The following is a 115,343-nucleotide window of genomic DNA, read 5'->3' on the forward strand; positions in this document are numbered from 1 at the left end:
TACTGATTTCGATAATCCTGATGGAGTATATAGCGATTTTCAGGAATCGGTTAAGTTAGATACTTTGTACAATAAATACACAACTTGGCGTCCAGTGAAACTAAATGCTTCTTATCAATATTCGTACGGAACTCCATCTGATGATGATTGTGTTTGCATTTCAGGTGAAGAACACTATAAAAACGCGGTTGGAGCACAATTATTTGTCATGAGCACGCCCAGAGCTCCTATTACTGCTTTAACGGGATTTTATCAACGAAATGTTTCTGATAATTTACATTTAAAGGCTACTTATACACTTGATTCTTATTCTTATACTAATATTGGTCTGGGATTATCGGCTAATTTAGGTAAATTTAATATGTATTTCATGGCTGATAATTTATTAGAATATCGAGATGTTTCTAAGGCAAATAGTCTTTCGTTGCAATTTGGATTTAATTTCATTTTCGCAGATAGTAATGAACCACCACGTTGATATTATTTTAATCAGATGTTAGTATTATATAAAAGTTAATGTTAAATTAATTGGATTCTGAATTTTAAAAAATCAAAATAATTTGCTATATTTGCACGCAATTCAACTAGAAATTGCAACATGATAGCACACAACTCCAAGATTATCGGCGAAGGTTTAACTTACGATGATGTATTATTAGTTCCTAATTACTCCCATGTGCTTCCTCGCGAAGTGAGTATTCAAACAAAATTCTCAAGAAACATAACGCTTAATGTTCCTATTGTATCTGCAGCGATGGATACCGTAACCGAAAGTGCAATGGCAATTGCTATGGCGCAAGAAGGAGGAATAGGTGTTTTACATAAAAATATGACTATTGAGCAGCAGGCTGCCAAAGTTCGTAAAGTAAAACGTGCCGAATCAGGTATGATCATTGATCCGGTTACTTTACCATTGAATGCTACTGTGGCTGATGCAAAAGCAGCTATGAAAGAATACGGTATTGGAGGAATTCCTGTTGTTGATGAAAATCAAAAATTAAAAGGAATCGTTACAAATCGTGATTTGCGTTTCGAAAAAAACACTACAAGACCTATCGTTGAGGTAATGACTAAAGAAAATCTGGTTACTGTAGCTGAAGGCACTTCCTTACAAGAAGCAGAAGTAGTTTTGCAAGGTCATAAAATTGAAAAATTGCCTGTAATAGACAAAGACAATAAATTAGTAGGTTTGATTACATTTAGAGATATTACTAAATTGAATCAAAAACCCAATGCTAACAAAGATAAATACGGACGTTTACGTGTCGCTGCTGCATTAGGAGTTACTGCTGATGCGGTTGAAAGAGCTACAGCTTTAGTCAATGCAGGTGTTGATGCTGTAATTATTGATACAGCTCACGGACATACTAAAGGTGTGGTTGATGTTTTAAAATTAGTTAAAGCACAATTCCCTGACTTAGATGTTATCGTTGGAAATATCGCTACTCCGGAAGCAGCTCAATATTTAGTTCAAAATGGAGCTGATGGTGTAAAAGTAGGAATCGGACCTGGTTCTATTTGTACTACCCGTATTGTTGCTGGTGTTGGATTTCCTCAGTTTTCAGCGGTTTTAGAAGTGGCTGCTGCTATTAAAGGTTCAGGTGTTCCTGTAATTGCCGATGGTGGAATTCGTTACACAGGAGATATTCCTAAAGCTATTGCTGCCGGAGCTGATTGTGTAATGTTGGGTTCACTTTTAGCCGGAACAAAAGAATCTCCGGGAGAAACGATTATTTTTGAAGGAAGAAAATTCAAATCTTACAGAGGAATGGGTTCTGTTGAAGCAATGCAAACAGGTTCTAAGGATCGTTATTTCCAGGATGTTGAAGATGATGTTAAAAAATTAGTTCCGGAAGGAATTGTAGGTCGTGTGCCTTACAAAGGAGAACTAAACGAAAGTATGTTACAATTCGTTGGTGGTCTTCGTGCCGGAATGGGATATTGTGGCGCTAAAGATATTGCTACTTTGCAGGAAACAGGACGTTTTGTACGTTTAACTTCAAGCGGAATTTCTGAGAGTCACCCTCATAACGTGACAATTACTAAAGAAGCTCCAAATTATTCTAGATAATTTTCAGGCTTTTAATTCATAAAAAAATGCTGTTTAAAGTTGTACTTTGAACAGCATTTTTTGTTTTTAATCTACAAATAGTTCTCTTAAAATTTCTTTGACTTTTTTGAATTCTTTTTCAGTTATTTTCCCTAGAACTTTAATTATTCTTTTTCGGTCAACAGTTCTTATTTGATCAAGAACAATCCATCCTGTTTTTTTATCATGATTAATTTCGACTCTTGTTGGGTAGTTTTTTGAACTGCTTGTCATAGGGGAAATTACAATCGTATCTAGATGTTTATTCATTTCATTTGGAGAAATGATTACACACGGACGTGTTTTTTTCATCTCGCTTCCAACAGTTGGATCAAGATTTACTAAGACGATTTGATATTGTTTTAAATCCATTCTTCTAAATCTTCATCTTCAAAAGCATCGTCAATTAACAATTGATCATCTCCGTTTTCATGCATTTTTTTGAAAGCTGTTTCCCAACCGCTTCGTGGTTCTGATTTTGGTTTCAATATAATATATCCTTTTTCGAGAATAAGTTCTACTTTATCTGTAATATTATATTTTTCAAGTATCGTTTTAGATAAACGAATTCCTTTTGAATTTCCGATAGGTATGATTGAAATATCCATAATTACAATGTTTTATGTAAGTACAAAGTTATTACTTTTTTAATTGTATTTAGGAATAAAACGAATTTCTTCTTTCTTTTTTGTTTTTTCCGAAGTTCTCACTTCTGTTAAACAAGTTCCTTTTTCATCTTTGGCTTTGCATTCTATTTTTACTTCATCAATCGTTTTGTCATTTTTGTCTTTAGTGACAATTTTAGAAAGCGTGTTGTTAGTGTAATAAAAGTATTGAGTGTTGAAAGTAGTGAAATTATCCACTATTTTATTTATAGTTCCGTCTTTGTTGTAGCGGTAAATAGATTCATTTTCTTTGTGCTGTTTTTTAGTATAGCAGCTAATGCGTTCCCTTTGATTGGGTTTCCAGCGTGTTTTGCAATACTGCGTTTCTTTGTTAGGATAGGTTTCTTCAATATACCATAATTTCTTTTTGGTTTCTTGTGCTACATTGCCTTTGGCATCGACTGTTTTAGAAGATTTGATACGACCATTTTTAGTGAAAATCATTTGTTTTTTATACAAAAGCTTTTTCTCATTATTAATGATACTGTATTTTTCTTCAGTGGCTGATTGTATTCCTTTAGGTAATAATTTCTGATCCGTATATTTTTTGGTAGCACAGGATTGTAGTGCTAAAACGACTATAAAGAAGATTAGAGTTCTCATAATTACATTATTTGGTTATCTACTAAAGTTACGGATTTCAATTTTTTATTCGAATTATTTTAAAATTTAGGATTACTATTTTTACTAAATGAGGTAATTTTAGTTAGATTTGGTTAGACAATTTGAATATTAAGTGTAATCTTAGAGATTTTAAAAATGAAAAATAGAATAGCTGGTTTTTGCATCCTTTTGTTAGTATTTGGTTTTAATGGATTTGCACAAGAAGTTGTTCCAAAAGTAATATTAGCAGACAAAGAAAAAACTTTAGATACGCAATGGAATGGCAAGCGTGTGGCTTTTCTGGGTGATTCCATGACTGATAAACGCCGTGTGGGAACCACTTATGTGTATTGGGAATATTTGAACGAATTGCTGGGAATTGAATCTTTTGTTTACGGTATTAGTGGAAATCAATGGGATGCTATTTACAAACAATCTTTAAAATTATATGATGAAAAAGCAACTAATGTTGATGCGATTCTGATTTTTGCTGGTACGAATGATTATATGCACAATACGCCTCTGGGAAAATTTTTTACTGAAACAACAAAACAAACCAACTTTAACGGAAAAGAAGTAACACGTAAATACCGGACTCCAATACTAAATGATTCGACTTTTTGCGGGCGAATTAACAAAGCGATGTCTTACTTAAAAAACAATTATCCGCAACAGCAAATTATCATTATGACGCCTATTCACAGAGGATATGCTAAGTTCAATGATAAGAATGTACAACCAGATGAAAACTACGCTAACGGACAAGGCTTGTATATTGATGCTTATGTAGAAATTTTGAAACAGGCAGCTTCCTACTGGGCAGTTCCTTTGATTGATTTGTATTCTACAAGCGGATTGTTTCCAATGGCTGAATCGCAACTACAATATTTTCATAAAAAAGATACCGACAGATTACATCCTAATGCATTAGGCGATTACCGTCTGGCAAAAACAATTCAGTATCAACTATTAGGATTGCCTTCTGGTTTTGTTAAGGAGTAAATACTAACTACGAAAAGATTTGTGTGATAGTATAGGGTCTTCTGCAATTTCCTAGTTAGCTTCTGCAACTTTGCAGTTATTAGTTGTAACTTCCTAGTTGTCTTTTGCAATTTCCTAGTTAGCTTCTGCAACTTTGCAGTTATCATTTGTAACTTCCTAGTTATCATTTGTAATTTCCTAGTTGCCTTCTTTAATTTTTACTTGAGCTGTTCTAAATTATGGAGTTATTTTTACAAATTTCGGTTTGTTTATACTTTTAACTCAGTGTGATTGCTTCGTTCCTCGCAAAGACTTAAACCGTTTAATATGTTATTTCGAACAATGAAGCAATCTCATCAAGTAACTCTGTATAGTTGCCATTGTAGTGGGCACAGAATAGAATTCTGCGCTATCTTTTGTGCATATCCGAGAGTTTGGGGAAGGGCTTATTGATACGTTGATGCGGACATTTTAATTTTTGTTTTTGATAAATTATTAGTTTCTAAAAAAGCCTCTAATATATTTTTATCTAAAGTAGATTTAGGACCTAAGATTATTTCGGGAATTAATCTAGAGTTAAATTTAGATGATAAGTCTATCTTAAAATATGATGTTAAAAGTGAGCCTTTTGTTCTAAACTTCATATCAGAAATTGAATGACTATTTTTTTGTGTCAAATCATAATTTGTAGTTGGTGTATGAATTATTCGCCATTCCTTCTCTTCTGAAAAACTTGGATTTTTAATTACAAGTGATTCTGTGGCTAAAGATATTCCTAAAAATGAACTTGCAGCTTCCCAGAGTTCATCTTTTTTTTCGTCATAAATGTTTTTAAACAAATTAGCTAGTTCATCAACTTTTGCTTTTTGTTTTTTTGCGTTGTATTCAATTTTGACTAGTCCTAAAGTGTGATCAACATAAGCACTAGTATTTGGTTTATCGAGTTGTATATTTAACTCTGTTGGTGTAAAACAAATTGCGACACCTTTTCCATCATCTGCATAAGCTCGCCATTGACCTAAAGAATCGCTTACTTCAGATAAACAAAAAAGATGAGGATTACCTTTGTTCCAACCATAAGTGGGAATTGTATATTTTTGAAAGTCTTTATATTTTCTGCCAACAAAAAGGCTTTTTATGATGTCAAAATATTGTTCAATCCAAATAATTTCATGAGCATCATTCATTTGTCCATAATTTGATAGCCAAATCGATTTTGATGAAATAATTTGGAAAAAATTTTCGACTGAACAATAATTATATAATTTTTTAGGCACTCTATTCATTCAGCTAATTTTATAATTGTTCAAAAGTTAGTATACTCATTACAATATAGGATCCATATACCCAAATATTGGGAGATTAGAGAAGATTTGTTTTATTACTTTTCAAATATAGAAATTAAATCTTACAAACTAATAGATTGATTTTGTTTGTTCAGTGAAATAAAAAAAACACCCTTTCGACTTAAATTAAAAATCGAAAGGGTGCTTTTGAGAATAGGAATAACTAAAATCTAGCTTTGTTTAAGAAAATTCTATTTTGATTGATGCAACAGCTAAACTCTTTTTTTAGATTAAAGAATATTCAGTTGCTTTGTTAGAGAGTTCCATTAAGTTTTTAACTTTCAGTTTTTTCATTAGGTTAAAACGGTGTACTTCGGCAGTACGTTTACTGATTTCTAAGGCTTCGGCGATTTCCTTGTTTCCCTTACCGGATAATAATAAAGTAAGGATTTCTTTTTCCCTTTTGGTAATCGTTAAATCTTCGGCAATAGATGGTTTTGGTTCTAATGAAGTAGTGCTATTGGTTAACTGATTGATTAAAATTGACGAAATATCTCCAGTAAAATACTTTCCTCCATTGGCTACAGAATGCAATGCTTTTAAAAATTCCTCTTTACTGGAACCTTTTAATAAATAACCATCAGCACCGGCTTTGATTGATTTTAAAACATATTCTTCTGATTCGTGCATCGATAGCACAATGATTTTTACAGGATTATTCAGGTTGCGTAATTTTTCAACAACTTCAATACCGGTATGATGCGGCATTCTAATATCTACAATTAATAAGTCAGGGTTTGTTGTGGTTACTACTTCTAATGCTTCTAAGCCATCAGTCGCTTCACCTACTACAACTATATTTTTTTCGCTTTCTAATAATGATTTTATACCATCTCTCACAAAAAAATGATCATCTGCTAGTACAACTCTAATTATATCGCTCATAATTTAATAGTTTAAAAATCTAATACTTAAATACTTAATTTTAAAGTCTGTGCAATATACGTATTTTTTACGTATTTAAACTGATTTTAAATAGGAATGTTAAAAGTAATTCGGGTTCCTTCACCTGGAATCGAATTGATAAAAGCGCGTCCGTTAATGTATTGAACACGTTCTTTCATAAATAATAAGCCCATTCCAGACTCACTATTTCTCTTTTTTTCGACTGATGCCACATCAAATCCTTTACCGTTATCATCAATAGTAATACTTAGTATTTTATTGCTGTGCGAAAGTTGTACAATAATATGTGAAGATTCGGCATACTTAATCGCATTGTTAATGGCTTCCTGAGTAAGACGGTAAATATTGATTTCGATTAAAGAATCTAATCTTTGGTCAAAATCAGTTTTATTGTAAAACTGAACATTTTTACCTGTTAATTTTCCAAGTTCTAAAGTAAGTTTAGCAATCGAAGAAACTATACCGTGATCGCTCAATTCCGGCGGCATCAGGTTGAAAGTTGCTGTACGGACACCTTTGATAATATCTAACGAAAGTTTCTTTAAATACTCAATTTTTTGGGCTGATTTCTCTTTGTCATCTAAGTTGATGCTTTCTAAGCTGAATTTTAATCCTGTAAGCATTTGCCCGATACCATCATGGATTTCGCGTGCAATTCTGTTTTGCTCGTTTTCCTGATTTTCAACAATCTTACTTGAAATGATTTTTTGCTGGTTTATTTTTTCAATAATGTTCTCACGGTTGAGTCGTTCTACTTCTAATTCGGCATTTTTTCGAACAGTGATATCAAAACAGATTACCAGTAATTCTAACTCTTCTTTTTTTATCCGCACAGGAATCATAGCCATATCGAGCCAGAGCGTGTTGCCGTTTTTATCGGTAGTGTTGAGTTCGCCTTGCCAGCCGCTTCGCTGTTTTTCGGCAATAATACGGTCGATGTCTAATTGTTCTTTTTCTACAGTTGTAATGGCTTTAGAAAAATTTTTATCAGCATCAAATGAAGGATTGTATTGTAATAATTTAGAAAATTTATCGCCCATGTGGATGATTTTTCCTAACGGACTAATGCGGCAATACAATAAGGTGTTCTCCATAGCAAAATTGAGTGATTTCAATTCTTTTACGGAGTTTTCTTTAATTATACTTAAGGCTTCAGTATCACGCGCGAGCTTGATAGCTCTTCTCTCAGACGATAATAATTTAGAAATTAAAATTTCAATTTTTTTATTGGTAGGCTTGAAGATAAAAAAGAATTCAAGCAATAAAATAAGCAAAGTAAAGCTCAAAATTCCGTATTCAATATTACGTTGTTTGGTTACTTTTTCTAATGCCTCGTATTCATATTGACCTACAATAACATTCATTTTAGTAACAAATAAGGCAACATTGTCAAGTATGCCTTTTACCTCTTGCTGGCTTATTGTATGCGAAATGTGTTTTTCTCTGTCAATTAAATATTGAGTGGTAGCTTTTTCAATATAATTAACATTAGGTTGTACAGCATTAAATAATTCTAAAAGATGTATGCTTTTGGTTTCGGGAAATTTAAGGCTGTCATTTCCTTTTTGTAAGGCTTCGTGAGTAAATTTCCAGAGCGCGAGCGTTTTTTTTATATTCGAAATAACCTCCTGGTCATTGGAACTATCTGCATCCGAATTTAAAATTAGTATTTCCTTAGCTAATTTTTGACTCAGCATTCGTTGTTTTCCCGAAATATTAATCAATTTCGAATCATTAAGCTGGCTGTTAATGTTATGCTGAATGAGCAGCTGGCTTAAAAGAATGGTTATAGCAATAGTAATTAAGGCAAACAGATACATTTGCTTTAATTTTTTGAAATTAAGAGTTTCAGAAAAGGCTCTTGCTTCTTTCATGATAAATAAATCAGGTTACAATCCGAGTGATTCTTTTATCAATTGCAAATTTGCCTCAGTGTAACTTATTTTTAAAGCTTCCTGATGTCCTTTTTCAGACATTTTATTCCATGTTTTCAGGATAATATTTTTTAGTTTTTCTGTATCGTGTTTTTGAACAAAAGGATCTAAATAATATTCAAGAAAAACAAGACAAATTACGTCTTCAAGAAGTTGGGTTTCTTCGTCTTTTTTTAATAATTTTTTTTCGATAAGAAAGGATACTCTGTCGATAAATTCTTGTGAATATCCTGATTTTGCTAAAATTTCGGCAGTAGTTTTGGCGTGGAATTTTTTTAATTCTTCACGCCATTTTAAATAACCTACACGATCCATTGGATAGGATTCACGAGGCATTTTCCAGCGGCAAATATGCTGTGCTTTTGCTGCAATTTGAATTTCCTCAGAAGCATTTGGATGAAAATCCATCAGCCTTTGGTACATTCTATCGGAATATAATAGCTCTTTTGGGTAAGATTTCGATTGAAATATCTCACTATTAGGATCTTGGGCATTTTCGGCATCAATCCTTGCGCTGGCGTTTTGAAATGGTGTTAGTGTCATTTGAAAAAGTGTGTGTTTTCAAAGATACATAATTATTCTAAGAAGCCAACGAATACTTCGTTATCTACTACTTTTACCGGGTAAGTTGCAATAGAAAAATCATCACCGTTTAAGTTAGATCCATCCACGAGAGAGAATGTTTTTTTGTGCATTGGACAGGCAATTTTAGGAACACCATCAGCTGAACCTGTCATTCCACGTGACAAAACCATTTCCATTTTATGCGGACAGGCATTTTGACAAGCGTACCATTCGTTTCTTCTTTCGAAATTAAAAACAGCAATTTGTTTGTCTTTGTATTTAATACATCCACCTCTATTACTTGGAAAGTCTTTAATGTTTCCGGCTTTGAACCAGGTAGTTACTTCATTTATAGAAACCGATTTGTATTTGTCTAAAATATTTTCCATGATTTGTATGTTTTGGCTTTATCCATTACTTCAACTACTTTGTGAGGAGCTGAAGTAATGTAAAAAAAGTGTGTTTGTTTTGTTCTTAAAATTTAATTACCAGGCTTTTGGCATTTTTTGGTCTCTTAAAGGAATGTATTCAATATTATCGTCCTTCTCGTCAGAGTTAACAAAATGGCTAAAGCGTTTCATCAATCTTGGTTTTTCTAATACTTGTTTCCATTCGCATTCAAATGTTCCAACCAATTGTTCCATTTCAGCTTCCAGAGTTTCGCAAATTCCAATGCGGTCATGGATAATTACTTCTTTTAAATAATCTAAACCACCTTCTAATTTTTCTAACCAGGTAGAAGTTCTAATTAGCGGACCAGCTGTACGAATGTAGTACATAAGGAAACGATCCATGTATTTGAATACGGTTTCTTTGTCTATTTGTTCGGCTAAAAGAACGGCGTGTTTAGGATTTGCTCCACCGTTTCCACAGATGTAAAGGTTCCATCCGCCTTCAACAGCAATTACTCCAAAGTCTTTTCCTCTTGCTTCGGCACATTCTCTAATACAAGCCGAAACTCCTCCTTTTAATTTGTGCGGAGAACGAATACCTCTGTAACGGTTTTCAAGTTCGATAGCAAAAGTGGTACTGTCGTCCATTCCGTAACGACACCAGGCGTTACCTACACAACTTTTTACGGCACGCAATGATTTTCCATAAGCATGTCCGCTTTCAAAACCATTTTCGATAAGAATTCGCCATATTTCAGGTAAATCATTTAGTGAAGCTCCAAATAAATCAACACGTTGTGCTCCGGTAATTTTAGTATATAAATCGAATTGTTTAGCTACTTCACCAATTACAATTAGTTTTTCCGGAGTGATTTCACCACCTGCAATTCTTGGAACAACAGAATAGGTTCCGTTTCTTTGAATATTAGCAAGGTATCTGTCATTAGTATCCTGAGTAGTTACGTGTTTGTTAGCCGTATCATTATAAATACTAGAGAAAATAGAAGCTACTAAAGGTTTACAAACTTCGCAACCATCTCCGTTTCCATGATGGTCAATAACTTCATAAAAGTTAGTGTATTTGTTGATTTTAACCAGGTCAAACAATTCTTGTCTGGTGTGATTAAAGTGCTCACAAATACTTTCTTTGATTTCTTTACCAATTGATTTTTGGGCAGCTTTTACTAAATCAGCAACCATTGGTTTACAACCACCACAACCAGAAGTTGCTTTGGTAGTTTTTACTACATCACCGAATGTTTCACAAGTTCCATCTGTAATCGAACAGCAAATAGCTCCTTTAGTTACATTTTCACAAGAACAAATTACAGCAGTATCAGGTAAATCAGAAGCACTTCCGAATGAAGAAGCTTCTCCGCCTCTTGCTCCTAAAATTAAATCTTCAGGGTTAGGAGGCAATGCCATCCCGTTGCTGTAAATTTGGAATAATCCGTTGTAATCGCTTGCATCACCGACAAGAATTCCTCCCAAGAGTTTTTTTCCGTCTTTGGTAACATTAACTCTTTTATAAATTCCGCTGAATTTGTTTTCGTAAACAATTGCGGTAACTTCATCATTTTCGATAAAAGGATCTCCAAAACTCGCTACTTCAACACCAATCAATTTTAGTTGTGTTGACATATCGATAACTTCTCTCATCGTTTTGTCGCCATTCATGATTTGCTCTGCAGCAACATCAGCCATTTCATATCCCGGAGCAACAAGACCGTAAATCATGTGGTTGTAAAGTGCGACCTCACCAATAGCAAAAATATTAGGATCTGAAGTTTGCATTTTATTATCTACAACAACACCACCTCTAACACCTACTTCAAGTCCGCAAACTCTTCCTAGTTCGTCACGAGGTTTGATACCTGCAGAAATTACCAGCATATCTACTTTTAGTAAATCATCGCCTTCAAACATCATTCCTGTTATAGCGTCTTCACCGGCAATATATTGAGTAGATTTGTTCAAGTGGATGCCAATTCCTAATTCTTCAATTTTAGATTGTAGCATATCACTTGCGCCTTTGTCTAATTGTCTTGGCATTAAACGAGGAGCAAATTCTACTACATGAGCATTCAATCCTAAATCACGAACGGCTTTAGCAGCTTCTAGTCCCAGTAATCCACCACCAAGGACTGCAGCTTCTGTTGCGCCGTTTTGTTTTATTTTTTTAGCATACGCCATAATAGCGTCTAGATCTTCAATTGTTCTGTAAACAAAAACACCTTCTTTGTCTACACCTTCAATAGGTGGTACAAATGCAGCCGAACCTGTAGCTAAAACTAAGTAATCATACTCGTGTGTGTTTTCTAGGTGAGTATGTATTGTTTTTTGTTCTCTGTTAATGTCTGTAATTAATTCAGAAGTATTAAGTATAATGTTATTTTCCTCATACCAGCTTGAAGTTGATAATGATAAATCTTCAGCACTTTTTCCAGCAAAGTATTCACTTAAGTGAACTCTGTCATAAGCACGTCTTGGCTCTTCTCCAAATACGGTGATTTGATAATTTTCATGTCCTTGTTTTGATACAAATTTTTCACAAAATTTATATCCTACCATTCCGTTTCCGACTACTATTACTTTTATCATAATATCATTATTAAGTATTACGAAGCAAATATACGTATTAATACTTATTTTAAATACTTAATTTTTGTTTTTTGATGTTAATTGAGATATTGTGAAAACAAAAGGAATAAAATGGATAATATGTAAAAAAAGAGCTGGAGTTTTTTCGTTTTTTAATCTATTGAAACTATAAACTTTAGTTTTTGAGATGTTTTTAACCTTAAAAATAGAAATATTACTACTTAGTATTGGATGACTTAGTAAGAATGTAACGAGATTTTAAGTAGAAATAACTTTTTTATACTTAATTTGATTGTTTTGTTGAAATTAAAAAAAAGCTTTTTTAAGTAGGATTACTTAAATCTGAAGAGAAATGTATAAAAAAACTCCTCTTAGAATTTAAGAGGAGTTTTTAATTTTGATGTTTTTAAATTATATAAGTGCTTTAGGAATGGCGTGAAAACCAGTTGCGATAACGGTAGTTTCTATATCCTCGACACTAATCATTTTATTAGTAAATACTGTAAATTCTTTTGGGAAAATAGTATTATTGATTTGGACTTCTGTAACGCCATCAAGTTTTAGAAGGGCATTTTTTATTTGTTTTAATTCAGTTTCGTGATCTGCATTTGTTCCAAAAACTTTACCATGTTCTCCTGGAATAATATTGTCTGATAATAAACTCATAATATATGTTTTTAATTAATATTCTTTGAGTCTTTATAAAAGAACTCTACATTAAATTTAAGCATTTATCTTAAATATTTCATTAAAACAACTCTCAACTTTCTGTTAATATTTTTGGTAACGATTGTTTAAATTATTGAAATCCTCTAAAAAAAGAAACCCTTTTAGTCCGGGAACTAAAAGGGTTTTTATATAAGTTAAAATAGTGTACTATAGTTTAGGCATATTAGTAACCAAAGTTTCTATTAATTTGCTAATTGGACCTTTAACCATCATAGCCATCATTGGGTTAAAACTTCCTTCAAAATCCAGTTTTGCAGAACTTGTATTAGCAGAAAGGCTTTCGATAGTTGCTATTAATGTAAAAGGAACTTTGTCAGATGCAGCACCAAATACAATTTTGTTAGGAGCTATTTTTTCGATCACTTTCAATTGAATTTCGGGCATTCCTTTTAGACCAAAAAGAAAAGAATCGTCTCCAATAACTTCAAACTTAGCAATGTTTTCAGGCATTAGTTTTTCGAAATTTTTCATATCAGTCAATAAATTGAATAATTCATCTGCCGATTTTTCAACGTTTACCTTTGGACTTTCTAAGTTCATGATTTATTATTTTAATTGCTTTTATCTACCCCAGGTAGAAGGAGTAACGCTCCATTCTCTTAAAGTACTTTCTTCTTTTTCAGTAATGTATTTTTTAGCTACAGCTAAGTTTAAAAGATTTTGGTAATTACTTAAAGTGTATAAATCCAGTTTGGCTTGTTTAAAGTTTTCTTCGGCAACATCAAAACCATAAGTAAAAATGGCAGCCATTCCTTTAATATTAGCTCCTGCATTACGTAAAGCTTCAACCGCAAGTAAGCTGCTGTTTCCTGTACTGATTAAATCCTCAACAACTACTACATTCTGTCCTTTTTGCAGGAAACCTTCCACTTGGTTTTGACGACCGTGTTTTTTAGGTTCCGGACGAACATATACAAATGGTAACCCCATGCTTTCGGCAACAAGCATACCTATTCCGATAGCTCCTGTTGCAACTCCGGCAATGACATCTGGTTTTCCAAATTGTTTTTCAATGTTTTTTGCAAATTCATCTCTTACATAATTTCTTATTGTTGGAAATGAAAGAATTAGACGGTTATCACAATAAATAGGTGATTTCCATCCGGAAGCCCATGTAAAAGAATTTTCAGGATTCAATTTAATTGCATTTATTTGTAAAAGCAATTCGGCTGTTTTTTCGGCTGTATCTTTATTAAAAATCATAGTACAAATGTATAAAGTTTTTGTGAACGACAAACCACTTTTTTTGACAAATAAAATCTCAAAAGAAACTGATTTTAAGCTTTTTTTGTTAGAAAGTATTGATATTGAACAAATTATTATCAAAATTTTTCAAAATAAAATTCAAAAAGCGTATCTCTATCATCCTGATGAAAAGGAGATTATGAAAACTTTAAAAACTAAAATTCCAGTCAATAAAGCAGGAGGAGGTTTGGTTTACAATAAGAAAGGGGAGGTGTTGTTTATTTTTCGAAATGGAAAATGGGATTTACCAAAAGGCGGTGTCGAAAAGAAAGAAGAAATTGAGCAAACTGCTATGCGTGAGGTAGAAGAAGAAACAGGGGTAAACCAATTGCGAATTACTAATAAATTGCAAAAAACCTATCATGTTTTTAAACGTAACGGAGTTTATAAATTAAAAATTACACATTGGTTCGAAATGTTCTCTGATTTTGAAGGAACACCACAAGGACAGCTGGAAGAAGGAATCGAAAAAGTTGCCTGGATTCACCCTAATGAAATTCCCGAAGTTTTGAAAAATTCTTATGAAAATATCAAGTTGTTATTTGAAGAAGAAAAGCAACTTAAATTCTAAAACTTTACTACTAAATCATTTTTTCAATTTTAATTAAAACAGGAATAATTTTTGTTATTTCAAAAAGTGTATCTTTAATATAAGATGTTGTATTTCAGGTGTCTTTTGTGTAATTGTAAAAATCATAAATTATGAAAATATTAAAATCAGTTATTTTAGTACTGCTTTGTTTTAATGTATTAATTGGATATTCTCAGCAAAAAACAAAAAAGCAACTTAGAATTGAGAAAAAAGTAGCCAAAGAAAAAGAAATCGAAAAGTTAATTAATGCTAAAGAGTTTCAATTTGTAGCCAGAAATTCAAATTCGCCCTCTTTTCGAATGATCGATTTAAGCATTATTCCTAATTACATTAGGTTTAAAACAGATTTTATAAAAAGTGAAATGCCATTTTTTGGTCGGGGATTTAGTGGATTAGGCTACGGAGGAAGTGATACTGGTTTGAAATTTGAAGGAGTTCCTGAAAATTTTACTGTCAAGAAAAATAAGAAAGAGTATTCGGTTAAAACTTCAGTAAAAGGAAAGCAGGACAATTTTGATATAACGCTTTCAGTTTCTTTTGAAGGAAGTGCTACGCTAACAATTATTAGTAACAATAGAGAATCGATTTCTTATTTTGGAGAAATATCAGCTTTAGAAGAAGAGAAAAAATAAAATAAAAACGTCCCAAATCGGGACGTTTTTTATGTTTAAATGCAAAAATTAGATTAAAAACAATACTTGTTTTCGGCAATAATTTTAGCGCTAATAGTTCTTCTAATTTCAACGATGTTTGGCATATTCGTGTATTTGGTGTAACGTCTCAATCCCATTAACATCATGCGTTGTTCATCGCCTTCGGCAAAAGAAATAATGCTTTCTTTTCCTTTTTGGGTAACAATATCAACGGCTTTGTATAAGTATAATTTAGCCATAGCAATTTGTTCTTTTATATTTGCTTCGCCTTCTTTTTTAGCTAATTTTTCGGTTCTTAAAATGGTAGATTCAGCCATATAGATTTCGATTAAAATATCTGCCGAAGCTATCAGTAATTGCTGTTCGTTATCTAGGTTTGGACCATATTTTTGAACAGCACCACCAGCAACCATTAAAAAAGCTTTTTTCAATTTGCTGATCATTTCTTTTTCTTCTGCAAATAATTCAGAATAATCAGGAGTTTCAAATGATGGAATTCCCATTAAATCTTCTTGCACTTTAGAAGCCGGACCTAATAAATCTACTTGTCCTTTCATCGCTTTTTTAATCAGCATTCCTACTGAAAGCATACGGTTGATTTCGTTAGTTCCTTCGTAAATGCGGGTAATTCGAGCATCACGCCAGGCACTTTCCATCGGAGTGTCTTCAGAGAATCCCATGCCTCCAAAGATTTGAATTCCTTCGTCAGAACAATTTTGAATATCTTCTGAAACCGCTACTTTTAAAATAGCACATTCGATAGCAAATTCTTCAACACCTTTTAATTCAGCTTCCTGATGCGAAGTGCCTTCGCTTTCGCGAATAGCAATGCGTTCTTCGATACTTTTGGCAGCTCGGTAAACAGCGCTTTCTCCAGCATAACAGCTAGTAGCCATTTCGGCCAGTTTGTATCGGATGGCTCCAAATTTAGAAATAGGAACATCAAATTGTATTCTTTCATTCGAATATTTAACTGATCCTGTTATGATTCTTCGTTGTGAATCTAAGCAGGCGGCAGCTAGTTTTATACGACCAACATTCAGAGCATTCATCGCAATTTTAAAACCGTTTCCTCTTTCGGAAAGCATGTTTTCTAAAGGAACTTTGGTTTCGTTAAAGAAAACCTGACGTGTTGATGAAGCGCGAATTCCTAGTTTGTGTTCTTCTTCATTGGTCGAAATTCCGTTTTCAGGATCATTTTCGACAATAAAACCGGTAATGTTTTTGTCGTCTTCAATTCGGGCAAAAACTATGAAAAGCGAACAGAAACCAGCATTGGTAATCCACATTTTTTGACCTGTAATTTTATAATGTGTACCATCTTCAGATAAAACGGCTTTGGTTTTTCCTGAATTGGCATCGCTTCCCGCTCCAGGCTCTGTTAAACAATATGCGCCAAACCATTCTCCTGAAGCTAATTTAGGAACGTATTTTTGTTTTTGTTCTTCAGTTCCATATAAGGTGATTGGCAAGGTTCCAATTCCGGTATGGGCACCAAAAGCACTCGAAAATGATCCTGTTGCACCTGAAATGTAATCGCAAACTAAGACTGTATCAACAAATCCCATTCCCATTCCGCCATAAGCTTCAGGGACAGAAATGCTCAAAAGTCCCAGTTCGGCAGCTTTTTGCATGCATTCAACAGTAAAAGAAAAGTCTCTTTTTTCAAAGCGATCTTTGTTAGGCCAAAGTTCTTTGTCAACAAATTCCTTGACCATATCACGCATCATTTTTTGTTCTTCAGAGAAATCTTCCGGAATAAAAATGTCTTCGCATTTTGTTTCTTTAACTAAAAACTGACCACCACGAGTCACGTTTTTTTCGATTGTATCTGCCATGGGTTGTGTTTTTTTAGATTAGAAAATAGAATAGAGAGAATAGAACATAGATTTTTACTTAAGATTGTTTTGGAATGACATCGTCATTCTTTGAAATTCTTCTATTTTAGTTTCTAATAGGTTAAAAGTTGTTTCGTTAATATATTTTCTATGTTTTGAAATTAAAAGTTGTGTATTTAATTCGAATGAGGAGCCCAGAGTAATATCAATAAAATGACTGAATGATTTATCTGTTCTAGCTGATCCTTCTGCAATGTTGCTAGGTATTGAAATGGAGCATCTGCTAATCTGTGAACTTAAATCATATCTTTCATGTTTAGGGAATTCTAATAAAATATCAGAAATGTCGTTGGCAATTTCTATTCCTAGCTGCCAAATTTTCAAATTCTTATAATTATGTCTAGTCATTTGATTTCGTCTATTTTCTATTCTCTCTGTTCTAATTTCTTTCTACAATAACTCAAAAATCCCCGCTGCTCCTTGTCCTGTTCCTACACACATAGTAACCATACCATATTTATTACCACGTCGTTTCATTTCGTCGAATAATTGTACTGATAGTTTGGCTCCTGTACAACCTAAAGGATGGCCTAAGGCAATAGCGCCTCCGTTTACATTCACAATATCAGGATTGAGTTCAAGTTCTCTGATTACTGCTAAAGATTGTGATGCAAAAGCTTCGTTTAGTTCTATTAAGTCAATGTCTTTCAATTGTAATCCGGCTTGCTTTAAAGCTTTAGGGATGGCTTTTACAGGTCCAATTCCCATAATTCTTGGCTCAACACCTGCCGAAGCATAATTAACTAATCGTGCAATAGGTTGCAGGTTTAACTCTTTTACTAATTCTTCGCTCATGATTAAAACAAAGGCAGCGCCGTCACTCATTTGCGATGAGGTTCCGGCTGTCACACTTCCGTCAGCGGCGAAAACAGGTTTTAATTTAGATAAGGCTTCTAATGAAGTATCAGCTCTCGGACCTTCATCTTTATTGACAACATAGGATGTGGTTTCTTTTTTCCCTTTGGCATTAACAAAAGTTTGCTCGATGGTAATAGGGACGATTTGCTTGTCAAATTTCCCTTCAGCTTGTGCTTTTAATGCTTTTTGATGTGAATTATATCCAAATAAATCCTGATCTTCTCTCGAAATTTTGAATTGTTTTGCCACAGCTTCGGCTGTTAATCCCATTCCCCAATAATAATCTTCATGCCCTGCTTTGGCAACGGCATAATCGGGAGTAGGGCGGTAGCCACCCATTGGAATAAAACTCATACTTTCGGCACCACCGGCTATAATACAATCCGCCATTCCCGATTGAATACGGGCAGTTGCCATTCCGATGGTTTCTATTCCTGAAGCACAATATCTGTTTACGGTTACACCCGGAACATCATTTATTTCTAATCCCATCAAGGAGATTAGTCGTCCAAAATTCAATCCTTGTTCGGCTTCCGGCATGGCATTTCCTACCATGACATCATCAATTCGTTTTTTGTCGAAATCAGGCAATTCATTCATCATATGCTGAATGGTTTCTGCGGCCAGTTCATCAGGGCGTTTGAAACGGAATACACCTTTTGGCGCTTTTCCAACCGCTGTTCTATATGCTTTTACTATGTAGGCTGTTTTCATATTTTTTTTATTTTTAAGAGTAGAGAATATAGAGTATAGAAAATAGACTTTAAACGTTTTCTGAAATCTATGTTCTATTCTCTTTGCTCTATTTTCTAATTGCGAAGTGGTTTTCCTGATTTCAACATATATTGAATACGTTCCAATGTTTTTCTTTCGGTACAAAGCGATAAGAAAGCTTCTCTTTCCAGATCCAATAAATATTGTTCGGAAACTAATGTTGGTTCGGATAAATCACCACCAGCCATGACGTAGGCTAGTTTGTTGGCTATTTTTTTATCGTGTTCAGATATATAGTTTCCTGCCAGCATTTGGTCAGTTCCTACTAAAAACATTCCTAATGCTTGTTTTCCTAAAACTTTAATATCGTTTCTTCTGATAGGTTGGGTGTAGCCTGCTTCAGCCATTAAAAGAGCATGTTTTTTAGCTTCTGCAATTTGGCGGTCTTTATTTACTACAATGATATCCTTGCCGTGTTGTAATAAACCGGTATCAAAAGCTTCATATCCAGAAGTCGAAACTTTAGCCATGGCAATAGTCAGGAAATATTCCTGTAAAGTATTTAATTCGACATCGTTTTTTCGAAACAAATCAGAGGCACGTAATGTTAATTCTTTCGAACCACCACCTCCTGGAATTACGCCTACGCCAAATTCCACTAATCCCATATAAGTTTCTGCGGCAGCTACCACTTTATCAGCATGTAAACTCATTTCGCATCCGCCACCAAAAGTCATTCCATGTGGTGCAACAATTACTGGAATTGAAGAATAACGTACACGCATCATCGTGTCCTGAAATAGCTTGATAGCCATATTTAATTCGTCGTACTCTTGTTCAACCGCCATCATGAATATCATTCCGATATTGGCTCCAACCGAAAAATTAGCGGCTTGATTTCCAATAACCAATCCGGAATATTCTTTTTCAGCTAAATCAATTCCTTTGTTGATGGCTTGTAATACATCGCCACCAATGGTATTCATCTTCGATTTGAATTCGATATTTAAAATTCCATCACCTAAATCTTCGATGATCGCTCCGCTGTTACTCCATACTTTTTTACTTTCTCGAATGTTGTTCAGAATAATAAAAGCATCTTGTCCGGGAACTTTTTCCTGAGATTTTTTCGAAATATCATAAAAATAAGTTGCTCCTTCTTTTATGGTATAAAAACTCTTATTTTCTGAAGCTATCATTTCATCAACCCATGGAGCAGGAGTATGACCTTCGGCTTTTATTATTTCAATCCCTTTCTCAACTCCGATGGCATCCCAAATTTCGAATGGTCCATTTTCCCAGCCAAAACCGGCTTTCATAGCATCGTCAATCTTGTATAAATCATCAGATATTTCAGGGATTCTATTAGAAACATAAGCAAAAAGAGCCGCAAAGCTTTTTCTGTAAAATTCACCCGCTTTATCAGTTCCTTTTAGTAAAACTTTAAAACGATCGATAGGTTTTTCAATGGTTTTTGTGAGTTCTAAAGTTGCAAATGAAGCTTTTTTGGCTGTACGATATTCTAAAGTATTTAAATCCAAAGAAAGAATATCTTTGTCTACTTTTTTATAAAATCCTTGTCCTGTTTTACTTCCAAACCATTTATTTTCGACCATTTTACTGATGAATTCAGGAAGTTTGAATAATTCGTGAGCTTCATCCTCAGGACAGTTTTCATAAATTCCATTGGCAACATGCACCAAAGTATCTAAACCTACCACATCAACGGTTCTAAAAGTAGCCGATTTAGGTCGGCCAATTACAGGACCGGTTAGTTTATCGACTTCTTCAATAGTTAAATTCATTTCTTTAACCAAATGAAACAAACTTTGGATTCCGAAAACGCCAATTCGGTTTCCAATAAAAGCCGGAGTATCTTTAGCAACTACCGAAGTCTTGCCTAAAAACTGTTCTCCATAATTATTAAGGAAAGCCAATACTTCGCCAGAAGTTTTTGGTCCCGGAATGATTTCGAATAATTTTAAGTAACGCGCCGGATTAAAAAAGTGTGTTCCGCAGAAGTGTTTCTGGAAATCATCTGAACGTCCTTCGCTCATAAAATGAATTGGAATTCCGGAAGTATTTGATGTAACTAATGTTCCCGGAGTTCGGTATTGATCAATTTGCTCAAAAACTATTTTTTTAACATCTAATCGCTCCACCACAACTTCAATAATCCAGTCTACATTGGCAATTTTTGCCATATCATCTGTTGTATTTCCTGTGGTGATTCTGCTGGCGAATTTTTGATGATAGATAGGCGAAGGTTTCGATTTTAAGGAATTAGCTAAGTGTTCATTAACAATTCGGTTTCTAACTGCCTTACTTTCCAGTGTGAGTCCTTTTTTACTTTCAATTTCAGTAAGCTCTTTTGGGATAATATCCAAAAGCAATACTTCGACACCAATGTTGGCAAAATGACAAGCAATCCCTGAACCCATGATTCCTGAACCAATTACGGCAACTTTTTTAATTGTGCGTTTCATACTTTGTTATTATTTATTTTTATCTGAAGCTAATGATGTTAATCTTTTTTCGATTTAGCGATTTCATTTTCAGATTGGTTAAATATTTCTTTCTCTTGTATTAATCTGTTGATGGTTTCGGCAACTTCAATAAAATTTTGCCATTTTTCATCAGAGATATGTTTTTTTATACTTTCGTTAAATTGAATCACGGTACTTTTGGATAGTGCTCTTTTTTCTTTACCGTAATCAGTAAGGTAAATTAAAACTCCACGTCCATCATCTGGATTTTTCTTTTTAATGATTAATCCCTTTTCTTCCATTGATTTTAATGTACGAGTCAGACTGGTGGCTTCTATTCCCATTTTTGGACCTAAGGCTGTCGATGGCGTTCCGTTTTCTTTGTCAATATTGAGCAACGTAAATCCTGTTGCCATGGTCGCGCCATATTTGGTCGCTTCTTCATTGTACATTCTGGAAATAGCCTGCCAGGTTCCTCTTAAAATATAGTCTATGGATTTATTTTTCATGTGGCATGCTATTTAAATTAATCTCAATCTGAAAAGCATTTAATTATCATAATCATTTAATTTTTGATTAAAAATTATGATATTAGTGTATCTGTTGTTTCAAATATAATAAAAAATAGTATGCATGCATAGTAAAAAACAGCTATTTTTTTGTTAAAAAAACAGTTTTTTATAATAAAAAAGAGATTGTTTCACTACACATGAAACAATCTCTTTTGTGTTTAAGAAATTAGCTTTGTTTAAGTGCTGTATATTTTATTATACAAATCCTGATATTTCTCTAATACGTTTTTACGTTTTAATTTGAGTGTAGGAGTGAGTTCTCCTCCGTCAATTGACCAAACGTTTGGGGTGAGTTCAAATTTTTTAATTTGTTCCCAATGTCCAAATTTGCTATTAATACTCTCAATTTCCTGTTGGATTCGGGCAATTACTTTTTCGTTTGTTACGATAGTTTCATTTGTTTTTCCAATATCCACTTTATTTTTTCTAGCCCATTCTTTGACAAATTCAAAATTAGGCTGGATAAATGCACCCGGCATTTTTTGTCCTTCACCTATAACCATAATTTGTTCAATAAAACGCGACTGCTTCATGGTATTTTCTATCAACTGCGGAGCAATGTATTTTCCTCCTGAAGTTTTGAACATTTCTTTTTTACGATCAGTAATTTTCAAGAAACCGTCTTGATCGATATTACCAATATCGCCAGTGTGAAAATATCCATCAGTGATGACTTCATTTGTTAGTTTTTCGTTTTTATAATAGCCTATCATTACATTAGGACCTTTACAAAGAATTTCTCCATCTTCGGCAATTTTTACTTCAACATTATCAATCACTTTTCCGACAGTTCCAATTCGAAATCCATAATTTCTCATATCATTTACGGCAATTACCGGAGAAGTTTCGGTTAAGCCGTAACCTTCCATAACTGGTATTTCGGCAGCAGCAAAAATTCGGGATAGGCGGGTTTGTAAAGCTGCACTTCCGGAAACCATAACTTCCAGTTTGCCTCCAAGTCCTTCTTTCCATTTGCTAAAAATGAGTTTTCGGGCAATTTTAAGTTGAAATTCATACCAGAATCCATTCGCTCCATAAGGTTCGTATCGTAATCCTAAATTAATCGCCCAAAAGAATAATTTCTTTTTTATGCCAGTTAGTTCAGCACCTTTGGCATAAATTTTATCGTATACTTTTTCGATTAATCGGGGAACAGCTGTAATTACATTTGGTTGGACTTCTTTAATGTTGTCGCCTATTTTTTCAATAGATTCGCCAAAATAAATTGAAACACCATAATATTGGTACAAATACAAAACCATTCTTTCAAAAATATGGCAAATAGGTAAAAAACTTAAAGCCCTGCTTTTTCCTTCTCCAAAAGGAATTCTTGGTGCGCTTCCCAAAACATTAGAAACAATATTTTGATGCGAAAGCATAACACCTTTAGGATTTCCGGTTGTTCCCGAAGTATAGATAATAGTAGCTAAATCTTCGGTTTTAATACTGTTTTTTCGCGCTTCGACTTCTTCCTGATTACTGGTGTCTTTACCTAAATCTAGTAATTCATTCCAGTTTTTACAATTTGGAATAGTATTAAAACTGTAAATTTCTTTAAGATGAGGTAAATTATGTTTAACTAAATTTATTTTTCTAAGAATTTCTTCGTCAGAAACAAAACAATAACTGGCTTCACTATGATTTAGGATATATTCATAATCGTGCTCAGAGATAGTAGGGTAGATAGGAACGGTTTGCGCTCCGGTTTGCAAAACACCTATGTCTACAATATGCCATTCGGTTCTATTGTTAGAAGAAATAATAGCAATTTTGTCATCTTTTTGTATTCCCATTCGCAATAATGCTCTGGAGATACTATTGGCTTTCGCAATGTATTCTTCTGTTGAAACTTTTACCCAAGCACCATTTTGCTTTGAAGCCAAAGCATCTGGAATTGATGTAAACTTATCCTGTTGATGGTATGGGAAATCAAAAATTCGGGTGATTGAAGTCATGGTTATAGTTTTGTGATTGCTATGCAAAATAGGAAAAAAATGTTGATTTTTCGTTTTTTAAGCATAAAAAAGTAAGTTGTATCGCAATTTTAGAGTTTTTATTTCTTGTAAGAATTAGAAGTTTATTTTTTGTGAATATTTTGTTATTCTTAACTATTTGGTATTGAGTTCTTCAATTTTTTTAGTAATTTAAACATTTAGTTGTAATAAAGCATTTGTTACATTTTGATATAGTTTTTATCTATTGAAATAAATAATTAGATAAGTTTTATATTGATAATTTAGCAATTCAACATTCAAAAAAATAAAAAAAGATAGTTATGGAAAACAATTCAAACAGTGGTGGAAAATGTCCTTTTTCAGGCAATGCTCCAAAACCAAGTGCAGGTAATGGTACACAAAATCAAGATTGGTGGCCTAATCAGTTAAAAGTTTCTATTTTACGTCAACATTCATCCAAGTCGAATCCAATGGATGAGGAATTTGATTATGCAGAAGCATTCAAGTCACTGGACTTAGAGGCTGTAAAAAGAGATCTTCATGCTTTAATGACAGATTCACAGGATTGGTGGCCTGCAGATTTTGGACACTATGGACCATTTTTTATCCGTATGGCATGGCATAGTGCGGGAACTTATCGCGTGCAGGATGGACGTGGAGGTGCAGGCGCTGGTCAGCAACGCTTTGCTCCATTAAATTCATGGCCTGATAATGTGTCTTTAGATAAAGCACGTCGTTTGATTTGGCCAATAAAACAAAAATATGGTAATAAGATTTCCTGGGCTGATTTAATTATTCTTACCGGAAATATTGCTTTAGAATCGATGGGATTCAAAACATTAGGATTTGCAGGTGGTCGTGCAGATGTTTGGGAACCAGATATGGATGTCTATTGGGGTTCTGAAAAAACATGGTTAGGTGGAGATATACGTTATGCACATGGATCACATGGAGTAGGTGGAAGAGGTGTGGTTCCTTCAGACGATGATGCTGATGGAAAAGTGCATTCCCGTAATTTAGAAAATCCATTGGCTGCTGTTCAAATGGGATTGATTTATGTAAATCCGGAAGGACCAGACGGAAATCCGGATCCTATTTTGGCAGCTCATGATATTAGAGATACTTTTTCCCGTATGGCAATGAATGATGAGGAAACCGTAGCTTTGATTGCAGGAGGTCACACCTTTGGTAAAGCGCACGGTGCGGCTTCAACGGATCATGTTGGCAAAGAACCAGAAGCTTCGGGAATTGAAGAATTAGGTTTTGGTTGGAGTAATAGTTTTGGTTCTGGTAAAGGTGCAGATACTATTAGTTCAGGTCTTGAAGTTACCTGGACAAGTAAACCAACAGAATGGACTAATTTATTCTTCGAATACTTATTAGATTTTGAATGGGAATTAACTAAAAGCCCGGCAGGAGCGCATCAATGGGTGGCAAAAAATGAGGGTGCAATTACTCCAGATGCGCATGATCCTAATAAAATGCACCAGCCAACCATGCTGACAACGGATTTATCCTTACGATTTGATCCTGAATACGCTAAAATATCAAAAAGATTTCGTGAAAATCCAGATCAGTTTGCAGATGCTTTTGCAAAAGCCTGGTTTAAATTAACACATCGTGATATGGGACCTCGTGAGCGCTATTTAGGTCCCGATGTTCCTCAGGAAGTATTTACCTGGCAGGATCCGGTTCCAACTGTAGATCATGAATTAATAGGTGCTAATGATGCCGATGTTTTAAAATCTCAAATTTTAGGATTAGGATTCTCTGTTTCAGAATTAGTAGCTACTGCCTGGGCTTCGGCATCGACTTTTAGAGGTTCAGATAAACGAGGAGGTGCAAATGGAGCCCGCATTCGATTAGAACCTCAGAAAAACTGGGAAGTAAATAACCCAGTTCAGCTAAATAAGGTTCTAACGGCTTTTGAGAATATTCAGAGTAAATTTAATAGTGCCAATGGATCTAAGAAAGTTTCTATTGCTGATTTAATTGTATTAGCCGGTAACGTTGCTGTTGAAAAAGCGGCTGCTGCTGCAGGAACAAGTATAACTGTGCCATTTGCTCCGGGTCGTACTGATGCTACTCAGGAACAAACAGATATTGAATCAGTAGGTTATTTAGAGCCTATTGCTGATGGTTTTAGAAATTATAGAAAAAATAGAAATGCCGTTTCTACCGAAGAATTATTAATAGATAAAGCGCAATTATTAACTTTGACTTCACCTGAATTAACGGTTTTAATTGGAGGTTTAAGAGCTCTGGATGCTAATTTTGATGGTTCGAAAAATGGTGTTTTGACTAATCGTCCGGGACAATTAACAACTGATTTCTTTGTTAATTTATTAGATATGGGAACGGTATGGAAAGCAATGGATGAAAGTAAAGAAGTTTATATTGGGATTGATCGTAAAACAGGTCAGCCAAAATGGACCGGAACCCGTGCAGACTTAGTTTTTGGTTCTAACTCTGAGTTAAGAGCTATTGCTGAGGTTTATGCCAGCGCAGATGCTCATACTAAATTTGTAAAAGATTTTGTGGCAGCGTGGACTAAAGTGATGAACTTAGATCGTTTTGATTTGGTTTAGACTTTTTCGAAAAAAAGAATAATAAAAGCTCTCAGAAAGTTTAAAAACTTTTTTGGGAGCTTTTTTTTGAGATAATCTTTAATTTTTTGCAGTTAAAGTAATATCTGAAATCAAGCTAGATTTGAGTTGGTAAGTATAGAATATTTCAAAAATGATTTATAAATACACAAAGAAAAGCTATGGAATTTATAGATGTTTTGGGATTTTTTGCCGGAATATGTGTTACTATTTCGGTTATACCACAAATTTGGAAGGTTTGGAAAACAAAGAAAGTTAAGGATATTTCGCTGTTAACTTTTAGTATTTTGACTTTTGGAGTTGCATTGTGGGTGGTTTACGGTGTTTTAAAGAATGATTTACCAATAATTGTTACCAATAGTATTTCATTAACATTGAATTTATTAATGGTTTACTTCATAGTTTATTATGAAAAAGAGTAGGCTGTTTCAAGGATTTTTTAATTTTTAAAAAAAGGACTAAGATGGAAGATAAAAAAGCTAATAAGAATCGTGAACTGAATAAACAAAAAGAAAATGCTGATCAGGGATTTACAGTTAGGGATGGTCATAATCCAAATAAACCTAATCCATACGAAAAACCGGTTACTGATGAACCTGATATTGAAGAGGATGATATTATTAGAATTCCAGATGATTATGATGTAATGGAAGGTGATGAGCACGAAGAAGACCATCATGATAAGAAGTCAAAAAAATAAAAAAAATCCCGTCAGGTTTTAAACAAGACGGGATTTTTTGTACGTTATAATTTTATTTTCGAACGAATGGAGGAAGTAATTTACTGGAAACTTCTCCAAATCCAATTCGAACCTGACTGTTCTCACAAAAACCTTTTATGATAACCGTATCATTATCGTTAATAAATTTTCGTTCGCTACCATCGTTTAATTTGAGTGGTTTTTGTCCTGCCCAAGTCAACTCCAGCATTGAAGCGTAACCTTCTTCTGTTGGAGCCGAAATAGCTCCGGATCCCATCATATCGCCAGAGTTTACACGACAACCATTAGAAGTATGATGTGTTAACTGCTGGTTCATGGTCCAGTACATATGTTTGAAATTAGATCTTGAAACGATAGTTGGTTCTCCATTTTCAGGCTGTAAGGAAGCCTCAAGATTAATATCAAAAGAGTGTTTTCCTTTTTGTTGTAAATAAGGCAGCGGACTCGGATTTTGTTTTGGACTAGCTACTCTAAATGGTTCTAAGGCATCCATAGTTACAATCCAGGGAGATATTGATGTGGCGAAATTTTTAGATAATAAAGGACCTAAAGGCATATATTCCCATTTTTGGATATCGCGTGCTGTCCAGTCATTTAGCAACACCATCCCGAAAATATAATCTTCGGCTTCATTAATAGGAATCATTTCTCCCATTACATTAGCATCAGTCGTGATAAAAGCAGTTTCTAATTCGAAATCAACCGAATGAGATGCTCCAAAAACAGGTGTCGATCCTTCGTATGGCAAACTTTGTCCAATAGGTCTGTGTATCGGAATTCCTGAAGGAACTATTGTAGAACTTCTTCCGTGATAACCTATAGGCATTTGCGGCCAGTTGGGTAACAAAGCATTTTCTTCGTTACGGATCATTTTTCCAATATTAGAAGCATGAATTTTACTCGAATAAAAATCAGTGTAATCGCCAATTAAAACAGGTAATTGCATTTCAACTTCCTCAATTTTAAATATCAAAATGTCTTTATGTGCCTGATTATCGCGTAAATAAGGATTATTTTCGTCAAAAATATCGGCAATGCGATTTCGAACTAATCGCCAGGTTTTTTTTCCGTCAGATATAAAATCGTTCAAAGTATCCTGAATGAACATATCATCGGTCAATTCGATACCTGAAAAATAGCCTAACTGTTGCAACGCACCTAAATCAATAGCAGAATCGCCAATGCGGGTTCCTACCGTTACAACGTTTTCTTTAGTTAAGAAAACACCAAAAGGAATGTTCTGGATTGGAAAATCACTATTTTCAGGAACCTCAATCCATGATTTTCTTTTGGTATCGTTAGCTGTTATAGGCATGTTTTGTTAATTTTTTGTTGAAAATTATTATATCAAATATATCATAATCTAACTGTTTAGCAAACGTTTTTTTGTATTTTTGCGCTAAAATATTTAAAATCTAAAAAATGCAACGCGACAAACAAATTTTTGAACTTATTCTTGAGGAACAAGACAGACAAATACATGGGTTAGAACTTATTGCTTCTGAGAACTTTGTAAGTGATGAAGTAATAGAAGCTGCTGGTTCAGTTTTGACAAATAAATATGCAGAGGGATATCCTGGTAAAAGATACTATGGAGGTTGTGAAGTAGTTGATATTGTTGAGCAAATTGCAATTGATAGAGCTAAAGAATTGTTTGGAGCTGAGTATGCTAACGTACAGCCTCACTCAGGTTCTCAGGCTAATGCATCTGTATTTCACGCTTGTTTAAAGCCTGGTGATACTATTTTAGGTTTTGATTTATCTCACGGTGGTCACTTGACTCACGGTTCTCCGGTAAACTTCTCAGGACGTGTTTACAACCCAGTTTTTTATGGTGTTGACAAAGAAACAGGTCGTTTAGATTACGATAAAATTCAGGAAATTGCAACTAAAGAGCAGCCAAAATTAATTATCGCAGGTGCTTCGGCTTATTCTCGTGATATGGATTTTGCCCGTTTCAGAGAAATTGCTGACAGCGTAGGTGCAATTTTAATGGCTGATATTTCTCATCCAGCAGGATTAATTGCTAAAGGATTATTGAATGACCCAATTCCTCACTGTCATATCGTAACTACTACAACTCACAAAACATTACGTGGACCACGTGGAGGTTTGATTTTGATGGGTAAAGATTTCGAAAATCCTTGGGGATTAACTACTCCAAAAGGAGAAATCAGAATGATGTCGGCTTTATTAGACTTAGCTGTTTTTCCTGGAAATCAAGGTGGACCTTTAATGCACATTATTGCTGCTAAAGCGGTTGCTTTTGGTGAAGCTTTGCAAGATGAGTTCTTTACTTACGCTCGTCAATTACAAAAGAATGCTAATGCAATGGCTGATGCTTTTGTAAAAAGAGGATACAACATCATCTCTGGAGGTACTGATAACCACATGATGTTAATTGACTTAAGAAACAAAGGAATTTCTGGAAAAGAAGCTGAAAACGCTTTAGTAAAAGCAGAAATCACTGTAAATAAAAACATGGTTCCATTTGATGACAAATCTCCATTTGTTACTTCTGGTATCCGTGTGGGAACTGCTGCAATCACAACTCGTGGTTTAGTAGAAGAAGATATGGAAACTATCGTAGCTATGATTGACAAAGTATTGACAAATCATACTAACGAAGATGTTATTGAAGAAGTTGCTGAAGAAGTAAACGAAATGATGAGCGAAAGAGCTATTTTCGTTTTCTAAGAATAACAAATTCTAAATTTTTAAAAGTCGAAAGTCGAAAACATAATTTTGACTTTCGACTTTTGTTTTTATAACTCATAACCTTTTAGACATGGGCGTATTACGATTACAATTGCCAACTGACCCAAGATGGGTAAATATTGTAGAGAAAAACATAGAGGAAATTCTGACTGATCATGCCTGGTGCGAACAAAAAGCGGCTACGAATGCTATTACGATTATTACCAATAATTCAGAGCATCAGGATTTGGTTGTAGATTTATTGGCTTTAGCCAAAGAAGAAATTGATCATTTCGAGCAAGTGCATAACATCATCATCAAACGCGGATTAAAATTAGGTCGCGAACGAAAAGACGATTATGTAAACGAATTGTACCAATACATGAAAAGAAGTGCCGATGGAAGCCGCGTTTCAGGTTTGGTAGAAAGATTATTGTTTTCGGCTATGATTGAAGCCAGAAGTTGCGAACGTTTCAAAGTGCTTTCTGAGAATATTCAGGACGAAGAATTGGCAGTTTTTTACAGAGAATTGATGGAAAGCGAAGCGGGGCATTACACTACCTTTATTACCTATGCCCGAAAATATGGCGAAGGAATTGATGTAGAAAAGCGTTGGAGAGAATGGCTGGAATTTGAAGAATCAATTATTTCTAATTACGGAAAAGGCGAAACCATTCACGGTTAATATATAGTTGATAAGTCTGTTTTTTCTTTGCATAATTCTCGCATAAAATTCATTACTTTTAAGAATAATAAAAGTTATTTTCCAATAACCGTTTAAAAAGTGATAATTATGCGAATAGAAACCGATTTGAAATTAGGCTTTAAAGATGTAATGATAAGACCCAAACGTTCTACGCTAAAAAGTAGAGCTGAGGTTTCTTTAGAAAGGGAATTTAAGTTTTTGCACAGTACCGCTAAATGGGATGGAATTCCCATTATGGCAGCCAATATGGATACGGTGGGAACTTTTGAAATGGCTAAAGAATTAGCCAGACATAAATTGTTCACCGCCATTCATAAGCATTATTCGGTTTCAGAATGGAATGATTTTTTATCGACAGTTTCTCCTGAATTTTACGACTATATAGCCGTTAGTACAGGAACAGGAAAAGAAGATTTTAAAAAGGTAATCGAAATTATCAATGCTAATCCGCAATTGAAATTCATTTGCATTGATGTTGCCAATGGCTATTCGGAGCAGTTTGTGAACTTTTTAAAACAGACCCGAAAACAATTTCCCGATAAGGTAATTATAGCCGGAAATGTAGTTACTGGTGAAATGGTAGAAGAATTACTTTTGGCCGGAGCCGATATTATAAAAGTGGGTATTGGTCCGGGCTCGGTTTGTACTACGAGAATAAAAACGGGTGTGGGGTATCCGCAACTTTCGGCAATTATAGAATGTGCCGATGCTGCTCATGGATTGGGCGGACATATCATTAGTGATGGCGGTTGTACGACTCCGGGAGATATTGCTAAAGCTTTTGGCGCAGGTTCTGATTTTGTGATGCTGGGCGGAATGCTCGCAGGACATGCTGAAAGTGGAGGTGAATTATTAGAAATCAAAGGCAAACAATTCAAACAATTTTATGGTATGAGTTCTGCAACTGCAATGAACAAACATGTAGGAGGTGTTGCTGAATATCGTGCCAGTGAAGGAAAAACAGTAACGATTCCTTTTAAAGGAAATGTAACCGATACAGTTTTGGATATTTTAGGAGGTTTACGCAGCAGCTGTACTTATGTAGGTGCTTCACGGTTAAAAGAACTCACAAAAAGAACCACTTTTATTCGCGTGAGCGAACAGGAGAACAGAATTTTTACAAACGAATGATTAATGATAAATATAGTTAAAGCTACTACATCTGATTTACCAATAATCAGTCAAATAGCACATCAAACCTGGCCGCTAACTTATGGAAGCATTTTGTCTTCAGCTCAATTAGAGTATATGCTTAATGCTTTTTATTCTAATGCAGCTTTACTAAAAAATATAGAAGACGGTAATGAGTTTATCATTGCAAAAGAAAATAATATTTGTTTAGGTTTTGCTTCTTTCGAACATCATTATCAAAACCAAAACGCTACTAAAATTCATAAAATTTACATTCTTCCGGAAACACAAGGAAAAGGAATTGGAAAGTTGTTGATTGATGCTATAGCTCAATTTGCAAAAGAAGACAAATCCGATACACTGCTGTTAAATGTCAACCGTTTCAATAAAGCCTTAGGTTTTTATCAAAAACTGGGTTTTCAAATTATTGAGGAAATTGATATTGAATTAGAACACGGTTATTTAATGGAGGATTATTTGATGGAGAAAGAAATTTAATTGGAAATAATAGGTTTATCGTTTTATAAGTAAAGAGTCGGACAATTGTTCGGCTTTTTTTGTAAATGAATATTTTTAAAAGCTAATCTAAGTAGCTGTTAAGGATTTAATACTACGTACTTGATTTTTGTAATCCCTTGTATTTATTAGGAAAATTATTTTTTGTTGCGTTTTAGCAATATTTAAAGTGGTTATTGTTACTCTGTTTTTAGTGTTTAAAAGCTGTTTTAGGATGGGTTTTAAATGGTTTTTACGTATTAGTACTTACGTAAATTTGCTTTATACAAAAACAAAAACATTTAAATCATGGAAATGAAAAAATCAACTCAAAAAACAGCAAAGTTCTTTTCGAAAGTATTTTTAGGAGCGCTAATAACGGTATTTTCTCTAACTACTATAAAAACGAATGCGCAGTCAGGTGAACCAATAAAATTAGGATTTATTCCTCTTACAGATTGTTCGCCAATAGTAATGGCTAAAGAATTAGGATTATTCAAAAAATATGGTGTAAATGTAGTAGTGACTAAAGAATCTTCATGGGCTAATGTGAGAGATAAAATCTTAACAGGAGAATTAGACGGAGCACATTGTTTGTACTCAATGCCTTTCTCAGTATATACAGGAGTAGGAGGAAAAGCAGGATCAGAAATGAAAATTGCCATGATGCTGAATGTAAACGGACAAGCGGTAACCTTATCTAACGATTTTTGTGGAAAAGTAGGTTTCAAAGATATGGCTAAAGTAACTCCGGTAGTGGCAGCTAAGTTAAAAGCAGAGAAAGAAGTGACTTTTGCCATGACTTTTCCGGGAGGAACACATGATTTATGGTTGAGAAATTGGATGTCGGTAGCAGGTTTGAATCAAAAAGCGGTTAAAATTATTACTATTCCGCCTCCGCAAATGGTAGCTAATATGAAAGTAGGTAATATGGACGGATTTTGTGTAGGAGAACCTTGGGGAGGAGTTGCTGCTATGCAGGGAATTGGTTTTACACAAATTGCTACTCAGGATATCTGGAAAGATCATCCGGAAAAAGCATTGGTTGTAAACAAAGATTTCAGTGCTAAAAGAAGAGAAGATCTTAAAAAAGTAATGAAAGCCGTAATGGAAGCCTGTATCTGGCTTGATGTTCCTGCTAATCGTAAAAAAACAGCTGATATTATAGGGAGAGCTCCTTATGTAAATGCGAATAATGATGTGATTCAGGATCGATTGAATGGTGAATATAACCTAGGTTGTAAACTTGGACAAAAGATTTACAAAGGAGACCAAATGGCTTTTTATAAAGGTGGAACAGTTAATTATCCTCGTAAATCGCACGCTATATGGGCAATGGCACAATTTGTACGATTTGGATATTTGAAAACGGCACCAAATTACAAAGCAATAGCTGATAAGTTAATTCTACAGGATTTGTATAAAGAAGTAGCAGCAAGTATGAAAATAAAAGTACCTGCTGATGATATGAAACCATTTGCACTTACAATGGACAAGACAGTTTTTAATCCGGCAAATCCGGCAGCTTACTTAAAAGTGGTTAAAAAATAACAGCATATAATCCCTCTCGAAAGGGAGGGATGATTTCAAAACAAGAAAAACAAAACAAGCAAAGAAGTTAAACTAAAACAGATTGAATTATGTCAGATAGAGATACATTAACAATAGGAACTTTTGAGGAGGCAAAAACAGCTTCTGTAGCCACAGCTCGAAAGCAAGTTATCAGAAATGAAAAATTAAGCGCACTGATTGAAAAGACAATTACAAAATCGAAATCATTGTTTTTAGCCTCATTAGGATTAATTATTGTAGGCGGACTTTGGGAATTATTGAGCAGCATTACTAAAGATGCTTTACCTGGTCCCATAGCTACATTAACGGTTTTATACGAAATGGTGAGTGACCCTTTTTATGATTATGGTCCTAATGACAAAGGAATAGGATTGCAATTATTCAATTCTATAAAAACGGTATTATTAGGATTTTGTTTAGGTTCATTAGTTGCTATTCCTATAGGAATATTGATGGGAGCGAGTACTATCTGCAAACAAATATTTTACCCAATAGTACAGCTTTTAAAACCGGTTTCACCATTAGCCTGGTTCCCAATTGGTTTAGTAGTTTTTAAAGACACCGGTTTGGCAACTATTTTTATTGTGTTCATCACTTCATTATGGTCAACATTGATTAATACTTCTTTTGGTATTGCTTCTTTGCCTCAGGATCATAAAAATGTAGCCAAAGCATTTGGATTTTCTAAGATGAGATATTTAACTAAAATTTTAATTCCGTTTAGTTTACCTCATATTATTACAGGTTTAAAATTGAGTATTAGTGTAGCCTGGTTAGTAATTGTAGCCGGCGAAATGTTATCAGGAGGAGCAGGAATTGGATTTTTTGTTTGGGATAGCTGGAATGCATTAAGTCTTGAAAAAGTAATATCAGCTATTATTATCATCGGTATCGTGGGATTACTTTTTGATAGATTATTTACTTATATCGAAAGCAAAGTAGCTTATAAAGCTTAAAAAAAGTTGTTAAGTTACTAAGGTTCTGAGTTGCTAAGTCTTTAGTAACTCAGTAACCAAAAAAACTTAGGCACTTAGAATCTCAGAAACTTAGGAACTAAAAAAAATATATCATGAGTTATTTAGAAATCAAAGATTTGGAAATCTCATTTCCAACACCAAAAGGAAAATATACAGCTGTAAGAGATATTAATTTATCAATTCAAAAAGGCGAAATCATATCAATTATTGGACATTCAGGTTGTGGAAAATCAACTATTTTAAATGCTATTGCAGGAATGTTAACACCTTCGACGGGTTCAGTAGTGTTAAACAATGAAAACATTAAAGGACCGGGACCAGACAGAGGAATTGTTTTCCAGAATTATTCACTTTTGCCTTGGTTAACGGTGTATCAAAACTTATTTCAGGTAGTAGATTCGGTAGTGAAAGGAACAACTCAAGAAAAGCATGAAATAGTAGCCAAAAATCTTAAAATGGTTAGTTTGTTTGAACATAAAGACAAATTACCAGGACAGCTTTCGGGCGGAATGAAACAAAGGGTAGCTATTGCCCGTGCTTTTGCCATTAATCCGGGAGTTTTGTTAATGGATGAGCCTTTTGGAGCGCTTGATGCTTTGACCAAAGGAACCATGCAGCTTGAAGTTTTAAAACTATGGAATCTGGACAATCGTGAAAAAACGATTATAATGATTACCCATGATATTGAAGAAGCTTTATTCCTTTCAGATCGAATTGTAGTTTTAAATAATGGACCATCGTCAACTATCAAAGAAATTGTTGAGGTGCATTTGCCAAGGCCGAGAAACAAAATCGAAATTGTAAAAATGCCCGAATATATTGAGCTTAGAGACCGTTTGTTACATTTATTAATCGATCATTTTTCTATTGAAGATATGGGAATGAAATATAAAAATTAGTTTGATCTTGTTTTGTTTGTTTAAATTCCTGTTGTAGTTTACGACAGGGATTTTTTTGGATCATATGCCAAATTAATAGAAAGGTATGCCGGATGTTAGTCATTCGTACTTAATTGCTTTTGCATTTTATAATTTACGATTTCAACATTTTTCCGAATTTGTAATTGTTCCAACAAAACTTTAAAACCATTGCTCTCAAAAAAAGCTTTAGCAGTTTTGCTTACGTCTGAAAATAGCACAAAGCTCTTTAAGCGCTTTGCTTCATTTTCTAATTTGTCAAACAATTTCTGCGCGATTCCCATTCTTTGAAAATCTTTGTGAACAAAAAGAACATCAACATAATTTCCTTTATCTAAAGATGCGAAACCAACAATTTTATTATTCAGTTCTGCAACAATGAAGTATTGGTTTTGAATTAAGTTTTGCCAGCGTTCCAAATTTTCTACTGAAGATTTCCAAGCTTCAATTTGGTTTTGATTGTAATCATTATGGCAAACAAAAGTTATAGTTTCAGAAAACAGATTTTGTATTTCATCGAGTTCACACAAAATTCCGGCTCGTATTATTAATTCCATTTTTTTATGTTTTTCATAACATGACAGCTAATGTTCAAGTTTGGGATTAAAGAAGTACGTTTTTTATATTATGGACAATTTTACAAATACAAAACCAACTTTCCATTAAGCCAATTGCCCAAATCCGTTGTAGTGGCTGTTAGGCATTCGGTTCTTTATGCGCAATAATTCGGTTTTGTTAAGAAACAAAATGGAGCATAGATTCTAAAGACGTTTTTTTTCCGGTCATTATGAACGTATCATAGTGAGCTAAAATAGGAACTTCGAAAGCTTTTGGTAAATCTAATTTGGTTTTCTTTTTAAGTATTTCGGTTCTTAATTCTGATTTTTCAGTTTTATCGTTAGAATCGTAATACTTCTTAATCAAATCTTTTAATTCCATTATGTTTTATATTTTTTGTTTGATAAAATTAGAAATATTTTACTCTTTATAATTTGGAGTATTCATAAAAACAACACTTTGGTCGCCCATAGTCATACCCATCATTTTACGTCCATTATGAAAATATACGTTCACTTGTTTGTTGTTGTCAGATGTAGAGGTATATATATAACTGTCCATCCCTTTTATAACACCTAAACTTACTGGATTAATAAGGTTAATTTCAGCATTTTGTCCATCAGGCGTATCAATAATTATTTGTAATTCGTGTTTCTTTCCATCAACAAAAAGTACATTAATTTCTGCTTTTGTAACATTTCCATTAGAGTATATATAATGATATACTTCAAACTGTTCATCTAGTGTTGGTTCTGCTTTTTTTACGACTGTGTTTTCATATTGAGTTAAAGTATCAGAAGCTTTTGAATATTGTTCTGAATTTGGGTCATATTCGTATTTTGGTTCTAATGTTACAGGGCTTGCTTCTTGTTTACCGCAAGAATAAAAACATAAGACTAACATTATTGAGACGGTTGTCTTTTTAATCATCTTTTAAATTTAAGTATTATGAAAAAACGTTATTTTTTCTGAGTCAGTTCGGTTGAACTGATGCCTAACTCGTTTATATGTATGACAAAATCATACAAAGCTGCCTAAATTTGGGTAGATATGTATGATAACTGTCAAGGTTTTTTTATTTGCTAATATATAAATAAATCTTACAAAAAATTAGTTTAAGATCTTGTTTACAGATTTCTATAACTGAATACTAATTAACTGCTTCCGAAATCCTAAAACAACGTTCTTTTCCTAAATATAAAGGATTCCCGTGTTTTTCAGACCAAAAACCATCCAACAAATCTTTAGATAAACAACGGTAAACAGCAACGCCTTTATAGATTTGAGCATCTTCGCCTTCGTAATTAAAATTAATCACCAGAATATTATCTCTAAAAAAGCCACTGCCAAGTTGGAGTTGGTCGTTATTGATGATCCATTTTGCTTTAATTCTGTTGTTGGAATCCAACGTTAAAGAAAGCGTTCCTTTATAATTGTTTTCCTCAGCATCCTGATTACTTCCTATAATTTGAAAGTTCCCTACAAGCTCTTCGATGTTCATTGCATTTTGATTTTAGAATTCCTGCAAGATTAGCATTTTATACGGAAAAGGCATAAAAAAAATCGAAGTTTTGAGGCTTCGATTTTTATATAAGTAGGTAAGTTTAAGATTATGCGGGGCTAAAAAGGAAGTTAATGTTTGTTATTTTTTTAAAGAGAATATTTGTGGATTAATATTCACCATTAAATACGCCCAGTTATTAGTAGTATCTTTTAATCCGGTTCCACCTTTAAGCGCTACCATGGTTTCTGAAGCAAACATTTGAGAATATCCGGCAATAAGTGTAATGTCTTTACTTGCTTTATAAACTGCTGTTACATCAACCTCAGTTCCTAAATAAGAATCTTGTTCCACTGCTCCGGAAAATACTTTATTAGGAGCATAAAATAAATGCGGTGCTACTGAAAGGTTTACTTTTTTGATAGGGAAATCTAATTTTAAAGAAACGTCTTGTAAACCAACAGAATTAGCATGGTTTCCTACATAAAAATAATCCATAAAACCATTAAAAGCGTGGTTAGTACCAAATACAGGATTGAATGATTTTACCACTGTTGAAGTCGAATTTTGATCTTTTCCTGATAAAAATTCATATCCTATAGTCGCTTTGAATTTAGGCGAAAAAGCATAACCTAAATTAGCTGCTGTTTCCCAGGCTGAAACTTCATTTGTTCCAATTTTCCCTGTTTGTCCGTAGAAACTAAAATCAAAACTTACTTTTTTTCCAGCGTAATTAGCATAAGTTCCAAAAGTTTGAGAATAATTAGTTTCCATATCAAAAGGAGCTTTTAAATATTCTCTTCCTAAGTTTAAAGCTAATAAACTAACTCCTAATTTGTTGATGTTGGTATGGTACCAAGCATATTGCATATCTTTAAAATCAGTAGTAAATGGAGTAGAAGGCGCTACTTTTCCTTCTGAATCAGCATTTAATGCAAAACCTAAATCCAATTGGTCTTTCGCTCCTTTGTACTTGATTAAAGCAGCATCAAAACTACGTCCCTGATTGGCCCAGTCTAATCCGCCAATGATTCTTTGGTTGTCATAAGAAATTAATTGACGACCTATTTTTGTACTCCATTTATCAGTAAAACTATATTGCGCCCATCCTTCATACAATGCTATTCCGTTTTTATCTGTCGAAATATTTCCTAGGGTATTCACATTTCCCCAGGTGCGTACATTTTGCAAAGCAACTTTTACTTTCAGTTTTTCGTCTCCGTAGTTCAGGTTAATTCTTGTACGTTGTCCTACAAATGAAGTATGACTAGTAGTAGGAGTTAATAAAGTTCCAAAACCGTTTGTGTATTCATATCGGGGTCTGATTTGAATATCAGAACTAAATTCCTGAGCCATTGCCCCAGTACTCACTAATCCTATTATTGATAAAGAAAGTGTTTTAAGTAATTTCATAACATTGATTTTAAAGTTAGTTTTTGTTGAATTATTATACCGCAAACATACTTACGTAATTGTACTTATAACTTATTTCTAACGCAACAAAAAGAAGCTTTTTAAACCAATTTCATTTATTTTAGAAAACAATAAAAAATAGGTGTAAAAACATAAATTGAAATTAATGTATTGATTTTTAATTTTTTAAAAATATACTTAAGTACTAAGTAGTGATGAAATACTCTAAAATGGAATGTATATAAGTTGATTTTTTTCGAATTTTAGTTCTAAATCTATTTCGATACAACACATAAAAAAAGCCCGATACAATATCGGGCTTGGTAGTATAAGGCGAATGTATTTTATTCGAACAATCTTATTGATACATTTTAAAATAATAATCGGCAGAGTTTTTTCCGCTTCCGTAGAATAAAAAGAAGATACAAACTGCTAGTGTAGCTAAGGCAAGAAACAGACTTTCAGAGTGCATTTCGCCCATAAAATTGACTAAAACAGCACCAATTAAAATAGGCAATTGTGCAATGATAGCCCATCGGGTCAGTAATCCAAAAGCAATCATTATTCCGCCAATCATGTGGGCAGGAGTAATGTAATGGATTAGGAACATTCCGCCTCCAATTTTGTCAATTGGAGAAATTAAATCAACAAGATAAGGGATGTTCGTAATAAAATGAACTCCTTTTACGAATAGAAACACGCCCAGTGCAATTCGTACTAAATCTAAGGTAAAATAACTGTGCGCATTCGCCCATTTATTTAATTCTTTTACATGATTCATATTGCTGTATGTTTAAATGTTGTACTACTAAGGTAGTGATTTTTAAAGTAATAGCGATCAATAATAGCGTTAAAATAAAAATCTGATTATTTGAAAAAGAATACAATTAGATGCGAATTATTTCTTTAATTGCTCTAAAATCCAGTTCAGTTCCGGATCTTTTCCCTGAATTTGATCTTCGAGAGTGGGAGTTATCGAAACATCGGGAAAAATACCTTGTCCCAAGATTTCGGTTTGATAATATGGTGCAATATTCATAATTCCAATTCGGACTTTTAGTTCCGAATTTGGTAAAGTTATAATTGGCATAAAACCGGCAACGGTTCCATTGTAATCGCCTCCGGTTTCTTCGCCTACAAAAGTGGCTCTTTTTGAACCTTTTAAATTAGAAGATAAAATACTCGAAGCCGAAAAACTAGACCCGTTAATTAATACATAAATTTTACCTTTAAAAGCATTGGACTTGATTTTTTTGGGTTTCGTATCGGTTGCGAAATAATGTTTTCCGTCTTTATCTTTTTGAACTGTAAATAGCAAATAACCGTAAACAAAGGGAGAAAAAATACCTTTTACAACCTTTACAGGAAATGATCCTTTGTTGAAATAAGCACCTTCAAACAAACTGGCACGTGAAACGACTTCGGATTTTTGTAGAAAAACAAAAGTAGAATCAGAAAGATAACGGTACAAATTGACAATTTCGCTCAACCTTCCGCCGCCATTATTTCTTAAATCGATAATTAAGGTTTTTACATTATGTTTTTCAATTTCGGCAAAACTTTCTCGGTAAAATTTCCTGTAATTACCTTTTTTAAAACTTCTGATTTTCAGGATGGCTACGCTGCTGTCTTTTGGATAAAAATCAAGATTTTTAATATAGGTATTGGTCGTTTTGTCGTAGCCATTAATGCGTTTTTTTCTCTTTATTGCCTGTTGTCTTTTTTTATCGAAAGGGATAATTTTGGGTGTTTCGTTAGTTTTTTTCTTCTCAATGCTATCGAGTTTAAATCGTTTGATTGTAATGTTCTTTACAGTATCATTCAATTTAAAAACATACTGTAAACTATCTTTAATACCATATTGCGTGGTGAAACCAGTAACGAAACGTTTGGCAGCAATTCGTTTTTTTAAAGTCGTATTAAAACCATCCGAACTGTAAAATTGATTGTATTCATTGATAAGATCCTGTGGTTTTATACCGTTTACCGAAACGACTTCGGTACCTGCTTTTATCGTTTTATTATTCGATTTGTTTTTAATGACATACAATTTGTCTTCGTAAAAAGAGAAATCAAATTGCGAAAAAGGACCAATTCCTTTTTTTAGAATTGCCTTAGTTTCTTTTTTCGAAAATTTCTTTTCGGGAGCTAATAGATAACTGTGACCTTGCCTGATAGAAGCCACAACAGGACTGATTTTTTTATAAAAATCAAGCGGAGTTAACGGAGTATTGATCGTAGTTTTTAAACTGTCAAATTTATAATCCAGCCTTTCTTTGCTAATGTAATAATTCAGGTTGGGATGCAGTTTTTGGAATTTTTGATAGGTAAAATCGACATCTTTTCTAAGTTGTTCAGCCGAAATTAATTCTTGTAAATGTTCGTTGTCTTTTTTTAGTGTACTGCATTGGCTAAAGAAAATTACTAAGGCAAACAACAGTATTCTTTTTTCTAAAAAACGAATTGGAATCATTTCTGAGTAAGTGTTTAAATAGCTTTAAAAAACAAATTTAAAGCTATTTAATCTTTAATAGCCAAGAAATTTATTTTTTCCATTTTTCATTCGAAGACGCTAAAAGATTCAAAATCTCGATTTGCGCTTTTCCGTCGAGTCCTGTTTCGTCTCTTTGTTTTTGAAATTGGAGAAAAGAAGGAACGCTTAACAGTTGTTTTTGAATCGCTTCATTTTTATATAAAGAATGATGAACAAACGTTAAGCCGTCCTGTTTTGTGAATATTTTGTATTCAAATTGTGTAGCATCCAGTTTTTCAAAATCCTGTATGAACTTTTCAATATTGGCTTTGTTTTGCTCAAGAAATTCTTTTTTGATTTTGTAGGTAACAATTACAGATATCATCTTTTTTAGTTTTAATTAATCATTTATTTCATAATTCAATTCCTGATAGCCAATTTCACCAGTGTCTGAAATTGCTTCAACAACCACCATTACTTCGCCTTTATTATCAGTATTGTAAAAAGAAGCCGTTGCTTTGCCAGAATCATCAGTTACTACTATTGGTTGCCAGTGAATTAAAGTTCTGATATCCGGATGTTGCCAATCGTCTGCTTGAATATTTTCATATTTTGGAGCATAAAACTCCTGAGATTCGGCAAAAACCGGAATAGAAGTTTGTGTTAATCCTTTTGGTTTTTGTGCGCCTCCAAGACCTATTCCAGCATGTGTATAGATTGCGATAATGTTTCCCCAGGCGGGAGCAGCAAATTCACAACCAGAAAGTTCACGATATACTTCACAGTAAAGCGTTGAAAAGCCGTTTGGGTTTTCGATAATTTCAAAACTGCTTACTTCACTTGGAGAAATATTAGGAATATGTACGTAATCATGAAAAGGAATAACAATACCATCAACAAGAACAAGGGTAGCCTCGTTATTTACAGTGGCGTATAAATTTTGATCAGGCATTCTTTCAATTCTTACCTTATCAGGATAATTAAAAAGTAATACGCTGTACAATCCGTAAGACCATTTTTTTTCTTTAGACAGGATTTCTTTACCACTGATTACTGTATTAGGCTTACCGTATTTTTCGGTTACTTTTTGTTTGTTAGGAGCCATTTTACCACTAATATTGACCTCATTTAAAAGAATTCCGCCAAATTGCAGTTTGAATTTTTCTTCTACTTCTTTTTGTTTTTTACTTTTCTTGATGAATTTCTCTACGATACTGTCTACTTGTTCAATTGATTTATTGTGTTCAAAAAAAACAGCTGGCGATTTCTTTTTGTCTAAAGTAACCGAATTGCTTATTTTTCTATCACCACTTTTAGCAGTTTGGATTAAGATAGCTATTTCTTTGCCAAATTCGTCATTCAAATTAAAGTTGAATCGTCCCAGACTATCTGTTATTTGCTTATAAAATGCTCTGTTTTTTCCAGAAGTCATCATCGTTAATTCGACATCTTTTTTACCTTTTTTTTCTGAAAAAAGATTATTCACTCTGCCCGATACGGTTAGTGATCTTTCAGGATTTATTGTTAGTGGTTTATCTTGTTTAGAATAGTTGTATTTGTTCCAGCCCTGTGTGAGTAAGAGTACGTCTAAATCATAATATTTACTGGTGTTATCTTTGAAATAATATCCCGGATTTTCGATGTTTCCTTTTAATTCAGAATTTATTAAAAAATAAGACAATATATTTTGACGTACACTTTGCATATTTCCTAATTCTTCCTTGTTGATAACAAGTAGGGAAGTATTGGATTTTACAGGTTCCTGATTGTGATTTGTCGTCTGAATATTTACATTAGTCAATTCGCGCTTGCTGTATTTGTTTTTATCAGCCAAAAGATCAATTTTTAATCTGTTTTGTGGTTTTTCATTAAAATAAAGTCTTCTTGCAATGGGATGTTTTTCATTATTCAAAATGGTGAAAGAAATAATTCCTTCGGGAATTTGAACAGTTGAAATTAATGACTGATAAAATCCCTGAATCAAGCTTACTTTTTCTTCGTACAAATCAGTACCTCTGAATGAAACCCGAACAAAAATACTGTCGTTTTTCATGTAGTTCGATACAACTTTGAGCAGGACTTTATCGCCTTGTTTATTAACGGCTAAAGTATTTCCGGTAGCAACAACTGCGGGTAAAGGATATAATTGTGATTTTTCTTTTGTTGAAGCTAGTTTTAGTTTGGCATAGTATTTTTGAGAACTATCAACGTTATTGATAATAAAACTTCCCATTCCAAGCGAATTACTTTTAAATGAAGTGAGAATATTTTCTTTTTCATCAATGATGTCGCCTTCGATAACTTTTCCCTTTCCGTTAGCATCCAAAGCTTTAAAACCAACTCTGCTAGTGAGTCCGTTAACTAATTCTCCGCTTTCAGGAAAGAACTGTAAATCGAGGAAATCTTTGTTTAAAACGAAGGTTTTAGTGTAGTTTTTCTTGTTTTCGGTTTCTATTTTTAAGGTGGCAAATTGGCTTTCCTTTTTAATACTGTAATCGAGATTGTATTTGTTTTTCTCTTTTTTAATAACTAATGTGTCTTTTTTATCATCAACAGTTACAAATACGGTGAGTTTGTTTTTTTGAAGTGAATCAATAAGCTGCGGATTGAAAAATACTTCTAAATGATCATTATTAGCTTCGTCTTTTACGAGTTTAATGTTCTGTATTGCTTCATGGTTTTGATTCTCATTTGTAAATACCTGAATGTATTCTTCAAACATAAAAGTATTGTCAAAATTCTGATTCCATTGTGTATAAGCCCTAATAAGATAATTGCCTTTTGGAATTTTTTTGTCTAATTCAAAATTTCCCTGACCAATACCATTTTCTATTTTGATTATTTTTTTTTGGCGAATGCTTTCATCGGCACCAATTAGTTCTACATATAATACGCCGCTTAAAGCTGAAGGAATATGTTCGGAAGCATTTGAAACAATGCATTTAAACCAAACGGTGTCGCCATTGGTGTACACTTTTCGATCTAATTGAAGGTATATTTTTTCGGCAAATGAGGTATTCGAAATATTTAAATTATTTTCTTGTGACTGGATGGTAAATATTGGAAACAAGAAGAAAATCCAGAAAAGTGTAGTGATGGTTTTTGTATCAATTTTCTTTGATGGTTTTTTCATGATAGTTTTTATAAATCTAATTTTAAGATTAATTAGTTGCTTATCAGTTGAATAGTTTTTTTGGTTTAAACAGCAAAAACTGTTTTGGTTAACACCAAATATAGAAATAATTTATTTTAAAATACGATTTTTCGTATTTACTAAACACGAGAAGAATGCGTTGAAAAGAAGTATAAAAATGTATTGAGTTTAAAATTATATAAATTAATATGATAATAATATAACACTATTTTCTTACTTGATTCCTAATTTGGCAGTAAGAAAAGAACAATTAATATTAATATATAATTATAAAAGACATGGACGCAAATTACATTATCAATAGACTTAAATCGACACTTTTTAAATATCCAACAGTTGATTTATTGAGAAACAGATTGAGAAATCTAGACGAAAGTAAAAGAAGCAGTGTTGTTTCGAAATTAAAAATTGAGCTTTACAAACATACCAATTCGGATATTCACGATCCGTTGGTGGAATTGCTTTATAAAATGCCATTGGCATCATAAAATAGTCAAACCCTTTTTTAAAAACGGCGGTTTTTGTACTTATACGTATGAAAACTGCCGTTTTGAGTTAATGAGAATTTTTAAAATAACTTTTTTCGATAATAATAATGATAAAAATTCCTGTGATGTAGGCAAACAAATCAAGCCATGAAAAGGAGTTACCCAGAATAGCTTTTGCTATTTCAGAGTTTTCCAAACCAAGTTTTTAAAGAAGATTTAAATCTTTGGCTGAATTCAACAAAAAAAGAAAAGCATAATACAACAATTACCACTGTCCAAACGGACAAATTGGAAAACGATTTTATAAAACAATAGATTAAAATTACCACTAAAAAATCGCCAAAATAAGGTATAAATTCGTCATGTAGAAATAATGCAATTAGAATTTCTACCAGAAATGATAAAACGGTTAATACAAAATAGTTTTTATTGAATTGTAGCAATTGTTTGTTTTTTTAATACAAGTTATCAAATATATTGCTTTTTGGTTTGACAATTTCAAACATAAAAAAATCCGACTAGTTTTCACTAATCGGATTAATATATAATCTGAAATCTTTATCTAAAACTAGATGTGAATTACTTCACCATAAGCAGCCGCAACAGCTTCCATAACTGCCTCACTCATTGTTGGGTGTGGGTGGATAGCTTTAAGGATTTCGTGACCTGTAGTTTCCAGTTTACGGGCTACAACTGCCTCAGCAATCATATCAGTAACTCCGGCACCAATCATGTGACATCCTAACCATTCTCCGTATTTAGCGTCGAAAATTACTTTTACAAATCCGTCAGCATTTCCAGAAGCTTTTGCTTTTCCAGATGCTACGAATGGGAATTTTCCAACTTTAATATCGTATCCTTTTTCCTTAGCTGCTTTTTCAGTTAAACCTACAGAAGCAATTTCTGGAGTAGCATAAGTACAACCCGGTACGTTTCCGTAATCGATAGGTTCTACATGTAATCCTTTAATTTTCTCCACACAGTTGATTCCTTCAGCAGAAGCTACGTGAGCTAAAGCTTGTCCCGGAGTTACGTCACCAATAGCGTAATAACCTGGAATATTTGTAGCGTTGTAAGCGTTTACTAAGATTTTATCTCTGTCAGTAGCAATTCCTACTTCTTCTAAACCAATATTTTCAATGTTAGTTTTGATTCCAACAGCAGAAAGTAAAATATCAGCTTCAAGAACTTCTTCTCCTTTAGCAGTTTTAACGAATGCTTTAACTCCTTTTCCTGTAGTATCGATTTTCTCAACAGAAGAGTTAGTCATAACAGTGATTCCTGCTTTTTTCAAAGATTTTTCAAATTCTTTTGAAATATCTTCGTCTTCAACTGGAACTACATTTGGCATAAATTCAACGATAGTAACATCAGTTCCCATTGAGTTATAGAAGTGAGCAAATTCTACTCCGATAGCACCAGAACCAACGATAATCATCTTTTTAGGTTGCTCAGGTAAAGTCATTGCCTGACGGTAACCAATAACTTTTACTCCGTCTTGAGGTAAGTTAGGCAACTCACGAGAACGAGCTCCTGTAGCAATGATAATGTGATCAGCACTGTATTCAGTAACTTTTCCGTCTTTATCAGTAACGTCTAATTTTTTACCTGGTTTTAATTTTCCAAAACCATTAATAACGTCGATTTTGTTTTTCTTCATCAGGAAAGTAATTCCTTTGCTCATTCCATCAGCAACATTACGGCTACGTTGAATTACAGCAGGGAAATCTTTATCAAACTCAGAAACAGTCAATCCGTAATCGGAAGCGTGTTTTAGATAATCAAAAACCTGAGCTGATTTCAATAATGCTTTGGTTGGGATACAACCCCAGTTCAAGCAAACTCCACCTAAGTTTTCTTTTTCAACTACGGCTACTTTAAAGCCTAATTGTGATGCTCTAATGGCAGTTACATACCCGCCAGGACCACTTCCTAAAACAATAACGTCGTATTTCATTTCTTTCTATTTATTTGTTTTTTATTTGTGAAATGCAATGAGCAAGCTCATGTTATTTCTAATGTATTTTATTTTAAATTGTAATAATCGAAATTTACTCAAAAAACAACTTCTGTTTTCTATCAAATTTTGATACTAAATTGAGACTGCGAATTTAATGATTTATTCTGTTTTTAAAACTCATATAAGTACAAAGTTTTAACAGAATGCTGTTTATAAAGGTCAATTTTTTAAAATCTAACAAAATTGACTATGTTTCTTATATATTTTTAGGAATACGTTAATACTGTTTTTAACCGCAAAGAGAGCAAAGTATTACGTAAAGAGTACAAAGCTTTGTGCCCTTTGTTATTTAAAGACAACGAATAATTTTTCATTGTGTACTTTGTGTTTAAGATTTACAGTTAAGCGAAAAATTACCCAATCATTTTTTGTTTTCTCAACAATAACCAAATCACTATTGGTGCACCAAAAATAGAAGTTACAGCATTAATAGGTAAGGTGATTTCGCCACCCGGAACCTGCGAAATAGTATCACAAACAAGCATGATAATGGCACCAAAAAGTAAGGTGCTCCAGAATAAAATAGTATGATTGCTGGTTTGGAAAACCAATTTGGCAATATGCGGAACTGCCAGTCCAATAAAAGCAATAGGTCCAGCAAAAGCCGTAATACTTCCTGCAAGAATACTGGTCGCAAATATGATAATTAGTCTTGCTTTGTTATAATTTAGTCCAAGGCTTCGGGCATAATTTTCGCCAAGAAGTAGGGCATTTAAAGGTTTGATACTAGCTAAACTCAACAATAACCCTAACAGAACACAAACTAATAAAATGATAATGGAAGTCCAGGAAAGATTTCCTAAATTTCCAAGTGACCAAAAAGTGAATTTTTGTAATTGCTCGGCAGTACTAAAAAAACTCAAAGTACCAACAATCGCAGTACTTAAACTTCCAAACATCAATCCAACAATTAAAATAGTCATAGTGTCCCGTAATCGAATGGAAACCAATAAAACGGCGAGTAAAACAAAAGAACTTCCGATGGTTGATGCTAAAACAATTCCGTAAGGTGAGAGTACAATTTCCTGTAAAAATGCAGGTAGATATGCTGCTCCTAAAATGACAAATGCCACACCTAAACTTGCCCCCGAACTCAATCCTAAAACATAAGGTCCTGCTAGTGGATTCCTGAATAAAGTTTGCATTAATAAACCACTTATTGAAAGCCCGATTCCAACAATAACGACTGTAATTGCTTTTGGTAACCTGTAATTAATGATAATGTATTCCCAGGTTGATTTACTCGCCTGACCTCCGCTTAAACTATGATAAATTTCTTTAAACGGAATGGTGATGGATCCCAAACTGATATTGGCAAAAAACAAAATAAAGAGTCCTGCTATCAGGTAGCAAAACAGAATTGTATTTCGTTTTTGGTTTTTCAATGGGAATTAATTTAGTTTTTGTGCAAAAGTAAAATTATAATCAGGTAATAATTCAGGATGAAAAATTTTGATGTAATCTTTCAGTACTAAATCCGGTCGGCTAGGAGCTAATTCGTAATAAATGGTACCGCCTTTTGCGCCTAATTTGCTTTCAAAAGTATAAACATTTCGATTAGTAAAAGCATCAAATTGATTGTAATGCGGATTACTATTAGCTAATTCCTGAGCATTTTTAAAAGAACCTGTAGCAATCCAAACCTGAGCATTTTTTGCTTTTTCTAATATTTTTTCGAAAGCTAATCCTAAACTTCCGCTGCCTTCAACATCAGCCCATAAATAATTAGATTTGGCATCTTTCATAAATTGAGCTACCCAGCTATTTCCTTTGGCAACATACCATTGGTTTTGGTACATCGAACCGTATAAAACTGTTTTTTCTGCTTTTTGATTAGCGACTAATTGTAAAGCATCGTTATAATTTTTTACAATATTGTCAAACAATATTTTGCCTTCTTTTTCTTTGCCAAATAAAGCCGCATACAATTTAATCCATTCGGCTTTTCCCAGTGGCGTCTGTTCCATCCAATCGGCTTGAATGATTACTTTTAAACCGCTTTTTTCTAAATTAGCAATCATAGGATTGTTGTTATCGATACCAAAAGTTACAATTGCTTCGGGAGCTAAATCAATCAGCTTTTCCATGTTTAAGCGTTCATTTTGTCCCACATTTTTAACTATTCCGGCATCAATTAGTTTTCGGGTTTTTACAGAAGAAACATAATCAGTATGCGGAAATCCTACTAAATGCGTTTCTTCCTGCAGCATTTCTAAAAAAGGAATATTGGTAGTCGAAGTCACCACGATTGATTGTAAAGGAACAATCAATTGTGTATACTTTTCTAAGCTGTCAGGAATGCTGGTGTTTTTTTCTTTTAAGATATAAGTGAAATCTTTATTGGCATCAGGCCATGGATTTAAAACTTTTACTACCGAATAACCATCGTATTTGTAAATGGCAAGATTGCTTGAATATTCAATTTCGTTTTTTTTGACTGGTGCAGTAGTTGTATTTAAAGTTTCGTTCTTTTTGCAGGCAATGAAGCTTAAAGACAGTAAGAGAAACAGGAATTTATTATAAAAAGAATTCATGATTTAAAATTATATGTAGGCAAAGGTATATCAAATTGTAAAAAATGCTGTTTATTTTTTAGAATAAAAAAATAAACAAATACTATCTTTACCTGATGAATACTATTAAAGTAAAATTGTGTTCCAATTGCGGAAATTCTTTTGATTGCGGCGATATTTCTCAGGAAAAGAAATGCTGGTGCAATGATTTTCCGCCCATATTTAATTTTTCGGAGGCCGGCGATTGCCTTTGTCCTAATTGTTTTAAGAACCGTTGTTCGATAAAAATTGAAGCCTATTTAGCGACCATTTCTCCAGAAACTGCATTAAATAATAAAGCTAAAAATTTGCCAAAAACAAACCACCTAATTAAAGGTATTGACTATTATCTGGAAAACGGGAATTATGTTTTTAAAGCCTGGTTTCATTTAAAAAGAGGGAGCTGTTGTGGTAACGGATGCAGACATTGTCCGTACTGAAAAGTTAGAAGTTGGAGGGAAGAAGAGGTAATACAATTAGAAATTAAAATCTACAATCAATAAAAAATTAAAAGATGATCTATTTCATAACAGGAGGAGAGCGTTCAGGAAAAAGCAGTTATGCTGAGAATATTGCCAAGGAATTATCGGCGAGACCTATGTATGTGGCTACGGCGCGAAAATGGGATGATGATTTTCAGAAACGAATTGTACGCCATCAAAGAGACAGAGATGAACGTTGGATAAACATTGAAAAAGAAAAATTTTTAAGCGAAATTGATTTTTCTGGTCAGGTTGCTGTTATTGATTGCGTAACTTTATGGTTGACTAATTTTTTTGTTGATACGCAGAATGATGTAGAATTGAGTTTGATTCAGGCTAAAGCCGAATTCGAAAAAATAATAAACCAACCTAATGTGATCATCATTATTATTTCAAACGAAATAGGAATGGGTGTTCATGCAGATACGCATATTGGTCGAAAGTTTACTGAATTACAAGGCTGGATGAACCAATATTTAGCCAAAAAAGCAGACAAAGTCGTGCTGATGGTTTCTGGAATTCCGGTTGTAATAAAAGAAGGTTTATGAATTTTTTAACCTCCTGGTCAGGAGGAAAAGATAGTTGTTATGCAATGATGCAGGCAGTAAAATTAGGTTTAAAGCCAAAGGTTTTATTGAATATGATGAATGAAAACGGGAAAATTTCCCGTTCGCATGGATTGCCTTTATCAATTTTAAATCAACAGGCGCAAAAAATGCAATTACCTATAGTCACAATTCCTGCTACTTGGGAAGATTATGAAGCCAAGTTTATTGCTGTTTTGCAAACATTGAAAGTTAATTATGATTTAGAAGCAGCCGTTTTTGGAGATATCGACTTGCAACCGCATCGGGATTGGGAAGAAAAAGTTTGTCAAGCGGCTAACTTAAAAGCAATTTTGCCTTTGTGGCAACAAGACCGAATTGCTTTGGTCAATGAAATGTTAGAAAACGGAATTGAAACAATGATTGTGTCCTGTAATACAAAGATGGGAGAAAGTTATTTAGGACGTATTTTAACCAAAGAATTAGCTTTAGAATTAGAACAAAAAGAAATTGATCCTTGTGGAGAAAATGGAGAATTTCATACGATGGTGATTTATTGCCCTTTATTTTTAGAAAGGATATCATTGCCTCCATTTACTACTAAAACTTATAAGGATTATTGTTTTGTGGTTTGGGAAGATTAATCAATTTCAATAGCAATTACAATAATCAATGGCAATTTTAAAGTGTTGTTTTTTTTTATTGACATTTTCATTGATTTTTGAAATTGAAATTAAATTTTTAATATGAGTTATTTAGACGAAATTATAAAGTCACGTAGAGACACCCGTCATTTTACAAATGAGGAAGTTCCTGATGCCGTAATCGAAAAAGCATTAGAAGCTGGACATTGGGCGCCTTCTGTGGGTTTGACTGAAGCGACCAGATATTATTTGATTAAATCGGCTGAGGTAAAAAAAGCTGTGAAAAAATTGTTTCTGGATTATGATGAAAAAGCAGCTCAGAGTACTGATAACGAATCACAGAAAGTACAATATCAGGCTTTAAAACTAGAAGCGATTGAAGATGCTCCCTTAGGACTGGTAATCGCTTATGATCGTTCGGTATTGAATCATTTTACCATAGGTACTGTTGGAAGTAATGAGGCAATTAAAAACAGTGCGGTTTGTGCCGCTCAAAATATTTGGCTTTCGCTTACAGAACAAGGCTATTCGATGGGTTGGGTTTCGATTTTGAATTATTATCAGTTCAAGAAAATATTAGGCTTACCAGAGCATATTGAGCCTCTGGGATATTTTTGCGTAGGCAAACCCGCTACTGATTATGGAAAACAACCGATGCTACAACAATTGAATTGGAAAAAGAAATCGGAAGCTCCGATAGTGACAGAAATCAATCATTTAATTATAGATGAAGATAAAAAAGTAGCGGTTTCTTCAAAGCATAAAGATGTTGCCACTACTTTGAAAAAGGAGTTAGAAGATAAGATTAATCAAAAAACAAAACCAATAGGTTCATTAGGTGTTTTAGAAAAAATAGCCCAACAAATTGGAGAAGTTTTTCAAACTTTAGAACCCAAAATAAAGAACCCAAATATTATAGTTTTTGCTGCCGATCATGGTATAGCACAACATGGTGTGAGCGCTTATCCGCAGGATGTAACACGCCAAATGGTTAGTAATTTTTTAGAAGGTGGAGCGGCAATTAATGTGTTTTGTAAGCAAAACGATATTACGCTATCTATTGTTGATGCTGGTGTAAATTATGATTTTCCGTCTAATGTAAAATTGATTTCGAATAAGATTGATAAAGGGACACATTCGTTTTTGAGTACTTCTGCTATGAGCAAAACACAAATGCAGTTATGCTTTTCTAAAGGAGCCGAAATGGTTACTTCAATAGCAAAACAAGGTTGTAATTGCGTTGGTTTTGGCGAAATGGGAATTGGAAACACAGCCACAGCCTCGGTTTTAATGAGTGTACTTTGTAATTTTTCTATCGAAGATTGTGTGGGTAAAGGAACTGGGGTAGATGATGAAAAACTACAATTTAAGATTGCTATTTTAAGAAAAGCGATTGAAAATTACGAGGGCGAAAAGGATTTTGATAGTTATTTGGCTCATTTTGGAGGATTTGAAATTTTGCAAATGGCAGGAGGAATGCTTGAAGCTTATCAACAAAATATGATTTTTCTGGTAGACGGATTTATTTGCAGTGTTGCTTTTTTAATAGCATTCAAAAAGAATCCTGAAATATTAAAAAATGCCATTTTCAGCCATCAATCGGCTGAGAAAGCACATAAAAAACTGTTGGATTATTTAGATGTTTCGGCGGTTTTACAATTAGATTTGCGTTTGGGTGAAGGAACAGGTTGTGCTTTGGTTTTTCCAATAATAACATCGGCAGTGGCTTTTTTAAATGAAATGGCTAGTTTTGAAAGTGCTGGTGTGAGTGAAAATAAAAGTTAGAAGTTAGAGGTGGGAAGTTAGAAGTTAGATTAAAGATTTATAAAAATAATGAAAAAAGAACTCCGTATATTTTTTACCGCATTGATGTTCTATACCCGGATTCCTTGCCCTAAAAACATCAATCATCATCCTGATTATTTGAATAAAGCGTCAAGATATTTTCCAATAATTGGCTGGATTGTAGGAGGAATAAGTTTTATGATTTACTATTTAGCTTCTTTTGTTTTTTCGATAGAAATAGCTGTTGTTCTTTCGATAATTGCTGGTATTCTAGTAACTGGTGCATTTCACGAAGATGGCTTTGCCGATGTCTGTGATGGTTTTGGCGGTGGTTGGACTAAAGAGAAAATTCTTTTAATCATGAAAGATAGTGCAATCGGGGCATATGGTGCTATTGGCTTGGTTTTACTTTTTTTATTGAAATTTCAAATTCTGGTTCAATTAGTTGAAGATATAAATTCAATAACAGTTGGTTTTTTGTTATTTGTTGCTGCTCATGCTGTAAGCCGACTGGCTGCAATTTCTATTGTCTTTACCCATCATTATTCAAGAGAAGATGCTAGTAGTAAAAGCAAACCAATTGCTCAAAATTACACATGGAGAGAAGTAGTTGGTGCTTTCTTTTTTGGTTTATTACCATTATTGATTTTGTCTTATTTTCGATGGCAAATGCTAATTGTTGTAATTCCAGTTTTTCTCACCAGATTTTTTATGGCTAGTTATTTCCAAAAATGGATTGATGGTTATACGGGTGATTGTCTTGGTGCAACGCAGCAAGTGTGTGAAGTTGTTTTTTATCTGTCAAGTATTGCTTTATGGAAGTTTATTTAGTTCGGCATACCGAAACTGTTTGTGAGAAAGGAATCTGTTACGGACAATCTGATGTAAGTTTAAAAGAATCCTTTTTAGAACAATTTGAATTGATAAAAAGTCAAATACCTTCGGACGCTGTTGTTTTTTCGAGTCCGTTATCTCGTTGTACACTTTTAGCCAATTATTTGTCATCATCGGTTAGTATTGATTCGAGATTGATGGAAATGAATTTTGGTGATTGGGAAATGAAAAAATGGGATGAAATTCCTGAAGTCGATTTTACTCCCTGGATGACTGATTTTGTAAATGTGGCTGTTCCTAACGGCGAATCTTTTATTACATTACACCATCGGGTAATTGATTTTTTAGCCACACTAGCTTCTGCAAATCATTCGAAAAAAATAGTAATTGTTACTCATGCCGGAGTAATCAGGAGTATTTTATGCCATCAATCCGGATTATCTTTAAAAGAAGCATTTCAAAATAAAGTCGATTTTGGAGATGTAATAAAAATAGAATTATAACTTCAGTTAAAAATGTTTATTTGTTTGATTTTTAGTTTTTTAAGTACTAAAAATCAAAAATGTATATAAATTTGATTTTTAGCAGGATTAAGTTTTATCTTTGCAAAAAATTAAGGTTGTGTTTTTATCAACACATTAAAAGGGAATCAGGTTTAAAACCTGAGCTGTACCCGCAACTGTAAGCTATAAAGCTTGTTGTAAACTACAAAACCACTGTTTGAAAGTGGGAAGTTAGAAACTAGGGATTAGAAGTGAAATACTTCTTATTTCGTAGTTCAATTTCTAAATTCGAATGGGAAGGTAAACAACAAGACGCAAGCCAGGAGACCTGCCTTTATAAATTAATATCGAACTCTCGGGAAAAAGAGTGTAGAAATTATGACTTTAAGAATACGTTTTGCTTTTTCTCTTTTTTTGTTGTGCCAATTTATTTCGGCGCAGAATGATACTATTACCAAATTAAAGGAAGTAGTAGTTTCGGATGCCAATCTTAAAAAATACTCCAATTCACAATCTGTTTTGAAATTAAATGATTCGATTATCAATAAGAATGAAGCTTTATTGACTGATTTATTGAATTTCAATTCGACAATATATTTCAAAGAGTATGGTCGCGGAATGCTCTCTACAGTTTCTTTCAGAGGGACAACTGCTTCACAAACTGCTGTAATTTGGAACGGAATTAATATTAATTCTCAAATGAATGGAAGTACTGATTTTAATACCATTTCGGGTACCGATTACAATTCTGTTAGTGTAAAAGCGGGTGGAGGAAGTTTGATTTACGGAAGTGGAGCTATTGGAGGAACGGTTCATTTGAATAATGATTTGGCATTTTATAATCGTTTTGAAAATAGTTTAAAGTTAGATTATGGAAGTTTTAATACTATTGGAATTAATTATAAGGCTAATATTTCTAATGAAAAATGGAGTACACAAATAGGATTTTCAAAAAACAGTTCTACAAACGATTATAAGTATTTAAACCAATATACCTGGAGAGGCGAACAACGCTGGAACCAGAATGGAGAATATGATGTTATCACTGTGAGCGCTAATTTAGGATATAAATTAGACGCTAAAAACACTTTAAGATTATACACTCAAACTTCTAATACGGACCGAAATACATCATTAATAGTAGAATCGGAAACAAAAAGTAAGTATGTAAATGGTTTTAATAGAAATTTATTAGAATATGATGGTGATTTTGGAAGATTGAAAGCGAATTTCAAAACGGCTTATATTTTTGAAAATTACCAATATTTTGCGAATAAGGATTTAAATAATTACAGCTACGGAAAAACGGAAAGTTTGACAACCAAAGCTGATTTAGGATATTCTTTATTCAAATCAACTCAAATTAATGCCATTTTAGATTACAATAGAACAAAAGGTTTTGGAAGTGGTTTTGGGAATAATACCAGAGAAATTAGTTCAGCTTCATTTTTGGTTAAACAAGATTTCAATGAAGATTGGAAAAATGAGTTTGGTATTCGAAAAGAATTCACAGCGAATTATCAATCACCTGTTTTATTTTCTTTTGGTTCGTCCTGTCAACTGAGTGAATTCTATCAATTGAAACTGAATTTATCCCGAAATTTTAGAATTCCAACTTTTAATGATTTGTATTGGGAAGAAGGTGGAAATAGGAATTTGAAACCTGAAAGTTCCTATCAGGCAGAAATAGGAAATGTTTTTACTTTTAGAAATATTACACTAACGCAAACTTTCTATTACTTTAAAATAAAAGATATGTTGCAATGGGTTCCTGGAAATAACGGAATCTGGTCACCGCAAAATACAAACAAAGTAGCCAGTTATGGAGCTGAAACCTTATTGAGTTGGAAAAAACAATTTGGAAAAAATATTTTTGCTGCCAATGCGACTTATGCTCATACCATTTCTGAAAATGTAGTTACTAAAAAACAACTATTCTTTGTTCCATTTAACAAAGTAACCGCAGCAGTTTCTTATTCCAGAAATAGAATTTCGGCTAATTATCAATTTTTATACAATGGCTTTGTTTATACACAAGAAGATAATGATCCTAAAAAAATTGTTCCGGCATATAATGTCTCTAACATAGCTATAAACTATGATTTTAAATTATTATCCTCTTGTAAAGTAGGATTCCAGGTTTTAAATGTTTGGAATAAATTTTATCAAAGTTTAGAATACCGACCAATGCCCGGAAGAAACTATAATATGTACTTAAACCTTAAATTTTAATATAATGAAACTAACTAAAATGTTTTTATTAGCATTAAGCGTATCGCTTTTTGTTTCTTGTTCTAATGATGATGATAATTCTAATGATCCAAAAGGAGTTTATGATAATGGAGTATTCATTTTAAACGAGGGTAATTTTACTAGTGGAGGATCTGTGTCATTTATAAGTGATGACTTAAATACTTTTGAACAAAGTGTTTATAGTGCTGTAAATGGAAATGATATTATTGGTACGTACGTTCAAAATATCTTTTTTGATGGTGATAATGCATACATAATTGCTGGTGGTTCAAATGTAATCAATGTAGTTAACAGATATACTTTTAAGCTTGTTGCTAAAATTGATAGTGGACTTAAAAATCCTAGATATGGTGTTGTTAAAAATGGTAAAGCCTATGTAACTAATGCAAATACTTATGCGCCATATGACAAACCTGCTGATGATGCAGCGGTAATTACAGGTAACACCGATGATTATGTTGCAGTAATTAATTTAGCTACGAATACATTTGAATCTAAAATTGACTTAAATGGAACGGCTAATAGAATTGTAGAAGAAAATGGTAAATTGTATATAACAGAACCATATAATAGTAATAAATTAATTATTGTTAATATTGCTACTAAAACAGTAGAAACTCCAGTAACTATTGGATCAAGTGCTGATTCTGTAGAGGAGGAAGATGGTGTTTTATATATTTTGAGATCACCTTATGGAAACAGAAGTGAAATTGTAAAAGTGAAATTATCAGATAAATCAGTTTCTAAAGTTACTTTTCCAGAAGCTCTTGATGGAGCAGGTTATTTAGATATTGAAGATGACAAAATCTATTACACTGTTGGTAGTTCAGTTTATACTATAAATACTAATGCTACTACAGCATCACTAACACCTATTATAAATTCACCAGTTGCTAATCTATACGGATTTGCTGTGGAAGATAATAGAATTTATTTAGCAGATAGTGGAGATTACAAAACAAACAGTAAAGCTTATATTTATAATCTTACTGGTACATTACAAAAAGAATTAACAGTTGGTATTGGTCCAAATGGTTTCTATTTTAATGACTAATTTTACTGAAAATTACAAAAAAGGCTTTCATTACGAAAGCCTTTTTTTTTATGCAATTAAGTTAACTTTTATTGTTCGAAATGCATTTCATTTTGTCCTTTGATGGTTTTTGAATCGTTGATGTATTTTAGATCTTCAGTTGTTTTTTCGGGGATTATTTTAGACGTTCCTGTAATTTTACCGATTGCTGTGCTTAGAAGAGGTTCGTTAATATCTCCAAGAATACCTAATGTCGATATTCTTTCGACTAATTTGTGATCAGGAATTAAACCATCTAAATAGTCTCCAAATCCCACCGAATTCTGAGATCGGGCTACTATGGGCTGCATGGCATAACGATGTGAAATATTTACATTGTTTTTAGCCAAACTAGGAGAGTCATAAAGCGTAACCGAAGCTACGTTTTTTCCATAAGTTGCATCACCTATTTGTACAACATTAATATAAGGATCCAAACCATTTATGATAAGCTCGCTTGCAGAAGCAGTACCTTTAGTCGTCAAAACATATACTGTGGTAAGATTTAAACTATTGATACTTTTTCCGTCTATCGTTGAGGTAAAAGTATATTTTCTATTCAGGTAGGATTTACTATTGTTGTAAGCCAATTCACTAAAAATTTTTCCGTTAAATTGTCCTGTAATCATACTGGCTAATCGGGCTGCGCTAAGTACTGAACCACCGCCGTTGTATCTTAAATCCAGAACTAAATCAGTGATTCCTTCTGATTTGAAATAGCCAAAAGCATCATTTAATTCAGAATCATAGCTTTGGTAAAAACCATTATACATAAAATAGCCTATTTTGTGGTCTTCATTTGTGATAACTTTTTTTATGAAAACAGGATTTTCAGCTAAGGTGGTTTTTGTTAATGCGAGACTTTTACCGTTAGGAATAATTACAGCATTATTATTAGAATCAAAAGTAAGATTAGCAAAGTTTAAAGTATAATTTTCGTTAGAACCATTCAGTAAATTTCGATAATTAGATTGCGTTAAAGTTGTTCCGTTAACTGCATAAAAAACTTCTCCACGCTGAATGTTTTTCGTTGCAGCATCCGAATTTGGAATAATATAACGAACAAAACCTATTATTTGACTACTATTATTAGAAACAAGACTTAAACTGTATTCAACGCCGTTGTTTTTAGTGGTTCCCCCTAATTGCTGTTCCAGAGTTTGATAATCATTAACAATCCAGCTAAATTGATCCACCACATTTGTACCATATAAAATTGAGGGTCTGTAAAGTAAATTTTGGAATAGGTTTTCGGGAGTTGAAAAACTACTTAAAAAGTTTTCATATTCAGCATTAGATAAAAATCTTTTAGACGCTAAATCAGGAACATTTTCCTGCCATAAATACATTTGGTTCAATCCACGCCAAATAAATTTATGTACATCAAGTTCAGTAGGTTCAGGCAGCGAATCATCCTGATCTTCGCAACTTTGTAAAAGTGAAAAACAAACTAATAAAAGTAGTAAGCGGAACGAAAAAGTTTTCATATTTTATATGGCATTATGACTATTTACGTAAAAATACTATCTTTAGTTTTATTATTGATTTTTTTAGAATGAATAATTTTCCGTTTTCTGCATAATTTTGAATATTTTACGTTATAATTTGTATCATAACGATTTATTGAAAATTGGCATAGAAATGGTAAGTATAGTTTATAAACAAGTGTATAATTTAATATAAAGATATGAAAATCAAAAAAGTATTCCTTTCGCTTTTAGTAGCATTGGCATCAAGTTCTTTTTACGGTCAAGCCGTTTTTGATCAATTTGACGGGCAGGAAGAAATTGTTTCGGTAATTGTAAACAAGAAAATGTTCGAATTAATGAGCAAAGTAAAAGTGGATCCTTCTGATAAAGAAACCCAACAATATTTGAAATTAATTCAGAATTTAGAGAATTTAAAAGTTTTTTCGACAACAAATGGTACTGCTGCCAAAAAAATGAAAGACGTAGCCGAAGGCTATATTAAAGCAGCTGATTTAGAAGAGTTGAAAAAAGAAAATACTCAGGGAAAACAAATCACAATCGATGTGAAGCGTACGGGAACGAATCAGTTAAAAGAGTTTTTAATGTTTATTGATGACGATGCAGATGGTATTAAACGATCTGTTCTTATGTCGCTAACAGGAGTTTTTAGTTTGAATGATATTTCTATTCTAACCGATAAAATGCAAATTCCCGGAGGAACTGAATTAAAAAGGTTAACTCAAAAATAAGATTGTTTTTAAAAGATAAAAAAAAAGCTGCTTCATTATTTTTGGAGCAGCTTTTTTAGTTATGAAATTTTCTAAAGATTATTTACAAAAAGTTTTTAAGTTTTTAGCAGCACTTTGGCTACCAAGTTCTACTGCTTTTGTAAAATCAGCACAGGCATTTTTTCTGTCTTTTAAATGAACATACGAAAGTCCTCTTAAATTATAAGAAATAGAATCATCTGCATTATTTTGAATGGCAATATTACAGTCTTTTATAGTGGCATTATAATCTTTAAGCTTATAATAAATATTAGCTCTTGTTGTATAAGCATAGGTATTGTCAGTCTGTATTTCTAATGATTTATTAGCATCGCTAAGGGCTCCGGTTAAATCATTTACTCTCATTTTTTCCATGCTTCGGTTTAAATAAGCTTCTCCAAAAGTAGGTTTTAGATTTATGGCTTTGTCATAATCTAATATAGCAGCTTTACTATTTCCAGCATTTGATTTTTTCATTGCCTGATCAAAATAGTCTTCGGCAGTTTGGCTCCATCCTATGATGGATAAAAAAAGGAACGGAAGTAAGATTAGTTTTTTCATAATGATTTTTTTAATTTTGATTTATAAAATTAAGAATTTGAAAATGCTTCTAATTATATATTTTTCGATTTAATTTATAATATTTTTCGAAAATTACTCAATTAGGCTTTGTTTTTGATAAGAAATGACATTGTATTTTAACCCGATTAAAAAATAGATATTTATGAAAACACAAAAAATGAAAGTAGTATTGCTTACATTATTTATGACTTTTGGTACATTAGTAAACGCACAATCAGCTGATGAAGAAGTCAAAAAAGCCAAAGAATGGATTAGCTCATTAGCTTTGAATGATAAAACAAAAGAAGACCGCTTAGTTAGTGTTGTAGCAACACATCTTACAGCGGTTAAGAATTGGCATAATTCACATCCGGCAGAAACAGTTCCAGCTGGCATTAATCCTTTAGACGGTAAGCCGCTTTCTGATTTGCATAGACAAATTATTGCTGATTCAGCAATGCCTTCTACTGTTCATCAGGATTTAATGAATGGTTTGCGAAAAGATTTGACTGAAGAGCAAGTAGCGCAGGTTTTAGATAAATATACAATTGGAAAAGTTGCTTTTACGATGAAAGGTTATCAGGCAATTGTTCCTAATATGACTGCTGCTGAAACAGCAGAAATTCAGAAATTATTAGAAAAGGCAAGAGAGCAGGCTGTTGATTATAAAAGTATGAAACAGATATCGGCTATTTTTGAAATTTATAAAACTCAAGCCGAACAATATTTGAATAATAATGGTAGAAACTGGCGCCAAATGTATGCCGATTACACCAAAAAAATAAAAGCTGAAAAAGAAGCTAAACAAAAAAAGTAAAAATTTAAAAAGGTCTTTAATTCCTGTAATTAAAGACCTTTTTTTATGGGGCAAAATAGGTGAAAAGGATTATTTAACTGTTAATTGGTAAGTAGCCATTTTCCAAATTTCATCGTATTTTTTTCCGTTTTGTTCTCCGCTTGATTTTTCTGTTTGAGAAAATTCAACCATGTAATTTCCTGACCAAATTGGTGTAAATGAAAACTCTCCATTTTCATTTGTCCATAATTCTTTTTCCCAGCCGTTTGGAGCAATTACTTTCACTTTTTGACCTTTAGCAATTGCAGCATTATAAGAAGCTATAGCTGTAACTTTATTGTTTTTTGATAAAGAAGAAGCATTTTCGGCAAAAACACTAATTTTATTTGAGTTAGCAGTAGCAACATTTCCAGCTAATTTGTTTCCTACAACAATATTAGCGCTAGAGTTGTAATCTAATTTCATAGTACCATAAACATCTTTTACGGTATGTTGCATCACTACAGTATAAACGCCATCTTCTTCAGGTGTGAAAAAAGCCTGGTATTTATTTTCTAAAGCAGTAGATTTTAATTTAATTTCTTTTTTAGATGGGCTAATTACTACTAAGGTAAAATCCTTTAAATCTGAAAACCATTTGTCAGCTTTTGTAATATCGTTATCTGAAAATTCGCCAAAATAAACTGAAATTTCCTGAGGTTTTCCTTTAGTTCCTGTAGCTTTAGTTTCAATCCATAGCGCATGTGCAAAAGATTGACTTGTAACTAACAATAAAAACGCAGCTGTTATTGTTTTGAAAAAGTTTGATTTCATAAATTAAAAATTTAATTAGATTATTATTTAATGAGCGCAAATATACTTTTTAAAACGATTTCAACCAACTTATTTAGATTAAATATAAATAAAAAATCAAAATTTAGAATCTAACTATACTTAGCAGAACAATTGATGAGATTAGCGATTACAAATAATTAGTTTATAATAAATGTTCTTTAATTTTTGTATTCTTATATTATTAACATAATTTAAATATAGTGTAGAAAATTATTTAGGATTAAGTTTTAATTTATAAATTTGGGCACTTCTCCAACTATTCTTTTAAACCAACCTTAATAATTCTAGATTAATGAAAAAATTAACCATTATTTGGATGTTACTATTTTTTGCCACTCATCTAAGTTTTGCACAATATTCTAATTTAAAATTCGAAAATTTTGATACTAATAAAGGTCTTTCCAGTAGTACCAGTGTTGAGATATTTCAGGATAGTGAAGGTTTTTTGTGGTTTGGTACTATTGATGGGCTGGATAAATATAATGGCTACGAATTTGAAATTTATCGTCCTGTTATAAATGATATTCATTCTATTAGTAACAATCGAATCAATGCAATTACTGAAGATAGTAAGGGATATCTATGGGTTGGAACAAGTAATGGATTAAATCTTTTTGATAAGAATTCACAAAAGTTTTATCGAATTAATCTTTATAAAAATAAAACACAAGGAGTAAATCTAAGGGAAGAGATAAATAATCTTTTATTTGATAAAAAGAATAATTTGTTATGGATAGGAACAAAAAATGGATTATTAAAACTGGAATTAGCCTCTATTGATTCTTTTAATTTTAGCAATCTTAAATTTACCCGTTATACAACCATTCCTAAAGATGTAAAATCTATAGATAATAATAATGTTACTAATCTTATTCAGGACAAACAAGGAACAATCTGGATAGGAACCGGAGGAAATCATTTACATCAATACAATCCTAAGACGAATAATTTTAGTAGAATTAAAATTGCTTTTGAAGCCAATCAATATTTAGATCATTTGCCTAAACAAATTCTCTTAGATCGAGAAGGAAATTTCTGGATAGGAAATGATTTATCACATCTTTACTTGTTTAATGTTTACAAAAAAACGCTTAAAAAGATTGCTCCTGTTAGCCAAACGATTCCTGTTTTTCATTTGTATCAGGATAGAAAAGGAACTGTTTGGGCAGCAACTGATGGTAGCGGAATTTATTTATTAGATAAAAATAAAGGATTAGTGCAACATTTGGTACAAAATCAAGACGATCCGTTTTCTTTACCTAATAATCAGCCTTCAAAAATTTTAGAAGATAAAAACGGAATTTACTGGATTGCGAGTTATAATAAAGGGATAAATAAACTAGCATTATCTAAATCTTCTTTTGGACACCACTTTTATAAGTCTAATAATGAGAAAAGTTTAAGTACTAAAATTGCTCAGTCAGTAATTGAAGATAGTCGAAGAAGAATATGGATAGGAACTGATGGAGGTGGTTTAAATATTTTTGATGATAAAAATGGGTCTTTTAAACATTTTAAGACAATTCCAGGTAATCCTACATCACTAAGTTCTAATAAGATTTTGTACTTATTAGAAGGAGATAATAATGATTTATGGGTTTGTACCTGGGATAAGGGATTGAATAAATTCAATACTAATTCAGGTCAGGCAAAAAGATATGAAAATGACCCAAAAGATCCTTTTTCAATTGGGCAAAATACGGTTTGGTGCGCTGCAAAAGATAGTCAAAAGCGATTATGGTTAGGAACATCGACTTCGGGTTTGAATTTGTTTGACATTGAAACTGAGAAATTTTATCAGTTTAAAAATAAAGTTAATGATCCCAAAAGCATCATCAGTAATTTTGTTTTTTCTCTTTTTACAGATTCTAAAAATCGACTTTGGATAGGAACTTCACTCGGGCTATGTTATGTGAAATTGAATGATTTAAAGAAAAGAATTCCTGAAAAAATCAATTTCGAAGAAATAAAAATTAAAAATATTCAGGGAAACCGTATCAATCATATTACCGAGGATTATAAAGGAAATATTTGGGTAGGAAGCGATATGGGATTGTATCAATTAGGTACTAATTTAAAACTAAAAAATGCCTATTCTTCTAAAAACGGACTTCCTAATAATTTGGTAGTTGGCTTACAGGAAGACAACAATAAGAATATTTGGATTAGTTCTAAAAGTGGTTTGTCATTACTAAATCCGAAAACACAGAATATCAAAAACTTTAATGTTCATGATGGATTGCAGGGAGTAGAATTTCAAAGTAAATCCATAGCAAAAACATTTGATGGAAGAATAATAGTAGGAGGAATTAACGGATTCAATATTTTTTATCCTAATGATATTTCGTTGAATTCAGATAAAGTAGTACCTATTATAACTGATTTAAAAATCTTTAATAAACGTGTAAATGCAGGCGATACTATCAATGGTCGTGTACTTTTTGATAAAGCTTTGTCGCATATTAAAGAGATTAAATTAAAGTATAATGAAGGTTATATCTCTTTTGGTTTTGTGGCTTTAAATTATCAAAATCCAGAGCGTGTAAAATACGCTTATAAAATGAGCGGTCTGGATAATGATTATGTTAATGTTGATAATAACAGAGTTGCTAATTATGCTAATCTTGCTCCGGGACTTTATGTTTTTGAAGTAATGGCTTCAATAGATGGGCAATGGAAAAATGCCGATAAAACGAGTATTCTCGTTAGAGTTCTTCCGCCTTTTTGGAAAACATGGTGGGCTTATACTTTGTATGTAATTCTTTTTGGAGCTTTAATTTGGTTTGGATTAGATTATTATACCAATAAGATTAACGAAGAGAAAGAACATGAATTAGACCAAATGAAATTGCGATTTTTTATTAATGTGTCTCACGAATTCAGAACACCTTTAACATTAATTTTAAATCCTGTTGAGAAAATTCTATCCCATTTTAATGATGCCGAAGAAGTAAAAAAATCGGCAGCTATTATCCAAAAAAGTAGTAAACGATTGCTTTATCTGGTAGATCAGCTTTTGGATTTAAGAAAAATGGATTTAGGTAAATCACATTTAGAAATTACTAATTTAGATATTGTTAAGCTTTGTAAAGATACTTTCTTCCTGTTTGAAGATTTGGCTAAAACAAAAAAAATCAGATTTGTATTCGATTCCCGATTGAAGGAATATTACGGAAAATTCGATCCGGATAAAATTGAAAAAATGTTGGCTAATTTATTGTCTAATGCTATAAAATTTACCGATAATGAAGGGGTTGTCAGGCTTTCTTTATCAGAAGTTACAGTGGATAGAAAGCGTTATAAATGGTTGTTTTTTAGTCCGATTATTACCGAGAAAATGATTCAGATTAAAATTACCGATACAGGTATTGGTTTTAAAAAGAAACAGTTAAAAGAGGTTTTTCAACGTTTTTTTCATGCTGATTCTTCAAAAACAGGAACAGGTATTGGATTGAATTATACTAAAAGTCTTGTCGAATTACACAAAGGACAAATTTCGGTTGAAAGTAAATATAAAGAAGGAACTACTTTTAATATTGTTATTCCAGCCGATTTGAAAGTGGATGTCAATAAACAAAAAAATACTAAAACACTTAATTTACAAGGAAAAGAAATGAATGCGATACAATCGGCTGAATATGAAATAGCCATCGCCGATGAAAACGCTAATCCGCTTACAGTTAGTGTTGAAAATGAAAAAATAAATAAACCGGTAGTACTTTTAATCGAAGATAATAAAGTGCTTCGCAATCATCTTAAAACGGAATTAAGTGATTTGTATCAGGTAAAAGAAGCTCCAAATGGAGTAGAAGGATTGGAAAAAATTAGAAAATATTTTCCAGATATTATTATTAGTGATGTGATGATGCCGAAGATGGATGGTTTCGAATTGTGTCGTCAGGTTAAAACTGATTTTGAAATTAGTCATATTCCAGTTTTATTGTTAACCGCAAGAAATTTAGATGAAGATGTAACTAAGGGATATCAAACAGGTGCTGATGGTTATATTGCAAAACCATTTAATATATCGGTTTTAAGAGCTAGAGTGAATAATTTATTAGAAGCAAGAAAACGTTCCAGAGAACGCTTTGCAGCTATTGGAGGAATTGTATCTTCATCAGATATTACAATTAATTCATTAGATGAACAATTTTTAGATAAGGCAACAAAAGTTGTTCTCGATAATGTAAGCAACATCGATTTTACATTAGATGATTTGATAGGGAATATGGGAATGGGCCGATCTCAATTTTACAGAAAAATAAGTTCGCTAACAGGTCAAAATCCGAGTAATTTTATTCGAACTATTCGATTAAAACATGCCTCAGAATTGTTATTGACCAATAATTTTTCGATAAAAGAAGTAGCTCATAATTGTGGCTTTAATTCTACGGCCTATTTTGCAAAAACTTTTAAGGAAGTTTTTAAGGTTACACCTTCTCAATATATTTTAGATCAAAAAGAAAAATCAGAAGAATAAAAAAAAATCGATTATAGAAAAGTCTAAAAAAAAGCTCAGTTTTTTAATTAAAATTGGGCTTTTTTCATGTCTTAAAATTGAGTCTTTTATTAAAAAAGAATTAGATTGTAGACTATTAAAATAAACTTAATAAAAACCTAAAAGAGAATTATTGTTTTTTATGTTTTTGCTGATTTTTAGTGGTTTAGTCAGCGTGTTTGTTAAGGTTTTTAGGGCTTTATATTAAAATGGACTATAAGTTATAGTCTTTGAACGATGTGTTATAGTGACGATATTCATTAATATTTAATATTGTATCAGTATTATTTCATGATATAATAATTAAACCAATTTAAAATTATGAGTATTGAATTTATTAACCTAATAAACCATCAAATGTGAAATTAAAAAACACAAAAAATCATTACTAATCTATATTAATTATAGAGTAAACAGAAACTAAAAAATAAACCAAAATAACTAACAAAAACAATTCATTATGAGAATAAATGTTTTGATGAAAACAGATTTATTGAATAGGTTAAAACCGGCTATGGTTTTGTCTTTTTTAATATGCTTTTCTTCCCAATCGTTTGCCTTAAATAAAGAGGTACTAAACATTTTGGAAAATAATACATTAAATGAAGCAACGCAACAAATCACAATAAAAGGTAAGGTAACATCGGCAGATGATAAAATGGGACTTCCGGGAGTTAACGTAATTATTAAAGGAAGTACCCAAGGAACGATGACAGATATTGATGGTAATTTTTCAATTAATGTACCATCTAATAATTCCGTTTTAGTATTTACTTATCTGGGATTTCAAAATCAGGAAATTTCGGTAAATGGAAAAACGGTTTTGAATGTTGTAATGACTTCAGATTCTAAAGCTTTAGAAGAAGTAGTGGTTGTAGCTTATGGAACACAAAAGAAAATGACTTCAACTGGTTCTATCGAAACAGTAACAGCCAAAACATTTCAAGACAGAGCTGTTACAAATCCTGCATTAGCTTTACAAGGAGAAACTCCGGGTTTAGTTGTAACTCGTAACTCATCCAGACCAGGTAGAGAGGGAATCAATTTACAGGTTAGAGGGGCGACTTCAATTAATGGTGGTTCACCGCTAATTGTTATTGATGGAAATCCGGCAATAAATAATGAAGCTTTTTATAACATGAATCCTGATGATATTCAATCAGTAACAGTGTTAAAAGATGCATCTGCAGCTATTTATGGTTCCCGTGCTTCCAATGGAGTTATTATGGTGACTACCAAGAAAGGAAAATCTGGGAAAATGAAAGTAGAGCTTGCTACAACTACAAGAATCAATACTTTAGGAATTAGACCTCAGACTCCAACGATGCAACAATATGCAACAGTATGGTTAGAAGCAGCAGAACAAGATGGTACGCAAGCAAATTACTGGGGATGGCAGTCGAAAGAAAATTTAGAATTAATGAAAACGGGTTATGCTGGAATATATTCAACACAATTTTGGGGTGATGTATATCTATCTAACTCTCCAAGATATGACGAGATGTTTGGAAACTCAGTTTCAACATTTCATAACGGAAGTATTTCAGGTGGTTCAGAGAAAACAAATTACAGGGTTTCTTATGGATATTCGGAAGATGTAGGTGCGCTCCAAACTGCTTATGATGGAAAAAAACAATATAATGTACGTTTGAATTATGATTATACGGTTAACAATTGGCTTAAGTTAGCAACAAATATGTCTTATTTAAAGTATGATCTTTCTTCTCCTTCGTCTGGTTTAGATGGTTCTGTATCTCAAGACCCGCCATTTTTTCCATCAAGAAATCCTTATGGTCAATGGTATGCTAACTTTAATATAGCGGGAAATCGTAATCACGTTGCCGCTACAGTTGATGGAGGTAGAGATAAGACTACCAGAGATCAAATTATGATGAATTTAGAGGCTACTTTTAAATTATATGAAGGTTTAACTTTTCAAACTAAGGTAGCTTATAATAAGGACTTTTTTAAAAATCTTAATTACATTATAACAGTTCCTCAATATAGCTGGTATGGAGATTTAGCTCCTGAATCGGTAAACTCAATTTCTTCAATAAGACAGGAAGAAAAACAAATTACATATCAAAATTATGGAGGATTTTTAAATTATGAAAAAGAATTAGGGGATCATAATTTTTCAGCTCTTTTAGGTATGACTGCTGAAAAAACAGAAGATACAAGATTGTACGGTTATAGATTAGGTTTTGTAGATAATGGCGTATATGATATTAATATGGGGTCTATTGAAAATAAAGTGGAAGCAACAGGAGGCAGAGGTCATAAAGGATTGTATTCTTATTTAGCACGTTTTAACTATTCTTTTAAAAATAGATATCTACTTGAAGTTAGTGGAAGACGAGATGGTTCATCTCAGTTTGGACCTGGAAATAAATGGAATAATTTCGGTGGCGCTCAGGCAGGATGGGTACTCAGTGAAGAGAGTTTTATGAAAAAAATTAAGCCATTAAGTCATTTGAAATTGAGATATACTTATGGTGAAATGGGATCTCAATCGGGTATTAAAAACTATGATTATATTTCAAGTATTACTAATGGTAGCGCTGTTTTTGGAACTACAGCCGCATTGCAGCAAGCTAGTTATGTATCTGCAATAACAACAAATAAAAATTCATGGGAACGAGTAGTAATGAAGACTTATGGTGCCGATTTTAGTTTCTTTGACAGAAAATTATTTGGTACTTATGATTTTTTTACCAAAAAGAATGTAGGGATGATAACAGACATTGTATACCCGGATATCTTAGGAGGTACAGCTCCAAAAACCAACTCAGGAGAACTTGAAACTAAAGGATGGGAAGTTTCTTTAGGTTATAGAGATCAAATAGGTAAATTGAGATATAGTATTTCGGCTAATATTGGAGATACCAGAAACATTTTACTTACAAAAGAAAATGCTGAAGCGATTAATCCAGGAGTAGCTAATGGGACTACTATTCCTCATGTTATAGGTCATCCTTTGAATTCTATTTTCTTATATCAAACAGCTGGACTTTTTCAAACACAAGAAGAAGTAGATGCTTATTATGCAGCTACTAATAATAATGGTTCACTTCCGGCAGGATTAAATGTTTTACGTCCGGGAGATACTAAAAGAGTAGATTTAAACAATGACGGAATAATAGATGCTAAAGATGTCAAATTTATGGGAGATACCGCAGCACATTACGTTTATGGTATTAATTTGAGTGCTACATACGGTAAGTTTGATCTTTCAACATTTTTTCAAGGTGTTTTAGAGCAAAATGTACTTAGAACAGGTTTCTTGTCTTATCCATTCAATACCTTATATGGTAGTCAAACAACCGCTTATATTGGAAAAACATGGACACCTACAAATATTGATGCTGCTTATCCAAGGATGACATCTAATGTTACAAGAGCAGCCTGGAACTGGCAAAATAACGATTTTGCTCTACAAAACAATCAATATATCAGATTGAAATCGCTAATAGTAGGTTATACTTTAAATGATTTGAAAATTGGCAATTTCGGTTTAGATAAGTTTAGAGTTTATTTTTCAGGGAATGATTTGTTTGAATTTTCTAAAGTTAAAGATGGATACGATCCTGAATTTGGAGATAGTTCAAATAATATCTATCCATTTACCAGAACTTTTTCTTTAGGATTAAATGTTTCCTTTTAATTATTAAAAAGACTAATATGAAAAATATAGTAACAACATTAATACTGTCTTCAGTATTATTATTCTCAAGCTGCCAGAGTGATTATTTAGATTTAGATCCTCTTGATGCACAAACTGAGGCTTCTTATTTCAAAACAACAGCAAACTTTAAAGCTGCATCTAATGATTTTTATAATAAAATGGTTAGCTGGAGAGCAGTTGATAATAGTAACATATACAGTTTCATGGATTTTGGAACTGATTTAACTTCTTTTAGTCAGGAAGAAGGAAGAGGAAATACAGTTGCAGGCGTATCTGATATTTATTGGAGAAATCCATATAAATATATTAGAGCTAATAATATATTATTAACTGCAGCAGCACAATATCAAGGAGATAAAGCTGCTATTGCACAGTATGTAGCAGCAGCAAAATTCTTTAGAGCCTGGCATCATTTCTTTTTATTAAAAAGATATGGCGGAGTACCTATTGTAACAACTGTTATAGATATTAACGATGAGGTATTGTATGGTAAACGTAATAGCCGTTATGAAGTGATGAATCAGATTTTAACTGATTTAAACGAAGCAATTCCTGATTTACCATTAGAACAAAACATTGCCGCTGCAGATAAAGGTCATGTTAGCAAATGGGCTGCCGAAGCTTTTAAAGCCAGAGTATTGCTGTATGAAGCAACTTGGGAAAAATATGTAGGTACTACTACTGATGGTGATGGTGTAACGAACGGAGCAGGGAGTGCAGGAAGTGCATCAAACACCGCTGCTTACTTACAGGAAGTAATTACATTGACTAAAGATGTGATGAGTAATGGTGGTTATCAATTATGGAATTACAATTCACAGCTAAATAATCTTAGTATGTACTATTTATTTAATCTGGAAGATGGAGGTTCTAATCCTGCTGGGTTGGATAAATCAACTAATAAAGAGTTTATACTTTATAATAAATATGATTTTGGTTTATTACAAGCGGGTACCAATTTAAGTCATACTGTAGGTTCAAGATTAGCACCTTCCAGAAAATTCATGGACATGTTTCTTTGTTCAGACGGTTTACCGGTTAATAAATCACCTTTATTTCAAGGTTATGTAAAAGTTGGTGACGAATATAGAAACCGTGATTATAGACTAACGTCTTATTTTGTTGATTTGGCTACAGATGCAATTCCTGTTTCAGGTGCTATAAAGCTATTTGGACCAGGTGGAGATAGTGGTTCTGGATATGCAAATAGAAAATTTAGAGCCTATAAATATGGTACTTACAGGGCAGCCAATACAGAATCTGCAGATTATCCTCAAATTAGATTGGCTGAAGTTTATTTAATGTATGCTGAAGCATTATATGAATTAAATGGTAGCATTACTGATGCTCAATTAAATGAATCTATAAATTTAATTAGAGTAAGAGCGGGACTTCCGGCTTTGACTAATGCTTTTGTAACCGTTAATAATTTGAATATGTTAGACGAAATCAGGAGAGAAAGAGCAGTTGAATTGTTTGGTGAAAATACCCGTTATGATGATTTAAAAAGATGGGGTATTGCAGAACAAGCATTAAATGAACCTATTTTAGGATCAGTTATTCAAGGGACTGATTACCAAGGCAACGCTGCTATTTATAAACCTGCATCTTATCCTTACGGAGAACTTTCAGTTGCTACAGGAAAAGGAAATTTAAATGCTTTATTGTTAGATCCGGCAGCAAATAGAAATTTCCAACGCAAACATTATTTATTTCCTGTGTCAACAACACAAATGCAATTAAATACTAAGTTGTTACAAAATCCAGGTTATTAATTTAGGAACTCTTTAAAATTATACTAATATGAATCATATTATAAAAAATAAAATTAAAGCTGTAATAGTATTATTTAATATAATACTGATAGCTTCATGTAGTGATCAGGAAAAAGACTTTTCTGGAGAACCTTTGGTTACTTATCCGGCTGTAACTGTTACTTCTGTCTCGCCTTCTGTTGGAACTTCTGGAAATATTATTACTTTGACAGGAACAAATTTTGGTGAGTATCCTCAAGCAGCAAAAATCTATTTCAATAATGTTCTTGTAGATGAAATTATAAGTTACACAGACACTTCAGTTACTGTTAGAGTACCTCAAAATGCAGGAACAGGACCAGTAAGAGTAAAAGTGTGGACTAACACAGTAACAACTGCTGATTTCGAATATTTAACAGGTGCTACTATTACTTCTGTTGCACCCACTTCTGGAAATGTAGGTGATCAAATAGTGATTACTGGACTCGGTTTTGGTACTGATGCTTCAAAAGTTAGTGTTAAATTCACAGATGGATTGCTTAAAGATGCTTTTACAGGTACAGTTACTTCTGTTTCTAATACACAAATAGGAGTATTAATTCCTAAAGGAGCGGTTACTGGAAAAATAAGAGTTTGGATAGGAAATCAAATTATTACTGGACCAGAACTTATAGTTATAGCACCACCGAAAGGGAAATACGTTTTTGAATTTGATGATCCAACGGATTTACAATGGTTGCCAGCCCAAAATGCCACATCGAAAATTGAAGATGGAAAATTAAAAGTGAAATTTGATCCTGTTCAATTAGGAACTACTGCTAGTAAACGTCGTGCCGATTTATATAATATTATAAGTGGTGTTTTTCCTTCACCAGGAGGAGCAGCAAAAAACAAATGGGTTCAATCTCCTGCTTATCCTATTCTTGCTATGAAAATTACTTTTACAGGAACTGGAGCAGCAAAACCAGGAGTTGGAAATATTAGTTTAGATCCAGCTGTTGCTGGAGGAATTAATGCTGGTAACAATAAATATAAATCAGATTATATTGCAAATAATGTAATTTATTATGATTTATCAGCTGATTATTTAGTAGATACTGATTTGACAACAAGACAGTTCAAAATAGCTGATGTAGTGGGTTCCGAAACAGGATATGAAGTAGACTGGATACGTACATTTAAAAATACAGCCGAACTTAAAGCTTTCCTTGGCTTATAATTATGAGTAATTTATAGACCAGGAATAGGTTTATATTCTTGGTCTATTTATCAGTAAAATCAAAATACTACTAAAAAAGAAAAAAATGATACATACAAAAATAGCAATCGCAATAATTAGTTCTTTGTCATTTATTGCCTGCACTTACGACTATGGGCTACCGGAAAAAAAGGTGGAAGAATCAACGGTGATTGAAGATATTACTGTGCCTTCGAATAAAGTATTTGCTCATCCGGGATTATTACATTCAAAAGCTGATTTTGATAGAATGAAAACCAAAGTAGCTAACAACGAAGATCCATGGATTTCAGGATATAATAAGATGATTGCTAACAGTCACGCATCGTCTACTTATGTGATGAAAGGTCCTGTTGTAACATTAATTAGAGGAGGTGGATCAAGAGAAGAGCCGCTACCTGATAATTATTCAACAGCTTTTAATGATGCTCATGCAGCTTATCTAACAGCAATTCGTTGGAAAATTACTGGAGATGTGGCTTATGCAAATAAATCTATTCAAATTTTGAATGCCTGGGCAGCAACTTGTACTTCTATTAGTGGTGATTCTAATAAGGCATTAGGAGCAGGAATTTATGGATATCAGTTTGCTAATGCAGCCGAAATTATGCGTGATTATTCAGGGTGGAATGCTAATGATTTAGCCAAATTTAAAAAATGGATGTTGGATGTATTTTATCCGGTAAACAAAGCTTTTTTAGATACTCATTGGAACGCTTGTAGTACACATTATTGGGCTAACTGGGATTTATGTAATTTGGCTTCTGTAATGTCAATAGCCGTATTGAATGATGATGTAGGAAAATATTCTTACGCTATTAATTATTTGATGAAAGGAGTAGGAAATGGTCAATTGATAAAAGCAATCAATTATATTCATGCTAAAACTGCTAATGACGATATTGATTTAGGTCAAATTCAGGAAAGTGGTCGTGATCAGGGACATACTTTAATGGTAGTAGGTTTACTTGGTTCTATCGCTCAAATGGGACAGACCCAAGGTTTAGATATTTATGGTTATAATGACAACATGATATTAAAAGGAGCTGAATATGTTGCTAAATACAATGCCGCTCGATTAAGTGTGCCATTTAAAAGTTATACTAATTGTGCTAATGTAACTCATACAGTTATCGCTGATGACGCTGCCAGAGGAGCTCTTAGACCTGTTTGGGAAAGAATTTACAACCATTACACAGTTGGAAAAGGAATTAATGCCCGCTATATAAAAATGGCAAAAGGAGCTGTTTATCCAGAAGGAGGAAGTGGTGAATATGATCCTAATAGTGGAGGATATGATGATTTAGGATTTGGAACTTTATTGTATTCTAAATAATACAGTTTTTATCTTATAAAAACGTTGGATACAATTCATTTATAGCAATTGTATCCAGCGTTTTTTACTTATCTATTCTTATTTGTAAGCTTTTAAAGCATTTTGAATTATAATTTATAGAGTATGACTTATAATTTATCTTTTACTAAAAGGATTTTGGGTAATATTGAATGAACTTAAAAAAGTGTTTTTATAAGTTAAATTAAAAAGGTTTCCAAAAAATATAGAACAGTTTTTAGAAATGATTTATCTAATACATATTCTGGTTAGTTTGTGGTTGACTTGATTACGTAATATAGTTGCCAAAATCACTTTGGCAACTAGTAATCAAATTTTCTATAATTTTTAAAATGTAAAATAATTATAATGCAAAGTAAAATTCTAATATTTCTTTTTCTATTAATTACAACAAGTAATGTGCAATCCCAAAATTTGCCTGTGCCTCAAAATATTGGTACACAGCATCCGCGTGTTTTTGGTAAAGAAATGTCTTTGAATAAGGTAAAAGAATTGGTACAAAAAGAGGATTGGGCTACAGCGATTATCACGAAAACCAAAACCAATTTAGCTCCTTATATTGCTCATTACAAAAAAGATAAAACCTGGTTAGTTTCCCGACTTCAGATGTATTGGAAAACTAAAGCAGATCAGGTTTATATTAATGGAGGTACTTTTGCTTATGCAGATGGTGAAGCAGCTGTTCCAACAGTGAAATATCCGGGAACCCGCAATCATACAACCGATTATTTAACTCCAAAAATTGAAAATATTCTGCCGTATATGGATGATCCTCGTGGTTTGTATTTACAACATAGAGATCGTCCTACACAATGGGAATGGACAGGAATTTCAAAATCAGGTAAAATCGTTGAAAACATTAATCGTCAAATAATTAGTATTGCCAGAGATGCTGCATTTATTTATTGGTACACCGGTGAACAAGTTTATGGAGATTTGGCTTATTCTGTTTTAGATACCTATTTGGAAGGAATTTATTATCGAAAAGAACCAATAGATTTGAGTCATGGCCATCATCAGACTTTAGTAGGATATACTTCTTTTGAAGTGATTCAGGAGCATATTTTGAATGAAATTAGTCAGGGTTATGATTTTCTGTATCATTATATTGAAAAACAACATCCAGAAAGAATGGATTTGTATGCTCAAACTTTGCAAAAATGGGCAGATTTAATCATCAAGAATGGGGTAAGTTTTAATAATTGGAATTTACTTGAAGCGGCTCATATTTCCCATATAGCATTAGTTCTCGAAAATAATTCGGTATATAAAAACGGAAAAGGAGCTCAATATTATCTGGATCAAATCATGAATCAAACATCAACCAGACAATGGTCGATGAATAAATTAATGGATTATGGTTATGATAAAAAAACAGGGATTTGGAATGAAAGCCCGGGGTATTCTTTAAATGTTTTGAGTGATTTTATTTCTTTCGCTGAGTTTTATGACCGCAATTTTGATATCGATTTATTAAAAGAAATGCCAATATTAAAACAGGCAGTAAAATCAACTACTCAATATCTTTATCCTAATAAATACATGGTTTCTTTTGGTGACGGACATTATAATAAATTGCGTGTCGAGCCAATTCTCTATATCATTGAAAATGCTCAAAAATATGGCAAGAAAGACGATGAAGCGTATTTTACTAAAATGTATAAAACCATTTATGCCAATGATGCAAACCAAGGAAAATTTACAGGTAAAAATATCCAGGATCTTTTTGCCGAAAAAGCATTGGTATTTGATAAAAATGTGACCGCAGGAAAATTAATTGATTATACCAATCCGTTATTTTATGTTGAGCATAATAGTTGGTTGGTACAACGTCAGGGCGAAGGTGATTCGGCATTAATGGTTAGTCAAATAGGTTCATTAGGAAATCATATGCACTCTAACGGAATAGCTATGGAACTATTTGGTAAAGGATTACCTCTGGCTCCAGAAATGGGGCATGGTTCCAGTTACTTTTCGATAGAATATGCTGAATATTATACGCAGTTTCCCGCTCATAATACGGTGATTGTAAACGGGAAATCGAAATACCCTGAGATGAAAAGCAATCATGGTTTTGAGGTGAATGCAGCTTATCCTGCAACGGGATTAAACACAGGAATTGTTCCCGGAATTACTTTTTCGGATGTTTCTTTTTTAGAACCGGAAACGAATAGTAATCAGCGCAGAGTAATGGGAATTGTAAAGAATGGCGATGAAGAGGGATATTATCTCGATATTTTCCGTTCTACTCAAAACAAGGGGAATAATATTAAAAATGAATATTTCTACCATAATATGGGGCAGAATTTAGAATTGACAGTAACAAATGGAACTCAATTAGATTTAAAACCTACTTCAAAATTAGCTTTTGGTGATGGCGATTTGATGGCTTACGATTATATGTGGGATAAAAAATCGGTTGAAACTAATCAGGATTTTAAAGGGAAATTCAATCTGGCTTTAAAAGATAAAACAGTCAACATGAACTTGTGGATGCAGGGACAAGCTGACAGAGAAGTTTTCTCAGTTCTTTCTCCAAAATCAACTGCTTTAGGTCATGGCTTATTGCTAGACGATATTTCTAAGAATCCTATACCAACATTGGTTGTAAGACAAAATGGAGAAGCCTGGAACCGACCATTTGTGGCTATTTATGAGCCGGCTTTGAATAACGAAACTAATATTCAATCGGTAGATTATTTTGGAAAAAATGAGTTTGTAGGGATTCATGTTACGAATAAATCAGGTCAGGAAGATTTTATTTTTTCGAATACTAATACTGATGCAAAGCTAACTGAGAAACAATTTTCGGTAACGGGAAGTTATGGTATCATCAGTAAAAAAGCAGATGATTTTACACTTTTCCTGGGTAATGGAAAAAACATTTCAAATGGAAAGTATAGCATTGATTTAGGCAACGAAATTGCTTCGGCTGTATTGAAGAGTGAAAATGGAACGATGTATTTTGGAGCTGAAAAGGAATCGGTTATAACGCTTTTTGTAGAAGGAAAAATTAACAATATTACTTTAACGGATGTTGCAGGAATTATATACAAAGGCAATTACAATAAAAAAGAAAAAACGGTGAGTTTTAAATTGCCTGCAATGTCTTATCAAACGATTAAGATTTCAATTAATTAAAAATTAAAATAAAAAATGAAAGCAATCTTAGCGATAATAACTGTTTTAATAATAAATTTTAAAATGACTGCTCAGGAATTAGTAGTTTATAAAACGACTGAGGACATTGAAAAAAGCATGCACAATGATGACTTTTCAGTAAAGGTGCGAAAACCGGGCGGAGAATGGAAAGATTTATTTGAGTATGGTGTAAAAGTCGATCAGGTAGTGGGCTCTGGACATTCGGTGCAAAAGGCTTCGATGGCTTCTTTTGATTTTTCAGGAACTGTGGAAGTTTCAGTAACTTCAAATAAAGGAGTGATTAGCAAAGCCAGAATACGCCCGTTGTCTTATGGTATAGAGTCAAAAATAAATGGAAATACTTTGACTTTTTCGTTGTCAAATCCCGCTAATTTGTCGGTAGAAATCAATGATGATATATTTCATAACCTTCATTTATTTGCTAATCCAATTGAAAAAAACGTTCCAAATCACAAAGATCCAAATGTGATTTATTTTGGACCCGGAATTCATGAAATGCCCAATCAAAAATTAAAAGTAGCTTCCAATAAAACAATTTATTTAGCTGGTGGAGCAGTGTTGAAAAGACAAATTGCCTTAGACAGTGTTTCTAATGTAAATATCTTGGGAAGAGGAATAGTCGATCAGGAAATTAGACTAGGAATACACATTGCTAATTCTAAAAATATAAATGTCGAAGGTGTTTTCGCTTCGCAGTGTTTAGCAGGTGGATCAGAGGGTGTCAAAATTAAGAATGTTAAAACCATCAGTTTTTTTGGCTGGGGGGACGGTATGAATGTAATGGCAAGCAACAATGTTTTTTATGATGGGGTTTTTGTTCGTTCTTCCGATGATTGTACTACAGTATATGGAACCCGAAAAGGATTTTTAGGAGGATGCAAAAATATTACAATGCAAAATTCGACACTTTGGGCAGATGTTGGCCACCCAATTCTAATTGGTACACATGGAAACAGTGAAAAACCGGATGTTCTTGAAAATTTGAAATACAGCAACATTGATATTTTAGACCAAAAAGAAATGCAGATTGATTATCAGGGTTGTCTAGCCATCAATGTAGGGGATAATAATCTGGCTAAAAATGTACTCTTTGAGAATATAAGAGTAGAGGATTTCAGAGAAGGGCAATTGCTTAATTTGAGAGTGTTTTATAATACTAAATATTGTACTGCACCGGGTTTTGGTATTGAAAATGTGATTTTTAGAAATATAAAATACAATGGTAAAAATGCCAATTTATCAATAATAGCAGGCTATAATGAACAAAGGAAAATTAAGAATGTAACTTTTGAAAACCTGATGATAAATGGAGTTTTGATTCATGATGAAATGAATGGAAAACCAAAATGGTATAAAACTTCAGATATGGCTCGATTTTTTGTTGGAGAACATGTAGAAGGAGTTTCTTTTAAAATTAAATAAAATAAAAATGAAAATACATTTCAAATCGAGTACCATCATAGCTGGACTTTTTATTCTTGGATGCACTTCTGGCTGTTCTGTAAAAAATAAATTAAACGGAATTAATGTTGAAGTAAAAAATAATCTGGATTTCAATCGTAAGGAAATTGTGAGTATTCCGAGCGGGAAATTATTGGATTTATTGAAAAATACTTCGGAAAAAAACGTTCGTGTTAAAATTCAGGGAACTAATGATTATTTAAGAACCCAATGGATCGACTATGATAATGATGGAAAAAGTGATGAATTACTTTTCGAAACTGATATCAAAGCTAATAGTGTTGTAAATTATTCAATTGTTTCAGATACTGTTAAAGTTCCCGAAAGTAAAGCAATAACTTATTCCCGTTTTGTTCCTGAACGTATTGACGATTATGCCTGGGAGAATAACAAAGTCGCTTTTAGAGCTTATGGTCCTACTGCTCAACAATTAGTGGAGGAAAATAAAGAAGGAGGAACACTTTCGAGCGGTATCGATATTTGGCTAAAAAAAGTAGATTATTCCATCATTGATAGCTGGTATAAAAAAAATGTTGTAAGCCCAGGGTATTATCATATTGAGCATGGAGAAGGCTATGATCCTTATCATGTTGGAGCAAGTCGTGGAACCGGAGGAACTGGGATTTGGGAAAATGGCAGCTTATATGTTGCAAAAAATTATATTACCTATAAAACTATTGCAACCGGACCCTTACGTACCGTTTTTGAATTGACTTATGCTCCCTGGAGTAATTATGGTGTGCAGGAGACAAAGAGAATTTCATTGGATTTGAATTCTAACTTTTCAAAATTTGAGATTAACCTTCGTTCTGATAAAAAGATACCAAACTATACATTAGGAATTACTTTGCATGATAAAAAAGGCGAGGTAAATATTAATAAAGCTAATGGTTGGTTTCGTCATTGGGAAGCTATAGATAATTCTTTTGTTGGTGAAGGTATTGTTGTAAATCCTGAAGTGGTAAGTTCAGCTTTTGCGAATGATTCTAAAGTTCCAGACCAAAGCAATTTATTAATTGTTACTAATCCTAAAGCTAAACTGACTTATTATGCTGGTTTTTCCTGGACAGGAAGCCGACAAATTTCAGATGTTACCCAATGGGACGAAATGCTGAGTAAGCAAGCAAAAATTATTGCTAATCCTTTGACGGTAAGTGTTAAATAAGATCAATTTTAGAAAATACTATAATGAACTTTAGAATTCGATATGTAATCTATATTGCAATTACATTTTGTAGTTTATATTCTTGCAAAACAGGAAATGAAAAACAAAATTCTCAGAATTATATTTCTCAAGTATGGCAGTCAGACCGTGGTGATGGCACTTATACAAATCCTATTTTGTATGCTGATTATTCTGATCCGGATGTGATTCGAGTTGGTAATGATTATTACATGACGGCCAGTAGTTTCAACTGTACTCCTGGTTTGCCTATTTTGCATTCTACTGATTTGGTTAATTGGGAAATCATCAATTTTGCTTTGGAAAAACAAATTCCGGAGGAAGTTTTTAACATCCCACAGCATAGTAAAGGGGTTTGGGCACCTGCAATCCGTTTTCATAAAGGCGAATTTTATATTTACTGGGGTGATCCTGATTTTGGGGTGTATATGGTAAAAACCAAAAATATTTATGGTAAATGGGATAAACCGGTTTTGGTAATGGAAGGCAAAGGAATTATTGACCCTTGCCCGTTATGGGATGGAGAAAACACTTATTTGATTCATGCCTGGGCAGGAAGCCGTGCGGGAATAAACAGTGTACTCGTTATAAATAAAATGAATACTGAAGGTACAAAAGTATTGGACGAAGGGCAAAATGTATTTGATGCCCACGATAAGCACCATACGATGGAAGGACCTAAATTGTATAAAAAAGACGGCTACTATTATATTTTTGCTCCAGCTGGCGGGGTTGAGCAAGGATGGCAGGTTGTTATGCGTTCTAAAAATATCTATGGCCCTTATGAAGATAAGATTGTTTTAGAACAAGGAAGTACTAAAATTAATGGTCCTCATCAAGGAGCTTGGGTAACAAGTCCTGATAATAATTCCTGGTTTGTACATTTTCAGGATCAGGGAGTTTACGGTAGGGTATTGCACTTGCAGCCTATGGAATGGAAAAACGGCTGGCCTGTTATGGGTAAGGATTATGATGGAAATGGCATTGGCGAACCGGTTGCCAGCTACAAAAAACCTTTTTCTAAACTAAAATCAGCTATAGTTCATCCTGCTGAAAGTGACGAATTTAATAATAGCAAATACGGTTTACAATGGCAGTGGTATGCTAATGCTTCTATTAAATGGAGCGCCCAAATTCCGGGGACAGATTACTTGAGGTTATTTACCATCAGTCAAAAAGAAGAACCTAATTTATGGGACGTGCCTAATTTGCTTTTGCAAAAATTACCGGCACCAAATTTTACCGCTACTACTAAAGTAAAATTAACAACCGAATGGGAAACCAATGGTAAAAAGGCAGGATTGCTTTTAATGGGGCAATCTTATACTTATGTGGCAATAGCGTTTCACGATAATAAATATTGGGTACAACAAATTATATGTGCCAATGCCATAAATGGAGTTGCTGAAACAATTATCGAAGAAAAACCATTGAAATCAAATGAGGTACAATTGCGAATGAAAATCACCGCTCCAGATGCAGCTTGTCAGTTTAGTTATAGTGAAAACGGAATTGATTTTACACCTATTGGAATAGCAGCAAAAGCAACCAAAGATTTATGGATTTCGGCTAAAATAGGAATTTTTGCAATTAGCGACCCTAAGGTTAGAATGGGCGGTTATGCTGATTTTGATTGGTTTAGGGTTGAAAATAAATAAAACAGGATGACAATGAAAAATATTAAATCACTTCTGGTTGTTTTATTCTTTGGAGTAGCAACGATACAAGCAAAAGATAAAATTAAAGAAGTAGAAACGATTGAGGCTTTAATGGAAGTGGCTTCAAAAAACGGGCAACATGTTAAAATGAAACCGGGCGTGTATTCAATTGCTGATTATTTAAATAAGGAAACAACTGCTAAATTACTGGCAGCGCTTCCGGCAGCTACAAAACAGCAAAAGCGCCCGCCTCGCTGGTTTCTGCGTTTTAACGGTAATAATAATACTTTCGATTTTACAGGAGTTACTTTTGAAATTAATACCGAATTATACAAAATTTTGCCCTATGGTTATATGCGTTGTATTTTTATTGAAGGCAATGGTAATACATTAAAGGGCTTAACTATTAAAAATACCGGACCGAAAGATATAGGAAGCAGTGGTAATATTTTATCTGTTTTTGGTGATAATACATTGCTTGAAGACGTTCAGTTGTATGTAAGTGGTTCGACTTACGGTTATGGTGATTTGTTTGGTAAAGGTGGACCTAATTTGACCAACCTTCAAAAACAAAGCGGTATTATGATTGCCGGTAAAAACAATACACTAAGACGATGCAAAGTTTTTAGTCGTGCTTTTGGACACTGTTTTTATATTCAGACTCAGGGTCTGGTTACAGATAATGTGCTTCTGGAAGATTGTTATGCCGAAGGAGAAATGCGTTCCACAAACGATATGTTAGCTGAACGAGGAGGACTGGCTGAAAAATTAAATTACCGAAGTGTTTATCAAAACCGTGATGGGCGTTTTATAATTAATCTGGGCTATACAAAAGCACTTTGCGAGGATGGTTTCCGTACTTATGGTGGGGTGGGAAAAGTGACACTTCGAAACTGTACCGCTAAAAATACCCGTGCCGGCTTTGAAATCGGAGGGACTAATGATGCCAAAAATCAAACAATATTGGAAGGCTGTCAAGCCATCGGTGCTGAAAGAGCTTTTTTAATAGGTTCTAATGTCATCGTTAAAAAATGTAGTGGTGACATACAATTTGGACCACTATTGTACCTTAGAGAAAATACAGTTGGGACTGATGTGGAGTTAGAATTGCTACCGGGTATCCCTAAATCTTTAGTACACACCATTGCTACTATAGCAGGTAAAAATCATCGTGTAAAATTGTATGCGAAAGATTCGCAAGCAACAATGCCAATTTTACCAATAATGCTCGGTTTTGGAATGCCGGCTCACGGAGAAATGAGTTCGCCCATCCTGCCTATGGAAACAGAAAATGTAGTGCTAGTAAATGAATTGAATCATACGCTTGTAATTAAAAATGATGATGCTAAAAATATTGATAGTAAATCAGTTAGTCTAGAACTTTCTAATAGTGAAACTCAAACAATTAACGGAAGAGGAAAGTGGTAGTGATCAATTTTGAAATTGAATAAAGAATTAATAGCTAATGAAATTTAAATACATAATACTGTTTTTCTTAAGCTTTTTAGGATTAAATGGGTATAGTCAGGTTTGGCAATGGAGCATAAAAGTGAATACCACAATTTCACCAGAAACCAATGATCATCCTCAGGCTTTTTTATGGATTCCTGAAAATTGTAAGCAAGTGAAAGGAATTGTCTTTGGGCAGCACAATATGGTTGAAGAAGGCATGCTGGAACATGTTTATTTCAGAAAAACTTTAGCAGAAATCGGTTTTGCTGAGGTTTGGGTAACTCCAGTAGTAAGCTGGACCTATGAGAAGACCAAAAATGAGGACAAAATAATCGAAAGTATGTTTCAATCATTGGCTGATGTTTCGGGCTATAAGGAATTGGCTTTTGCTCCGGTTATTCCCATCGGACATTCGGCAATGGCGAGTTTTCCGTGGAATTATGCCGCTTTTAATCTGCAACGAACTTTATCCTTGGTTTCTATTCATGGTGATGCACCGCAATCTAATTTAACAGGTAGCGGCAAGCCTAATCCCGATTGGGGAAATCGCAATATCGATGGAATTCCTGCTTTGTTTATCATGGGAGAATATGAATGGTGGGAAGACCGAATAAAACCGGCATACAAATACATAGCCAAGCATCCGGAAAGTGTCATTACCTTATTTACCGATGCGGGTCATGGCCATTTTGATTATTCGGATGAGATGGTAAAATATGTGGCGGATTATATTAAAAAAGTGGCACAACAAAGACTTCCTTCGAAGATGCCTTTAGATAATTTAGCTAAGCTTAAAAAGATAAATCCACAATCAGGCTGGTTAATGGATAAATGGCGAAAGGATTCTGTGCCTCAATTCCAAGCAGCTTCTTTTGAAAAGTTTCAGGGAGACCGAAAAACAGCATCCTGGGTTTTTGATAAGGAAATGGCAAAAGCCACCGAAAGTTTTTATGCACGATCACGAGGAAAGAAAAAGCAATTTATAGGATTTAAACAAAGCGGAGAAATTCTTAAGCCTTCAAAAGATCATGCCAACTATAAATTAGACTTCAAGCCATTGGAAGATGGAATAAGTTTTCATCTGAATGCTTTTTTTACTGATTCTACGAAAATAAAGCCCGCAAATGATTTTACGAAAACAACATTGGAAATCGACCGAATTTGTGGTCCGGTAAAGAAAGTGAATGATTCTACCTTTCAGTTAAACTTTTACAGAATGGGATTCAATAATCCTAAACGGTCAAATGATATTTGGCTTTTAGCCCATAGCAAAAGTGATGAGGGATTTAAAAGTGCGGTACAGCAATTAAATATGCGTTTCCCTTTAATCAATAAGGAAGGTACTCCACAATGGATAGATTTTGATGCTATAAAGGATGTGAAATCAGGAATTAAAAAGATAAAACTGCAAGCACATTCAACTGCCGGATCTACAGTTAATTACTATGTTAAAGAAGGCCCTGCTTTTATTAAGAACAATGAATTACATTTTACTAAAATTCCGCCGCGAGCTAAATTTCCTGTGAAAGTTACAGTTGTAGCCTGGCAATATGGAATTGTAGTAAAATCACAATCGGCTACGCCAGTGGAACGCAGTTTTTATATTGAACGATAGTTTGGATTTAAACACCAATTAATTTTTGATAATTAATAATTTATATAAAATGAAAACCAATAAATTTTATCTCTTCTGTCTGTTGCTTTGTTGTATGATGGTTCAGGCGCAGTCAGTTTTAAATGAAACAGTTCAAAAATTAAAGTCACCTGATGGGGCTTATGAATTTACTTTTTATCAAAAAGAAATAAAGAGTACTGAGAAACAAATGTATTATACACTTTCCTATAAAGGGAAAACGGTAGTTTTAGAATCAGAATTAGGAGTTTTGATTGAAAACCAGACTTTCGAATCGGCTCTTGGAGTACCAAATGATACCTGCAAAGTATGGGGAGAGAATTTGAAATTCACTGATGTTCAAAGACATTCATCAGATAAGACTTGGAAGCCCGTTTATGGTGAAAATGCAACAATTCGTGATAATTACAACGAGATGACTTTGTTGTTTCGAAAAGGGGAAAATCCAAAACAAGTTTCATCAGATGGTTATGATAAGAACAAAAGCTATTTTATGAATGTGGTGGTTCGTGCTTACAACGAAGGCATTGCCGTTCGTTATGATTTTCCGGAACCAACTAATGGTTTGTTTTTGCATATAGTGGGAGAACAAACTCAGTTTGCCATGCCCGAAGCAACTTTGGCTTATTATGAGCCTTGGGCACAGGGACCTTACTCTTTATTGCCACTCAAAGATTGGAAAGGACAGAGCGAGCGTCCGTTGACAATGAAACTGACTAATGGTTTGACGGTGGCAATTGCCGAGGCTCAATTGACTGATTATGCCCGAATGAAATTTAGCCTCAATGCGTCAAAACCAAATACGTTACAGGCAACACTTTACGGCAGTGTAGATGTAATTCCGGCTTATTCTACTCCTTGGCGCGTAATTATGGCTGCTGAAAAAGCTACCGATTTGATGGTTAATAATTCAATAATTCTGAATTTAAATCCTGAAAATCAAATTAAGGATTCATCCTGGATTAAACCTGGAAAGGTGATTCGTGTGGCCAAATTAACTCAGGCTGATGCTAAAAAATGTGTTGATTTTGCTGCCGAAAGAGGTTTGCAATACATTCATTTGGATGCCAGTTGGTATGGACCTGAAATGAAAATGAGTTCTGATGCTACCACGGTTTCTGAAACTAAAGATTTTAATATGCCCGAATTGATTGCTTATGCTGCTTCTAGAGGTATTGGAGTTTGGGTTTATGTAAACCAACGTGCCTTGATTCAACAATTGGATACTATCCTGCCTTTGTATAAAAAATGGGGACTTAAAGGGATAAAATTTGGCTTTGTACAGGTTGGAAATCAGCGTTGGACAACCTGGATGCATGAAGCGGTAAAAAAATGTGCCGATTATGGTTTAATGGTAGATATTCATGACGAATACCGTCCAACAGGTTTCAGTCGTACTTATCCTAATTTAATGACTCAGGAAGGAATTCGCGGTAACGAAGAAATGCCAGATGCTGATCATAATACTATATTGCCTTTTACCCGATTCTTGGCAGGACCAGCCGATTATACCATTGCTTATTACAATAATAGAATTCAAAATACGCATGCGCATCAATTAGCTTTGTCAGTGGTTTATTATAGCCCGATTCAGTTTTTGTACTGGTACGATCAGCCTTCGGCTTATCAGGGGGAAGCTGAAATTGAGTTTTTTGATAAAGTAAAAGCGGTTTGGGACGAAACTAAAGTATTGAACGGTGAAGTAGGCGAATATGTTACAGTAGCCCGCAGAAGCGGTAAAGAATGGTTTGCGGGAGCGATTACAAATAATGAGGCGCGAAAAATTACCATTCCAACTACTTTTTTAGAGAAAGGAAAGAAATACATGGTGAAATCTTTTCAGGATGATGATTCAGTTCAAACCCGTACTAAGGTTGCTGTAAAAGACCAAGTAGTTAAAGGCGGAGCAGTGCTTTCATTTGACCTAAAAGCCAGTGGAGGAGTAGCTTTGATAATTACAGAAGTAAAGAAAAAATAGTCTTTAAGGTATTTGCAAATTATCCTTAAAAGAGTAAAATAATTATTGTAGAAAATCTTCAGCTGATTACTAATTCAGTTGAAGATTTTTTGTTTATAGATACTAATTCTGTTTTGCATGTTTCTTTGGATTATACAAATTGGCGACAGCTTTTAAAAAAGATCTATCAGACTCTGTAATTCCAATAAATCATTTTTATATTGCAACTTTTAAGGAGTTGTAATTAACATAATGCATCAGATATATTAAATTATTTGAATATAGTATTCTCGAAAAATGAACCGGATAATTAGGCTTATTATAATCTTATTTTTTTCAATAACTTCAGTTAGAGCGCAGTCTAATGACTTTGCTTTTTCTCCAATTAATGTTTTGCAAGGATTGAGTGATAATCAAGTACGTTATATCTTGCAGCTTCCTGATGGCAGAATGGTTTTTAAAACAAGTGGCAATATCAATATTTATGATGGTGCACATTTTAGATACATTCACCAAACTCCTAAAGATGTTTATCCTTTAAATGGTTACGATGGTTTTTATCGAATCTATCAGGCTAAAAACTCAATTCTTTGGATAAAAGACCACCATAAATTAATGTGTGTTGATCTTCGAATCGAAAAATATGTGCCAAATTTAGATACTTTTTTTAAGAAAAAAGGATTTGAAAAAGAAGTTGATGATCTTTTTATGGATTCGAACCAAAATTTATGGCTGCTTATTTCAGGAAAACTGATTAGTGAAGACGCTTCAATTACTATAGATTTGTCAAACAATAATGGCGTTTTACAGGATTTAGTTTCTCATAACAACAACTTGTATTTATTTTATAATTCAGGAGAAGTTATCTGTTATGATTTAAAAAACAAAAATAAACTTTATAGCAAAGCAGCTTATTCGAAAAAAGAGCAAGACTTTTTTAAAAATACCTCCTTAGTTGTAAAAGGAAATAAAGGTTTTTATCAATTGCGAAATGGAAGTAAAGGAGGTTTTTTCTTTTTTGATATACGAAAACGCATTTGGACAAAAATACTTGAAACCAATTATACTCTTAATACATTAGTTATTAATCCAAATGATACCGCTTATATTAGTTGTTCCAATGGTATTTGGATAATTGATTGTAAAACGGGTAAGAAAACGTATTTACCTACCTTAAAAAAAGTGGATGGAAGTATTTTAAATACCGAGATAAGTACAATTTTTTATGATAAACAAGACGGTTTATGGCTTGGAACTTATAATCAGGGATTACTTTATTATCATCCGTCTCGTTATAAATTTACATATATAGGACGTTCTTATTTTTCTGAATCAACTCAAAAAGATGTTATTGTTCAGGCATTTGCTGAGGATAAACTTGGCAATGTATATGTGAAATCCCAATCGTTTATATACCGTTATAATTTTTCTCCAAAAGGAGATAAGATATTGAAAGTAATTGAAGCTTCTTTAGTACCAAAAGAATTACTAGAAAAGATAAATACAATTAATAAAAATCAGAAAATCTCGCTTACTGATAATAGAGGTTGGATATGGACAGGAACGCAAGACGGATTAAAACTTTTTGATCCTAAAAAACAAAAAGAGAGTATTTTTTATACTAAGGATGGCTTGTCGAATAATTTTATACATGCCATTTTAGAAGATCGAAATCATAATATTTGGGTAACGAGTAGTTATGGAATTACGAAATTAGAGGTAGATACTATTAATGAAAAGATTCACTTTACAAAATTTACTTCAGACGTAGGAACATTAGAGGGTGAATATTCAGATGGAGCAGTATTTGAGGCCTCAGATGGCACGCTTTATTTTGGAGGTATTAATGGGTTTAATATACTTACTGCAAAAAGTAAAAACACTAATAAATTACCATTCAAAGCTGTTTTTACCAATCTTTTTTTACGTGGAGAAAAAATCGAATTAGCTAAGTCATATGATGATCGTGTTATTTTGCATGAAGCAGCTCCATATACTAAGGAAATAGCACTTTCTTATGACCAAAATTTTTTGTCTTTTGAATTTTCGGCTCTTAATTATCAAAATCCTTCTCAAACGTATTATCGTTATCAATTAGAAGGTATTGATAATCATTGGAGAGAAACTTCTATTGGCGGACAAAATGAAAACGAAAATACAGATGGTATTCTTAAAATTTCATATACTAATTTACCTCCTGGAAAATACAAACTTAAAGTAATGGTTTCGAATAGTAATAAGCAGTGGAACGGCTTAGTCACTAATTTGTTTGTTACAATCAATGCCCCTTGGTGGAAAACTACAACAGCTTATATTTTGTTTATTGTTCTTCTAATATCTTTAATTGGTGCAGCGGTCTTTGGTTATATTTATTATACACGAAAAAAACTAGAACGCAATCATAGAGAGGAAGTTTTATTAATTCGAATTAAAAATCTAATAGAACAATGTGATTTTCTTCAGTCCGAAAAAGAAAGTTATCTTACTCAAACAAATTTAAACTCTACATTTTCAACAAATAGTAATAATGAAAACAAAGCAGATAATGCTTTTTTAACCCGGGCATTAGAATTAGTCGAAAAAAACTTAGAAGTTTCAGATTATTCCGTTGAGCAACTCAGTAGAGATCTTTGTATGGACCGAACAGGTTTGTATCGAAAATTAATTTCACTATTAGATAAATCACCTTCATTGTTTATTCGAAATATTCGATTACAAAAAGCGGCTGCTTTGCTTCTTGAAGGAGAATATAATATTGCAGAAATTACTGAAAAAGTAGGTTTTAGTAGTTCTAGTTATTTAAGTAAATGTTTTCAGGAAGTCTATGGTTGTCGTCCATCAGAATACGCCGAAAAATCAAGAAAATCAACCTGATTGTTATTCATTTCAACCTGATTGTTGTTCTTTTTTATACTATGCAAATACTTTTGTTTCTACAAAAAAGTATAATTATAAATTTAATTAACAACCATGAAATTTTATAGACAAATCTATTTTGTAGTAAGCATGATAACCACTTTGATTGCTACAAGAATGACTGCTCAAAGTATAGAGCAAACTAAACAGGGAGTGCAATTTTCGGCTCAGAATTTAGATGTTAAAATCGAATTTTATTCGAATAATATTGTAAGGGTGTATAAAACACCTCAAGGTGTTTCTTATAATAAAAAAAGCTTATCAGTTGTAAAACTTCCCGAAAACACAACAGTCAGTTTTGAACAAAAAGGCAATACTACGGTTTTAAAAAGTAACTCCATACAAGTTGATGTTAATCCCGTAACAGGTGGAATTTCTTTTTATGATAACTCTGGTAAATTGTTGCTAAAAGATAAAGATTATGGTACACAATTCTCTGCTTTAGATGATGCAGGAATGCCTTCTTATACCATTAGAGCAGGTTTTTTACTGGATAAAGAGGAGCCTGTATATGGTGTTGGGCAAATTATGGATAACAAGTTCAACAGACGCAATTCGTCACATCATATGCAAAATGAAAATATGTCAACTTATTCGCCTTATTTTATGTCGGTAAAAGGATATGGTGTTTTTTGGGATAATTATTCGATTTCAGATTTCAACGATAATCCTCAAGAACTTTCTTTTCAAGGTATAGGGCATTGTTCTGATTATTATTTTATGTATGGTAAAAATGCGGATGGAGTTATTGCCCAGGTTCGGGATTTAACGGGTAAAGCTCCTATGCTTCCTTTATGGGCTTATGGATTTTTTCAAAGCAAAGAGCGTTATACTACTCAGGATGAAAGTCTGGATGTTTTAAAAAAATATAGAGCATTAAAAGTTCCTCTTGATGTGATAATTCAGGATTGGCGTTACTGGCCAGAGTTTCATAAAACAGATAGTTTATGGAACTCACAAAGTTTTGATAAAGAACGTTTTCCAAATCCTAAAAAATGGGCAGACGAAATTCATAAATTAAATGCAAAATTGTTAATAGTTACCTGGCCTGGATTTGGTCCTAAAACAGAACAACGTAAAGAATTTGATAGCAAAAATATGATTATCAAATTTGATACCTGGCCACCAAAGAGCGGTGCGAGACCTTATGATGTTTATAATCCAGAAGCCTTAGATATTTATTGGCGTTATCTTAACAAAGGAATTTTTAGTTACATAGGAAATGATGGATGGTGGCTTGATTCAACAGAACCGGATCACATTAATAAGAAAGATTCTGATTTTCTACTTCCAACTCATTTAGGAACGTATCGTAGTGTAAAGAATGCGTTTAGCATGATGCATAACAAAGGTATTGCTACTAATCAGCGTTTAACAAATGATAATAAACGTGTAGTAATACTTACCAGATCAGGATTTATTGGTCAGCAACGATATGGCTCAAATACCTGGAGTGGTGATGTGGCTTCTTCTTGGGAAATGCTGGAGAAGCAAATTCCTGCTGCGTTGAACTATACTTTGATGGGAATACCTAATTGGAATAGTGATATTGGAGGTTTTTTTGCAGGACGATGGAAAAAAGACGGAGGAAATAACAATCCTGAATTTCAGGAATTATATGTTCGTTGGATGCAATTTGGTACATTTTGTCCTATGATGCGTTCTCATGGAACCGATTTACCTCGTGAGATTTGGAACTTTGGAGAACGTGGTAGCTGGTGTTTTGATGCTCAGGAAAAGGCGATTAATTTGCGATATAAATTATTACCTTATATTTATAGTACTTCGTGGGATGTTAGCCATAATAACGGAACATTCATGCGACCTTTAATCATGGATTTTGCAAATGATTCTAAAACACATGAAATAGGGAATGAATACCTGTTTGGTCGTTCTTTATTAGTAGCACCAGTGACACAATACAAAGCTAGAAACTGGCAAGTATATCTTCCTCAAGGAAGCGATTGGTATAATTTCTGGACAAATGAATATTATAAAGGAGGACAAAGTGTGGCCACCGAAACTGCTATAGACAAAGTACCTCTTTACGTAAAAGCGGGATCTATTATTCCATTTGGACCAGAAGTACAATTTTCAACAGAAAAAAAATGGGATAATCTCGAAATTCGTATTTATCCGGGAGCTGATGGTGAATTTCTATTGTATGAAGATGAAAATGACAACTATAATTATGAAAAAGGAATCTATTCAACCATTACATTCAAATGGAATGATAAAGAAAAAAAGCTTACTATCGAAGACAGAGAAGGTCGTTTTCCAAGCATGCTTAAATCCAGAAAATTTAAAATTGCTATTGCTAATCGTAACGATGTAATAGCAGATTCTTCACCAAAATCTGGAAAGCTTATTTCCTATAATGGAAAAAAAATAGTTGTAAAATTTTAGAAAGATAAATGTTTAGTTTTTGAAAAGGCTGTCCGAAAAGGATAGCCTTTTTTGCGTTTAATATTTTACTCTTTTTAAAAATACTTACAGATTAGCTCTTGTTTTCACTGTTTTACTATCAATAAGAATCATAATTTATATTGAATGGATTATAATTTATCTCTTATAAACTTTATTCTGGCTAACATTGGATATTACAAGGAATGAGTTTTTCAGTTTTAAAAATAGCAGCGAATTAGTGAATAAATAAAACATTAAAACAGCACATTTTAGAAAGTAAAAAGAATAATTAAATAATATATAATGATTAAATATTTAGTGTTTGCGTTGGGGCTTTCGATAAGTATGAATGCACAATCCCATTATCCGGGACAACATAACGGCAAATTAAAATTGGATGATACTAAAAATGCTAAAGTTTTAGCGTTTAATCTTCAGGATGTGAAATTGCTGGATAGTCCTTTTAAGGATAATATGCTGCGTGAAAGTAAATGGATTATGAATATCAGTACCAGTCGTTTACTGCATAGTTTTAGAACTAATGCAGGAGCGTATAGTGGTAATGAAGGAGGTTATTTTGCTGTGGATAAATTAGGAGGCTGGGAGTCGCTGGATTGTGAGCTTAGAGGACATAGTACGGGGCATATACTTTCGGGGTTGGCTCTACTATATGCTTCTACCGGAGAAAGTAAGTATAAAGTGAAATCCGATAGCTTAGTGAACGGTTTAGTTGAGGTGCAAAAGATTTTGAATCAAAAAGGTTATTTAAGTGCGTTTCCGCAAAATTTGATTGACAGAGCAATAGCGGGACAAAAAGTTTGGGCTCCCTGGTACACCCAACACAAATTGTTCTCGGGTTTAATTGACCAATATCTGTACTGTGATAACAAAGAGGCTTTGGAAATTTCTAAAGGTATGGCTGATTGGGCTTATGAAAAATTAAAACCACTTAGTGATGAGCAACGTAAAAAGATGCTCAGAAATGAGTTTGGCGGGATGAACGATTCTTTTTATGCTTTGTATCAAATTACCGGAAATACCAATTATAAATTCCTTGCCGAATATTTTTACCATGAAGAAGCTTTAGATCCGCTTTTGAGCAAAGTGGATAATTTGAATAAAAAACATGCTAATACCTATATCCCAAAACTAATAGGGATTTCCCGTGCTTATGAATTAGAAGGAGGGAATAAAAACCGTGAGATTCCTGAGTTTTTCTGGAATACAGTGGTGGATCATCACAGTTTTGTAACTGGCAGCAATAGTGATAAAGAAAAGTTTTTTGAGCCAGATCATTTATCGGAACATTTAAGTGGTTATACAGGAGAATCCTGTAATGTGTACAATATGCTCAAATTGACCCGCCATTTATACAGTTACAATCCTAAAGTAAAATATGTGGATTATTATGAAAAAGCACTCTACAATCATATCCTTGGACAGCAGGATCCTAAAACTGGGATGGTTGCCTATTTCCTGCCAATGAAAACCGGTGCTCACAAAGTGTATAGTACGCCTGAAAATTCATTTTGGTGTTGTGTGGGTAGTGGCTTTGAGAATCAGGCAAAATACGGAGAGTTTATCTATTACCATGATCAGGGATTGTATGTGAATTTGTTTATTCCTTCCGAATTGAATTGGAAAGAAAAGGGGCTTACTGTAAAACAACAAAGTCGTTTTCCAAATGAAGGTACTACAGAATTAACCCTAAATACTGTCAAGCCTGTAACGATGCCAATAAGTATAAGATATCCGTCTTGGGCAACTGCAGGAGTAGAAGTGAAAATTAATGGAAAGAAACAGCAAGTTAATGCTAAGCCCGGTACTTATATAGTGCTAAACAGAAAATGGGCAGATGGAGACAAAATAGAAGTCGCATTCGAAATGCCAATCAAATTGGTGACTATGGCAGATAATTCTAAAATAGCAGCCGTGACTTATGGACCAGTTGTGTTAGCCGGAAAAATGGGCGCAGAAGGAATGATCGATCCAGCTCCATACAGTAATTCCAAATTATATAACGATTATTATACTTATGATTATCGTATTCCGACTAGTATTTCAAATGATTTAGATTTTTCTGCAAAAAAACTGAGAGATAATATTTCAAAGACAAAAGAAAATGCTCTTGAATTTAAAATTAATGAGACAAATATTGTTTTAGAACCAATATACAATATACATAGAGAACGGTATGTGATTTATTGGAACTTAACAAAATAAAGATTTATAGAGATACTTATGAATTGTAAACAAAAAATAGTCAGCGTTATTGGAGCTTCATTGATGCTGTTGAGTTGTGGGAGAACTGTTAGTGGTTCCAAATTAGAGAAAGCTTTTGATGTAGATGCGCAGTTAACTTATAGTGTCAATCAATCAGCAAATGCTTTAAAATTAATTCCTAATGATGGTAGTAGTATTCCGAGGAATATTCCAGCCGATAGCAAGCAATGGCGTTTTGTGGATTACAAAGACTGGACTTCTGGTTTTTGGCCGGGTGAATTATGGTATTTGTATGAGTTTAGCAGGGATCAAAAATGGGAAGCCGAAGCAGATAAATTTACTAATTATTTAGAACCATTGGCGGTTACTCCGGCTTTAGACCACGATTTAGGATTTCAGGTTTTTAACAGTTATGGCAATGGTTATCGACTGACTAAAAATCCTAAATACAAAGAAATCATTCTTAAAACTGCCGATACTTTAGCTACTCTATTTAATCCTAAAGTAGGAACTATATTATCCTGGCCTCGTGAAGTGCCTAATATGGAATGGCCGCAGCACAATACTATCATGGATAATATGATTAATCTGGAATTGTTGTTTTGGGCCTCTAAAAACGGAGGGGACAAAAAATTATACGATATGGCAGTAAGCCATGCTACGGTAACGATGCAGAATCATTTCAGACCCGATTATACTTCGTATCATGCAGTAGTGTATGATAAGGAAACTGGTAAGAAAATAAAAGGTGTAACTCATCAGGGCTATAGCGATAGCAGTATGTGGGCTCGTGGACAATCCTGGGCAATTTATGGTTACACTATGGTATACAGAGAAACTAAAGACCCTAAGTTTTTGGATTTTGCCCATAAAGTGACCCGTGTTTATTTAGACCGTTTGCCTAAAGATTTGATTCCGTATTGGGATTTTAACGACCCTGTAATTCCTAATACACTAAGGGACGCTTCGGCTGCCGCAGTAGTAGCTTCGGCTCTTCTGGAATTGTCAACCTATACAAAAGACAAGGGGCTGGCTAAAGAATATTTGGATAAGGCAGAAGGAATGTTGAAAGAGCTTTCAGATAATTACCAAAGTAAAAATAAAAATACGGCACTTTTATTACATTCTACAGGACACAAACCTGCTGGTTCTGAAATTGATCATTCCATCATTTATGCCGACTATTATTATGTAGAAGCTTTATTGAGATATAAAAAAATGAAAGAGGGGGAGCAGCCTTTGTTGACATACAAATTCAATTAAAGATTAAAAATTAACCAATCAAAAAACTAAAATTAAAATGAAAAATAAAAAAATACTGTACTGGTCTATCGTTGTGGCATTAGCCGGTTTTTTATTCGGTTTTGACACTGTGGTAATTTCAGGAGCTGATAAACAATTACAGGAATTATGGGGCTCTTCTGATTTATATCACGGATTAGTAGTCATGTCATCGGCTTTGTGGGGAACGGTTATCGGTGCTATTTTTGGAGCTATTCCAACGAATGCTTTGGGAAGAAAAAAAACTTTACTATTAATTGGGGTTTTGTTTTTCCTTTCGGCTGTGGGAACAGCATTTGCAACTAATTCGATCATCTTCTCGGTTTTCCGGTTTTTAGGAGGTTTGGGAATTGGAGCTTCAACAATCGCAGCACCAACCTATGTTTCCGAAATTGCTCCGGCAAAAGACAGAGGAAAGTTGGTGGCATTGTACCAATTCAATATCGTTTTTGGAATTCTGATTGCCTTTTTGTCTAATTATTTATTACAGGATATAGGTGAAAATTCCTGGCGTTGGATGCTGGGAGTTCAGGCTGCACCGGCATTGATTTATAGTTTATTGGTTTTTGGAATTCCGGAAAGTCCGCGTTGGGTTTTCGAATATTTAAAAGACCGTGAAAGTGCTATTGCTATCTTAAAACAGGTAAATACCCATGACGAAGTTGCTGTAGAAATTGTGGCAATGGAAAATGAAAGTCAAAAAGAAGTTGTGGATGAGTCTATTTTTATGAAAAAATACAGAAAACCTCTGTTGCTAGCCTTGTTTATTGCCTTGTTCAATCAGTTTTCAGGAATAAATGCCTTTTTGTATTATGCGCCCCGTATTTTCGAATTGGCAGGTTTAGAAAAATCGGCTTCTTTTTTCAGCAGTATAGGAATTGGAGTGGTGAACTTAATTTTTACATTGATAGGAATTTCGTTGATTGATAAATACGGAAGAAAAACCCTGATGTATTTAGGCTCCTTTGGTTATGTGTTGTCACTAGGTTTAGTAACACTCGCATTTTATAATGAGTGGAAAGGTATGGCTGTACCGGTATTCTTCTTCTTATTTATTGCTTCTCATGCCGTAGGGCAAGGATCGGTAATTTGGGTTTTCATTTCCGAATTATTTCCTAATAAACTCAGAGCGGCAGGAACTTCATTTGGAACTTCGGTTCACTGGGTTTTGGCAGCGTTGATTCCTTCGTTTATTCCGTTTTTGTTCAAAGAAATTGGAGCCACAACCGTATTTAGTATTTTTTGTCTAATGATGGTTTGGCAATTATTATGGGTCTTCTTCAAGATGCCTGAAACCAAAGGAAAAACCTTAGAAGAATTATCAGAAAGTTTAGCAACGAAATAATAGAAACTAACACAATAACTATAATATAAAAACAATGAATTTATTTGATTTAACAGGGAAAACAGCCCTTATTACCGGTGGTGTTCATGGATTAGGAATGGCAATGGCCAAAGGATTAGGTTATGCAGGAGCTAAAATTGTAGTAAATGATCTTTCTCAGGAAAACTTAGATAAAGCAATTGCCGAATACAAGTCAGAAGGATTAGAAGCATATGGTTATCTATTTGATGTGACTGATGAAGCGGCTGTAATTGCTGCAATCAAAAAAATTGAAGTAGAAGTAGGAGCAATTGATATCTTAATCAATAATGCAGGGATAATTAAAAGAACTCCTATGATCGAAATGGAAGTAAAAGATTTTGCTGCAGTAATAAATGTTGATTTGATAAGTCCTTTCATTGTTTCTAAAAATGTTGCCAAAGGAATGATCGAGCGTGGCGGTGGTAAAATCATTAATATCTGTTCGATGATGAGCGAATTAGGTCGTGATTCTGTAAGTGCTTATGCTGCTGCAAAAGGAGGCTTGAAAATGCTTACTAAAAACATGGCTACCGAATTGGCTAAATTTAATATTCAGATAAATGGTATTGGTCCGGGTTATTTTGCAACTAGTCAAACGGCTCCAATTAGAGTCGATGGACATCCTTTTAATGAATTTATTATTAGCAGAACACCTGCAAATCGTTGGGGAGACCCTGATGATTTACAAGGTGCGGCTATCTTTTTATCTTCTAAAGCAAGTGATTTTGTAAACGGACATATTCTTTATGTAGATGGCGGAATTTTGGCTACCATTGGTAAACCATCTAATGAGTAATTTTTTAAAAACTTTAAAATACTAAGAATGAATTTCGATACAGCTGAGGTAATTGATAAAAAAGTAATTTTCGAACAGATTGAAACAGCATTAAAAAAAGAAAATTTTACAGTTGTTAATAAAGATGAAACCCGTCCCTGGGGAGGTTTTTTTGTAATTGATGAGGATCAGGCAGCTGTTTTTGCGGCAAAGTTCTTTCCGCATCTAAAAATGGATGCTATAAAAATTACCAATAAACTAAGTCCTAAGATTTTAGTGGTTGCACCTCAAAAACGTTTGTCCTGGCAGTATCATTTTCGCAGAGCAGAAATCTGGAAAATTCTGACTGGAATTGTGGGGGTGAAAACCAGTACTACCGATGAAGAAGGGGAAATTCAACAGCTAACTCCGGGAACTTTTATCCAAATGGATAAAGGCGAACGCCATAGGTTGATTGGATTAGATTCCTGGGGGATAATAGCTGAAATTTGGCAACATACCGACCCTGAAAATCCTTCTGACGAAGATGATATTGTACGTCTTCAGGATGATTTTGGAAGATAATAAAAAAAGCGAGTTTTAAACTCGCTTTTTTTATTATTAAAAACAATGATAATCTTGAATGTCGAAATAATGTCGGAATTTTGAAAATGAAAAACCCTTGTTTTGTATTGATAACAAGGATTTAACACTTTTTTAAGAGTGACCACGGTGGGATTTGAACCCACACGCCCTTGCGAGCACCACCCCCTCAAGATGGCGAGTCTACCGTTTCTCCACGTGGCCTAAAAATAAAAAAGGTTAAGTAAAAATTACTTAACCTTTTGTGACCCGACTGGGGCTCGAACCCAGGACCCCATCATTAAAAGTGATGTGCTCTACCAACTGAGCTATCGAGTCATTGCATCAGAGAACGTTTTTTTCAAGTGAGTCACTTTGTGACCCGACTGGGGCTCGAACCCAGGACCCCATCATTAAAAGTGATGTGCTCTACCAACTGAGCTATCGAGTCTTGCATCGTTCCCTGATTGCGGGTGCAAATATAAGGCGTTTTTTTTATTATTTCCAAGCTATTTTATTATAAATTTGTCTTTTTTTAATAATAAATTTTAACACCTTAGTTTATAGGGTTTTATTCTATGAAGAAAATTGTACTGTTAGGTTATATGGGTTGCGGAAAGTCAACTATTGCCAAAGAATTATCTAAAAAACTTGAAATTCCTTTTATTGATTTGGATGAATTTATCGAAAAAAAGGTAAAAATGACCATCAAAACCATATTTGCTGATAAAGGAGAAATCTATTTTAGAAAATTAGAACACGAATGTTTCGTAGAATTGTTGAATTTTCCTGAAGCTATTATTATTGGATTAGGAGGAGGAACTCCTTGTTATGCCAATAACCATGAATTATTAAAAGGTGATAATGTGTTATCTATTTATTTAAAAGCATCAATAGATACACTTGTAGAGAGATTGTCTTTAAATAAGAGCAATAGACCCCTTATCGCAAACAAAAATGATGATGAGATGAAAGAGTTTATTGCTACCCATTTATTTGAAAGAAGTTTTTATTACAATCAGGCGCAGCATAGCGTTGCTGTAGATCAAAGAACAATCGAAGAGACTGTAGAAGATATTCTGAAAATTTTAGCTTAACCAGGCGTAGCTATTGTCTTCGTCAAATTCTACTCCTACATGTTCCAGTAAAGATGTAGAAAGTGAAATTCCTTTGAAATCGGCTTTTACAGGATATTTTTTATGATTACGGTCTACTAAAACGGCTGTTTTGAATTTTTTCAAAGGCACATCCAAAAAATGCTTCACTGCATAAATTAAGGTTGTGCCTGAATTTAAAACATCATCTATAAGGATTAAGCCTTTATTAGCATACTCTTCGGCAGGAATAGAGGTTTCTATTTTAAGTTTAGGATTTTGTTTATCCATTTTAACTTCGCACAAAATCACTTTCAGATTAGAAATGGTTTTTAGTTCCTGAGCAATTTTTTCGGCAAATACGTAGCCTTTACTAGCAATTCCGGCAAGTACTACTTCTTCTTCGTCTATAAAGGTTTCGTAGATTTGGTAAGCAATACGCTTTGTTTTATGTTTGATTTCCTGATCTGTTAGAATGATATTTTTGCTCATAAGTTTGTTTTTTTGCTAATATAACTAATTTAAATTCCAATAAGAAAATCCCAAATTCCAAAATTTCAGGATAAAAAATCAAAGTTGAATCTATGTTTCTAAAGTTAGAATTTGTAATTTTTTAAAAATTGGAATTTAAATCATCTTCTTCGTCTTCGTGGATTTCATTTCCATAATCATCAATGTCTCTTCTGTCTTTTTTAGTTGGTCGTCCAGTCCCGCTTTTTCGATAATGCTCTTTCGATAATTTTAGTAATTCTAAATGCTGATAAACTTCGGCCGGAGTATCATTTCTTCTATAAATATCAACTAATTTGGCACCCACACGATTCTCGGGAATGTCTAAAACGGTGATAATTTGAGTAATTTGGTCTTTTCTAAAAGTAATTTTATCGGTAGGAAAAACTTCTTTGGATGGTTTGGCAACTACGCCATTTACCGTGATATGATTTTTTTTACAGGCTTCGGTTACCATATTACGAGTCTTGTAATATCGAACACACCATAAATATTTATCTATTCGCATAAAATTTATAAAATCGGAGTTAAATAGTTTACAAAAATAAATCAATATTGTATCTTGCGCACTTAAAATTCAGCTATAATGAACAAATTTAAGTATTATTTTATTTTAATAATTGCAAGTGTCTTTTTATTTTCATGTTCGAAAGACGATAACTCTATTGAGCAAGTACCTCTTAGAGATTATGGAGAACAATTTAAAGCAGATAACGATAGTATTGAAAAATATTTAAATACTCATTATATTGAAGAGATAGTTAATGCGCCTGGAGAAATAAGAGATCAGGATGTTAAGTTGACTAAAATTCCTGAAGGAGGAACTCAGGTATCTATAATGTCACTTTTAAATAGGCCTATTTTTCCAAAACTATTAAAAAAGACTGTTTCGCTACACGATATTACATATGAAGTTTATTATTTGGTTTTAAGGGAGGGAATTGGACAAAGACCAACTAATACCGATGGAGTATTTGCTGCATATAAAGGAATGTTATTCGATGGTACTGTTTTTGATCAATCTACTAATCCTCAAGGATTATATAATTTAGATGGTATAACACAATCACCAGGAATCCCGGTTATTAGAGGTTGGGCTGAAGTTTTTCCTGAATTTAGAACAGGAAAATACGATGAATCAGGTTTAGGAGACGGAACTTTAGTTTATACTGATTTCGGAGCTGGAGTAATGTTTTTACCATCAGGTTTAGCTTATTACTCAGGTAGTGGTGCTATCCCGGCATATACCCCGATATTATTTAATATTAAATTATATGAACTAAAACGATTTGATCATGATAATGATGGTATTCCAGATTATCTTGAAGATATTGATGGAGATAATTATCTAAGAGTTACAGATGATACTGATGGGGATGGAATTCCTGATTATTTAGATATTGATGATGATGGGGATGGATTTACTACAAGATCAGAAATAACCATAAATGGTGTTCTTACACCTTTTGAATCAATTCCTGATTGTAGTGGAAATACAACTGATACAAACAGAAAAAGAAAACACTTAGATAAAAATTGTCATTAGAAAATAAGTGTCATAAAAAATAGAAAATCCCGTCTCGTTTTAGAACAAGACGGGATTTTTAGTATAATAATGTTGTTTTCGAAAAAATTAATGTTGTATCAGCCAGTTTTTAAAATCACTAAACTCTTGTGGGGAAACTCCGTGACCAATAGGATATTCATTGTAAACGGATTCTACAGATAGACTATTTAAAAAAGGCTTGGTTTTTCGAGCCCATTCTATTGGGATTACCTGATCTACTGTTCCATGAGCTGCAAATACTTTTAGATTTGAAAAATCATTATTCTTATAATTTTCTTCAAATATAGGTTCGCTAACATAACCGCTTAAAGCAATTACTTTTTGAACTTTTTCAGGATGCGAAAGTGCAATAGCATAACTCAAAATAGCGCCTTGGCTAAAACCTAAAAGACTTACATTGTTTTTATCAATTGGATAATTGGCAATCAATTCTTCGATAAATTTTGCAATTAAATCGCGAGATAATTTGGCTTGCTCGTGGTCAGAAAATTTATTTTCGTTGGCGTCAAAATTAATAGCATACCAGGCATAGCTTCCGTATTGTAAGTCATAAGGAGCGCGTGCTGATATTACATAATATTCTTCAGGTAATTCAGACGCAAAGGAGAATAAATCGGCTTCGTTGCTTCCGTAACCGTGTAATAAAAGTAATAAAGGATTCTTGTCTAATTTTATTTTTGGTTCTCTAATGAGAAATTCGAGAGATAAATTCATTTTTTAAATTAAACGTTTTTAAATATTTTTTGAAATTGTTCTCCTAAAAGAGGAATAGGTTTCATTTGTCCTTGTAAAGCTCCCAGAAATCCGTATATCCAAAGGATAAAATAAAAGATGTAAAAAGCCGAAGAAATAGTCCAGCTATCAAAATATCCGATAAAATATCCAATTAAAAAGAACGATAAAAAGATACCTAATGTTTGACGGATATGGAATGAAGCAAAAGGGTATTTCTTATCATTGTTCATAAAAAGAGCTATTACTGCTCCTATAATGGTAAAATAACTAATAATAGCTATGTTTTTACTTTCTTTATCTGGATTCATAGTGTTCTATTAGCTTAAAATTAATTGACTTTGGTTTACAATTCCATAGGCTTTTCCTTTGGTTTCCATTCCTAAAAAAGCAGCGTTTTTTGATTTGGATAAAATAGCTTCCTTGGTAAAAGTATCTTCACCTTCAGGATTAAATAAGCTAATATTCGCTTTTATTCCTTCTTTTATTGGAGTGTTTTCGATTCCAAATACTGTTTTACCAGCAGTTAATTTTTCGATTACTTTTTCTAATGGTAGTACTTTAGTTAAAGATTTAAAAGCGCTTTCTAAACCAATAGTACCATTTTTAGCCATATCAAATTCCATTTTCTTGTGTTCAATATCAATAGGATTATGGTCAGAAGTTATCATATCGATAGTGTTGTCCAGAATTCCGGCTAGTAAAGCTTGTCTGTCTTCCTCTGTTCTTAGTGGCGGAGTAACTTTGTAACGAGTGTCAAAATTATCCAGTTTTTCATCAGTCATCGTTAAATGATGAACTGTTACACTACAGCTTACGTTTAATCCTTTGGCTTTAGCTTCTTTTATTAAAGCAACTGATTTTGCTGTAGAAATTGTCGGAATATGTAATTTTCCGCCTGTATATTCGAGTAAAAATAAATTGCGGGCTACTTGTAATTCTTCAGCAAGATTAGGAATTCCTTTCAGTCCTAAACGTGTAGAAACAATTCCTTCGTTGACAACTCCATGTCCTTTAATATTGGAATCCTGAGAATAAGCAATCACTAATCCGTTAAAATCCTGAGTGTATTGCAGGGCAATTTTTAGCAAATTGGCATTTTCGAAACTTTTATTGTAATCACCAAAAGCAATCGCTCCGGCTTGTTGCATATCGTATAATTCAGCCATATCTTTTCCTTCGGCATTTTTAGTTAATGAACCAATAGGATAAAGTGTTGTAGCATGATTTAAAGCTTTAGTTTTTACAAAATTAATTTGCGACTGATTATCGATTACAGGTAAAGAATTAGGCTGCAAAGCAATTCCGGTAAAACCACTTTTTGCAGCAACATTTAATCCATTTGCAATAGTTTCGCGGTCTTCAAAACCAGGTTCGCCAAGAGAAACGCTACTGTCAAACCAGCCTTGGGAAACATGAAGATTATCTAATTTTAATTCTTCGGCATCGTTAGTATTAGCTAAATCAGTTCCAATTTTTTCAATTAATCCATCTACAATTAAAATATCTACCGTTTGATTATTAAAAGAACTTTGAGGGTCGATAATTTTGGCGTTTCGGATAATTAGTTTCATATATAGAGAATATTTTATTTCAGGAATTTTATAATTGCCATTTCGCATACCAGAAAGAGCAGTGCAAAGATAACAAACCATTTCCAAAGTTGATTATCCATTCGGTTGGTTTGTAAGCTATGAAAAACGCTTTCTATAGATTCGGCTGTATTGTAATCAGATAAAATAGTTTTATCAGGAGAATTCAAATTACTTTCTGTTCGATTGTAGTTAAAACTAATATTTTCTACCCATTTTTTTTGATTCAAAATTTCAAAATTTCCGGCTTCCAATGGTAAATCATTAAAAGTCATTTTAACTTTTGAATTCATAATTTGCTGAATAGGAATAAATTGTTCGATACTGTTTTTTACTTCTAAAATAGCGTCTTTTGCTAAGGAAGCTTCAACAAAAAATGGATTTTGGTTTCCAATAATAAGTGCATTTATTCCGTTGTTTTTATTAAATAAAGCCATTTTATAAAATGTAGGAACAATTAATGGGGATTGTTGAAAATTAGAATTTTGATTATTAATTGGTGCCGAAAAAACAGCAACAGCGCCATTTTGAGTTTGTAAAATGCTTAAAAAAGCAGTTTGGTCATCATAAATTAAAGCTGCTGGATTTGCATTAGCAATAGCAAAAGAAGTTTTAGTAGAAGGATATTGAAAATTAGAAATCTTATTTTCAAAAACACCTGAAAATAAAGGATGATCGAAGTTGATTTTAGTAATTAACTTTTCGACGTTTTCTAATGATTTGAATTGAATGTTACCAAAATTTCCTAAAAAAGTATTTAAGGCTGTAATTGTACTTTTTGCTGAAGGAATCACAATTAGATTGCCGCCTTTTTGAACAAAAGATTTTAACGTAATTTGTAAAGCTTGCGGAATTTCGTCTAATTCGTTCAGGATAATAACATCTTGTTTTTCGAGGCTGTTGTAGTCTAAGGAAGCAATTTCTGAATTAGTGTAAATAAACTCATCATTAGTGTAAATTCGGCTTAGAAATTGATTTTTTGTAGCTTCGCCAATACTAATAACTGTGGTCTTTTTTTCTTTGGCTATGCTAAAATAATAGTTGTTGTCATAAGTCAATCCATTATCAGAAATCGTTACATAACCGTGAAATTCTTGTTTTGGAATGCTGAATTGTAATGTTTTTTTAGAAGTTTCTATATTAGAAACTGTTTTTGCAATTAGTTTATTTTGATTGTAAATCGCTACCGAAACAGGTTTTATATCAGTGCCAAAACCAGATAATTTTACATTAACGTCATAAAAATCATTGGTGGTTTCATTGATAAAAACACTATCAATTGAAATATTATTTTTTTGTTCTGCTTTGGGAATAATAAAATAGCTGCTATTATTCTTGTCAATATTTTGAAGCTGTTTTTGGTTTATCCCAATAGCATCAGTAATGATAATAACATCTTTTTTAGCATTGGTTTGATGTGCATTTATTTTGCTTAATAAATGATTTAGTTCAAAAGGAACAGCGCTGTATTTTAAATTTTGTAACGTATTTCTAATTGATTTAATATCGGTATTCCAATAACTTTCGGTATTGGTTAGTAACGAAAAATTAGTGTTTTCAGGTGTGTTTTCCAGTAATTCCTGTACCGCTCTTTTTAGCAATTCGCCTTGTTTTCCTTTGGCTTGCATACTAAAGGAATTATCCAGAATAATATACATTTCGTTCAGACTGTTTTTACTGTCTTTGGCTTTAAAAAAAGGCTGAGCGAATGCTAAAATGATAAATGTTAGTAATAATAAACGGGTACAAAGAAGTAACCACTTTTTTAATTGGGAACTTTTTCGGGTTTGGATAGAAATCGATTGTAAGAACTGAACATTGGTAAAATATTCTTTTTTAAACCGACGAAACTGAAATAAATGAACCAAAACAGGTACAATCAATAAAAAAAGAAAGTATAAAATTTCAGGATGTTTGAATTGCATTCTTGATTTTGGTTTTATTTAGTTCCAAAAATACAAATTTGTAAACAGTTGTAAGTTTTTACAAAGTAATTTTTTAGAATTCAGCTTGCAGAATGCAAAAGCAAAAAAGCAGATTTCAAATTATACTTAATCTGAAATCTGCTTTCTGATGACTGTTTTCTGCCTTCCTGAATAGTTTATTTTTTTTTCTTCTTTTTAGCAGCCTGGTTTTTCAACATATTTCTATTGACAGAACCATGCGTTTTTTTCTTTGTTTTAGAAGGTCCTCCAAGATTTACTTTTGTATTCTTTTTAGCCTTTTCGTGAAAAGCAGCTCCGCCTTCAATTTTAGGTTTTTTCATTAAAAACTTAATGGGCTGTTTATCTTTTTCAGGACCAATTAGTTTATCTGAGATTCCAACTTCTTCAGGAAAATCTTCAATTTCTAATTCCATATCCATTAATACTTCGGCTTCTACTTTAGCATCTTCTTCGCGTGGCGAAATAAAACTAATCGCAGTTCCTGTAGCATCAGCACGACCGGTACGACCTATACGGTGCATGTACAATTCGGCAAATTCTGGCATTTCAAAATTGATTACATGAGTAATATTCGAAATGTCTAAACCTCTCGCCATAATATCAGTAGTGATCAATCCGCGAAGATTGCCTTCCTGAAATTCTGCCATTGTATTCAAACGGTAATTTTGAGATTTATTCGAATGAATAACACCAAATTGCCCGTCAAAATCTTCTTCAATGCGTTCGTGAAGCATGTCAGAAATCTTTTTGTTATTTACAAAAATCAAAACCCGACTCATGTCTTCGTTGGTTTCCAATAAATGTTTTAATAAATTGACTTTGGTATTAAAATTAGGAACATTATAAGTAATCTGTTTGATGTTCTCTAATGGAGTTCCCGATGCTGAAAGTGTTACTTCTTCCGGATAATCAAAATAATCGTTCAGGATAGCATCGACTTCATCAGTCATTGTAGCCGAAAATAGAATGTTTTGACGTTTTTTAGGCATCATTGCTAATAATGCTGTAAGCTGAACTCTGAAACCTAAGTTTAGCATTTCGTCAAATTCGTCAATGACTAATTTTTGAGTATCTTCAAAACGAACTACATTGTCAAGTGCTAAATCCATTGTTCTTCCGGGAGTTCCCACAAGAATATCTGAACCTTCGTAAACCGTTTTTTTCTGTGTATTGATATTCACACCACCAAAAATTCCGATGGTTCGAATAGACATAAACTGCGTTAGTTTTTCTATTTCTTCTACAACCTGAACAACCAATTCTCTGGTGGGAACCAGAATGACAATTTTAGGTGTATGTGTGGTACTAAACTTATACTGTTTTAGTAATGGTAATAAATAAGCAAAAGTTTTACCTGTTCCGGTTTGCGCAATTCCCATCATATCTCTTCCTGACATAATTACAGAGAAAGATTTTTCCTGGATAGGAGTAGGAGTGGAGAATCCTAATTCATCAATTGCTTTTTGTAATGATTTAGGAAGATTGAATTGCTCGAAAGTGGCCATAAAACGTATATTTTGTGCAAAGATAGTCTTTTTAAAAACAAACGTTCAATATATGCTTATTTGAATCTTAAATCCCAGGAAACTGTAAGTGAATAAACCCAAAAATAATTTCCAGGATTGAAGCTTATTTCCTGATGCGCTACATCAAATTGAGCGCTCCAGGCATTTTTATTTTTATGAGTGGTAAAAAAGTAACCTACATTTAAACGTTCTGTTTTTAAATTTACAATAGGTGTATCATTGGTGCTAAATATAAACTGATTCACTTCGGGAGAAGTTCCCATGCTGAAGGTGAAACTTAAATAATTATCGGCATTGCTGCGGTATTTTCTATAGTTGATAGCTCCTGATGTACTGGTATTGCCATCAATAGGTGTGAAATAAGGACGTAATGACCAATAACTATTTCCTGTGTACCAACCAATGGAACCTGTATAAATACTGGTATTTGTACTGTATTTTAAATTTCTAAAACCTGCCGAAATTTCTAAACCATGTGGTAACGATTTGTACAATTCAGCGCCATATTTTAAATCAGGAAAAATAGGAGAATCAGCAAAACCTAGATTTATGTAAGCATAAAGTCCTTTGGTAATTTTAGGATATAAATCAAATTCTAGCTGAGAACCATTCTCATTAAATCGTCGGTTAAAATTATATTTTGCAATGATATTTCCGTATTTAGTTTGTTTACCATAACTAAAAGTATAGTATTGCATTGGATCGAAAACTTTAGAATACACATCAACAGCAGCTTTTAGACCAACAGAGTTTGTGAATGCTGTATTGCCTAATTCAGTTAAGAATTCTTGTGCTTTTTGATCATCGGGATTTTGAATTAATACCTCTTTGATAGTGTTTTTAGCTTCAACGGTATTGTTAGTGTTTTTTAGCGCTGTAGCTTTTAAAAGCAGTAATTCAGCATCATTAGGAAATAATTTTAAGGCTTTTTTAGTCATTTCGACTGCTTCAAAATGTGCTTCACTCCAGGATTCATTCTTAATAGCTGCAATCCAGTTATCTTTGTTTTCGGGAGCTTTTTCGATAACATAAGCAAATTCTTTTCGTGCTTTTTTGTAATCGCCATCCCAGGCATAAGTTGATGCTAAAAAAGAACGGACATCATGATATTCAGGATATTTATTCAGAACATTCAATAAAGTGTCCTGCGCTTGTTTTCGATGCTGATTAAAAGCTAGTTGCCGAGCTGTTTCTAAAGAAACATCCGGATCTCCTTTGTAACCTTGTGCTTGTATTTGGAAAAAGCAAATCAATGTAAATAGTAAAGTTAATTTGATAACGGGCTTGTTTATCATTATTCTGATTCTTTTGAGTTTGATGTTTTTTGGAATTAATTTAATTGCTGCTCATTCCTTTTCGGGTCATTTCGCCCCATTTGATTGATTTATTAAAATAATAATCAAAATTACCTTTTATAGCGGCATATAAAATAAAAGGATGGTTCAATATTGGCTCAGTAAAAGCGGTTTTAATAAGCTGTTTTCCCATTCCTCTTTTAGTATATTGATGATAAGTAAGTTCTTCGGCAATAATAGTAATAATCGAAAATAATACGGTAAAAAGATAAGCAACAATAAGAAATAAAACGGCATAATCCCACACTACATTATTTGTTACAATGAGTAGTAAAAAGTAAAAAAGACCAAGTACTTCTATAATAGGAGCTAACCTTTCGAATAAAAACCAATACGGATAACTAAGTATTCCTAATGAATTGTATTTAGGATTAAATCCAATTTTTTTATGTTTTTTAAGTGTTTCAATAGTTCCACGAGTCCAGCGGTTTCTTTGTGAAATAAAAATTTTGTAATTATCCGGCGCTTCTGTCCAGCATAACGGATCAGGAATGTAGGCTACTTTGTATTTGGCTTTTTTCTCTTCCATGTAGCGTCTCATTCGTACAATAATTTCCATGTCTTCACCCACGGTTTTGGTATCATAACCGCCTACTTCAAGTGCGATTTTTTTATCGAATAAGCCAAAAGCTCCCGAGATAACTAATAATCCGTTGAGTTTGCTCCATGCCATTCGACCTAAAAGAAAAGCTCTTAAATATTCAAGAATTTGTCCTCTTACAATGCTATTTTTAGGGAAATTAATGTCTAATAATTTTCCGTCTTTTATAATGCAGGAATTGGCAATTCTAATCACACCGCCTGCGGCAATAACTTTGTGGTCAGTAGCTTCAAGAAAAGGTTTGATCATTTTTTGCAAAGAATCTTCCAGCAGTAAACAATCAACATCAATGCAGGCTACATATTTATTGGTACTGATATTTAATCCTAAATTTAGTGCATCCGCTTTTCCGCCATTTTCTTTGTCTACTACAATTAATTTTTCAAAAGCTGGATTGGTCGATTTAAAAACGCCTTTTCGAAGCGGTTTAGTAGCTACCTGATTATTGATTAAATAATCGACTTTTACCAAATCATAAGCTTCGATGAGTTTTTCTAAAGTGTCGTCTTTACTACCGTCATTTATTATAATTACATCATAATTTACATAATGGTTTGAAAGTAAGGAACGCACATTTTCTACAATATTTAAACTTTCATTATAAGCCGGAGCAATAATAGAAATGGATGGCGAGATAGATGAAGATAAGATTTCGGTGTAATTTACGAAGCTGTTTTTCTTCATGTAATTGACCGTTTCAAAAGCAGAAATTATCGCTAAAATAATGTACGATGAAATAGCAGCAATTGCAAAACCAAAAAAGATATAATCAAAAAAGTTGATAAGTTGTTCCGGTAAATTTAGCATCATAATTAACTGGCTATGGTTAAATCTTTATCTATTGTAAAATCGGTCGCAGTGGTGTTGATTTTAAACGTATTATCGTCATCCACAGTGATAAGGTTCAATATTTTCATTACCGAAATTCGAATGAAAAAGTTCTCATTTTCTATATGGTCGCGAACAAACGGAATATCATCTGGCACTGCCATTTCTTCCATCATTTTGAAAAAAGCAATTTGTTCGTCGAGACTTCTCGTGAAATAATCTTCTTTTAAAACAGCTACAGCTTCATAAATTCCTAAATGAGCAACAACATTAATGGCTTCAATTCTAATTTGAATATCAGCATGATTAAAAAGTGCTATAATCTCATCTTTTACACCATATTGATTATAAATTTTAGCTAATTTCAATGTAAATGAAAGTACAGAATTGTTAGTCGATTGTAGCCAGTTATTCATATCAGGAACTTCCAGATTATTGAATTTATTCAAAATTTCTAACAATTGAATCTGATCCCATTCTGATAACGGATTTTCTAAAACGTTTAAAAATTCGAGTCCGTCGAAGCGAAATAATTTCACCAAATATTTTTGAATTTCGTTGCGAACTTCTTTTTTAGGATGATTGATTAATTGAATAATTTCATCGTGAGCTTCTTTGATTTCGAATAAGGTTAATTCTCTGATTGCTCTGGCAACAGTATCCCATTTTTTACTCTTTAATTTAGAAGTAGCCGAATCAATAAGTCCAGTTTGATAATATAAATTCTGAATTGCATCTGAAGTTTCCCCCGAAATTTCGTTCTTCAACTTTAAAAAAGTAGCAATTATTAGTTTTCTTTTTAAGCGGTTTTCGGAACTTTTTTTGAAATAAGTAATTATTTGTTGCTGCTGTAAGTTGTTATTTTTATCATCATCAGCATACAGATATTCTATAAGTTCGGCTTCGTACTTTTTTTTATAGGTAGCCTCTATCCGTCCTTTTATTCTTAATCTGTCTCTTAGGTTTTTTAGATAAATAACCAATAGTATTATAATTGCTATAAAAAACAATGATAAATAAGTACAGAATTGAATAATAGGATGGGAGTTATTTAATGCTTCAACTATATTTTGAAGTAATTCTACCATACAGCTCAATTAAAGCTTTACTGCAATAATCTTTTGATACGAATAATTAATTCGTTTGGACTAAAAGGTTTGCTCATAAAATCGGTAGCACCCAGATTAAAAGCATTTAAAACCATTTCTTCCTGACCAGCAGATGAAAATACAACGATAGGCGTTTTCTTTTCTAACTTGTTTCTAACATGACTAATCACTTCTAATCCGCTTATAAAAGGCATCATGATGTCAGTTAAGATCATATCAGGTTCGTTACCTTCAATAAGATCAACAGCTTCCTTACCGTTGGTCGCTATTAAAAGTTGATAACCTTCTTTTTCTAATTTGAATTGTAACAATTTTGAAAGGATAGAATTATCCTCGGCCAGAACAATTTTTTTTGAAAGCTTCATTTCTTGTAGGTTATTAGTTTTTTGTAATTGGGGTTTTACAAGATAAAAGTAATGAATAATTTCAATAACATCGATTAAGTGCTTAAAATAATCGATAAAAAACACTTTTTAAGCTAATGTTGAGTAAAAGTATTACAGTGGAATAATTTTATGTTTTTTCGAATTTAAAAACAATTTAGAAGTCTTCAAAAATACCAAGTCCAAAAAGAGCAAAATCATATTTTACTGGATCAGTTGCATCGAATTCTCTAAGTTTTGAATCCAATTCTAAAAGTGCTTTTCCGTCGTTTTGTTTACGGTTAAGTAAGCCTAATTTTCGGGCAACATTTCCTGAATGTAGGTCTAATGGACATGAAAGTAGAGCAGGAGAAATAGTTTTCCAGATTCCTAAATCAACGCCTTTGTTGTCTTGACGGCACATCCATCTTAGGAACATATTAATCCTCTTGGCCGCCGAATTATTCAGTGGATCTGAAATGTGTTTCTGAGTTCTTGATAAATGCGGAATTTCAAAAAAGAGTTGCTTGAATTCGGAGATACTTTTTTGCATCGAATCAGCCGTTTGATTTTTCGCAAAAACAGCTTCCAGTCCGTTATGGTTTTTATAAATATTTTGTAAAGACTTCATGAAACCTACAAAATCCTGCCCGTTAAAAGTACGGTGTACAAAAGTTTCTAATCGAACTAAATCATCTTCAGAATGAGACATAACAAAATCGTAAGGAGCATTTCCCATTAATTCCATCATGCGATGACTATTTTTGATAATCATTTTTCGGTTACCCCAGGCAATTGTCGCGCTTAGAAAACCAGCAATTTCAATATCTTCTTTTTGAGTAAATAAATGCGGAATTTGTACAGGATCACTTTCGATAAAATCAAGTGTATTGTATTGAATTACTTTTTGATCAAGAAAATCTTTAAGTTCAGTTTTATTCATTGCTAATTAATCCATCAATCATCACCAGTTTTCTATCAGCCATATTAGCTAATTCTTCGTTGTGAGTTACAATAACAAAAGTTTGTCCTAATTCATCTCTTAATTTAAAAAACAATTGATGTAAATTTTCTGCGGAAGCAGTGTCTAAATTTCCCGAAGGTTCATCGGCAAAAATCACTGCTGGTTTGTTTATTAATGCTCTGGCGACGGCTACACGTTGTTGTTCTCCGCCCGAAAGTTCGCTGGGTTTGTGATTAATTCGATGCGAAAGACCTAGATAAGTTAATAGTTTTATAGCTTCTTCTTCAGTTTCTTTCTTTGGTTTTTTTGCTATAAATGCAGGGATACATACATTTTCAAGTGCCGTAAATTCAGGTAATAATTGATGAAACTGAAAGATAAAACCAAGGTTTAAATTTCTGAATTTAGATAAATTTTTGTCGTTCATAGACAAAATATCTTCGTTGTTAATTCGAAGTTCAATTTCCTTATCTTTATCAGGACGGTCTAAAGTGCCTAAAATTTGTAACAATGTTGTTTTTCCTGCTCCTGAAGCGCCTACAATAGATACAATTTCTCCTTTTTGAATATGTAAATCTACACCTTTTAAAACATGAAGTTGATCGTAATATTTGTGTACGTTTTTGGCTTGTATCATTGTTAGCAGTTTTTACAAAGAAACAAAGATTTTAGTGATTATAAAATTGGAAGAAGTATATTTTTAGACTAAAAAGCATAAATTTGAGTTAATAAAGAATGCTTGCTTTTATGAAAAGATTAATGAAAGCAACAGATACAATCAAAAAAGAAAACGAATATGGAAAATGAAAATAGAGTAGAAGTTGCAACGCTTGCCGGAGGTTGTTTTTGGTGTACTGAAGCTGTTTTTTTAGAATTGAAAGGCGTTCAATCTGTTGTTTCAGGATATATTGGTGGGAATACTTTGAATCCAACGTACAAAGAAATTTGTCAGGGAGATACAGGTCATGCCGAAGCTATTCAGATTACTTTTAATCCGGACGAAATTTCGTTTGGCGAATTATTAGAGTTCTTTTTTGCTACTCATGATCCTACCACCTTAAACCGTCAGGGAAATGATGTGGGAACGCAGTATCGAAGCGAAATTTTTTATCATAATGAAGAACAGCGGGAAATCGCCGAAGATTTTATTCGTTTTTTAACTCAGGAAGATGTTTTTGGAAAACCAATTGTTACTAAGGTTTCTGCCGTTTCAACATTTTATGAAGCCGAAGATTATCATCAAAATTATTACAATCAAAACAAATCGCAAGGTTACTGCTCTTTTGTAATTACACCTAAAATTGAAAAGGTGAGAACCTATTTTAAAGATAAATTAAAAGGATGATTTGATTTAAATCCAAGATGGAACACAAGTATAAAATACTTTTTTTGGGAATTATTTTCGATATTATCGGAATGCTTTCGTTTACGATTCCTTTTCTTGGAGAATTTTCAGATGTGGTTTGGGCGCCAATTTCTGGTTTCTTGTTGGCAAAAATGTATAAAGGCCGTGTAGGTAAAATAGGAGGAATTATTTCTTTTTTAGAAGAGCTTTTTCCACTGACTGATATTATTCCAACATTTACGCTAACATGGATTTATTATTATGTTATAAAGAAAGAAAACTAATCCTTTTGCTTTTTAAAAATAAATCCTAATCCTATTCTTTGAAGCATTTTTTTCGAAAAAGGAAAAAAGAATTTCGATTGTCCGAAAAGATAACCGAAGAACATTAATAAAAAAGGATATAAAGGCAGAACCAATACAATTAGAATAAAATAATATAGAGACCAGTGGGTGTTTTCTCTATTGATGTCTAAAAGATTCATTAAGTAGCTGGAAATTTTTGCTGACAGAGAACCGTTTATAGCAAAGACTATAAATATGATTACTAAATCATAATTAGTAGCTATTCCCCAACGTCTCTTTAATTTGTCCATATTTGCTTAAGATTACAACAAATATAACAAGATTATCTCAGAGGAACACGACCAAAAAGTCTTTGATTGTAATTATTTTGAAAATAAATCATATAGTTGTAAATCAAATAATTTACTTCGTAGCCATAATCAATATTAGAGTCATAATCAATGCTCATTTCGTATAAATTGCGATTGTAGCGTTGTGGTTGCATAAAGCGATTATTCCATTCGTTAATGTAAATTTGGTTTTTAGTTTCCAGATAGCTTTGAGTGTAAAAACCTCGTGGCTGTGCCATTGAATTGAGCCAGGTAGCAAAACCAGGATCAATAATAATAACTTCATATTCTACTTCTTCATTAACAA

Annotated in this window: 99 protein-coding genes, 3 tRNA genes and 1 riboswitch (2 of these 103 running past the window's edge); of the genes, 49 read left to right on the forward strand and 53 right to left on the reverse strand. The window is 33.1% G+C overall.

Features of this window, described 5'->3' with window-relative positions:
- Both FEM21_RS03495 and guaB read left to right on the forward strand, forming a co-directional pair.
- On the forward strand, nt 1-478 hold the final stretch of the coding sequence (locus FEM21_RS03495; RefSeq protein ID WP_035657847.1) for a DUF5723 family protein. 929 nt of this gene lie to the left of the window's left edge; only the last 478 of its 1,407 coding nucleotides appear in the window; its start codon lies beyond the left edge, outside the window; the stop codon is at nt 476-478.
- Nucleotides 479-598: 120 nt separating this feature from the next.
- Complete coding sequence (gene guaB / locus FEM21_RS03500) at nt 599-2,071, forward strand: IMP dehydrogenase (protein WP_035657849.1); 1,473 nt, start codon at nt 599-601, stop codon at nt 2,069-2,071.
- Between the two features lie 66 nt (nt 2,072-2,137).
- Here guaB and FEM21_RS03505 read toward each other — a convergent pair whose 3' ends face one another.
- The 3 genes from FEM21_RS03505 to FEM21_RS03515 are packed head-to-tail and all read right to left on the reverse strand — an operon-like array spanning nt 2,138 to nt 3,357.
- Nucleotides 2,138-2,461, reverse strand: coding sequence for a type II toxin-antitoxin system PemK/MazF family toxin (locus FEM21_RS03505; protein WP_035657852.1), 324 nt, complete (start codon nt 2,459-2,461; stop codon nt 2,138-2,140).
- Nucleotides 2,452-2,697 (reverse strand): AbrB/MazE/SpoVT family DNA-binding domain-containing protein, encoded by a 246-nt coding sequence (locus FEM21_RS03510; protein ID WP_035657853.1) that lies wholly within the window; start codon nt 2,695-2,697, stop codon nt 2,452-2,454. Before FEM21_RS03510 ends, FEM21_RS03505 begins: the two co-directional genes overlap by 10 nt.
- Before the next feature lie 39 nt (nt 2,698-2,736).
- The gene (locus tag FEM21_RS03515; RefSeq protein WP_035657856.1) at nt 2,737-3,357 is read right to left on the reverse strand and encodes a hypothetical protein; all 621 of its coding nucleotides are present in this window, start codon (nt 3,355-3,357) and stop codon (nt 2,737-2,739) included.
- 156 nt (nt 3,358-3,513) lie between these two features.
- Between FEM21_RS03515 and FEM21_RS03520 the strand changes: the two genes are divergently transcribed.
- Nucleotides 3,514-4,359, forward strand: coding sequence for an SGNH/GDSL hydrolase family protein (locus FEM21_RS03520; protein ID WP_081824627.1), 846 nt, complete (start codon nt 3,514-3,516; stop codon nt 4,357-4,359).
- 425 nt (nt 4,360-4,784) lie between these two features.
- Here the strand turns inward: FEM21_RS03520 and FEM21_RS03525 are convergent, their stop codons facing one another.
- The 9 genes from FEM21_RS03525 to pyrE all read right to left on the reverse strand — a co-directional run bounded on the left by FEM21_RS03525 (nt 4,785) and on the right by pyrE (nt 14,013).
- Entirely contained in the window at nt 4,785-5,624 is an 840-nt protein-coding gene (locus FEM21_RS03525) for a DUF2971 domain-containing protein (RefSeq protein ID WP_035657859.1), read from the reverse strand.
- A gap of 285 nt (nt 5,625-5,909) precedes the next feature.
- Entirely contained in the window at nt 5,910-6,569 is a 660-nt protein-coding gene (locus FEM21_RS03530; RefSeq protein WP_035657864.1) for a response regulator transcription factor, read from the reverse strand.
- A gap of 86 nt (nt 6,570-6,655) precedes the next feature.
- A complete protein-coding gene (locus tag FEM21_RS03535; RefSeq protein ID WP_035657867.1) occupies nt 6,656-8,464 on the reverse strand; it encodes a sensor histidine kinase in 1,809 nt (602 codons plus the stop codon).
- 15 nt (nt 8,465-8,479) lie between these two features.
- Entirely contained in the window at nt 8,480-9,067 is a 588-nt protein-coding gene (locus FEM21_RS03540; protein ID WP_035657868.1) for a DUF4202 domain-containing protein, read from the reverse strand.
- A gap of 32 nt (nt 9,068-9,099) precedes the next feature.
- The gene (nirD, locus tag FEM21_RS03545; RefSeq protein ID WP_035657870.1) at nt 9,100-9,477 is read right to left on the reverse strand and encodes a nitrite reductase small subunit NirD; all 378 of its coding nucleotides are present in this window, start codon (nt 9,475-9,477) and stop codon (nt 9,100-9,102) included.
- Between the two features lie 96 nt (nt 9,478-9,573).
- Nucleotides 9,574-12,081, reverse strand: coding sequence for a nitrite reductase large subunit NirB (nirB, locus tag FEM21_RS03550; protein WP_035657872.1), 2,508 nt, complete (start codon nt 12,079-12,081; stop codon nt 9,574-9,576).
- A gap of 411 nt (nt 12,082-12,492) precedes the next feature.
- Complete coding sequence (locus FEM21_RS03555; RefSeq protein WP_035657875.1) at nt 12,493-12,747, reverse strand: heavy-metal-associated domain-containing protein; 255 nt, start codon at nt 12,745-12,747, stop codon at nt 12,493-12,495.
- Nucleotides 12,748-12,957: 210 nt separating this feature from the next.
- Nucleotides 12,958-13,350, reverse strand: coding sequence for an SRPBCC family protein (locus FEM21_RS03560; RefSeq protein ID WP_035657876.1), 393 nt, complete (start codon nt 13,348-13,350; stop codon nt 12,958-12,960).
- 21 nt (nt 13,351-13,371) lie between these two features.
- Nucleotides 13,372-14,013: an orotate phosphoribosyltransferase gene (pyrE, locus tag FEM21_RS03565; protein WP_035657878.1), complete on the reverse strand. Its 642-nt coding sequence runs from the start codon at nt 14,011-14,013 to the stop codon at nt 13,372-13,374.
- A 7-nt stretch (nt 14,014-14,020) separates the two neighbouring features.
- On the opposite strand from pyrE, the gene FEM21_RS03570 reads away from it, so the two are divergent.
- Complete coding sequence (locus FEM21_RS03570; RefSeq protein ID WP_035657880.1) at nt 14,021-14,626, forward strand: NUDIX hydrolase; 606 nt, start codon at nt 14,021-14,023, stop codon at nt 14,624-14,626.
- A gap of 131 nt (nt 14,627-14,757) precedes the next feature.
- Nucleotides 14,758-15,279 carry a DUF4251 domain-containing protein gene (locus FEM21_RS03575; protein WP_035657887.1) on the forward strand — a complete coding sequence of 174 codons (522 nt, stop codon included), beginning with the start codon at nt 14,758-14,760 and terminating at the stop codon, nt 15,277-15,279.
- A gap of 53 nt (nt 15,280-15,332) precedes the next feature.
- Here FEM21_RS03575 and FEM21_RS03580 read toward each other — a convergent pair whose 3' ends face one another.
- The 6 genes from FEM21_RS03580 to FEM21_RS03605 form a co-directional block, all read right to left on the reverse strand.
- The gene (locus FEM21_RS03580; protein ID WP_035657889.1) at nt 15,333-17,138 is read right to left on the reverse strand and encodes an acyl-CoA dehydrogenase family protein; all 1,806 of its coding nucleotides are present in this window, start codon (nt 17,136-17,138) and stop codon (nt 15,333-15,335) included.
- A gap of 54 nt (nt 17,139-17,192) precedes the next feature.
- Nucleotides 17,193-17,546 (reverse strand): four helix bundle protein, encoded by a 354-nt coding sequence (locus FEM21_RS03585; protein WP_035657892.1) that lies wholly within the window; start codon nt 17,544-17,546, stop codon nt 17,193-17,195.
- A 42-nt stretch (nt 17,547-17,588) separates the two neighbouring features.
- Nucleotides 17,589-18,770 (reverse strand): acetyl-CoA C-acyltransferase, encoded by a 1,182-nt coding sequence (locus FEM21_RS03590; RefSeq protein WP_035657895.1) that lies wholly within the window; start codon nt 18,768-18,770, stop codon nt 17,589-17,591.
- A 95-nt stretch (nt 18,771-18,865) separates the two neighbouring features.
- Nucleotides 18,866-21,256 carry a 3-hydroxyacyl-CoA dehydrogenase/enoyl-CoA hydratase family protein gene (locus FEM21_RS03595; protein WP_035657896.1) on the reverse strand — a complete coding sequence of 797 codons (2,391 nt, stop codon included), beginning with the start codon at nt 21,254-21,256 and terminating at the stop codon, nt 18,866-18,868.
- Between the two features lie 38 nt (nt 21,257-21,294).
- On the reverse strand, nt 21,295-21,765 hold the full coding sequence (locus tag FEM21_RS03600) for a MarR family winged helix-turn-helix transcriptional regulator (RefSeq protein ID WP_035657898.1): 471 nt from the start codon (nt 21,763-21,765) through the stop codon (nt 21,295-21,297).
- 239 nt (nt 21,766-22,004) lie between these two features.
- The gene (locus FEM21_RS03605) at nt 22,005-23,783 is read right to left on the reverse strand and encodes an AMP-dependent synthetase/ligase (protein ID WP_035657899.1); all 1,779 of its coding nucleotides are present in this window, start codon (nt 23,781-23,783) and stop codon (nt 22,005-22,007) included.
- A 320-nt stretch (nt 23,784-24,103) separates the two neighbouring features.
- On the opposite strand from FEM21_RS03605, the gene katG reads away from it, so the two are divergent.
- From katG to FEM21_RS03620, 3 genes are all read left to right on the forward strand, one after another.
- Nucleotides 24,104-26,371, forward strand: a complete 2,268-nt coding sequence (gene katG, locus FEM21_RS03610) for a catalase/peroxidase HPI (protein WP_035657902.1) — start codon at nt 24,104-24,106, stop codon at nt 26,369-26,371.
- 179 nt (nt 26,372-26,550) lie between these two features.
- Entirely contained in the window at nt 26,551-26,811 is a 261-nt protein-coding gene (locus FEM21_RS03615; protein ID WP_035657905.1) for a SemiSWEET family sugar transporter, read from the forward strand.
- A 41-nt stretch (nt 26,812-26,852) separates the two neighbouring features.
- Nucleotides 26,853-27,089, forward strand: coding sequence for a hypothetical protein (locus FEM21_RS03620; protein WP_035657906.1), 237 nt, complete (start codon nt 26,853-26,855; stop codon nt 27,087-27,089).
- A gap of 52 nt (nt 27,090-27,141) precedes the next feature.
- Here FEM21_RS03620 and fahA read toward each other — a convergent pair whose 3' ends face one another.
- Nucleotides 27,142-28,425, reverse strand: a complete 1,284-nt coding sequence (gene fahA, locus FEM21_RS03625) for a fumarylacetoacetase (protein WP_035657909.1) — start codon at nt 28,423-28,425, stop codon at nt 27,142-27,144.
- 107 nt (nt 28,426-28,532) lie between these two features.
- On the opposite strand from fahA, the gene glyA reads away from it, so the two are divergent.
- The 7 genes from glyA to FEM21_RS03660 all read left to right on the forward strand — a co-directional run bounded on the left by glyA (nt 28,533) and on the right by FEM21_RS03660 (nt 35,587).
- Nucleotides 28,533-29,807, forward strand: coding sequence for a serine hydroxymethyltransferase (gene glyA / locus FEM21_RS03630; protein WP_035657911.1), 1,275 nt, complete (start codon nt 28,533-28,535; stop codon nt 29,805-29,807).
- A gap of 91 nt (nt 29,808-29,898) precedes the next feature.
- Nucleotides 29,899-30,492: a tRNA-(ms[2]io[6]A)-hydroxylase gene (miaE, locus tag FEM21_RS03635; RefSeq protein WP_035657912.1), complete on the forward strand. Its 594-nt coding sequence runs from the start codon at nt 29,899-29,901 to the stop codon at nt 30,490-30,492.
- 108 nt (nt 30,493-30,600) lie between these two features.
- Nucleotides 30,601-31,644: a GMP reductase gene (locus tag FEM21_RS03640; RefSeq protein ID WP_035657914.1), complete on the forward strand. Its 1,044-nt coding sequence runs from the start codon at nt 30,601-30,603 to the stop codon at nt 31,642-31,644.
- 3 nt (nt 31,645-31,647) lie between these two features.
- Nucleotides 31,648-32,142, forward strand: a complete 495-nt coding sequence (locus tag FEM21_RS03645; RefSeq protein ID WP_035657917.1) for a GNAT family N-acetyltransferase — start codon at nt 31,648-31,650, stop codon at nt 32,140-32,142.
- A gap of 312 nt (nt 32,143-32,454) precedes the next feature.
- On the forward strand, nt 32,455-33,690 hold the full coding sequence (locus FEM21_RS03650) for a CmpA/NrtA family ABC transporter substrate-binding protein (RefSeq protein ID WP_035658143.1): 1,236 nt from the start codon (nt 32,455-32,457) through the stop codon (nt 33,688-33,690).
- An 89-nt stretch (nt 33,691-33,779) separates the two neighbouring features.
- Entirely contained in the window at nt 33,780-34,667 is an 888-nt protein-coding gene (gene ntrB / locus FEM21_RS03655; RefSeq protein ID WP_081824628.1) for a nitrate ABC transporter permease, read from the forward strand.
- 113 nt (nt 34,668-34,780) lie between these two features.
- Nucleotides 34,781-35,587 carry an ABC transporter ATP-binding protein gene (locus FEM21_RS03660; protein ID WP_035657919.1) on the forward strand — a complete coding sequence of 269 codons (807 nt, stop codon included), beginning with the start codon at nt 34,781-34,783 and terminating at the stop codon, nt 35,585-35,587.
- A 95-nt stretch (nt 35,588-35,682) separates the two neighbouring features.
- Here FEM21_RS03660 and FEM21_RS03665 read toward each other — a convergent pair whose 3' ends face one another.
- The 9 genes from FEM21_RS03665 to FEM21_RS03705 form a co-directional block, all read right to left on the reverse strand.
- Nucleotides 35,683-36,162: a GNAT family N-acetyltransferase gene (locus FEM21_RS03665; protein WP_035657921.1), complete on the reverse strand. Its 480-nt coding sequence runs from the start codon at nt 36,160-36,162 to the stop codon at nt 35,683-35,685.
- A 178-nt stretch (nt 36,163-36,340) separates the two neighbouring features.
- Nucleotides 36,341-36,544, reverse strand: coding sequence for a hypothetical protein (locus tag FEM21_RS03670; protein ID WP_035657922.1), 204 nt, complete (start codon nt 36,542-36,544; stop codon nt 36,341-36,343).
- Nucleotides 36,545-36,583: 39 nt separating this feature from the next.
- Nucleotides 36,584-37,093 (reverse strand): hypothetical protein, encoded by a 510-nt coding sequence (locus FEM21_RS03675; protein ID WP_035657923.1) that lies wholly within the window; start codon nt 37,091-37,093, stop codon nt 36,584-36,586.
- 220 nt (nt 37,094-37,313) lie between these two features.
- The gene (locus FEM21_RS03680; protein ID WP_035657925.1) at nt 37,314-37,664 is read right to left on the reverse strand and encodes a hypothetical protein; all 351 of its coding nucleotides are present in this window, start codon (nt 37,662-37,664) and stop codon (nt 37,314-37,316) included.
- 141 nt (nt 37,665-37,805) lie between these two features.
- A complete protein-coding gene (locus tag FEM21_RS03685; RefSeq protein ID WP_035657927.1) occupies nt 37,806-39,077 on the reverse strand; it encodes an alginate export family protein in 1,272 nt (423 codons plus the stop codon).
- A 358-nt stretch (nt 39,078-39,435) separates the two neighbouring features.
- Nucleotides 39,436-39,858 carry a DoxX family protein gene (locus tag FEM21_RS03690; RefSeq protein WP_035657929.1) on the reverse strand — a complete coding sequence of 141 codons (423 nt, stop codon included), beginning with the start codon at nt 39,856-39,858 and terminating at the stop codon, nt 39,436-39,438.
- Nucleotides 39,859-39,975: 117 nt separating this feature from the next.
- Complete coding sequence (locus FEM21_RS03695; protein ID WP_035657931.1) at nt 39,976-41,550, reverse strand: S41 family peptidase; 1,575 nt, start codon at nt 41,548-41,550, stop codon at nt 39,976-39,978.
- Between the two features lie 70 nt (nt 41,551-41,620).
- Nucleotides 41,621-41,935: a hypothetical protein gene (locus FEM21_RS03700; RefSeq protein ID WP_035657932.1), complete on the reverse strand. Its 315-nt coding sequence runs from the start codon at nt 41,933-41,935 to the stop codon at nt 41,621-41,623.
- Nucleotides 41,936-41,950: 15 nt separating this feature from the next.
- Nucleotides 41,951-44,683: an MG2 domain-containing protein gene (locus tag FEM21_RS03705; RefSeq protein WP_035657933.1), complete on the reverse strand. Its 2,733-nt coding sequence runs from the start codon at nt 44,681-44,683 to the stop codon at nt 41,951-41,953.
- A gap of 299 nt (nt 44,684-44,982) precedes the next feature.
- On the opposite strand from FEM21_RS03705, the gene FEM21_RS03710 reads away from it, so the two are divergent.
- Entirely contained in the window at nt 44,983-45,192 is a 210-nt protein-coding gene (locus tag FEM21_RS03710) for a hypothetical protein (RefSeq protein ID WP_035657935.1), read from the forward strand.
- 182 nt (nt 45,193-45,374) lie between these two features.
- Here FEM21_RS03710 and FEM21_RS16790 read toward each other — a convergent pair whose 3' ends face one another.
- The 4 genes from FEM21_RS16790 to FEM21_RS03725 form a co-directional block, all read right to left on the reverse strand.
- Complete coding sequence (locus FEM21_RS16790) at nt 45,375-45,521, reverse strand: hypothetical protein (protein ID WP_394332864.1); 147 nt, start codon at nt 45,519-45,521, stop codon at nt 45,375-45,377.
- 239 nt (nt 45,522-45,760) lie between these two features.
- Nucleotides 45,761-47,149: a dihydrolipoyl dehydrogenase gene (gene lpdA / locus FEM21_RS03715; RefSeq protein WP_035657937.1), complete on the reverse strand. Its 1,389-nt coding sequence runs from the start codon at nt 47,147-47,149 to the stop codon at nt 45,761-45,763.
- Nucleotides 47,150-47,565: 416 nt separating this feature from the next.
- Nucleotides 47,566-48,597: an iron ABC transporter permease gene (locus tag FEM21_RS03720; protein ID WP_035657940.1), complete on the reverse strand. Its 1,032-nt coding sequence runs from the start codon at nt 48,595-48,597 to the stop codon at nt 47,566-47,568.
- A 6-nt stretch (nt 48,598-48,603) separates the two neighbouring features.
- A complete protein-coding gene (locus tag FEM21_RS03725) occupies nt 48,604-49,746 on the reverse strand; it encodes an ABC transporter substrate-binding protein (protein ID WP_035657942.1) in 1,143 nt (380 codons plus the stop codon).
- 95 nt (nt 49,747-49,841) lie between these two features.
- On the opposite strand from FEM21_RS03725, the gene FEM21_RS03730 reads away from it, so the two are divergent.
- The 8 genes from FEM21_RS03730 (at nt 49,842) to FEM21_RS03765 (ending at nt 57,864) form a co-directional block, all read left to right on the forward strand.
- The gene (locus FEM21_RS03730; protein WP_035657944.1) at nt 49,842-50,204 is read left to right on the forward strand and encodes a DUF5522 domain-containing protein; all 363 of its coding nucleotides are present in this window, start codon (nt 49,842-49,844) and stop codon (nt 50,202-50,204) included.
- Nucleotides 50,205-50,278: 74 nt separating this feature from the next.
- A complete protein-coding gene (locus FEM21_RS03735) occupies nt 50,279-50,794 on the forward strand; it encodes a bifunctional adenosylcobinamide kinase/adenosylcobinamide-phosphate guanylyltransferase (protein ID WP_035657947.1) in 516 nt (171 codons plus the stop codon).
- Nucleotides 50,791-51,435, forward strand: coding sequence for a Dph6-related ATP pyrophosphatase (locus FEM21_RS03740; protein ID WP_035657949.1), 645 nt, complete (start codon nt 50,791-50,793; stop codon nt 51,433-51,435). Before FEM21_RS03735 ends, FEM21_RS03740 begins: the two co-directional genes overlap by 4 nt.
- A gap of 102 nt (nt 51,436-51,537) precedes the next feature.
- The gene (gene cobT, locus FEM21_RS03745; RefSeq protein WP_035657951.1) at nt 51,538-53,220 is read left to right on the forward strand and encodes a nicotinate-nucleotide--dimethylbenzimidazole phosphoribosyltransferase; all 1,683 of its coding nucleotides are present in this window, start codon (nt 51,538-51,540) and stop codon (nt 53,218-53,220) included.
- A gap of 48 nt (nt 53,221-53,268) precedes the next feature.
- The gene (locus FEM21_RS03750; protein ID WP_035657954.1) at nt 53,269-54,051 is read left to right on the forward strand and encodes an adenosylcobinamide-GDP ribazoletransferase; all 783 of its coding nucleotides are present in this window, start codon (nt 53,269-53,271) and stop codon (nt 54,049-54,051) included.
- Nucleotides 54,036-54,557, forward strand: a complete 522-nt coding sequence (cobC, locus tag FEM21_RS03755) for an alpha-ribazole phosphatase (protein ID WP_035657956.1) — start codon at nt 54,036-54,038, stop codon at nt 54,555-54,557. The genes FEM21_RS03750 and cobC overlap by 16 nt, the downstream gene beginning before the upstream one ends.
- Before the next feature lie 96 nt (nt 54,558-54,653).
- A riboswitch (cobalamin riboswitch) is annotated at nt 54,654-54,907 on the forward strand.
- Between the two features lie 28 nt (nt 54,908-54,935).
- On the forward strand, nt 54,936-56,789 hold the full coding sequence (locus FEM21_RS03760; RefSeq protein WP_035657958.1) for a TonB-dependent receptor plug domain-containing protein: 1,854 nt from the start codon (nt 54,936-54,938) through the stop codon (nt 56,787-56,789).
- Between the two features lie 4 nt (nt 56,790-56,793).
- Nucleotides 56,794-57,864: a DUF5074 domain-containing protein gene (locus tag FEM21_RS03765; RefSeq protein WP_035657960.1), complete on the forward strand. Its 1,071-nt coding sequence runs from the start codon at nt 56,794-56,796 to the stop codon at nt 57,862-57,864.
- Nucleotides 57,865-57,932: 68 nt separating this feature from the next.
- Here the strand turns inward: FEM21_RS03765 and FEM21_RS03770 are convergent, their stop codons facing one another.
- Nucleotides 57,933-59,369: a S41 family peptidase gene (locus FEM21_RS03770; protein WP_035657963.1), complete on the reverse strand. Its 1,437-nt coding sequence runs from the start codon at nt 59,367-59,369 to the stop codon at nt 57,933-57,935.
- A gap of 200 nt (nt 59,370-59,569) precedes the next feature.
- Here FEM21_RS03770 and FEM21_RS03775 point away from each other — a divergent pair, with 200 nt between their 5' ends.
- Nucleotides 59,570-60,100, forward strand: coding sequence for a DUF4252 domain-containing protein (locus FEM21_RS03775; protein WP_316930335.1), 531 nt, complete (start codon nt 59,570-59,572; stop codon nt 60,098-60,100).
- A 78-nt stretch (nt 60,101-60,178) separates the two neighbouring features.
- On the opposite strand, the gene FEM21_RS03780 is transcribed toward FEM21_RS03775, so the two are convergent.
- Nucleotides 60,179-60,679 carry a tetratricopeptide repeat protein gene (locus FEM21_RS03780; protein WP_035657967.1) on the reverse strand — a complete coding sequence of 167 codons (501 nt, stop codon included), beginning with the start codon at nt 60,677-60,679 and terminating at the stop codon, nt 60,179-60,181.
- A 163-nt stretch (nt 60,680-60,842) separates the two neighbouring features.
- Between FEM21_RS03780 and FEM21_RS03785 the strand changes: the two genes are divergently transcribed.
- Nucleotides 60,843-61,496: a DUF3826 domain-containing protein gene (locus FEM21_RS03785; protein WP_081824629.1), complete on the forward strand. Its 654-nt coding sequence runs from the start codon at nt 60,843-60,845 to the stop codon at nt 61,494-61,496.
- Between the two features lie 69 nt (nt 61,497-61,565).
- Here FEM21_RS03785 and FEM21_RS03790 read toward each other — a convergent pair whose 3' ends face one another.
- A complete protein-coding gene (locus tag FEM21_RS03790) occupies nt 61,566-62,288 on the reverse strand; it encodes a hypothetical protein (protein ID WP_035657969.1) in 723 nt (240 codons plus the stop codon).
- Between the two features lie 313 nt (nt 62,289-62,601).
- Between FEM21_RS03790 and FEM21_RS03795 the strand changes: the two genes are divergently transcribed.
- The 19 genes from FEM21_RS03795 (at nt 62,602) to FEM21_RS03885 (ending at nt 98,874) form a co-directional block, all read left to right on the forward strand.
- Entirely contained in the window at nt 62,602-66,789 is a 4,188-nt protein-coding gene (locus tag FEM21_RS03795; RefSeq protein ID WP_035657971.1) for a hybrid sensor histidine kinase/response regulator transcription factor, read from the forward strand.
- Nucleotides 66,790-67,267: 478 nt separating this feature from the next.
- A complete protein-coding gene (locus FEM21_RS03800; protein ID WP_035657973.1) occupies nt 67,268-70,471 on the forward strand; it encodes a SusC/RagA family TonB-linked outer membrane protein in 3,204 nt (1,067 codons plus the stop codon).
- Between the two features lie 17 nt (nt 70,472-70,488).
- Nucleotides 70,489-72,267, forward strand: a complete 1,779-nt coding sequence (locus FEM21_RS03805) for a RagB/SusD family nutrient uptake outer membrane protein (protein ID WP_035657976.1) — start codon at nt 70,489-70,491, stop codon at nt 72,265-72,267.
- Between the two features lie 28 nt (nt 72,268-72,295).
- On the forward strand, nt 72,296-73,465 hold the full coding sequence (locus tag FEM21_RS03810) for an IPT/TIG domain-containing protein (protein WP_035657978.1): 1,170 nt from the start codon (nt 72,296-72,298) through the stop codon (nt 73,463-73,465).
- An 85-nt stretch (nt 73,466-73,550) separates the two neighbouring features.
- The gene (locus tag FEM21_RS03815) at nt 73,551-74,819 is read left to right on the forward strand and encodes an alginate lyase family protein (RefSeq protein WP_035657980.1); all 1,269 of its coding nucleotides are present in this window, start codon (nt 73,551-73,553) and stop codon (nt 74,817-74,819) included.
- Nucleotides 74,820-75,185: 366 nt separating this feature from the next.
- Nucleotides 75,186-77,978 (forward strand): heparinase II/III family protein, encoded by a 2,793-nt coding sequence (locus tag FEM21_RS03820; RefSeq protein ID WP_051627469.1) that lies wholly within the window; start codon nt 75,186-75,188, stop codon nt 77,976-77,978.
- Nucleotides 77,979-77,993: 15 nt separating this feature from the next.
- A complete protein-coding gene (locus FEM21_RS03825; RefSeq protein WP_035657982.1) occupies nt 77,994-79,421 on the forward strand; it encodes a glycosyl hydrolase family 28 protein in 1,428 nt (475 codons plus the stop codon).
- A gap of 7 nt (nt 79,422-79,428) precedes the next feature.
- Nucleotides 79,429-80,625, forward strand: a complete 1,197-nt coding sequence (locus tag FEM21_RS03830; RefSeq protein ID WP_035657985.1) for a DUF4861 family protein — start codon at nt 79,429-79,431, stop codon at nt 80,623-80,625.
- A 23-nt stretch (nt 80,626-80,648) separates the two neighbouring features.
- Nucleotides 80,649-82,301 carry a glycoside hydrolase family 43 protein gene (locus tag FEM21_RS03835; RefSeq protein ID WP_035657987.1) on the forward strand — a complete coding sequence of 551 codons (1,653 nt, stop codon included), beginning with the start codon at nt 80,649-80,651 and terminating at the stop codon, nt 82,299-82,301.
- Between the two features lie 12 nt (nt 82,302-82,313).
- A complete protein-coding gene (locus tag FEM21_RS03840; RefSeq protein ID WP_152547364.1) occupies nt 82,314-83,729 on the forward strand; it encodes a hypothetical protein in 1,416 nt (471 codons plus the stop codon).
- Between the two features lie 37 nt (nt 83,730-83,766).
- Nucleotides 83,767-85,368: a hypothetical protein gene (locus FEM21_RS03845; protein WP_035657989.1), complete on the forward strand. Its 1,602-nt coding sequence runs from the start codon at nt 83,767-83,769 to the stop codon at nt 85,366-85,368.
- A gap of 49 nt (nt 85,369-85,417) precedes the next feature.
- Nucleotides 85,418-87,364 (forward strand): glycoside hydrolase family 97 protein, encoded by a 1,947-nt coding sequence (locus FEM21_RS03850; protein WP_035657991.1) that lies wholly within the window; start codon nt 85,418-85,420, stop codon nt 87,362-87,364.
- Nucleotides 87,365-87,640: 276 nt separating this feature from the next.
- The gene (locus FEM21_RS03855) at nt 87,641-90,217 is read left to right on the forward strand and encodes a ligand-binding sensor domain-containing protein (protein ID WP_035657994.1); all 2,577 of its coding nucleotides are present in this window, start codon (nt 87,641-87,643) and stop codon (nt 90,215-90,217) included.
- A 96-nt stretch (nt 90,218-90,313) separates the two neighbouring features.
- The gene (locus FEM21_RS03860; RefSeq protein WP_035657996.1) at nt 90,314-92,665 is read left to right on the forward strand and encodes a glycoside hydrolase family 31 protein; all 2,352 of its coding nucleotides are present in this window, start codon (nt 90,314-90,316) and stop codon (nt 92,663-92,665) included.
- Between the two features lie 303 nt (nt 92,666-92,968).
- A complete protein-coding gene (locus tag FEM21_RS03865) occupies nt 92,969-94,888 on the forward strand; it encodes a glycoside hydrolase family 127 protein (protein ID WP_035657999.1) in 1,920 nt (639 codons plus the stop codon).
- Nucleotides 94,889-94,906: 18 nt separating this feature from the next.
- Nucleotides 94,907-96,151 (forward strand): glycoside hydrolase family 88 protein, encoded by a 1,245-nt coding sequence (locus FEM21_RS03870; protein WP_035658002.1) that lies wholly within the window; start codon nt 94,907-94,909, stop codon nt 96,149-96,151.
- A 37-nt stretch (nt 96,152-96,188) separates the two neighbouring features.
- Nucleotides 96,189-97,514 (forward strand): sugar porter family MFS transporter, encoded by a 1,326-nt coding sequence (locus tag FEM21_RS03875; RefSeq protein WP_035658003.1) that lies wholly within the window; start codon nt 96,189-96,191, stop codon nt 97,512-97,514.
- Nucleotides 97,515-97,548: 34 nt separating this feature from the next.
- Entirely contained in the window at nt 97,549-98,331 is a 783-nt protein-coding gene (locus FEM21_RS03880) for a gluconate 5-dehydrogenase (protein ID WP_035658005.1), read from the forward strand.
- A 27-nt stretch (nt 98,332-98,358) separates the two neighbouring features.
- On the forward strand, nt 98,359-98,874 hold the full coding sequence (locus tag FEM21_RS03885) for a cupin domain-containing protein (protein ID WP_035658007.1): 516 nt from the start codon (nt 98,359-98,361) through the stop codon (nt 98,872-98,874).
- Between the two features lie 139 nt (nt 98,875-99,013).
- Here FEM21_RS03885 and FEM21_RS03890 read toward each other — a convergent pair.
- The 3 genes from FEM21_RS03890 to FEM21_RS03900 all read right to left on the reverse strand — a co-directional run bounded on the left by FEM21_RS03890 (nt 99,014) and on the right by FEM21_RS03900 (nt 99,322).
- Nucleotides 99,014-99,096 (reverse strand) — tRNA-Leu (locus FEM21_RS03890).
- A 41-nt stretch (nt 99,097-99,137) separates the two neighbouring features.
- Nucleotides 99,138-99,210: transfer RNA gene (locus FEM21_RS03895), tRNA-Lys, on the reverse strand.
- 39 nt (nt 99,211-99,249) lie between these two features.
- Nucleotides 99,250-99,322 (reverse strand) — tRNA-Lys (locus tag FEM21_RS03900).
- Nucleotides 99,323-99,449: 127 nt separating this feature from the next.
- Between FEM21_RS03900 and FEM21_RS03905 the strand changes: the two genes are divergently transcribed.
- Complete coding sequence (locus tag FEM21_RS03905) at nt 99,450-99,968, forward strand: shikimate kinase (protein WP_035658009.1); 519 nt, start codon at nt 99,450-99,452, stop codon at nt 99,966-99,968.
- Here the strand turns inward: FEM21_RS03905 and FEM21_RS03910 are convergent.
- The gene (locus tag FEM21_RS03910) at nt 99,960-100,457 is read right to left on the reverse strand and encodes a phosphoribosyltransferase family protein (protein ID WP_035658012.1); all 498 of its coding nucleotides are present in this window, start codon (nt 100,455-100,457) and stop codon (nt 99,960-99,962) included. The two genes, FEM21_RS03905 and FEM21_RS03910, sit on opposite strands and share 9 nt — an antisense overlap.
- A 121-nt stretch (nt 100,458-100,578) precedes the next feature.
- Nucleotides 100,579-100,983: an RNA-binding S4 domain-containing protein gene (locus tag FEM21_RS03915; RefSeq protein WP_035658015.1), complete on the reverse strand. Its 405-nt coding sequence runs from the start codon at nt 100,981-100,983 to the stop codon at nt 100,579-100,581.
- A 78-nt stretch (nt 100,984-101,061) separates the two neighbouring features.
- On the opposite strand from FEM21_RS03915, the gene FEM21_RS03920 reads away from it, so the two are divergent.
- Nucleotides 101,062-102,021, forward strand: a complete 960-nt coding sequence (locus tag FEM21_RS03920; RefSeq protein WP_035658017.1) for an FKBP-type peptidyl-prolyl cis-trans isomerase — start codon at nt 101,062-101,064, stop codon at nt 102,019-102,021.
- 87 nt (nt 102,022-102,108) lie between these two features.
- Here FEM21_RS03920 and FEM21_RS03925 read toward each other — a convergent pair whose 3' ends face one another.
- The 11 genes from FEM21_RS03925 to FEM21_RS03975 all read right to left on the reverse strand — a co-directional run bounded on the left by FEM21_RS03925 (nt 102,109) and on the right by FEM21_RS03975 (nt 113,694).
- On the reverse strand, nt 102,109-102,756 hold the full coding sequence (locus tag FEM21_RS03925) for an alpha/beta hydrolase (protein WP_035658019.1): 648 nt from the start codon (nt 102,754-102,756) through the stop codon (nt 102,109-102,111).
- Between the two features lie 8 nt (nt 102,757-102,764).
- Nucleotides 102,765-103,085 carry a DUF4870 domain-containing protein gene (locus FEM21_RS03930; protein ID WP_035658021.1) on the reverse strand — a complete coding sequence of 107 codons (321 nt, stop codon included), beginning with the start codon at nt 103,083-103,085 and terminating at the stop codon, nt 102,765-102,767.
- Between the two features lie 9 nt (nt 103,086-103,094).
- Entirely contained in the window at nt 103,095-104,348 is a 1,254-nt protein-coding gene (locus FEM21_RS03935) for a dihydroorotase (protein WP_035658158.1), read from the reverse strand.
- Nucleotides 104,349-104,362: 14 nt separating this feature from the next.
- Complete coding sequence (locus tag FEM21_RS03940) at nt 104,363-106,291, reverse strand: vWA domain-containing protein (protein ID WP_035658024.1); 1,929 nt, start codon at nt 106,289-106,291, stop codon at nt 104,363-104,365.
- Between the two features lie 176 nt (nt 106,292-106,467).
- Nucleotides 106,468-107,817, reverse strand: a complete 1,350-nt coding sequence (locus FEM21_RS03945; RefSeq protein WP_035658026.1) for a DEAD/DEAH box helicase — start codon at nt 107,815-107,817, stop codon at nt 106,468-106,470.
- Between the two features lie 56 nt (nt 107,818-107,873).
- Nucleotides 107,874-109,133, reverse strand: coding sequence for a YaiO family outer membrane beta-barrel protein (locus FEM21_RS03950; protein ID WP_035658029.1), 1,260 nt, complete (start codon nt 109,131-109,133; stop codon nt 107,874-107,876).
- Between the two features lie 40 nt (nt 109,134-109,173).
- Complete coding sequence (locus tag FEM21_RS03955; protein ID WP_035658032.1) at nt 109,174-110,604, reverse strand: glycosyltransferase family 2 protein; 1,431 nt, start codon at nt 110,602-110,604, stop codon at nt 109,174-109,176.
- A 2-nt stretch (nt 110,605-110,606) separates the two neighbouring features.
- The gene (locus FEM21_RS03960; protein WP_051627471.1) at nt 110,607-111,710 is read right to left on the reverse strand and encodes a hypothetical protein; all 1,104 of its coding nucleotides are present in this window, start codon (nt 111,708-111,710) and stop codon (nt 110,607-110,609) included.
- A 17-nt stretch (nt 111,711-111,727) separates the two neighbouring features.
- Nucleotides 111,728-112,096: a response regulator transcription factor gene (locus tag FEM21_RS03965; RefSeq protein ID WP_035658163.1), complete on the reverse strand. Its 369-nt coding sequence runs from the start codon at nt 112,094-112,096 to the stop codon at nt 111,728-111,730.
- A gap of 175 nt (nt 112,097-112,271) precedes the next feature.
- The gene (locus tag FEM21_RS03970; protein ID WP_035658034.1) at nt 112,272-113,036 is read right to left on the reverse strand and encodes a TIGR02757 family protein; all 765 of its coding nucleotides are present in this window, start codon (nt 113,034-113,036) and stop codon (nt 112,272-112,274) included.
- Nucleotides 113,029-113,694 (reverse strand): ABC transporter ATP-binding protein, encoded by a 666-nt coding sequence (locus FEM21_RS03975; protein WP_035658036.1) that lies wholly within the window; start codon nt 113,692-113,694, stop codon nt 113,029-113,031. Before FEM21_RS03975 ends, FEM21_RS03970 begins: the two co-directional genes overlap by 8 nt.
- Before the next feature lie 159 nt (nt 113,695-113,853).
- On the opposite strand from FEM21_RS03975, the gene msrA reads away from it, so the two are divergent.
- Together msrA and FEM21_RS03985 are read left to right on the forward strand one after the other, a co-directional pair.
- Nucleotides 113,854-114,402: a peptide-methionine (S)-S-oxide reductase MsrA gene (gene msrA / locus FEM21_RS03980; protein ID WP_035658038.1), complete on the forward strand. Its 549-nt coding sequence runs from the start codon at nt 113,854-113,856 to the stop codon at nt 114,400-114,402.
- A 17-nt stretch (nt 114,403-114,419) separates the two neighbouring features.
- Nucleotides 114,420-114,686 carry a hypothetical protein gene (locus FEM21_RS03985; RefSeq protein ID WP_035658041.1) on the forward strand — a complete coding sequence of 89 codons (267 nt, stop codon included), beginning with the start codon at nt 114,420-114,422 and terminating at the stop codon, nt 114,684-114,686.
- Here the strand turns inward: FEM21_RS03985 and FEM21_RS03990 are convergent.
- Nucleotides 114,683-114,997, reverse strand: coding sequence for a DUF6787 family protein (locus FEM21_RS03990; RefSeq protein ID WP_035658044.1), 315 nt, complete (start codon nt 114,995-114,997; stop codon nt 114,683-114,685). The genes FEM21_RS03985 and FEM21_RS03990 overlap by 4 nt on opposite strands.
- Nucleotides 114,998-115,029: 32 nt before the next feature.
- Nucleotides 115,030-115,343, reverse strand: partial view of a DUF6146 family protein gene (locus FEM21_RS03995; RefSeq protein WP_035658046.1) — the 3' portion only. Its footprint extends 124 nt past the window's final position; 314 of the gene's 438 nt are visible here — the last part of the coding sequence; its start codon lies beyond the right edge, outside the window; the stop codon is at nt 115,030-115,032.

Origin of the sequence: Flavobacterium seoulense (genome assembly GCF_000695795.1) — a bacterium.
GTDB lineage: Bacteria > Bacteroidota > Bacteroidia > Flavobacteriales > Flavobacteriaceae > Flavobacterium > Flavobacterium seoulense.

What these genes read in the sequence shown, in the direction of transcription:
- katG (WP_035657902.1), top strand. Translation starts at nt 24,104, where the DNA reads ATGGAAAACAATTCAAACAGTGGTGGAAAATGTCCTTTTTCAGGCAAT.
- FEM21_RS03945 (WP_035658026.1), bottom strand. Translation starts at nt 107,817, where the DNA reads ATGGCCACTTTCGAGCAATTCAATCTTCCTAAATCATTACAAAAAGCA.
- FEM21_RS03580 (WP_035657889.1), bottom strand. Translation starts at nt 17,138, where the DNA reads ATGGCAGATACAATCGAAAAAAACGTGACTCGTGGTGGTCAGTTTTTA.
- fahA (WP_035657909.1), bottom strand. Translation starts at nt 28,425, where the DNA reads ATGCCTATAACAGCTAACGATACCAAAAGAAAATCATGGATTGAGGTT.
- FEM21_RS03920 (WP_035658017.1), top strand. Translation starts at nt 101,062, where the DNA reads ATGAACAAATTTAAGTATTATTTTATTTTAATAATTGCAAGTGTCTTT.
- FEM21_RS03650 (WP_035658143.1), top strand. Translation starts at nt 32,455, where the DNA reads ATGAAAAAATCAACTCAAAAAACAGCAAAGTTCTTTTCGAAAGTATTT.
- FEM21_RS03925 (WP_035658019.1), bottom strand. Translation starts at nt 102,756, where the DNA reads ATGAATTTATCTCTCGAATTTCTCATTAGAGAACCAAAAATAAAATTA.
- FEM21_RS03840 (WP_152547364.1), top strand. Translation starts at nt 82,314, where the DNA reads ATGAAAAATATTAAATCACTTCTGGTTGTTTTATTCTTTGGAGTAGCA.
- FEM21_RS03575 (WP_035657887.1), top strand. Translation starts at nt 14,758, where the DNA reads ATGAAAATATTAAAATCAGTTATTTTAGTACTGCTTTGTTTTAATGTA.
- FEM21_RS03760 (WP_035657958.1), top strand. Translation starts at nt 54,936, where the DNA reads ATGACTTTAAGAATACGTTTTGCTTTTTCTCTTTTTTTGTTGTGCCAA.
- FEM21_RS03830 (WP_035657985.1), top strand. Translation starts at nt 79,429, where the DNA reads ATGAAAATACATTTCAAATCGAGTACCATCATAGCTGGACTTTTTATT.
- FEM21_RS03795 (WP_035657971.1), top strand. Translation starts at nt 62,602, where the DNA reads ATGAAAAAATTAACCATTATTTGGATGTTACTATTTTTTGCCACTCAT.
- pyrE (WP_035657878.1), bottom strand. Translation starts at nt 14,013, where the DNA reads ATGATTTTTAATAAAGATACAGCCGAAAAAACAGCCGAATTGCTTTTA.
- FEM21_RS03615 (WP_035657905.1), top strand. Translation starts at nt 26,551, where the DNA reads ATGGAATTTATAGATGTTTTGGGATTTTTTGCCGGAATATGTGTTACT.
- FEM21_RS03690 (WP_035657929.1), bottom strand. Translation starts at nt 39,858, where the DNA reads ATGAATCATGTAAAAGAATTAAATAAATGGGCGAATGCGCACAGTTAT.
- FEM21_RS03850 (WP_035657991.1), top strand. Translation starts at nt 85,418, where the DNA reads ATGAAAACCAATAAATTTTATCTCTTCTGTCTGTTGCTTTGTTGTATG.
- FEM21_RS03870 (WP_035658002.1), top strand. Translation starts at nt 94,907, where the DNA reads ATGAATTGTAAACAAAAAATAGTCAGCGTTATTGGAGCTTCATTGATG.
- FEM21_RS03855 (WP_035657994.1), top strand. Translation starts at nt 87,641, where the DNA reads ATGAACCGGATAATTAGGCTTATTATAATCTTATTTTTTTCAATAACT.
- FEM21_RS03725 (WP_035657942.1), bottom strand. Translation starts at nt 49,746, where the DNA reads ATGAATTCTTTTTATAATAAATTCCTGTTTCTCTTACTGTCTTTAAGC.
- FEM21_RS03815 (WP_035657980.1), top strand. Translation starts at nt 73,551, where the DNA reads ATGATACATACAAAAATAGCAATCGCAATAATTAGTTCTTTGTCATTT.
- FEM21_RS03930 (WP_035658021.1), bottom strand. Translation starts at nt 103,085, where the DNA reads ATGAATCCAGATAAAGAAAGTAAAAACATAGCTATTATTAGTTATTTT.
- FEM21_RS03775 (WP_316930335.1), top strand. Translation starts at nt 59,570, where the DNA reads ATGAAAATCAAAAAAGTATTCCTTTCGCTTTTAGTAGCATTGGCATCA.
- FEM21_RS03940 (WP_035658024.1), bottom strand. Translation starts at nt 106,291, where the DNA reads ATGCAATTCAAACATCCTGAAATTTTATACTTTCTTTTTTTATTGATT.
- FEM21_RS03860 (WP_035657996.1), top strand. Translation starts at nt 90,314, where the DNA reads ATGAAATTTTATAGACAAATCTATTTTGTAGTAAGCATGATAACCACT.
- FEM21_RS03660 (WP_035657919.1), top strand. Translation starts at nt 34,781, where the DNA reads ATGAGTTATTTAGAAATCAAAGATTTGGAAATCTCATTTCCAACACCA.
- FEM21_RS03750 (WP_035657954.1), top strand. Translation starts at nt 53,269, where the DNA reads ATGAAAAAAGAACTCCGTATATTTTTTACCGCATTGATGTTCTATACC.
- FEM21_RS03865 (WP_035657999.1), top strand. Translation starts at nt 92,969, where the DNA reads ATGATTAAATATTTAGTGTTTGCGTTGGGGCTTTCGATAAGTATGAAT.
- FEM21_RS03835 (WP_035657987.1), top strand. Translation starts at nt 80,649, where the DNA reads ATGAACTTTAGAATTCGATATGTAATCTATATTGCAATTACATTTTGT.
- FEM21_RS03910 (WP_035658012.1), bottom strand. Translation starts at nt 100,457, where the DNA reads ATGAGCAAAAATATCATTCTAACAGATCAGGAAATCAAACATAAAACA.
- FEM21_RS03790 (WP_035657969.1), bottom strand. Translation starts at nt 62,288, where the DNA reads ATGAAATCAAACTTTTTCAAAACAATAACAGCTGCGTTTTTATTGTTA.
- FEM21_RS03645 (WP_035657917.1), top strand. Translation starts at nt 31,648, where the DNA reads ATGATAAATATAGTTAAAGCTACTACATCTGATTTACCAATAATCAGT.
- msrA (WP_035658038.1), top strand. Translation starts at nt 113,854, where the DNA reads ATGGAAAATGAAAATAGAGTAGAAGTTGCAACGCTTGCCGGAGGTTGT.
- FEM21_RS03605 (WP_035657899.1), bottom strand. Translation starts at nt 23,783, where the DNA reads ATGACTTCAATCACCCGAATTTTTGATTTCCCATACCATCAACAGGAT.
- FEM21_RS03800 (WP_035657973.1), top strand. Translation starts at nt 67,268, where the DNA reads ATGAGAATAAATGTTTTGATGAAAACAGATTTATTGAATAGGTTAAAA.
- FEM21_RS03680 (WP_035657925.1), bottom strand. Translation starts at nt 37,664, where the DNA reads ATGAACATCGAAGAGCTTGTAGGGAACTTTCAAATTATAGGAAGTAAT.
- cobC (WP_035657956.1), top strand. Translation starts at nt 54,036, where the DNA reads ATGGAAGTTTATTTAGTTCGGCATACCGAAACTGTTTGTGAGAAAGGA.
- nirB (WP_035657872.1), bottom strand. Translation starts at nt 12,081, where the DNA reads ATGATAAAAGTAATAGTAGTCGGAAACGGAATGGTAGGATATAAATTT.
- FEM21_RS03785 (WP_081824629.1), top strand. Translation starts at nt 60,843, where the DNA reads ATGAAAACACAAAAAATGAAAGTAGTATTGCTTACATTATTTATGACT.
- FEM21_RS03530 (WP_035657864.1), bottom strand. Translation starts at nt 6,569, where the DNA reads ATGAGCGATATAATTAGAGTTGTACTAGCAGATGATCATTTTTTTGTG.
- FEM21_RS03975 (WP_035658036.1), bottom strand. Translation starts at nt 113,694, where the DNA reads ATGATACAAGCCAAAAACGTACACAAATATTACGATCAACTTCATGTT.
- FEM21_RS03510 (WP_035657853.1), bottom strand. Translation starts at nt 2,697, where the DNA reads ATGGATATTTCAATCATACCTATCGGAAATTCAAAAGGAATTCGTTTA.
- FEM21_RS03845 (WP_035657989.1), top strand. Translation starts at nt 83,767, where the DNA reads ATGAAATTTAAATACATAATACTGTTTTTCTTAAGCTTTTTAGGATTA.
- FEM21_RS03540 (WP_035657868.1), bottom strand. Translation starts at nt 9,067, where the DNA reads ATGACACTAACACCATTTCAAAACGCCAGCGCAAGGATTGATGCCGAA.
- FEM21_RS03600 (WP_035657898.1), bottom strand. Translation starts at nt 21,765, where the DNA reads ATGAAAAATAAATCCATAGACTATATTTTAAGAGGAACCTGGCAGGCT.
- FEM21_RS03765 (WP_035657960.1), top strand. Translation starts at nt 56,794, where the DNA reads ATGAAACTAACTAAAATGTTTTTATTAGCATTAAGCGTATCGCTTTTT.
- FEM21_RS03640 (WP_035657914.1), top strand. Translation starts at nt 30,601, where the DNA reads ATGCGAATAGAAACCGATTTGAAATTAGGCTTTAAAGATGTAATGATA.
- FEM21_RS03730 (WP_035657944.1), top strand. Translation starts at nt 49,842, where the DNA reads ATGAATACTATTAAAGTAAAATTGTGTTCCAATTGCGGAAATTCTTTT.
- FEM21_RS03705 (WP_035657933.1), bottom strand. Translation starts at nt 44,683, where the DNA reads ATGAAAAAACCATCAAAGAAAATTGATACAAAAACCATCACTACACTT.
- FEM21_RS03780 (WP_035657967.1), bottom strand. Translation starts at nt 60,679, where the DNA reads ATGAAAAAACTAATCTTACTTCCGTTCCTTTTTTTATCCATCATAGGA.
- glyA (WP_035657911.1), top strand. Translation starts at nt 28,533, where the DNA reads ATGCAACGCGACAAACAAATTTTTGAACTTATTCTTGAGGAACAAGAC.
- FEM21_RS03885 (WP_035658007.1), top strand. Translation starts at nt 98,359, where the DNA reads ATGAATTTCGATACAGCTGAGGTAATTGATAAAAAAGTAATTTTCGAA.
- FEM21_RS03770 (WP_035657963.1), bottom strand. Translation starts at nt 59,369, where the DNA reads ATGAAAACTTTTTCGTTCCGCTTACTACTTTTATTAGTTTGTTTTTCA.
- FEM21_RS03525 (WP_035657859.1), bottom strand. Translation starts at nt 5,624, where the DNA reads ATGAATAGAGTGCCTAAAAAATTATATAATTATTGTTCAGTCGAAAAT.
- lpdA (WP_035657937.1), bottom strand. Translation starts at nt 47,149, where the DNA reads ATGAAATACGACGTTATTGTTTTAGGAAGTGGTCCTGGCGGGTATGTA.
- FEM21_RS03585 (WP_035657892.1), bottom strand. Translation starts at nt 17,546, where the DNA reads ATGACTAGACATAATTATAAGAATTTGAAAATTTGGCAGCTAGGAATA.
- cobT (WP_035657951.1), top strand. Translation starts at nt 51,538, where the DNA reads ATGAGTTATTTAGACGAAATTATAAAGTCACGTAGAGACACCCGTCAT.
- FEM21_RS03810 (WP_035657978.1), top strand. Translation starts at nt 72,296, where the DNA reads ATGAATCATATTATAAAAAATAAAATTAAAGCTGTAATAGTATTATTT.
- FEM21_RS03740 (WP_035657949.1), top strand. Translation starts at nt 50,791, where the DNA reads ATGAATTTTTTAACCTCCTGGTCAGGAGGAAAAGATAGTTGTTATGCA.
- FEM21_RS03805 (WP_035657976.1), top strand. Translation starts at nt 70,489, where the DNA reads ATGAAAAATATAGTAACAACATTAATACTGTCTTCAGTATTATTATTC.
- guaB (WP_035657849.1), top strand. Translation starts at nt 599, where the DNA reads ATGATAGCACACAACTCCAAGATTATCGGCGAAGGTTTAACTTACGAT.
- ntrB (WP_081824628.1), top strand. Translation starts at nt 33,780, where the DNA reads ATGTCAGATAGAGATACATTAACAATAGGAACTTTTGAGGAGGCAAAA.
- FEM21_RS03515 (WP_035657856.1), bottom strand. Translation starts at nt 3,357, where the DNA reads ATGAGAACTCTAATCTTCTTTATAGTCGTTTTAGCACTACAATCCTGT.
- FEM21_RS03710 (WP_035657935.1), top strand. Translation starts at nt 44,983, where the DNA reads ATGGACGCAAATTACATTATCAATAGACTTAAATCGACACTTTTTAAA.
- FEM21_RS03880 (WP_035658005.1), top strand. Translation starts at nt 97,549, where the DNA reads ATGAATTTATTTGATTTAACAGGGAAAACAGCCCTTATTACCGGTGGT.
- FEM21_RS03570 (WP_035657880.1), top strand. Translation starts at nt 14,021, where the DNA reads ATGTATAAAGTTTTTGTGAACGACAAACCACTTTTTTTGACAAATAAA.
- FEM21_RS03950 (WP_035658029.1), bottom strand. Translation starts at nt 109,133, where the DNA reads ATGATAAACAAGCCCGTTATCAAATTAACTTTACTATTTACATTGATT.
- FEM21_RS03590 (WP_035657895.1), bottom strand. Translation starts at nt 18,770, where the DNA reads ATGAAAACAGCCTACATAGTAAAAGCATATAGAACAGCGGTTGGAAAA.
- FEM21_RS03700 (WP_035657932.1), bottom strand. Translation starts at nt 41,935, where the DNA reads ATGATATCTGTAATTGTTACCTACAAAATCAAAAAAGAATTTCTTGAG.
- FEM21_RS03915 (WP_035658015.1), bottom strand. Translation starts at nt 100,983, where the DNA reads ATGCGAATAGATAAATATTTATGGTGTGTTCGATATTACAAGACTCGT.
- FEM21_RS03560 (WP_035657876.1), bottom strand. Translation starts at nt 13,350, where the DNA reads ATGAACTTAGAAAGTCCAAAGGTAAACGTTGAAAAATCGGCAGATGAA.
- FEM21_RS03685 (WP_035657927.1), bottom strand. Translation starts at nt 39,077, where the DNA reads ATGAAATTACTTAAAACACTTTCTTTATCAATAATAGGATTAGTGAGT.
- miaE (WP_035657912.1), top strand. Translation starts at nt 29,899, where the DNA reads ATGGGCGTATTACGATTACAATTGCCAACTGACCCAAGATGGGTAAAT.
- FEM21_RS03620 (WP_035657906.1), top strand. Translation starts at nt 26,853, where the DNA reads ATGGAAGATAAAAAAGCTAATAAGAATCGTGAACTGAATAAACAAAAA.
- FEM21_RS03955 (WP_035658032.1), bottom strand. Translation starts at nt 110,604, where the DNA reads ATGATGCTAAATTTACCGGAACAACTTATCAACTTTTTTGATTATATC.
- FEM21_RS03735 (WP_035657947.1), top strand. Translation starts at nt 50,279, where the DNA reads ATGATCTATTTCATAACAGGAGGAGAGCGTTCAGGAAAAAGCAGTTAT.
- FEM21_RS03505 (WP_035657852.1), bottom strand. Translation starts at nt 2,461, where the DNA reads ATGGATTTAAAACAATATCAAATCGTCTTAGTAAATCTTGATCCAACT.
- FEM21_RS03960 (WP_051627471.1), bottom strand. Translation starts at nt 111,710, where the DNA reads ATGGTAGAATTACTTCAAAATATAGTTGAAGCATTAAATAACTCCCAT.
- FEM21_RS03970 (WP_035658034.1), bottom strand. Translation starts at nt 113,036, where the DNA reads ATGAATAAAACTGAACTTAAAGATTTTCTTGATCAAAAAGTAATTCAA.
- FEM21_RS03665 (WP_035657921.1), bottom strand. Translation starts at nt 36,162, where the DNA reads ATGGAATTAATAATACGAGCCGGAATTTTGTGTGAACTCGATGAAATA.
- FEM21_RS03520 (WP_081824627.1), top strand. Translation starts at nt 3,514, where the DNA reads ATGAAAAATAGAATAGCTGGTTTTTGCATCCTTTTGTTAGTATTTGGT.
- FEM21_RS03535 (WP_035657867.1), bottom strand. Translation starts at nt 8,464, where the DNA reads ATGAAAGAAGCAAGAGCCTTTTCTGAAACTCTTAATTTCAAAAAATTA.
- FEM21_RS03825 (WP_035657982.1), top strand. Translation starts at nt 77,994, where the DNA reads ATGAAAGCAATCTTAGCGATAATAACTGTTTTAATAATAAATTTTAAA.
- FEM21_RS03985 (WP_035658041.1), top strand. Translation starts at nt 114,420, where the DNA reads ATGGAACACAAGTATAAAATACTTTTTTTGGGAATTATTTTCGATATT.
- FEM21_RS03675 (WP_035657923.1), bottom strand. Translation starts at nt 37,093, where the DNA reads ATGATTAAAAAGACAACCGTCTCAATAATGTTAGTCTTATGTTTTTAT.
- FEM21_RS03595 (WP_035657896.1), bottom strand. Translation starts at nt 21,256, where the DNA reads ATGAAACGCACAATTAAAAAAGTTGCCGTAATTGGTTCAGGAATCATG.
- FEM21_RS03670 (WP_035657922.1), bottom strand. Translation starts at nt 36,544, where the DNA reads ATGGAATTAAAAGATTTGATTAAGAAGTATTACGATTCTAACGATAAA.
- FEM21_RS03555 (WP_035657875.1), bottom strand. Translation starts at nt 12,747, where the DNA reads ATGAGTTTATTATCAGACAATATTATTCCAGGAGAACATGGTAAAGTT.
- FEM21_RS03820 (WP_051627469.1), top strand. Translation starts at nt 75,186, where the DNA reads ATGCAAAGTAAAATTCTAATATTTCTTTTTCTATTAATTACAACAAGT.
- FEM21_RS03935 (WP_035658158.1), bottom strand. Translation starts at nt 104,348, where the DNA reads ATGAAACTAATTATCCGAAACGCCAAAATTATCGACCCTCAAAGTTCT.
- FEM21_RS03875 (WP_035658003.1), top strand. Translation starts at nt 96,189, where the DNA reads ATGAAAAATAAAAAAATACTGTACTGGTCTATCGTTGTGGCATTAGCC.
- FEM21_RS03965 (WP_035658163.1), bottom strand. Translation starts at nt 112,096, where the DNA reads ATGAAGCTTTCAAAAAAAATTGTTCTGGCCGAGGATAATTCTATCCTT.
- nirD (WP_035657870.1), bottom strand. Translation starts at nt 9,477, where the DNA reads ATGGAAAATATTTTAGACAAATACAAATCGGTTTCTATAAATGAAGTA.
- FEM21_RS03990 (WP_035658044.1), bottom strand. Translation starts at nt 114,997, where the DNA reads ATGGACAAATTAAAGAGACGTTGGGGAATAGCTACTAATTATGATTTA.
- FEM21_RS03905 (WP_035658009.1), top strand. Translation starts at nt 99,450, where the DNA reads ATGAAGAAAATTGTACTGTTAGGTTATATGGGTTGCGGAAAGTCAACT.
- FEM21_RS03695 (WP_035657931.1), bottom strand. Translation starts at nt 41,550, where the DNA reads ATGATTCCAATTCGTTTTTTAGAAAAAAGAATACTGTTGTTTGCCTTA.